The organism is Actinopolyspora sabaoui (assembly GCF_051225635.1).
Classification (GTDB): domain Bacteria; phylum Actinomycetota; class Actinomycetes; order Mycobacteriales; family Pseudonocardiaceae; genus Actinopolyspora.
Genome location: NZ_JBMIHH010000005.1, coordinates 1 through 111,715, shown reverse-complemented (window position 1 = coordinate 111,715; position 111,715 = coordinate 1). Strand labels below are relative to the sequence as shown.

Below are 111,715 nucleotides of genomic sequence, written 5' to 3'. Positions count from 1 at the left end.
GTCGAGCACGTTCTCGGCCTTGCGCGCACCGAGCTCGGCCGCGGCTTCCGGACGCAGCAGGTTGTAGACCCCGGCCGACCCGCAGCACAGCTCGCCACGGTTGATCTCACGCAGTTCGAGTCCGGGAATCGTGCGCAGCAGTTCACGGGGTTGGGCACGGATACCCTGACCATGACTGAGGTGGCAGGCGTCGTGATAGGCGATCCGCACCGGCAGCGGACTCCGCGTCGCCACCGGCCCCAGTTCGACGAGCACCTCGGAGACGTCACGTACCCGCTCGGCGAATTCCGCCGCGCGCGGGGCGTACAGCGGGTCGTCCGCGAGCAGGCGCGGATACTCCTTCATCGCCGAACCACAACCCGCCGAGTTGACCACCACGTAGTCCACCCCGGCGGTGTCGAACGCGTCCAGGGTGGCCCGCGCGAACCGCTTGGCCTCCTGCTCGCGGCCGGAGTGCTCGCTCAACGCACCGCAGCACCCCTGGGCGGGCGGAATCACCACCTCGCACCCCTCGGCCGCGAGCACCCTCGCGGTCGCCGCGTTGACGTCCGGGAAGAAGGCGTGCTGCACACAGCCGGTGAGCATTCCCACGACGGCTCGGCGCGGGCCGGAGGCGGGCACCCGGGCGGGGAGCGACGCGGCGCGTTTTATCGGAGGCGCGAGCGACTCCATCGTGCGTACCTCGGCGGGCAGTCTGTTCAGCAGTCCGCTGCGTCGCAGCAGCGTCCCGATCCCGAGGCGCTGATACAACGCCAAGGGGCCGCGCAGCAGGCGCAGGCGGCGCCGGTGGGGAAAGAGCGCGAAGATCGCCGCGCGCCACCAGCGCTGCCACCTCCCACGAGGATGGTTACGTTCCACCTGCGCACGGGTCTGGCTGAGCAGCGTGCCGTACTGCACCCCGGAAGGACAGGCAGTCACGCAGGCCATGCAACCCAGGCAGTTGTCGAAGTGCTCGACCATGCTCCCCGAGAGGGGCTCCCCGTCGAGGCCCGCCTCCATCAGGTGAATGCGTCCGCGAGGCGAGTCCATCTCCTCGCCCCACAACTCGTAGGTGGGGCAAGAGGGCAGACAGAATCCACAGTGCACACAGTCGTCGATCAGTCCCCGCTCGGGCGGATTGAACACGTCGAACGCGCCGTCCGGACCGGAACGCTCCGAGCCCTCACTCATCACTGCCCCCTGGTCAGCTATCTACTGTAGACGCCGTGGTGTCGAACCACCGCTCCCGCACTCCCGCAGGCCAAACTCCCCCCACTCCCGCCGTCGGGCACCGCCGCGGGTTCTCTCGGGTGGTGCTCGTGAGGAAGGCCCGACGTGGCGTAGGCCGCTACTCGAGGTCGGGCACCCGGAGCGAGCGCCGCCCGAGAGGTTCCGCCGAGCGACCACCCACGGCGACCGAGCCGACAGTGCGACATCAGAGGCCTCCCACGAAACACCCGGGTGCTAGCCGGTACTCCGGGTCGAACTGCTCCTTGACCCGGCGCAGCAGGTTGAACACTCCCGGCTCCGGGGTCTCCCACGGGTCGACCAGCTCCAGTACCGCCACCGGCGCGCGCAGCACTGTGGTGTGACCGTGCAACCGAGCGGTCGCGGACCGCAACCGGGATATCGCATCACCGGTCCGGGCGGCTCCGGCTTCGGCCGGAACACCACCGAACAGCACTCCGGCGCCGGCCGAGCCGCGCACGGCCAGCGAAACCCCGGCCTCTCGTGCCGACCGTTCGGCGTGCTCCAGCAGCGACACGAGCTCGGCCTGCTCCGCGGCGAGGCGCAGACCGGTGTCCGTGTGGGAATCGAACGGATACTCGCCCCACCACGAGGGCGCGGCGCGTTCGACCCCGGCGGTGACGTCCAGTTCGGTCCCGAGCCGCTCGGCCAGCTCCCGAGCACGTTGCTCGGTCGCGCCCGGCATGCCCTCCAACTGCGCGCAGACCTCGAAGGGGGCCTCGGGATCCGGCCGGTCGAGCTCGATTCCGGTGGGCGCGGCCTGCGAGGAACGCAGCGAACGCACGGCTGCCGCTGCCGCCTCGGCATGGGGCACACGCAGCTTCACCCACCGATACTCGGCTGCCAACGGGTGCAGCCGAAAGGTCGTCTCGGCGATCACGCCGAGGGTGCCGTAGGAACCGGTGTAGAGCTTGCCGAGGTCGTATCCGGCGACGTTCTTGACCACCTTGCCGCCGGAAGCGGTGATCTCACCGTCGGCGCGAACCACCCGGACACCGAGGAGCAGGTCCCGCACCGTGCCGAACAGCTGACGGCAGGGGCCCGCGGCGGCGGTGGCGACGATTCCGCCGAGAGTGGCGCCGGGCAACGGGTGTTCCACGGACAGCTGCTGCCCCGCCGCCGCGACGGCTCGCCGGACTTGGGAGAGCGGGGTGCCTGCCGTGGCACGCAACACCAGGTCCCCGGCTGCGTGCTCCAGCACGGCCGCGGTGCCCGAGGTGTCGAGAACCAGGTCCACGCCGCTGGGCGCGGCCCCCCAGTCCAGCTTGCTGCCTCCACCGCGCGGCACCACCCGCAGCCGGTGCGCGGCGGCCACGCGCAGTACCTCCGAGATCTGCTCCGTGCTGTTCACCCGCGCCACCCAGCGCGGGAGCACTCCCCGCACCGCGTCGGCCTCCGTGGCGTCGTGCAGGTCCTCGGTGGCCAACACGTCCGTCAGTTCGCTGCGTGCGGAGTCCACGGTCCGAGAAGTCATCAGAATTCTTCCGCCAATCCGGCCTCGGCGAGTGGATGCGCGCCGCGTCGCGGTCCCGGCACCTCGCCACAGAGCCGGGGAGTCGGGAAGACCTTGCCGGGGTTGCACACCCCGACCGGATCGAACGCGCAGCGCACGTACTGCATGGTTTCCAGGTCCCGCGGGGTGAACATGCGACCCATGTAACGGACCTTGTCCGCTCCGACGCCGTGCTCACCGGTTATGGAGCCACCGTGCTCGACGCACAGGTCCAGGATCGCGCCGGAGACCTCCTCGGCCCGCTCGGACGCACCGGGGACGGAGCTGTCGAACAGCACCAAGGGGTGCAGGTTTCCGTCCCCCGCGTGGAAGACGTTGGCCACCCGAACCCCGGAGCGTGCCGACAACTCCGAGATCCGGCGCAGCACCTCGGGAAGCGCCGTCCGGGGAATCACCCCGTCCTGCACGATGTAGTCGGGGCTGATCCGCCCCACAGCGGCGAAGGCGGACTTGCGGCCCTTCCAGATCAGGGCCCGTTCGGCTTCGTCGGCCGCGCTCCGGATCTCGAAGGCGCCGTGCTCGGTGCAGTACTTCCGCACCTCGGCGAAGGTGTGCTCCACCTCGGCTTCGGGACCGTCCAGCTCCACGATGAGCACCGCCCCGGCACCTTCGGGATAGCCGCACCGCACAGCCTGTTCCGCGGCGGCGATGGAGAGTTCGTCCATCATTTCGATGGCCGCGGGGGTGACTCCGGCGGCGATGATGGCCGATACCGCCTCCCCTGCCTCGTCGGTGGAGGAGAACCCGGCCAGCAGGGTTCGAACCCTCTCCGGTTGCCGCAGCAGTCGCACGGTGATCGAGGTGACCACCCCCAGCGTTCCCTCACTGCCGACGAAGGCGCCGAGCAGGTCGTAGCCGGGTGCGTCCCTGGCGGGTCCGCCCAGTTCGACGGTCGCCCCGTCCGGGGTCACCACGGTCATCGACAACACGTGATTGGTGGTGAAGCCGTACTTCAGGCAGTGCGCTCCCCCGGAGTTCTCGGCCACGTTGCCGCCCACCGAGCAGACCTGCTGACTGGAGGGGTCCGGGGCGAAGTAGTAGCCGTAGGGCGCGGCGGCCTTGGTGACGTCGAGGTTGATCACACCCGGCTCGACGACGGCCCGTTCGTTGTCGATGTCGATCTCCAGGATGCGGCGCATCCTGGAGGTGACCACCAGCACCCCGTCGGAGCGGGGCAGCGCTCCCGCCGAGAGCCCGGTGCCGGAGCCGCGCGCCACGAAGGGCACCCCGTGCTCGGAGCAGGTCGCCACCGTCGCGGCCACCTGCTCGGCGTCGTCCGGCAACACCACCACGGCGGGAACCGAGCGGTGCGAGGAGAGACCGTCGCACTCGTAGGTGCGCAGCTTCTGTCGATCGGTGATCACCGCCCCGGCGGGCAACAGCGCACGCAGCCGCGCGACGCACCCCTCGACATCCGGTGGGCTCGTACCCTCGCGCGACGGGAGCGTCGTCTCCCCTTGCCGGGGGATATCGGTCGCGGACATCGGCGAACTCCTCACCTGGCCGTGCAACACGGAGCGCCCCTGGCAGTGGCGTGACGTGGACCATAGATCCGCGTTGACATCGACCACAACAGATCAACCGGGTGTGTTCGAAACCACAATGAGAGTCTACGCGTAGTCACCGCCCGCTGATTTTGTGAACAGGGCACGAAATCCCGCACGAGCGCGATAAGGTCCGCCACGGACGAAATCGATCTTTCGGGGGAACATCGTGGACGTTTCGGAACGCATCCAGCGGATGATGTCCGACTTCGAGCAGCAGGCCGCCAAAGCCGCCGAGGTCAAGGACCAAATGAGCGAACTGCGCGGAACGGCACGCAGCAAGGACGGCACGATCGAGGTCACGGTCGCTCCCTCGGGAGCGGTGCTGGATCTGCGGCTCGAATAGGGCGCCGTGCGGCAGTCCCACACCGCGCTGCAACAGTCCCTGTTGGACACCATCCGGCAGGCGACCCAGGATGCCGCCGCGCGGATGGACGAGACGGTGCAGCCGCTCCTCGGCGACCGGGCGGAGCAGTTCAAGCAGGCGTTCAACTCGCACGGCGCGCAGCCGGTGACCCCGGAGTCGGGTGGTGACGCGGCCGGAGACGGAACGGGCACCGCGTCCACGGGTTCGGCGAGCACTACACGAGGCGCCTCCGGCGCGGGCTACAGCCGCCCGGATCGGGATGACGAGGACGACGACCTCTCCGACGGTTCTTTTCTGAGGTGATGTGCCGATGTCCGGGAAACTGAGGATCCAGACCGAGGCGCTCTACGCCTACCGTGACGGTTCGCAACAGGTCGCGGGACATCTGGAACAACTTTCCGAGGTGATCGAGCAGGCCAGGGTCAGCCATGACTGCTTCGGACCGATCGGCTACATGCTGGCGCGGGGCTATTTCAACTCACTGCAGGAATGCCGCGATTCGGCTTCGAAAGCCAGCCGGTTCATGAATGACACCGGCGAGGCCGTCGCCGAGTGCGCCCAGAGCTACACCGAAACGGACGAGGCCGAGTCCGGCAAGATCGCCAAGATCGACCTGAGCGCCATGCGTGCGGGTGGCTCCGGGCCGGGTGGTCTGTCCGATGTGAACAGTGCGGGTGCGGACGAGGCACGCGGCGAGATGGAGCAGATCGCGGGCTACGGCAGTTCCTGGGCCTCGGCTTCGCAGAGTCTGGCGCGGGCCAGTGATCCGCCGAGCATCGCGATCGCCACGGTCAACGCGCGTTCCGAGCAGCTCAACGCGCTGACCAGCCCGGGGCAGGCGTTCGTGGACAACGGGCTGGGCTTTCTCATCTCGATCGTGATCAGCCCGCTGGTGGAGCTGATCCTGGAACCGGCCGTGGGCGATCCGGCGCAGATGCGCAGCACCGGCAAGGGGTGGGCCGAGGTCGCGGACTGGGTGGATCGGCTCGCCGAACACGAGGGTGAGCGTGCGCAGGCTACCGAGCCCGTCTGGGAAGGACAGGCCGCGGCAGCCTTCCGCGAGCAGATGGACGAGTTCGTCTCGGGAGCCAAGGCCCTGGCCACCGACATCCGGGGGATGAAGGAATCGCTCGACCTGGCGGCGGACCTGTTCGACGCGTTCGTGGAGATGTGCATCGACATCATCCAGGAACTGGTGATCGGGCTGATCGTCGAGTGGCTGGCGGCGCTGGCCGCTTCCTGGATCACCGCGGGCGCTTCGGTTGGCGCGGCCTCCGGGATGACCGCCGCGCAGGTCGCCATAACCGGCACTCGGCTGGGCAGCAAGGTCGCCAACCTGTTCCACAAGCTCAGGCCCATCGTCACCAAACTCGAGGACCTGCTGCAGAGCCTGCGCAAGGGGCCGTTGAACGAGCTCGTGGAGAAGATGAACACCTCCGCAACGGGAACATGATCCAACGGTGGGCGGGACGTCAGCTGGACTCGAACCCGGTGACGAAGCTCGTTACTCGGGGTGCCGACAACGCCACCGAAGTTCGCAACGCGAAGACGGCGTTGGCGGATGCCAAGGAAAGATTCGCCAACAGCAGGTCGCTTCCCGAAGAGCAGCAAAGACTACTACGGCAAGAAGTACAAGACGCACAAAGACGCTACGACGAGATCAACACCGCCTCGACCACTCCGAACCGGTTCATGAAGGATCGGGACGCGGCTCCGGAGACCAGTTACAAGAACGACGGCACTGTTCGGACGTCCTGGACCGGCAGCATCAAGACATATCAGCCCGGTGTGCAGGGTGAGCAGGCCTCCGCAGCCAACATCGCCCAGGCAGGACTCAACGCGGCCGGATTGACCGGTGAAGCACGGTTCACCAGCGCAGTGGGGCATCAGGGTATGGACGCGGTAGTCAGCGAGGGTGTCGAGCAAGGAGTCAAGCAGGGGTACGACGAGACCACCGAACACACCTACGAGCAGCGCCAGGCCGCGCAGGAACGCGGCTTCACCTGATTCCTTCGAGGAAGGAGACCAAATGGGTTTGGACTCTCCACTGCCCAGATCGCTGGAGGCACGCGCCACCTGGTGCCACCCCGACGAGGCTATCCGCTGGGTGTTCGCACAGCGATCGGTCCGCTACGACGTGGCGGGACTCGACCCCACCGGCAGCCCACTGCCCGGCTGGGGAAAACGACTCGGCCAGGGACTCAAACAAGCCGCCGGGAGCGCCGGTATGGCCGTGCTGGGAGCGGGGCTCTCGATAGCGACCGGCGAGATCCCGGGACGTGACAACGGAACCAACGGCCCCGCACCGAGCGTGCCCGACTTCCCGAACGTCACCGTGTTCGGAGCGGAGCCGGAAAGTGAGGCCGCGCGTCTGCTGTCGCAGCAGGAGCTGGCACGGCTGATGGGCAACGACAGCATCAATCTGGACAAGCTGGCAGGCGACTGGATCCTCACCTCCCGGCGACTGGCGCTCCTGGTTCCGGAGGGCGGCTTCACGCAGCGGTCCGGAGCCACGGGGCTGGTAAGCGGTGCGGTGTCATGGGCGAGCAAGAACGTGCGCAAGTACGGCGACAACGAGGCGAGCAAGCCGTTGGAACCGAACACGCTGACCAGCTTCCTGGAAATTCCCCGTTCCTCGATTACCGGTTTCGACACCGCGGACAGGTCCGCGGGCAGCGAGGAGAACACACGGACCGAGCGGTGCTTCCGGATAACGCTGCGGGACGGATCAGGTTTCGACCTCCACAAGCCGGACCCTGCGGTACAACAACTGACCGAAATGACCAGCTGACCTCAATAATTGGAATCATGAGCAACAGAAAACTGACAAAAGAAGTAGATTTCATACTCGAATGGGACAAAGCTGTCACCGAAAATTGGGCCGATGCAGACGAAAACGTTGGCCTGGTGAAGCCAATAAAACCCTCCCACGCCGCTTCAATTATCAATGGTGAAACACGCACACCACATTCCCCGCTCGGACATACCCCCGAAGTCAAACTTGATACCCCCCACTGGCCGCTTCCCTCAAAGGCGACCTCAGAGGGAAGCTTGCCCGAGGACGAGTGGGCTGACGATCCCACGATCGGCCACTGGGCCATGGCTGCAACCCCGGAGGACGAAGCGATAAGACTACTGGATCACATTTGCGTGGCTCACGAAGGATCCGCCTTGGCCGTAACCGATAAACGCATTGCAGTAGTAATCGAATCGCATTTACTAAAAACAAAATCAAAAAACGAAAATACAACGAATGGGAACCTACTCAACAAGGCTCGCCGCTTCGCGCGCCCCACACAAGAATCCACCGAAAAAATAAATAGCAAAGACACCACTGTATCCATATTGACCTTGTATGAAATCAAAATGGAAAAAGTTGAAAAAACACAGCCACTCCCCCTTGGAAAGCAAATCCCAAAACGAAGGTTCTATGTAGTCGACTTCGCCGATGGTTCACGTTTTTGCCACGCAACAGAATAAAGTGAAAATCGCGAAGATCGAACCATTTTTCCTGTTCAAAAGACCGACAGATCCCGAAGCGGTAGAAATCATGGTAAAAGTCAAGACGAACGATCCGAGGCGTCGCAAGGACAGGTCGGCCCCCTTCTGCGTCGTCACCGGTGTCCTCTTCGTGGCCTGCGTGGCCACCGGAACCGCTATCGGGGAGCTGGGCCTCGACTACGGCACGAGCAGCGCCACCTGGTCACCGGTGTTCAACACCACGCTGGTGGCAGCGTGGGTGTTCGACCTGCTGTTCCTGATCGGCTACCTGAACGCGGGCGAGATCTCGGGAAACACCGACAACATCCTCGCCAACCTCGCCAAGGGCCTGCTCAAGGTGGTCATGATCCTGTTCGGGGGCGCCTACCTGCTCATCATGCCGCTCAACCTGATCGCGATCTGACAGGGCTCACCGGTCCGGCAGCGCCCCGAGGTCGCCGAGCCGGTAACCGTTCGGATAGCCGGGGTAGCTGAGTTTCCTGCCGCGCCCCAGCCTGCTGACCTGCCGCGCGGGGCGCAGGCGCTCGGCCGCCCCGTGCAGCCGCAGCGCGGCGGTGACCGCGCTCGTCTCCCAGCGTTTCGGCTCCGGAAAGCCGAACGCCGTGCGCATCGCCGGTTCCAGCCCGGCGATGAAGCCGCGACGGGCGATTCCCCGCAACGGCTTCGGGAACCAGGCGCAGACCATCGCGAGGTTGTAGCGGCCGACGTCGCGGTTGCTCTCGGCGTATTTGAAGTGCTCGACCTCGTAGTCGCGGTTGAACCGGTCGAACTCCTCGTAGCCGGGAATCCCGCGTATTCCCATCCGAACACCGATCTGGTGGTAGTGCCAGTACGCCGCTGTGCGCTCGTGGTCGCTCATGGGCCGCCAACCGTAGGCGTCGATCCACCTGATCGGTTCGTAGATGAAGGTGGACAGCACGTAGAGCATGTCGTCGTTGCTGATGTCGTAGCGGCCGTGCATCCGGTTGACCATGCGCAGCGCCTGCTTGCCCCGCTGCGAGTCGTAACCGTGCCTGCCCATCTCCTCCATCAGGATCGAGGTGTCGTCGTAGCGCTGCTGGGCTCTGCACTCGAACTCTCCGGTCTTTTGCAGCAGTTCGGAGATGCTGGGCACACAGAAGGTGCGGAACAGCGCGAGTTCCAGCGCCCGCGTGTAGTCCCAGGGGAACTCCAACCCGGCCGATATCCGGTAGACCAGCGTGTGTTCGCGTTCCGGATCCAGCCGTCGGATCAGCCGCAGCCGTGCGTACTTGCCCAACGGATCGAACCCGCGTTCACCAACGGTACGGGACACCGAAATCACCCTCGTGCGACCAGCAGTGGAATGTACTGCTCGTCGGCGGTGAGCGAGCCGTGCTGCCCGAGCAGTGCGGCGGCGTGGGGCTCGGCCGACGAGCGGATCACTCCATTGTGGCGCGCTACAGCGATCACGTCACCTATTCTGGCCCGAACTCCCTCGGATATCACCGGTCCGAACCAGCCGGCCGCGATCGCCTCCTCCGCGGTGAGCACCGCCGCGTCCGAACCGAGCCTGCTCCGCCACGCGGCAAGCACGTCCTCGGTGGCGCCGGGCTCGGTGTAGACATGCCGCACACGCACCTCGCCGCCGACCAGCCGAACTCCCTCGGAAAGCTCGGGATCGGTGTCGGCGTCCGGCGAGCTGCCCGGTTCGAAGGGGACCATGCCGTGATCGGCCACCACCACCAGCTGGGTCCCCGAGGGGAGCCGTTCCGCGATCGACTCGACCAGTCGATCCACCTGGCGCAGGTGCATTCGCCACGGCTGCGATCCCGGCCCGTGAACGTGACCGAGCATGTCCAGCTGCCCGTGATAGCCGTAGCACAGTACGGGCGGCGGTGCTTCCACAGCCGCGAGCAGCTGAGCGGCGAGATCACCGAGAGCGTGGACGCCTCGCAGTTCGCCGCCGCGTAGTGCTGCCCTGGTCAGCCCGGTTCCCGCGAACTCGGCGGGCACGGCGAGCCGGGTGTCGACCCCTGCCGCCACGGCACGCTGCGGCACGGTTTCCTTCGGTTGGACCGTCTCGGGAGGCCAGGTGTCGAGCAGGCTCGTGTCCTTGCCGGAACTGTCCCGCCTGGTCCAGGACAACGGCCGCAGCAGCGCACCGTCGGGTTCGGCGAAGGAGTAACCGACCACGCCGTGTTCACCCGAGCAACAGCCGGTCCCGAGAGAGGCGATGCTGGTGGCGGTGGTGGTGGGGAAACCGGCCGCACCGGGTCTGGCGGTGTCCAGTTCGGCCAGTATCGGAGCGTCGGCGGCGTACTCGCGCAGCAGCCGCCAACCGAGACCGTCGACGAGCAGCACCGCGGCCGAGGAGCACTCGGACAGTCCCATCCGGTCGGTAAAGCCCGGCGTTCCCATCGCGCCCAGTGCCGAGGGCAGCGTGTCCGCCAGCTGCCACTCGGCCGCGTCCGGGGCGACGATCCATTCCATGACCGAACCTCCGTCGGTGCCTGCTCACGAGTCGGTTTGCCGATCGACGGGCTCCGCACCCACACGGCTCGGGTGCCGGGAACCGAAATCTCGGTTACAGCCTCTCACCGAGGCGTTCCGTGGTGCTACGGCCGACGGTGGTGTTCTTCGGCGCACCCGCGAGGTCGATCTCTCGCGATAGCGCCCGCGCGGCGGGCACTCAGATGTCCAGCTGCCTCCCCACGATCTCCTTCATGATCTCGGTGGTGCCGCCGTAGATGGTCTGCACCCGGCTGTCGAGAAACGCCTTGGCGATGGGGTACTCGAGCATGTAGCCGTAGCCACCGTGCAGCTGCAGGCACCTGTCCACCACGCGCTTGTTCATCTCGGTGACCCACCACTTGGCCATGGCGGCGTTCTCGATGCTGAGCTCGCCCTTGAGGTGTTCGCGGACGCAGCGATCGACGAAGACCTGGCCGATCTCCACTTCGGTGGCCATCTCGGCCAGTTCGAAACGGGTGTTCTGGAACTTGCCGATGGGCCTGCCGAACGCGGTGCGCTCCCGACAGTAGTCCTTGGTCATCTCCAGGGCCTTGGCCGCGCCCGCGGCCGAGGCGACCGCGATGGAGAGCCGTTCCTGGGGCAGGTTCTGCATCAGGTAGATGAAGCCCTGGCCCTCCTCGCCCAGCAGGTTCGTGGCGGGCACGCGCACGTCGTTGAAGAACAGTTCGGCGGTGTCCTGCGACTTCTGGCCGATCTTCTCCAGGTTGCGCCCGCGCTGGAAGCCGGGCCGATCGCTCTCCACGACCAGCAGGCTGATGCCCTCGTGTCCGGCGTCGGGATCGGTGCGGGCGACCACGATCACCAGGTCGGCGTTGATGCCGTTGCTGATGAAGGTCTTCTGCCCGTTGATCACGAACTCGTCGCCGTCCCGCGTCGCCGTGGTACGGATGCCCTGCAGGTCGCTCCCCGCCTCGGGCTCGGTCATGGCGATGGCGGTCACGGTCTCACCGCTGCAGAATCCGGGCAGCCAGCGACTCTTCTGCTCCTCGGTGGCCAGTTTGTTCAGGTAGGGCACGTTGATGTCGTTGTGCACGGGGGCGCCGAACCCGGTGACCCCGGCTGCGATCAGTTCCTCGTCGAGGACGATGTTGAACCGGAAGTCGTCGATGCCTCCCCCGCCGAAGCGCTCCTCGACGGCCGTGCCGAGCAGTCCCTGCGCACCGGCCTTGCGCCAGGCGTCCTTGCTGACCACACCGGCCTCTTCCCACTCCTGCTGGTGCGGCACCAGTTCCTTGGTGACGAAGGTCCGGCAAGTCTCGCGGAACGCCTCGTGCTCCGCTTCGAACAGTTCCCTGCGCATTGGCCTCACGTTCCTTTCACTGTGCGGGAACTCGTGCCGGTTCCCGCCGGGGGTCGGTCGACGGATCAGGAGGGCTCGTCGAGTTCGCCGTGCACGGCGCCGGAGGACAACAGGCCGTCGTGGTCTGCCACCCGCCATTCCCGGAGTACCCGCCCGCTGTGGGCTCCCGAATCCGCGACGGGACCGGGCGCGGGGTTGGGGGTGTGCGAGAACCGCGGTGCGGGGGCGGGCTGCACCACTCCCTCGGATTCGACGAGGGTCTTCCTGGCGAGCACGTGCGGATGGCGGGCCGACTCGGTCATCGACAGCACCGGGCTCACGCAGGCGTCGGTGCCGTCGAAGATCTCGGTCCAGTGCTGTCTGGTGCCGCTCGCGAACGCCTCGGTGAGCCGCTCGCGGATCTCCGGCCAGTTGGCGGGATCGTCCCGGTCGGGCAGCTCACCGGACAGGCCCAGCCCCACCAGCAGTTGCTCGTAGAACTGCGGTTCGAGCGCGCCGACCGCCATGTACTCTCCGTCGGAGGTGGCGTAGACGTCGTAGAACGGCGCTCCACCGTCCAGCAGGTTGCTGCCGCGTCGGGTGTTCCATCCGCCGGTGGCGAGCATGCCGTGCAACAGAGTGGCCAGATGCGCCGATCCGTCCACTATGGACGCATCGACCACTTGGCCGCCGCCGCCCGCGCGGGCACGCAGCTGGGCAGCGAGCACTCCCACGGCCAGGTACATCGCACCACCACCGAAGTCACCGAGCAGGTTCACCGGAACGCGGGGCGGCCCGTCCGCGTCGCCGATGGTGTGCAGTACCCCGCTGAGCGCGATGTAGTCGATGTCGTGGCCCGCTGTTTCGGCCAGCGGACCGTCCTGTCCCCACCCGGTCATGCGGCCGTAGACGAGATCGGGATTGCGCTCGAAACAGGGGTCGGGCCCCACGCCGAGCCGCTCGGCGACGCCGGGGCGGAAGCCCTCGAGCAGGATCTCGGCGCGTTCCGCCAGTGCCAGCACCGTCTCGGAACCGCGTTCGTGCTTGAGATCGACCCGCACTGACCGCTTGCCCCGGTTGAGTAGGTCCTCCTTGCCGCTGCCTCCCACGGGACGCTCGACGCGGACCACGTCGGCCCCCAGGTCCGCCAGCAGCATGGCACAGAAGGGCGCGGGACCGAGTCCGGCGAGTTCGACGACCCGCACTCCGGCCAGTGGCCCCGCCCCGACGGCTCGCTCATCCGATCGCGCCACTGGCGCACACTCCCTCGTTCTCGCCGGAAGGTGATCGCGGCCACCCCAAATTCGACGGAGTTAGTGTTACATTCCTGGTGTCACATTGGTCAAGTAGTATCCTGCTGGACATGCTCCGAACAGCCGACGAAGAGCTCACGATCGACGAGCTGGCAGCCAGGGCGGGCGTGACCGTGCGTACGGTGCGCTTCTACGCGTCACGCGGTCTGCTGCCACCACCTCGCCTGCGCGGTCGCGTCGGGTTGTACGGGGCGGATCACCTGGCCCGGCTGGACCTGATCCGGGAGCTGCAGAACCTCGGCTTCACGCTGACGGCCATCGAGGGGCATCTGGAGCGGATTCCCGAGGACGCTCCGCCGGAGGAGCTGGCGCTGCAACGCGCGTTGCTGGCTCCCTGGACGAGCGATCAGGCCGAGGAGATCGATCGGGAGGAACTGGACCGGCGCGCCGGTCGGGCCCTTTCCGACGAGGAGATCGAGCAGCTGCTGACGCTGGGCATCCTGGAACGGATCACCGAGGAGACGGCCGACAACGCCGAAAGGCTTCGCCTGACCAGCGCGTCCATGCTCAACGTGGGATTACAGATCACCGAACTGCGGCTGCCGCGGGAAATGTTGCTGCAGGCCAAACACATCGTGGAACAGCACACCTCGCAGATGGCGAGCGAACTGCGCGAACTGTTCGCGGCCAACGTGTTGCGTCCCTACGTGGAGCGGGGACGACCCGAATCCGAGCGGGAACGGGTCAGGAGCGCGGCCGACCAGCTGCGTCCGCTCACCATTCAGGTACTGGTCAACGGCTTCCAGCGTGCGGTCAACGACGTCATCCGCGATCATGTCTGACCGGGGTCTCGGCACCGCTTCCTCCTGGTGTCCACCCGGCACGGACCTCGCCGCTCGCTGAGCCGACTCGTTGTCGTGCGTGTACGACGCGAATTCGCGACACACGCTGCTTCCACGATCGGAGGAAACTCGATCCGGTGATAGTGCCCCGTGATTGCGGCGCGGGGCTACTCCAACCGGGTAAGCATTTCCCGAGGCGATCCCCTATCGACACGGAGGAAGCACAACATGAGCTTTTCCGGACCGCTCGGCCGTACTCTGATCACCGCCTGCGCGGCCGTCGCGGGCATGCTGTTGCCGTTGGCACCGCACACGGGCGCCGAACGGGCTGCCGCGGCGAGCGCGACCTCGTCGGATGAGGTTCAGCGGGCGGTCAGCGTACTCAGTCTTCGAGTCGTACCGAGCAACCGCGCGGAACGGACGCGATCGGCAACCCTGCGCTGCGAACCGACCGGCGGAACTCACCCCCGGGCCGAGGAGGCGTGCGAGCAACTGACGAACAGTGAGGGCGAGTTCGGCGCACTCCAGGAGGAGCGGAATCCGATGTGTCCGCTGGTGTACCGCCCGGTCACCGTCCAAGCCACCGGGATGTGGCGGAACCAGGCCGTCGACCACCGCGAGACGTTCTCCAACAAGTGCGAAATGCGGGCCAAGACCGGTAAGGTCTTCGAATTCTGAGGGAGCATCCGGTTCGCCCGGTACGCGTCGCGGTGCTGGTAGCGCAACCTCTCGCACGAGTCCCACTGCTTCGCCGGGCCGGTCACTCCGGCACGGTGGCCGGGTAGCCGGCACGTGAGTCGGCACCTCGGGAGCGTTGGGCCGCCCTTGAGTAGCGACCTACGCGGCGGAGCGTCCCCCGGGGATGAAAATTTCGTGGGAAATTGACGCTCCGGTGCGGGGGAGGTAGCCCGGATGGGCGTCAATTTCCCGCGAAATCATCGGGCCGGAGCGGCGATGCGCCTCGGCCTCCGTCAATTTCCCGCGAAATCGCCGGGCCGCTTCGGCGCAAGGCCGCACTCCGACCCCCTTCGCAATCGGCACCGCAGCGGGTTCTCCCGTGCGGCTCTCGCGAGGACAGTCCCGACGTTGTGTAGGTCGCTACCCGATGTCGGGGCGCCCACAGCGAGAGCCGTGCGAGAGGTTCCGCCACGGAAGCTCCTACGGAGGCAACTGCGACAGAGGCCGTCAACACTCGATGACGTTCACCGCGAGCCCACCGCGCGCGGTTTCCTTGTACTTGTCCTTCATGTCCTCGCCGGTGGCGCGCATCGTCTTGATGACCTTGTCCAGCGAGACGAAGTGACTGCCGTTACCGCGCAGCGCCATCCTGGCAGCGGTGATCGCCTTGACCGAGGCCACGGCGTTGCGCTCGATGCAGGGAATCTGCACCAACCCGCCGATCGGGTCGCAGGTGAGACCGAGGTTGTGTTCCATGGCGATCTCGGCGGCGTTCTCCACCTGAGCAGGGGTGCCACCGAGCACTTCGGCCAGTCCGGCAGCGGCCATGGAACAAGCCGAGCCCACCTCGCCCTGGCAACCGACCTCGGCACCGGAGATCGAGGCGTTCTCCTTGAACAGCACCCCCACCGCGCCCGCGGCGAGCAGGAACCTGGCCACCCCGTTCCCGTCCGCACCGGGCAGGAACCGCATGTAGTAGTGCAGCACGGCCGGAACGATGCCCGCGGCACCGTTGGTCGGCGCGGTCACGACCCGACCACCGGCGGCGTTCTCCTCGTTGACCGCCAGCGCGTAGACCGTTACCCACTCCATCGGATCGTCGGTGTCGCCGAGTTTGGCGCGCAGTTCGGCGGCGCGTCGCTCGACCCGCAGGCCACCCGGCAGGGAGCCCTCGCTGTTGCAACCGTTGTGCACGCACTCGCGCATGGCGTGCCAGATCGACAGCAGCTCGTCGTGCACCCGCTGTTCGTCACGCCAGACCAGTTCGTTGGCGAGCATGAGCTCGCTGACCGAGTAACCGGTCACGGCACAGTGCTCCAACAGCTCGGCCCCGGTGCGGAACCGGTGGGGCAGTTCGGTGGTGTCCTGTTTGATCCGGTCGGTGCCCGCGGCTTCCTCGTCCACGACGAAACCGCCGCCGACGGAGTAGTACACCGCCCCGCACAGTTGCTCCCCCGACTCGCCGACCGCGGTGAACCGCATTCCGTTGGGGTGCACCGGGAGTGTCTCGCGCCGATACAGCACGAGGTCGTCGTCGTAGTCGAATCGGATTCCGTTGGTGCCGTTCAGCAGCAACCGGCCGGTCGATCGGATCTCGTCGACCCTGCCGGAAACCGCGATCGGATCGACCGATTCCGGTAGGTGGCCCTCCAGACCGAGCAGCACCGCTTTGGGGCTGCCGTGCCCGTGTCCGGTCGCGCCGAGCGAGCCGAACAGTTCGGCCCGCACCCTTGCGACGCGTGGCAGCAGGCCCTGTTCACCCAGCCGCGCCACGAACCGCGCGGCGGCGCGCATGGGTCCCACGGTGTGCGAACTGGAGGGACCGATCCCCACCGAGAAAAGATCGAAGACACTGATCGCCATTGATCGTCTCTTCTTCGTACGTAAGGTGTGGTTCGCCTGCCCCGCCACCTCGTCGTGGCGGGGCCTCAATCAGCGGCGGCGGAGGTCACTCACCCGTGAGTTCGGCGTACTGCCCGGCGTCCAGCAGCGGACCGTACTCGCTGACGCGCAGTTCCAGCAGCCAGCCATCGCCGAACGGGTCGTCGTTGATCTTGGCCGGGTCGTCGACAACGGTCTCGTTGACCGAGACGACCTCGCCGGTGGCGGGGGCGTAGAGATCGCTGACCGACTTGGTGGACTCCAGCTCACCGCAGGCCTCACCCGCGGTGATCTGCTTACCCACCTCGGGCAGGTCGACGTAGACGATGTCGCCGAGCGCGTTGGCCGCGTAGGGGGTGACCCCGACACGCACGACGTCGCCGCGCTCGGCCAGCCACTCGTGCTCCTGGGTGTACTTGAGGTCCGTGGGCAGACTCATGGGGGAGGCTCCATTGCTGTCGTTTGGACACCGGTACCCGATGTCCCGTCGTGGGCCGTCGGGTACGAGCATTCTCGCGTGCCGCGACTCCACCCGGCCGGGCGGCATGCCGCGAACACCGGAGTCCGCGTACTTGGTGGCCTCCCCCTCTGTTGCGGAACCTGAGAGCTTCACCGCGACGTCGCGGTTTGCACCGTGGGTGCGCGCGCCTTCGTCTCGGCGGCGCTTTCCAGAGTTGCCTCGATCGGACGGTACGGATGCCTGAGAGTTTACGGGGAGTTTTGCTCCTTCGGCGCCCGTTCGGTGACACCGTGTACACGGTGCTCACCCACGGGACTCTCCCGCCCGGTGTCGTGGGCCGATATGCGATTGTCGCTGTGTTCGGCAACGATAACCCGAGGGGTGGGCGTATCCAACCCCGGATATCGCGAAGCCGCGACCACTACCGGCGAATCGGGCGCCGAAGCTCGCGCGGTGTGCTCACGATCACTACCGGAAGCGGTCACGGGCCTCGCACGGGTGGCCGGAACCCGGCACCGGAGCGCTCGGGGAATCGAACCGGAGAAATTCCCTTCTGATCCCGACCCCGGGAGGGGCGATGGTCGACGTACGGGGCCTGGTCGAGCGAGTCGGCCCCACCCTGCTGCGTCCGGTGGTGGTGCCGGAGAACACCGGCGGTGTCGGGGACGTGGTCATCGCCGAGCCCGAGGATCCCGGTGGGATCGGAACGGCCGACGTGGTGCTCGGCGTGGGGATCACCGACCGGGCGGAGGCCGTGGAGCTGGTGCGCGAGTGCGGTGCGCGGGAGGCGGCGGCCGTGCTGCTGAAACCGCCGGTGTGCACCGAGGACTCGGTTATCTCGGAAGCCGAGAGAGCGGGGCTCGCGCTGATCGAGGTCCGGCGGGGCGCGGCGTGGGCACAGCTGGTGTGGTTGCTGCGGAGTGCGCTGGCCGGAACGGACCAGGGCGCGGCCGTGGGCACTCCGCAGCAGGGCGGCTCGGCGGGGCTGGGTAGCTCGGCAGGACTGGGCAGCTCGGCGGGGCTGGGCGATCTGTTCCGGCTGGCGGACGCGGTGGCCGAGGTGGTCGACGCCCCGGTGACCATCGAGGACGCGCATTCGCAGGTGCTGGCCTACTCCGCGCGGCAGGACGTGACCGATCCCGCCCGGGTTTCCACGATCATGGGCCGTAGGCAGCCCGACGATGTGCTGGCCAAGTTCCGGGCCCGGGGCACGTTCCGGCAGCTGAGCCGCGGTGGTTCCGCCGTCTACGTCCCGGAGCAGCCGGACGGCACCCTGCCCCGGCTGGTGGTGCCGATCCGGATGGGCGGTGAACTGCTCGGGTCGATGTGGGCCGTGGTCACCGGCGAAGTGTCCGAGCAGCGCGCCTCGGCGTTCGCCGACACCGCCGCGCTGGTGGCGCTGCAACTGCTCCGCTGGCGGGTGATGACCGACTCGGAGCGGCAGCGTTCGGCCGGGCTGGTGCGGTCACTGCTGGAAGGTGCCGAGGGGTGGCGGGCGGCTGCCAACGAGTTGGGGATACGTGCCGAACCACATCGGGTGGTGGCGATCGACGTGCGTGCCAGCGACGGCACCGACGAGGGGCACCGGCTCGCGATGTGGGAGTGGATCACCCGGGGGATCGGGCGTGGGCCGATGGTCGCCGAGTCGGGTGGGGTGCTGTACGCGGTGGTGCCCGACCGCTCCGGCACGGGTGGCTGGCCCGCGCTGCGGGAGGCGTTGCTGGCGCACATCCACGAGATGGACGCGGCCGATCCGCGGCCGCTGGTGGCGGTGGGAACCGCCACCCCGGTGGCGGAGCTGCCGGAATCCCGCGGCAGCGCGGACGAGGTGTTGGCGCTGCTGCGCACGGGCATGGTGGAACGCGAGATCGCGGTCCACGAACAGCTCTGGCACTCCCTGGTGCTGGCGAGGACCGCCGGTGTCGCGGGCGACGCCGGGGTGGGGTCGCTCGGCCCGCTGCAGCGGCTGCGCGACCACGACCACGGTCAGGGGACCGAGTACCTGCGCACGCTGCACGCCTGGCTGCGTCACCCCGGTGACCCGCGCGCGGCGAGCCGGGAACTGCGGGTGCACCCGAACACCTTCCGGTACCGGATGAAGCGGGTGGGGGCGCTGTTGGAGGTGGACCTCGACGACGCGGACGTGCGCTCGGCACTGCTGGTGCAGTTGCTGGCCGAGCGGTGGAACCCACACGGCTGACTGTTGTGCCGACAGCACAAGAGCACCGGTGCGATCTCATTGTGCGGGAATGATGCGGCCGGACCGGTGACGGAGCATCGTGGTGCGCGACAGCGTTGCTCCCTCCCTCCCGCACACCGGGGCGGACGGACGGCGCGGTGCGGAGAACGCCCCCGGCACACCCGCCGGTTCGGTGATCACCCGAACGGAATCGAACACCACCCTCGGAAGGAAACCGCAGTGAAGATCGCCGTACCCCGTGAGATCAAGAACAACGAGTACCGCGTCGCGCTCACACCAGCGGGGGTGCACGAGTTCGTCGGCAGAGGCCACGAGGTGTTCGTGGAGGCGAACGCGGGCGAGGGCTCGTCCATCCCCGACGAGGAGTTCCTCGCGGCGGGGGCGAAGGTTCTTCCCGGCGCCGACGAGGTGTGGTCCGAGGGTGAACTGGTGCTCAAGGTCAAGGAACCGATCGAGGAGGAGTACCCGCGACTGCGGCGGGACCAGGTGCTGTTCACCTACCTGCACCTGGCGGCTTCGGGTGGACTCACCAACGCGCTGCTGGACTCCGGGGTCACCGGCATCGCTTACGAGACGGTGCAGACCGCCGACGGTGCGCTGCCGCTGCTGGCGCCGATGAGCGAGGTGGCCGGTCGACTGGCTCCGCAGGTGGGGGCCTACTCGCTGATGCGTCCGAGCGGCGGGCGAGGCATGCTGCCCGGCGGGGTTCCCGGTGTTCACCCGGCCCGGGTCGTGGTGATCGGCGGCGGCGTCGCGGGGCTGAACGCCGCGCGGGTCGCGCTCGGCATGGGCGCGGATGTGGAACTGTTGGACACCAATGTGGACAAACTGCGTGAGATCGACCGGGACTTCGACGGACGTATCCGCACGGTCACCTCGAACCGCTACAGCGTCGAGCAGGCGGTTCGCGCGGCCGACCTGATCATCGGTGCGGTGCTGATCCCCGGGGCGAAGGCGCCGAAGCTGGTATCCAACGAACTCGTGGCGCAGCTCAAACCGGGCAGCGTGCTGGTGGACATCGCCATCGACCAGGGCGGGTGCTTCGCGGACTCGCACCCCACCACGCACGACGACCCGACCTACCGGGTGCACGACTCGGTGTTCTACTGCGTGGCCAACATGCCGGGGGCGGTGCCGAACACCTCGACCCACGCACTGACCAACGTGACGCTGCCCTACGCGCTGCGGATCGCGGAGCGGGGCTGGCGGCAGGCCTGCCGCGAGGACGAGGCGCTGGCCTCGGGGTTGAACACCCACGACGGCACGCTGGTCAACGAACCCGTCGCCGCCGCGCACGGCCTGTCGCACGAGACCGTGGTGAGTGTACTCGGAGCGTGACGGCCGAGTCGCCTGATCGGGGGACCGGGCGGACGAAGCGCCACAGCGGAAGAAACGGGGCCTCTCTCGCGTGAGGGAGGCCCCGTTTCGTTCGAGGCGGCCTGCTCAACCAGCCTGGGGGTCACCGGGAGCTGGCCGCCAATTACCAGTGTAGAACACCGATGCCGGGTTACCGAAGCCCTGCGGCCGGATATTCAGCTGATTTTCTTCTCACTGCGCTACCGGCCTTCAGTCGCTTTTAACACGAAAGTGTGATGAAGCGAGCAAAACCTGAAGTTCTTACGGGTGAACGTCGATGGTCCAGTCAGGTGCGGTACCACTCCACCGCTCCCACGCAACGAGTAAGCTCGGGAGGATCCGTATGGAGATCGGGACTCGTCGGCCGACCCGTCCGAACAACCCCACGACGACGCTGGGTGGCGATCTGGGCGAAACCACCGTCGAGCAGTCGCGGCCCGCTGCCGAGAATCCCCTGGACGGCTTCGAGGGCATCACCGCGGCAGACGATCACGAGTCCTTACAGCGACAGCTCGACCGGCTGGAGCAGCTGGCCGACGAGGGCCCCGCGGAGGCGGTGCTACCGCTGGCCCGCTCGGAGCTGCACCGGTTGACGGAAGGACTGCGCGGCCTGCTGACGGAGCACGGTCCCGACGAGAACGGGCGGTGCCCCGTCTGTCCGGGCGGACTGCGTGCACGCCGCTGGCCGTGTGAGGTCTGGGTCACCGCGCACGCCCAACTCATCGGCGAAGATCCCGACCCGGTCGGCAGCGCCAACCGCTCCAAGCTGGCCCGGCTCCGCGAGAAGGCTCCCCGCAACCCCTTCGGGCAACATCGCTCCTCGCGCACTCCGAGAATCCCGGTGGTCAGCACGGCCGTCGTCTCCGGGGGTGCTCGCGGCCCCGGCGACTGGGACACGGGCGAATTCACGCTTCCGGATCCGACGAGCGCGCCGGATCGCAACGCGCAGGCCAACGAGGCGCCAGCCAACGAGATCACCGAGGAACTGCCCGCCGTGCCTCCCGTCGGCGGTCACCTGGAGACCGACCGGAACCGGATACACCGCGCGGGGATAGCTCCCAGGGAGGATCCCGGCTGACTTCCGGAGGACCGAGCACAGTTCCACAGCGGGATTTCCCACCCGTTCCGGCCGGAGTGGGAGCCGACACGAAAGATCTTCGCGGACACCGGGACCGGTCCGGCCACGCATGAGGCAGGATTGGGTGCAGCGTCCAACGATCAGCCGCGGGTTCGTTCCGTGGTGACCGCGCGGCGCCGCACGGACCGCGAGGATCGGGGTGTCCCCGTGAACTGGAGGAACGAGTGCACGACGGCAGCGGCCGCATCCTGGTGCAACAGCTGCACAAAAGCTTCGGGCCACTGACGGCGGTCCAGAACCTCGATTTCGCGGTCGAGCCCGGTTCGGTGACCGGTTTCCTGGGGCCCAACGGCTCGGGCAAGACCACCACACTGCGCATGCTCCTGGGGTTGATGAAACCGACCTCCGGTGCCGCCTACATCGAGGGCGTTCCGTTCACCAGGCTCCGGAACCCCGCGAGGGTGGTGGGAGCGGTGCTGGACTCGCAGTCCTTTCACCCCGGACACACCGCACGTGGCCATCTGCGCTGCTACACAGCGGCCCTGGAGCTACCGGACGAGCAGGCCGACCAGGTGTTGGAACTGGTGGGGCTCGGCAACGCGGCGCGTCGCAAGACCAAGGGATTCTCGCTGGGCATGCGGCAACGGCTGGCGCTCGCCACCGCACTGCTGGGAGATCCCCGGATCCTGGTGCTCGACGAGCCCGCCAACGGGATGGATCCGGAGGGCATCGCCTGGCTGCGGGGCTTCCTGAAGGCCTACGCCTCCACCGGGCGCACCGTGCTGGTCTCCAGCCACCTGCTCCGCGAGATGGAGCACACCGTGGATCACGTGGTGATAGTCAGCCGTGGACAGTCGGTCTACAACGGCAGCCTGGAACAGCTGCGCGCGGGCAGGCAGTCCCGGGTGCTGGTTCGCGTGTCGGATCCGATGACGCTGAGCTCGATGCTGCGGGAGAACGGTGTGAGCACGGAGTACCTGCGGGACGGCAGGCTCGCGGTCACGGGCACGGACACCCGCGGCATCGCCGACCTGGCGTTACGCGCGGGAGTGGCGATCCAGGAGTTGCAGGAGGCCTCCGGCGATCTGGAACAGCTGTTCTTCCAGCTCACCGAGGGACAGTTCACCGGTTCCCAGCAGCCGTTCGGCCCCGGGCAGCAGCCCGCTCCCGGCACGACCGAACACCAGCAGTGGCAACCCCTGCAACCCCAACCCCTGCAACCCCAGCCGGTCCAACAACAGCCGATCCCCCAACATCCGGCGCAGCAGCCGCCGCCACAGCAGGGCCAGCCGCAACAGCCGTTCCAGCAGCCACCGCAACAGTGGCAGCAGCCCCCACAACCGCCGTCCCAACAGCCTCCGGGCCAACAGCCTCCGGGCCAACAGTTTCCGCCGGAATCGGCGGCACCGAGCCCGTGGGCGCCGGGCAACACCGGGCAACGGTTCTCAGAGAGTTCCCCACCCGAATCGAGCCCACCCGGCTTGGGGAGTGGCTACCGCTCCCGAGCCGAAGAGCCGGAGCCGGAACGGCGCGAGGCCGAGCACTCCCGCGCCGACGAGGACACGCAGGGGGGTGAGAACCGGTGAAGGGACTGATCAGAGCCGAGTTCCGCAAGATGCTGCCCACGCCGCTGTGGTGGGCACTGCTGATACCGGTGGCACCGTGGAGTCTGCTGGTCGCCTGGTACGGCACGGCGATCGGCCAGGTGGAGATGCTCCAGGAGATCACCGGACGGGCGCTGCCCACCGGGCTGCTGGCGATGTCGCTGGCCACGAACTACAGCACGATCTTCGCCGCCCTGCTGGGAGCGTTGATCATGACCCGGGAGTCGTGGAACAAGACCATCACGACCACTTTCCTCACCGCGAACCCGCGCAGCTCGGTGCTGGGCGCGAAGCTGGTGCTGTGCCTGGCGCTGTCGGTGGTCTACGGGCTCGTCAACGCCGTCTTCGGGCTGCTGGGCGGCTATCTGGGCGGCTCGCTGGGCAACGCCACGGGCGGTGTGGGCGGCCTGGAGCAGTGGCTGATCATCGGCGGCGCGGGGGTGCTGGCCACTGTGCTGTGGGCACTGCTCGGATTCGGGTTCGGCGCGCTGGTCAACAGCTCCGTGGCTGCCGTGCTGGTGCTGGTGTTCTACAAGTTCATGGTCGACGTGATCGCCTCCATATGGCTCGCGGGCAGCGAGTTCGCCTGGCTGAGCGGTTATCTGCCCGGTGCGGCCTCGAACGGGATCGTGGGCAACCTGGCGGTGCCGATGTTCATCTCGGAGTTCGCGGGGCCACGCGAGTCGATAGTTCCGAAGCAGGCCTTCGAACAGCTGCACGCCGTCTTCGGCGGGGACTACGGCTTCGCCTGGTGGGGCAGCGCGCTGGTGTTCGCGGGCTATGCCGCGCTGTTCTGCGGCGGGGCGATGCTGCTCGTCCGCAACCGCGAGATCAACTGAGCTGATCCGTCCCGCCGAACTGGTCGGCGGGACCGACCGTCCCCCGAGTGGAGGCCCGCGAGGTCGTCCGGCTCCCTCGGGTGGACGAGAAATACATCCGTGTTCGCGATACCCGCGCCGTCCCGTGTCCACGACAATCGGGAAATCGGGGCCGGAGCGTAGCTCTCGCGCTCGACGACACGCACCTCGACGGGAGTCAGCGATCGTGAACGTATCCGAAGCCGAGGACCGCGCCGACACCTTCGTACCGCACGATTATCCTGAGTGGACAGTGTACCTCGGTGAGGTCCGGATGAACTACGCGGTCGCGGGCGAACCGGACTCCCCCGCGCTGCTGCTGATCCCCGGGCAGAGCGAGTCGTGGTGGGGATACGAACCCGTACTCCCGCTACTCGCCGAGCACTTCCGCACCTTCGCGGTGGACCTGCGGGGGCAGGGCCGCTCCACGTGGACACCGGGGCGCTACACCCTCGACAACTTCGGCAACGATCTCGTGCGGTTCATCGACCTCGTCATCGGAGGCCCCACGCTCGTGGCCGGTCACTCCTCGGGAGGCTTGCTCGCGGCGTGGTTGTCCGCGTACGCGAGACCCGGGCAGATCCGCGGGGCCGTCTACGAGGATCCACCGCTGTTCTCCTCGGAGACGGAACCGGCCTGTGGCCAGTCGATCCGGCAGGGGATGGGGCCGGTGTTCGCGGCGTGGCACAAGTGGCTCGGCAACCAGTGGTCGATCGGTGACTGGCACGGATTGCGGCGAGCACTGCCGAACGAACTGCCACCCGTGCTGCTGGAGGGCATGGCGGGAACGCGTCCGAACGAGCCAAAGAGCGACTCCGATACCGGTCCACCGCAGCACCTGCGGGAGTACGACCCGGAGTGGGCGGGGGCCTTCGTGTCCGGCAGCATGACCGCGGGATGCGACCAGGCCACCATGCTCTCGCGGGTGCGCACACCGGTGCTGCTGACCCACCACTTCCGCCGGGTGGACCCGGAGACCGGACAGCTGCTCGGCGCCCTCTCCGACGTGCAGGCGCAGCGGGCCTACCGGCTGATCGAAGCCGCCGGACAACCGATTACCTACCACTCGTCACCCGAGATGCCGCACTCGATGCACGCCACGGACCCCGAGCTGTACGCGCCCACCGTCACCGACTGGGCGACGTCGTTGTCCTGAGGGCGGAGTCTGCCGGCTGTCCTTCGCCGGGGCGCTCGGCATCGGACACCAGCCTGCGCACACCGCTGGACAGACCTGAACGAGCCAGACCTTCAGCTGATCTCTGCCCACCGGGCAGGCCGGTCGGTTACTGAAGACTACCCCGATACGCTGGTTTTCCCAGGTCGTGCAAATGGGTAAGCAACAAGCCCTCGACCCTGGCGGGAGATGTGCGCTCCGGACGAGCGAGAAGGTGCGCGGTGAGTCCGTCGAGCAGCGCGTGAAGCCGTTCGGTCTCGCTCTCGACTTCCCGACTCGCGGCCATGCAACCGAACTCGACCAGACTGTCGAGGGTGTGTCGACACTGCTGACGAACCCCGTCGTCGGCTTCTCGGCGAAGCTCGGCTATGGCAGAATCGTTCGCCGCCTCCGCGACGAATGCCCGGTAGATACGCGCCTCGGTGTGTCGTTCCTCGTCGAGCGGGAGCAACTCCAGCAGTAGCGCCAGCGCCGCCTCCACGACCCGCCCCTCGTGCGCGTCCGCGATCCGGAGTTCCGCACCGGCCGTGATCCGTCGGCCGATCTTGTCGATGAGCTCACGCATGGCGAAACGCCGAAGCTCGTCCTGCGTGGAGAAGAAGTAACGAACCGAGCCCATGGACAGTTCCGCCTCGCGTGCCACACCGCGCACGGAGGCCTCCCGCAGACCGTCGCGCAGGGTGATTCGCCAGACGGCCTGGGCGAGCAGGAAACGGCGCTCCGCGTGATCTATCCGAACCGGCACTCCCACAACCTAGCACAGCTGTGCTAAATTAGCTTTCGTAACACAGCTGTACTAGAAAAAGGTCTGTCATGATCGATGGAACAGCCCCTCGCGGCAGGTGGGCACCCTGGTGGACGTACGTGCCGCTCATCGTGGGTGCGAATCAGCTACGCCAGCTGATACTGCCGTTCGGAACGGTGCCCGAGTGGGCCGATGTCGTGATCGCGGTGCTGGTCGCCGCTGTCTGCTTCGCGCTCATCACACTCGTCTACCGCGCCGGAGCCGATCGCTGATGCCGGTCCCGATCCCGCACACGACGGCACCAACCGGACGAACCGCGTTACCGCTGCCCCGAGGCGCCCGGGTGAGCGTGTGGCTCGCGGTGGTCGGACTCGCGAGTGGTCTCCCCGCATCGCTGGCGGCGGCCTTGGGCTGGGAGGACGCTGGTTTGGTACTTCCGCCGATCATCGCGGTGCTGCTGGTCACGAGCGCGGTTTTCCTCCACCGAGCCGTGCGACCACTGCTGTTGGTTCTGACCGCTTCGGTGAGCGGGTTGTGGCTCATCACCGTCGCGTTGGAACTGGCGGAACCGCTCCTGCTCGGATGGCCGACCGCAGCACGCGTGCTCGCGGTCAACGGCGCCAAGGTGTTGCCACTGACCCTCACCGCGCTCGTGCTCGTCCGGTACCGGCCGGGCCGGCACGAGATGGCACTAAGACTCGGCCAGTGGCGCGCGGACAGCGGGCTACGCGTGGCCGGATATCGGATCGACTGGAGATTGATCGGCACGACCGTCGGCCTCGTGGTCTGCTGTGGCACCATCGCCACCGGAGTCGAGGAATTCGACGTGGCCGGGCTGAGCGAAGCCCTGAGCTGGCTGCCCGTCTACACCGCCGCGGCGGTCGTCAACGCCACTGCCGAGGAGTTCCTGTTCCGGCACGCGATCAACGCGGTCGCCGGACCACTGATGGGCAGGACAGCACTCATCGCACTCACCTCGGCGTACTTCGGAATCACCCACATCAACGGCACCCCGAGCGGCCTCGCCGGGATCCTGCTGTCCGGCGCCTTCGGCGTGGTGCTCGCGCTGGCGATCGACCACACCAGGGGGTTCTGTTGGAACTGGACACTGCACTTCATCGCCGACATGGCGATATTCTTCACGCTGATCGCCGCGAGCGGCTGACGACGAACCGCACCGACCCTCGCCGAGACTCGTCCGATGTGGACTCTCGGGTCTTCCGGGAAGTCAGCCGGAGGTACTGGGCGACTCCATCGGCTCGTGGGGGTAAGCGGCGATTCGGCGGGCCTCGGTGATGATCTCGGTATCCAACTCCGCCACCGTGTATTCGGTGTACTCGACAGTGTCGTAAGCGTCGTCGAGCCCGACGAACGGCAGGGCAAGATCCATATTGGATCCGTGAACCCGGCTGATACGCCAGGCGAACGCCCTGGGCCTCATCTCCCCCGCCAGCAACCGCCGCGCGAGCAGCCGCACGGCGGGTTCTGTCGCGGCCTCGCTGTCGAGCGGGTAGAAGACGAGCCCGAGCTCACCGAGCGCCGTGGGAAGCAACTCACGCACTGCTTCAGTGGCCTCGATGCGGGTGCACGCGGCGAGAACGCGCAGCGCCGGACTGTCGAGCCCGGCCATGAGCGCGTCGCAGGCGGAGCGAACGACCGCTTCGGCGCGGATCTCCCGCGCACTCCACAGCACGGCGTGCTCCTGCGACGCGGTCGCTGCCGTATCGGGCGAAGTCACACTTCGATATTCCGATTTCCGCCGTTGTCCCTGTAACGTCTTTCACCATGCGGCACCGTGGCGACCTCGTACCGTCACGCACCGGCCCCGTGCGGAATTGCCCGGGACAATCACCGGACGAGGTTGTTGCGGTAGTAGCGATCCAGGTCCTCGAGGAGTCGTCGATGCCCCGCGCCGGAGACATTGGGCGGACCGTCGCGGCGCGGACTCCGCGAGAGAGCGGCCACGTTCGCACGGATTCCGCCACCGGCGTAACCGATTCCACGCGTACGGCCGTGGGCCTATCGTGACCGCATGAACTCACCGATCACGGGCACGGCCGCCGGGGTACCGTTCACCGCCCTGCCACCGGCGGACGAGGGCTTCGCGCCGCTGATCGTCACCTGGCACATGCTGGACGCGCCGAGGTCGGACGCCGCGTTCGCCGCCGCGTTGCCGATGAACGACCTGCCCGCCTGGCGGGTGCACCTGGGCATGCCGATGTGCGGGGCGCGCATGGTCGACGACAGCACCGACGCCATCGTGGAGCTCGCCCGCGAGGACGCGCTGAAGTCCTTTCTGCACCTGTTCGTCCGGCAAGCGAGCGAGGAGTTCCCGGCGGCACTGGAGTCGATCCGTGCGCGACTTCCGGTGGACGACGGACCCGTAGGGGTGCTCGGTGGCTCGCTGGGTGGGGCCGTCGCGCTGCGGATACTGGCCGACACCGACACACCGGTCTTCGCCGGGGCCGTGGTGAACGCCGCCATCCGAATGAGGTCCGTCGTGGACCTGTTTCCCGGTGACTACCCCTACGACGCCGAGTCCACCGAGATCGCCGCCGATCTGGACTTCGTCACCAAGGCGGGCAGGATCGCCGATCGCGCGCCGCTGCTGGTCGTCAGCGGCGAGCGGGACCACCCGACGCTGCGTGCCGACGCGTTGGACCTCGTCGACGCCGCGGGGCAACGGGCCGAACTGCTGTCGATTCCCGAGCTGGCCCACCCGCTCGCCGAGGAACCCGGCATCGAACCCGCCCCGCAGCAGCCGCTGGCACGTGAGGTGGACCTCGGTCTGACCGCGTGGTTTCGACGCCACCTTCCGGAACGGGGCTAGGTAAGACGGCCCATCTCTTGAAAGCGAGGCCCGGCTGTGAGCCGTGCCCGTGAAGCAGGTCGGGCGCCTGCGGAAAAAACACGGAAGGAAGTCGTGGAAGGAGCGTGGCTTCGGAGCGGCGAGAGGTACAGGGGCGGTATAAGTTGGACGTGATCCGCAACGCGCGAGCCGACGAGCTTCCGATGCTCCGGGAAATCGAGACGGCCGCGGGCGCGGCCTTCCGTGAGATCGGCATGCACGAGATCGCCGACGACGAACCACCCACCACCGCCGAGCTCGCCGCCTTCCAAACCGACGGTCGCGCGTGGGTCGCCGTCGACGCCACGGATCGTCCCGTCGGTTATCTGCTGGCGAGCCTCGTGGACGGCGACGCCCACATCGACCAGGTGTCGGTCCGCCCCGACCACGCGCGCCAAGGGCTGGGGCGGGCGCTGATCGAGGTCGTCGTCGGGTGGGCACGTGGCCGGGGCCTGCCCGGGGTGACGTTGACCAGCTTCGCCCGGGTGCCCTGGAACGCGCCCTACTACGAACGGCTCGGTTTTCGCATCCTGCCCGACGAGCAGCTCACGAGCGGACTGCGTGCCATCCGTGACGAGGAGTCCGCGCGGGGATTGGACAGCTGGCCGCGCGTCGCCATGCGCCGGGTTGTCACCGACCTTCCGCGCTGAACGATCGTCGGTGCGACGCCGCCGAGCCGGCCGATGCGGAGCCGCACTCCATCGGAGGATTTTCGGTGGCTGTTCACCGGAGACGTGCGGCAGGCTGACGACGTGTCCATGTCTACTGCTGACGCGGCGCAGGAAGCCGCGGTGGTCGAGCTGGTGCGGTCGGTACTCGACGGGGACCTGATCGGCGTACAGCGCTACGGTTCGGCGGTGCACGACGGGCTGCGACGTTTCAGCGATCTCGATTTGCTCGTCGTCACCCGGCGAACGATCGGGCCCGCTCGACGGCGGGCGCTGGTGGAGGGTTTGCTCGGCATTTCCGGCCCCGAGCCCGGTGCGCGGCCACGTCCGGTGGAACTGACTGTCGTGGTCGCCGGTGAGGTGCGGCCCTGGCGATATCCGCCCCGCGTGGATCTGCAGTACGGCGAGTGGTTGCGCGCCGAATTGTCCACCGGTGCCGAACCGCCCTCCGGCCCGGATCCCGACTTGGCGGTGCTGCTGACCTCGGCCCGCGAGCGCGGTGTCGCACTGGCAGGGCCGCGAGCCACGGAGTTGCTGGATCCGGTGCCGCACGAAGATTTGGTGCGGGCCGTGCTCGACGGGCTGCCGGGGCTGCTCGCCGAGCTGCACACCGACACCCGCAACGTGGTGCTGACCCTGGCCCGGATGCTGGTGACCGTGCGGACCGGGCGGATCGCGCCGAAGACGGAAGCGGCCGAGCTGGTGCTTCCGCGACTCTCCGACAACGACGGGAACGTCCTGGCACACGCCCGCGCCGTGCACGCGGGTGAGCAGGAGGCGCTGCCCGCGGAGCTTCCCGGGCTCGACGATTTCGCCGCACGCATGGCGGCGGCGATCCGACAGGCGGCGATCCGGGCGGATGCCGGATGACGAGCGGTGCTGAAAAGCCCCGAAGCGAGCGGACATGGTGCGGCCGGACGCGAGCTACCGGTCGCGGAAAGGACCACTGGGTGCCCGGACATCCTGTCGATTTCGGGTGGCCGTCCGAGTTCAACGCGATGTCCGGGGTGGCCGCACGATGGACACGTTCTCGGACAGCGGGGTGATTTCGCGCTCGGGCCAGCGGTGTGCCAGACCGTGCAGTCGCTCCAGCAGCAGCGTGGACACCCCGAGGAGGTTGCCCGGTTCCTCATTCACGAGGTTGAGGTGCAGCAGGTAGTCGTGCGGTTCTGTGTCGGCGAGCCAGCGGAACCGCACCACGAGAACGCCGCCCACCGCTACGGCGTGGAAACCGACGATGTTGTCCAACACACCGGCACGCTCGGCCACCTCGTTCGGTTCGGAGCCCAGCGGGGCGTAGGCCACCCACTCTCCGCTGCCCGACCGCAGTGCCTCGTCCACGACCTCGGACGGCAGCGGCGGCGTGGGACGGGGAACCTCGGCGGGGTCGCGCTCCGGTCGGGAGCCCCACTCGGCGTTCTCCAACTCGGCCAGGCGCCGCACTTCCTCGGTGTCCACGGGAACAGAATGGCAGCGGAGAACAGCGGCGCGAAACTCCCCGAGGAGTGCGCCCGCCGTCGTGCTCAGCCGCTCGCGATACCTCGGCAGCGTAGCGATCACCACTCCAGCGGCGACAGCAGCGGGATACCGCAGCGTTTTTCGCGGCTCGCCCGTGGGAACGGCTGTAAGCTCGGTCATCGTGAGTTGGTTACCCGATGGCTTCGTCCACCCTGGCTACACGCCCGTGCCCGACACCGCGCTTCACCTGCGGCCGATTCGGGAGGCGGACACCGCCCTCGACTACCCCGCCGTGATGGGTTCCCAGGAGCGCTTATGGGAAATCTTCGGTCCGGCCTGGGGTTGGCCCCGGGAGACGATGACGTACGAGGAGGATCGCGTCGAACTGCTGCGGCACGAGAGCGAGGCAGCCGCGCACCGCTCGTTCAACTACGCCCTGTTGGACGAGGCGGAGACGGCGATCCTCGGCTGCGTCTACGTCGATCCTCCCGAGCGCATCGGTGCCGACGGCGAGGTGTCCTGGTGGGTGGTGGACGAACTCGTCGGCAGTGAGGCCGAAGAAGCGCTCGACGCACTGGTGCCGCGGTGGATCGCCACCGAATGGCCCTTCCGAAACCCCCGGCTGCTGGGGCGTGACATCACCTGGCAGGACTGGCTCGCACTGCCACGCGTCCCCTGACACGCTCGATGCCGATGCCGGATCTCCCGGTGGCCGTCGGCCCTGCCATTCGTTCCCGATTCGGCACCGAGTCGGAACGACCACCAGCGGAGTATTTCTCGCTATTATTAATGAGTACGCAGCAGCCCGACTCCGTGGCAATTGTCAGGCAGGTGCCAGGAGTCGATGGCGTCCGATGTAGCCGGACTCCGGTCCGAGGCTGTCGGGATGTGGGCGGCGGCCGAGCAGTTCGGCGATGTCCTGCTCCACCAGGCTGGGGCCGTTGCGGTGTCTGCCGGGACTTATCGGTGGAAAAGGCTTGGGATGCCGGGGAATCTCGCACGCGGAGAACCACCGCGGATGATCCGGGTCGTCCAGCGGCCAGTGGATCTCGGTGGTTCGCTCGGTCGTCGCTTCGGGGTGTTCGAGCACCGCGCGGGTCGGTGGTGTTCGTGGTTCGGGCACGAGCCGGGGTGCGAACTCCCCGGCATCGGGCGGGGACGACGGCGTGGCGAGTGCGTGGCGCTCGGTGAGACTTCTGACGGTGAGTGCGCCCGGCCCGGCGTCGGCGTGCTGCCCGTTGCCGCCACGCAGCGGGAGAAAGGTGCAGAGCACCGTCGCGAGCACGGCCCCGAGGAGCCAGAGCGGGCCGAACGGTTCGTGGAGTGGCATCACAGGAACTCCGTGCCGAATTGGTCGTGCAGTCTGCGGCGGGCATCGCGGTGGCGTTGTTCGCGGTTCTCACTGCGGATGAGGGCCTCGCTCATGCAGGAATCGCAGGTGGGCAACAGCCAGTCCGCATCGGACGGTTCGACGAGTGTCACCGAGACGCCGCACAGGGTGTCGCGGTGCTGTTCGGGACGCGGCGGGGTGTCAGGGCCGAAGGCGTGGCGGTATCCGGCGATCGGGTTCCACCACACCACCGGACCGCGCCAACCAATGCTGAACACGTGGGTCTCCCTTCCATCGGGGCGAAAGCTCGAACTCTGGGTTCGAGACGCGTAGGGGTTCGGAGTCGAGGGCGAGCGCGCTGCGCTCACCCGTACGGAGGACGTTGCTCGTGCGAATGGCGTTGTCCGCCATCGGGTCCGCCACCGGCGGGCGCGCTCAGCAGCACCCGCATCACGCACGCCGCGCAGGGCTCACCCGCCGCGCCGCGCGGAGTGTGCCGTGGATCGGTTACCCACTCGGTGTCGCGGCGGGAGAACTGCCGCCCGCACGGCGAGATGAGGTAGTCGCGCCCCACCGCGACGTCCACGGCGTGCGCCAGCCGCTCGGACTCGGCCGCCACACCCTCCCGCCACCGAAACCACCACCAGGACATTTGGCTCCTCTCCGGTGAGATCATTAAGCATAGGCTGCCATCGCATAATGCGATTTTGTAAGTACACGATCAGGTGAGGATCTTGTGAAAGCGCTATGCGCTCGTGAAAATTGGTCACATGGCGATCAGTCCGACAGTGCGACGACGCATACTGGCGAGGAAGCTGCGTGAACTACGTGAGCAGGCGGAGCTCACTCAGACCGAGACAGCTCGTTCGCTCGATTGGAAGCAGAGCAAAATCAGTCGTATCGAGGACTGCCATCAAGGAGTCCGTGTCTCGGACCTACTCGCCATGCTGACCATCTACGACGCGGGTTCCGCGACGAGAGAGCTGTTGACCAACCTGGCCAGGCAGGCAAGCCGAAAAGGCTGGTGGCACTCGTACGCCGATGCACTTCCGTCCTGGTTCGAGACATATGTCGGTCTGGAGGCCGAAGCCGACACCATCCGCACTTACGAAGTGGACGTTGTTCCGGGCTTGTTGCAGACCGAGGCATACGCTCGCGCGGACACTCGTGCCACGGTCCTCGACGAGACCGAGGAGAACCTTGAGCAACGAGTGGAACTGCGCTTGCAACGACAACGACGGCTGTACGACGAGTCGCCGTTATCCCTGTGGGCGGTGGTAGGCGAAGCGGCTGTCAGACGCCCGGTAGGCGGTCACCACGTGATGCGCGAACAGCTTCAACATATCGCCAAACTGGCCGAAAGGAGTGATGTAACCGTTCAGATCATGCCGCTGGAAGCTGGCGAGCATCCCGCTACGGGCTCATTCACCATCCTCGGCTTTCCACAAGTGCAGCATCCCGAGGTGGTGTACCTGGAGTCCCAGGTCGGAGGACACTACTTGGAAGAGCCACACCAGACAGCACGATACTCTCGTGTCATGGATCATCTTCGTGCTCACGCGCTCGATCCGGCAGAATCACTACGGGTACTACAGACCCGAGCCGACGGGAGAGCTGAGCATGCGGGAACTCCAATGGCGTAAGTCTTCGCGTAGCACTGGCGGAGGTAACTGTGTGGAGGTCGGTTTCGCCACCTCGACCGTGCTGGTCCGCGATACCAAGAACCGCGACAGGGGGGCCATCGCTGTTTCCCCCACAGCCTGGCAAAGCTTCCTCACCACCCTGAAAAGCACCTGATATCGAGGTACGGTGACGTTCCCCCTCTCATCGTCAAGCGTTGCCTACAGCGAACAAAATCGGTAGATTTGGTGGTTAGCAGGCAAACGCCGATGATGGGGAACAACATCACCATGAGCGATAGCCCAGCGTCCGTCGACTGGCGGAAAAGCACTCGCAGCAGTGGGGGCGCGAACAACTGCATCGAGGTCGGTTTCGCCACCTCGACCGTGCTGGTCCGCGACACCAAGGCCCGCGAAGGCGGCACGCTCGCCCTCTCTCCCACCACCTGGCAAAGCTTCCTCAGCACCCTCAAAAGCAGCACTCCGACTTTTGGGTGAAACACCGGGGTGACGTACACCCCGTTGCCGACAAGCCGTTGACCCCCGTCGAGCAAGATCAGTAGGCTCGGAATTTCGTAGGGCACACGCCGACGATGGGGGAATCAACGCATCACCATGAGCGACGACCAGAACCTGACCGGCAACCTGTCGACCACCAACGACGCCATGCAAGGCATCATCACCGCCGCCAACAACGGCCAATTCGTCATCACCCCCGACGCGGGCGACGAACTCATACAGATCTTCCAGGATCTGGAAGAATGGGCCGAGAACGCCCAACTGGACATAATCGCCCTCAAGCAGAAGACCCCGCTTGGAAATAGCCCAGCCGGGAAAGCGATATCTGACTTCAACCAGAATGTGGCAGCAGGCGACGAGGAATCTTACGAACAACTAGTCCTCAAGATAAGAGAGCGATCCCCCAAGACCGTCGAAGCAATCAGAAAAGCGATCCGCTCATACCAAGAGTCCGACGAAGTGAACTCCAACCAAATCAACGGAATCGCATGATTCACCACACTAACCTGAAGAAAATAAACAAAAAGACATTCGCCGCTACGGCAGTCCTTCTGGCTGCGGCAGCGATATCCTCTTGCTCTTCTTCAAACGGAACCGATACAGACGGAGAAACCGAGAGATCCTCCCAGGAGAGCACGGACGCAGTCTCACTGGAGAACATATCTCCATGCGAAACACTGAACCAAAAACAAGAAAATAAAATCAACACAGAAAACACTGGAACCACAAGAGAAGCAGCCGGATCAAAATCTTGCCGATGGACACTGAACGAAGGAGCACTAAGTGTAGCATTCCACCCGAACAGCACTCTTGGCGACATCAACCTATCAGAAGGAGATACACGACCTTTCTCCGTCAACAGCAAGAAAGGAAAGATATCCCAAGGAATATCAGGGGAATCATGCACAGTGGCAATCCCTGTAAATAATTCGGAAACCGTGACTGTTGACACCTTGGGAGAAGGAAACACCACCTCGTGCGACCTGGCCAAGAAGATCGCACCGATGGTAGAGCAGAACATTTCGGACAGCTGAGAACCAGGGGGATTTCGTGTCCGAGGGGGACCAGGGCTACCGCAGCCACGAATACATCGCCGACCGGGAACGCGAGGCGTACAACCGCGCCCGGGGTGACTTCGAGCACCAGGCCGCCGGGCACGTGCCGGTCGGCAACGGCGACATGAGCACGCAGCGCGCGAAGGAAGTCGCCGCGAACGCCGCCGAGCACTACGGCACCCAACAGGCCAAGGCCATGTCGGGCGACCAGTCGCTGCGTGGTCGCCCCACCGCACTGGGGTGCACCGCATACGAGTCCTATCCGCACGCGGAGCTCGAGAAGTTCGTGCGGGAAGAATTCGAGCCGACGAAGGTTCACGACGTAGGCCGTATCTACCACAGCCACGGTGCCAAACTCATCGAAATCTCCGACCGCATCAAGCAGGCCGCCGCGAAGACGGAGCAGAACTGGCAGGGCCGCGCGGGTGACGCCATGCGCGCGCAGATGAACACCGTCTCCGCGCACATGGGGCATTCCGGCGAGGCAGCGCAGCTGACGGCGAACCAGATCGGCTTGCAGGCCGAGGCCGGTGAGCAGGCTCGCAACTCGATGCCGGAGGACCCGCAGTTCAGCCTGATGCATGAGCTGTCCGCAGTCGCCTCGGACCCGAACCCGGCCACGATCGTGCAGCGCGCGGCTGAGATCCGCCAGCGCGCCGATGAGGCCAAGCAGGCCCACCAGGAAGCCGCCCGCGTGGTGTCCACGATGGAGAACGACTTCGGCGGTGCCGCTGAGAACACCCCGCGGTTCGCCCCTCCCCCGCAGTCCACCGACGAGAACGCGGGTGACTCCGGCACCGGATCCGGCGGCAGCGGTTTCGCGACCGTCGGCAGCACCACACCGTCGAGCACCTACGCGGCCTCCGCCCCGAGCGGCACCACGGCACCGCCCTCCTCGGGCGTGTCGAACGCGCCGGGCGGCTACTACGGCCAGACCCAGCAGCCTTCCACCACCGCGCCCGCCTGGAACTCCGGCGGCAACGCGGGCAACTCCGGTCTGCCACCGGGAGCGGTGCGCGGCCCGGACGGCACGAACTACCGGCAGGACCCCCGGACCGGCCAGTGGCAGCGGCAGAACTCCGCCAACGGCAGGTGGGCACCCGTCCCACCCGGCCAGCAGGTGCCGGGCGGTGGCCGTGCCGGCGGCACGACCGGCGGACGCGGGGGTTACTCCGGCGGCCGCGCCGGTGGCTACGGCGCGGGAGGTTACGGCTCAGGCGGCTCCGGCTCGGGCGGTTCGGGGCTGGGCTCCGGCGGACGCGCGGGGGTCGGTGGCGCTCCGACCGGCGGTCCCACCAGCGGCACGCCCGCGAACTCCTCGGGGCGCGGCGGCGGCAGGATGCCGATGGGCGGTGCCGGAGCGGGCTCCGGTCGCGGCCAGGGCGAGGACGAGGAGGAGCACGAGCGCAAGTACGTGCTCGAAACCGACGAGATCGGCGACGACCTCGGACTGCCCCGGGTGGCTCCCCCGGTCATCGGCGCCACGCCGGAAGAGGAGGACGGCCGTAACTGATGCCGAGATCGTTCACGCTCTCGACACGTGCGGCCGACATCCTCTGCGAGGACCTCGGCGTCGACCTCCGAAGATTCCCATTCGAGCTGGAGTACCACGGCGGAACCACCGACGAGCGCTCCCGCGTCCGCCAGGAGGTGTGGCGGGAGCTCGCCAACCGTGGGCTGGCCGACGGCCGGGAGCCGGACCAGGACGTGGAAGCGGCCCTGCGGCTGCTGCACTCCCCGAAGGTGGACATCGCGGTCACCTGGCTGGAAACCGCCACCGAGGAGGTGTTCCGCGCTCGCACCGCCGTTTCCGGCAGGCTCGGTGTCCAGGCGGTGCAGGGCACCGACGGGCTCCGGGTCCGGTTCGTCGACACCCGGAGCCTGGTCCGCGGCTGCACCGACCTGCTGCCCGAGGTCTCGGCGGGAAAGCTGGAGACTGCCACCGTCAACACCGCCGCCGGATCCGGCGGCGGCCAGGAAACCGGCGGGGACTCGTGGCTGACCGGTGCGGAGCACAAACCGCCCGCGCGGAGCAGCGATCGGCAACTGCGGGCGGCGCAGCGGATCCTGACGCTGCCCACCGAGCGGATCGGCTACTTCTTCGTCAGCGGCAGCCCGGCCCACGGCGAAACACCCCGGCTACCGGCGATCGGCTGGCGCGACACCGAGGACGGCCGCTACAGCATCACGTCCCGGCGCAACAACGACGGTGCCGACTGGAACACCTTCGCCCCCGCCGACAAGCAGCGACTAGCCGGCTACCTCACCGAACAGCTCAACGCGCTGGGGAGTGGGTGACGGGGAACCGACACCTCGGTGTGGATGACGTACGTGCCGGTGGCCTCTGAGCCGCACGGCGAGGGTGCGCCCGGCAGCGTCTCCGCTGTCGGGTGTGCTCACTCGTCGAGATCGATCCGGAAATCGGTGATGATCAGCCCGGGGGCGGCGTGGAGCTCCAGTTTGAGTGGTCCCCGCGCGGGTCGCCGAGGGGCCTGCCACTCCATGAGGACGTGCGAGTGGTGCGGGGGCGCGAAGTCGGGGACGGCCATCGCCTCCCACTCGGCGGGCCGTTGCGGGCCGCTCCACCTGCCGGGCACCGTGATCGCCTCGGCCAGCCGCAGCAGCACCGCGTTCGGGTCGTAGTCGTACTCGCCGAGCAACAGCAGCAGCGACACCGTGTCATTGCTGTGATCGAGATCGGGTTCTCGCATGACCTTGTCCACCCCGCTGGGCAGGTCCGAGCGCAACGGCGCCAGCAGATCCTCGGCCACGGCCAGCGCGTCCTGCTCGTCCTCGGTGGCTATCTTGACGTTCGCGACCACCCGCACCCGGGGCACGCCGTCGTTGCCGAGACCACCGCTGATGAGCAGCTCACGCGTGAACTGGGCCTTCTCCTCTTCGGTGAAGTTGTGTCCCAGCACCAGCGTTTTCGGCTCGAGCGAAACCTCGTACGGGTACAGCCCCAGCTCGGCTCGGATCGTGCCGCTGAGGCAACCTTCCGGGCGCCGCCCCGGCCGCCCTTCGGTACCGAACTCGACGTAGGCCTCCCCCAGTCGCTCCGGATCCAGCCGGACGGAGTCCTCGTGCAGCCCGAGCCTCTCCACGAGCGGCACCACCGCCTCCGGCAGCGCACTGCCGAACCTCTCGTCGGTGTCGTACTTGCGGTAGACGGTCAGCTCCAGCTTGTGGAACGGGAAGGGAGTGTCCTCATCGGGTTGGACACGCACCTCCTCGGCACCGGTGTCCTCGATCAGCCGCGTCGCAGCCCGCAACGCCTCGGCGGAGGAGGCCGAGCGGATCGACAACGCGATCCGCGCGATCACCACCGGATCGCCCTTGTAGAGCGTCTCGTCCTCGTCCATCCACTCTGTCCCTGACTCCCGACAACACTCGGCCCGAAACAGGCACCGACAGCGAGCAGTAAGCCTATCGAACCAACAACTTCGTATTGCTGTGCCACTCCGACCGGTCAACGCTGCACCGAGGAAGGAACTCAGAACCGCTGGTCAGCAGTGCCGGACTAGATCTTCGCCGCTGCACTGGTCCAAAGAAAATCCATTGGCCAACAGACCACTGCGAAGCTTACCATCACGGAAGTGACAGCTTCGACATCACTGCGGAAAATCCGTACGAGTACTGTAAAAGCATGATACCGAACAACGGAGATAGACGGAGCTCTCATGCGGCGACGGCCACAACTGCGAGGCGGTACACATCGAAATCAAACGGAACGTCCGTGATCGGCCCACGAGTTCGGGCTACATGCCTGGCACAACAGGCCACATAAATTACGATCCCGGCAATGCCGAAAAGCGGCAGTGACACTTCATCTGAAATGCTTTACCTCGAGCAAGCATAACTATCGGCAACAACGCAAAACTCCTTCTCGTCCCTAAAAACAAAGAGAGGTATTGGCCGGAGCATGCTTACGCTCAATCCCGAAAAATCCTACCAGGAAGGATGAGCATGGACCCGGGCGATCTGTACAGAGGGGTTTACGTCACGTGGGACCCCCCAACAGGAGAAGAAGATCGTCGCGCTCCGGGGGCAGGGCTACTTCGTGGCCACCCCGGAACAATAACCAGTCCGTACTGGCAAGACGTGGAAGTGATGTGGTTCCTCAAAGAGAAGGAAATGGCCACCACGGGTTCGGTGTACAGATACCAGGATCTGCGCAAGGTGACACCACTCGAATTCCTGGATGCCTGCCAACAAGCCAAAGAAAGAAAAGAACAAGGACTCTTCTAGACAACACCGAAGCCGGGAACCGGCGCCAAGAAGATCAACAGACGCAAACGCCACATCGCCGTGGACACCCTTGGCCTACTGATTTGCGTCCTGGTCACCGGCGCCGATGCCCAAGACCGCACAGCCACCCGCACCCTGTTGGCACGCGCGACGTACACCTGCCCCAGCCTGCGCCACCTGTGGGCCGACTCCGGCTACACCGAAACCCTGCTGAACTGGACGAGGCCCCTGTTCGGAACCACCATCGACATCGTCGCCAAACTCGCCGGTCAAACCGGATTCGTCGTACTCCCCCGACGCTGGGTCGTCGAACGAACCCTGGCCTGGATCAACCAACACCGCCGCTGTGCGCGCGACTACGAACGCCTGCCCGACCACCACGAAACCTTCGTCCGCTGGGCCATGATCCGAACCACCAGCAAACGACTCACCTAAGTTCGAGAACAGGCTCTGATGGACGAACTACTTCAGAGGAGAAAATGTGGATCCAGAGGAAATTTACGTAGGAGTGTATGTGGTATGGGACCCGTTCGAAGGGGAAGCCGCTCCAGGAACAGCTAGGGAGCTGCTAGCCGCAGGACATCCCGGAATAATAACAGAACCATACTGGCAGGATGTAGGAGTGAAGTGGCTTCTCCGCGAGAAGGAAATCGTAACCAGAGGATTTGTTTACAACTATAAAGAATTAAAAAAAGTCACACCGTCAAAATTCCTGGAGGCTTGCCAGCAAGCCAAAGAAAGAAAAGAACAAGGACTCTTCTAGACAGCACCGAACCCGGGAACCAGCGTCAAGAAGGTTAAAATATACGGAAACGCCGATTCCTGGGCATTCACGACGCACACGAAGTTCTCCGGCAGGATCCATGATCATCCGTGTTAGATTCGAATCACTATGAATCTCGTCCTGAGACGCGGCGGTTCGGCCGGGTACTGGCCCGGCCAACCGTTGGTGAACATCGGTGCCGGGCTGCTGCTCGGAATCGCGCTGTTCGTCGTGGAACTGCAGCACCGGATCTCGCTGAAGGAAGCCGCGATCGGTTACTTCGCGTACTCGGACCCGATACCCGTGATCCTCGCGCTGTTCGTCGGAGTGCTGGCAGCCGCACCGGTGTTCGTGACCGACCAGGAGACCGGGCGCAGTCCGTACCTGCGGATCGCGGGAATCGGGCCGCGCGAGCACGTGCTCGGCTCGATACGCGTGGCGGCGGGTCGGACAGTGGTGACGACGGCCACGATGGTGGTCTTCGTCGACGTGCTGGCGCTGTTCGTCTACCCGCTGCGCACCGTCGACGAAAGCGTGCTGCTGTGGCCCGGGATGCACGCCATGGGACCGGTGGTGGACCTGGTCATGCTGCTGTGGTGCTGCCTGGTCTCGGTGGGCGTGCTGCTGGTGGCGCACCTGCTCGCCGTCTACCGCACGCCCCGGCTGGTCGCGCTGGTCTGCGCGCCGCTGGCGGTGCTGCTCGGTGCCCTTGTGGGCGATGAGCTCGGGCTCACGCCGATAAGGCTGATGCTCACACCCGGACACGGGGTCGCACTCTTCCCGCACAACCCGCTGAACTGGACGATCGGCCCCGCGCTGTGGCTGCTCGTCGACGCGGCACTGATCACCCTCATCGCCCTACTCGCCCCCCGAGCCGAACGCTAGGTCGCACAACCATATGGAAACCCCGAACCGGGCACTGCTGGAAACCGAGAAACTGGGCAAACGCTTCGGCAACCACTGGGCGGTCAGCGACGTCGACCTCGCCGTCCGAAGTGGCCGAACCGTCGGCATCGTCGGCCCCAACGGCGCGGGCAAGACCACGCTGCTGGCCGCGCTGCTGGGCCTGATCGAACCGAGCGCGGGAAAGCTGCACCACCACACCGCAGGGGGCACGCGGCCGAGCTTCGGCGCGGTGCTCGACCAGGACGGGCTGATCAACAGCGTCTCCGGGCGCCGCAACCTCGATCAGTGGGCCGGGATGCTGGGCGGCGTCACGTCGAACGAGGTGGACGAGTGCCTCGACGCGGTGGGGATGCGCGAGGGGGCGCGCAAGCGGGTCGGCACCTACTCGCTGGGAATGCGGCGCCGGTTGTGCCTGGCGCGGGCGCTGCTGGGCGAGCCCGAGGTGCTGGTGCTCGACGAGCCCGGCAACGGGCTGGACCCCGCCGGGATCATCCGGCTCAAGGAGCTGATCGGCGAGCGGGCACGTGCCGGAACCGGGGTAATCTTCAGCAGCCACTCGATCGCCGACGTCGACGAGATGAGCGACGAGATCGTCTACATCTCCGGCGGCGAGGTCGTCACCCGCTGGCCCGAGAACAGCCCCCGCTGGTGGCGACTGCGCTTCGCGGCCGAGGACGAGGACGCGGAAGCCACCCGGCACGCCGCCGCCACGGTGCTGAAGGAGCACGACTGGACACACCGGATCGACCCCTACATCGGGGTGCTCGCCGAGCGGTCCGCGCCGCTGCACGAACTGCTGGCGCTGCTCTCGCGGGCGGAGCTGCCGCTGGGAAACGTCGAGGACCTGGGCCGCGACATCGAACAACCCTTCCGCGGATTGGACAGCTGGTGATGCCACGAGACCCGAATCCGGTGCGACGCGGCGGCACGGCACGGCTGGCGGTGCTGCTGGCCACGTTGCCCGCGCTGCGCTGGGCCACCCCGGTGATCCTGCTGGCCTGGTTCTTCGTCGGCACCAGCTCCACCCCGGCCGGTCTGCCTCCCGAACCGACCTACGGGGACTGGCTCGTGCTGTCCTCGTTGGAGCCACGGACCCTGGCGATGGAACTGGTGATTTTCTACGCGCTGCTGACAGCCGTCACGCAGGCGGCCTCCCGCTCGAACGGTCTGCACACCCACGCGCAGCTGGTGCTCGGCTCCGGGCGCTGGATCACTTCGGTGATCGGCTCCGTGGTGCTCACCGCCACGGCCTTCCTCTCGTCCTGGCTGCTGCTGTTGGTCTACATGACCTACCAGTTCGAATCGGGGCCGCGAAGCCTGCTGCTCACCGCCCAGGCCGTGGAAGGACTGGCTCCGGTGATCCAACCGGGGATCGGTTTCGTGTTGCTGGCGCTGCTGCTCGACTGGGCCGCGCTGGTGCTGACCGGACTGCTCACGGCCGCCGTCGTCAACGGGCTGCGGAACCAGCGGACGGCCACCCTGCTGATCGCCGGGGCACTGCTGGTGCAGGTGCCGCTCACCTCGACCGGCATCGGGCTGCGCTGGGTGGAGCTGGCCGATCCGTTCCTGGTGCTCACGGCATACCCTGTGCTCTACGCCCAGAGTGGCACCGTGCTGGCGGTGAAACTCGCCGCGAACCTGCTGGTGTGGGGCGGGTTGTGCGGGTGGCTGCTACGCCGCCCGCGCCACAACGCCGCGCTGCTGGCCGCACCGAGCTGAGTGATCGCCGTCCCTCCTCGCCTGGGGACCGGCGATCACACCCCGGGAAAGGAGACCGCACGCGCGTGTCCGCGACCCAGTGGCTGGAACGCCACCAGATTCCGATCTACCTCGGCGGGCTGCTCCTCGGCGCCGGCATGGGCCTGGCGTTGCCCGAGAGCGCATTCGTCTGGGAGCACGCGATCTATCCGGTGCTGGGAACGCTGCTGTACGCGACGTTTCTGCAAGTCCCCTTCACCCGGCTGACCCGTGCGTTCCGCGACGGGCGGTTCCTGGCGGCGACGCTGCTGCTGAACTTCGCGGTGGTGCCGCTGATCGTGGCCGCGCTGACCGCCGTGGTGACCTTGCCGCGGGCGGTGCTGCTCGGGGTGCTGCTGGTGTTGCTGACCCCGTGCATCGACTACGTGATCGTGTTCACCGGGCTGGCGGGCGGGGACAGTCACCGCCTGTTGGCCGCCTCGCCGCTGTTGTTGCTGGTCCAGATGGCGGCGCTGCCGCCGCTGCTTTGGCTGTTCCTCGGTCCAGGGCTGGCCGACATCGTCGCGGTGGGGCCGTTCCTGGAAGCCTTCGGGTTCCTCATCGTCGCTCCGCTGGGACTGGCCTGGGCCACCGAGGCGCTGGCCACCCGGCACCGCACCGGCGAGGTGCTCTCCTCGGCCGTCAGCGCGGCGATGGTGCCGCTCATGGCGGCGACGTTGCTGGTGGTCGTCGCGGGCCAGATCCCCGCGATCAGCCACCGGCTCGGCCGGATCGTGGCCGTGGTTCCGCTGTACGTGGCCTTCCTGATCATCATGGCCGGAGTCGGTTACGGGCTGGCGCGAGGGTTCCGGCTCGACACGGGTCGCTCCCGCGCGCTGATCTTCAGCGGTGCCACCCGCAACTCCCTGGTAGTGCTGCCGCTGGCGCTGGCCCTGCCTGCCGGTTACGCGATCACCCCGGTAGTCGTGGTCACCCAGACGCTGGTGGAACTGCTCGGCATGGTCGGCTACGTCCACACCATCCCCCGGCTGGTCCGGTCACAACCGCTGTCGAAGAGCTGAGGCGCACGCCTCGACCGCCGAATCGTGGTTGCATCCTGTACCTGGGTACAGGCTTACCGTCGACAGCACGAGGTTGCCGCGGCGCGATGCCATGGTTGAGAGGTACCACTGCCCTACCTGGGCCGGGGCTGCTCGGGACCGCCGTGACGCCGCGCGGTGGCGACGTTGGTCCCGCACCTGGTCTACGGCGTAACCCTGGGGCTCGTGCTCAACCGGCGTCGTGCGTCGCGGCGGCGTACCACTGGAACAGGAGGGGAACCGCGATGACGACCGACGAGAACGCCGGGTGCGCCTGCTGCGGCCCGACCGTGGAAGACAACACACCTTCGGCTCTCACCGACAGCGTGGCCCCGGCCACCTGTTGCGATGTGCCGGAGGCCGGCAGCGACCACGGCGGTGATTCACTCCTCGGGTGGGTCCCGCCTTCGTGCGAGTTGCCGCCGTCGCGGCAGCCGGAGCGAGCGGCCGAGTTCGATGCGCTGTTCACCGCCGCACTGCGGAGTTTCCACAGGCCGGAACCGACCCGACTGCTGTTGGTGTTGGATCCGGCCTGGCAGGACACCGCGCGGGACCTGGCAGAGCGGGAAAGCCGCTGCTGCTCGTTGTTCACCTTCGTCTTCCGGCAGGGCGACGACGAACTGCGGCTCGACATCACGGTTCCCGCGGCTCAGCAACCGGTCCTGGACGCACTGGCCCGGCACGCGGCAGCGACCTCGCCGGAGGGAACCCCATGAGCACCACGAGACTGCGCAGCGGACAGCTCGCCGAAGCCGCGGGGGTGAATCCGCAGACCCTGCGCTACTACGAGCGGCGCGGGCTGCTGGCCCAGCCCGAACGCAGCCTGGGTGGCCATCGCCTGTATCCACCGGCGGCGGTAACCACGCTGCGGGTCATCAAGGCAGCGCAGCGGTTGGGCTTCACTCTCGACGAGGTCGCCGACCTGCTCGAAGCAGGGCGACCGCGCCGGGCCGGCCACTCCGATCCGGGCTTGCGGGAACGGGCCCAGGTCAAGCTGGCCGAGGTCGAGGCCCGCATCGCCGACCTGCGGACCATCCGCGCCACGCTGCTCGAAACGGTCGAGGCAGGCTGTGACGATCTGACCTCCTGCGCCACCAGCACGGACTGCCCACTGCCGTTCGCCGACATCGCCGACATCACCGAAGAGAACCACGATGAGCGATCCTGCTGCTAACCGGCCCGCTCGTCGGAGTCGAAGAGCATCAGCCGGTTTGGCCGGACTGGCCGGAGCGGCATGCCTGGCATGCTGCCTCCTGCCCGCACTCGTCACCGCCGGGCTGCTCGGCGGTGCCCCCGCGGCCGGTCTGGTGACCTGGCTGCCCGCGATCGCCGCGGCCCTGGCCCTGTCGGCGGTCGTGACGTGGAAAGCACACCGGTCCCGCGCGCACCGGTGTGGCCGCGACACGCCATGCGGCTCAGCAGCGGGTGCTGCCTCCCACGTCACCACGTCGCGCTGCCGCTCGCACCGAGCCGAGTGATCACGGCCGAGGTCCGCACTCAGCGGCCCGGAACAGCTCGCCGGGTCGCGAAACCCGCTCGCTTTACCCGTGCGCGGCCGGTAACGGTCTGCCCGACTCCGGGATCATCCGGCAGTCGGTCTCGTCGGGAACAACGGGTGTCCTCGTGGTAAACAGAGGAGAAACCCTGGCGGTACTGAGCGTGAACAGCTCTCGCCGAAGCGGGTGTTCGTCGCGCACGCGCCGGATGCCCCCACCGCAGGACGACCATCCGAACCGAGTCGGGATTCCCGCCTCCCACAGTGGAGTGCTCACCGCGCTCCGATGGGGCCGGTGATCCCGTGAGACACGATCCCAGGCGAGGACCGCATGCACGAAACGGGCCCGACGGACGAGCTGACCACGTTAACGAGCAACCGGGCTGTCTCGGGTGTCGAGGACGTCCCGGACGTCAGCGCCAACTGGTACCTCCACATCATAGAGTTCGCGAACTCGACGCCGGATTTCGTGCACCTGCTGGCGATCCTGTTCACCGACGGCTCGCTGTTCGTCATGGCCGCCGTCCTCGCCTGGGGCATGTGGCGGGCACGGGGGCTGCCCGCGCGTGGAATGGCGTTCGCGCTGCTGGCGCCGTTCGGCATGATCGCGGCCTACCTCGTCAACGACACCATCAAGGGCTTCTTCGAGGTGGGACGGCCGTGCCGGTTGTTATCGGACGTCAACACGATAGCGGTGTGCGACCCACCCGGTGACTGGTCCTTCCCCAGCAATCACTCCGCCGTGGCGGGCGCCACGGCCGTCGCGATCGTGTTCGCGTGGCGCAGGCTCGGTGTTCCGGCACTGCTGGTCGGGATCTCGACCGCGGCCTCCCGCGTGTTCGTGGGAGCGCACTTTCCGCACGACGTGATGGTCGGCTTCCTGGTCGGGGCGAGCGTGGTGCTGCTCGTGATGCTGCTCGGCGTGTACCCGGCCACTCGGGCCGTGGAGAAACTGCGGGAGACCCCGAAGTTGGGAAGGCTGCTGACCAAGGGCGACGAGCTAGAACACCGGACGGTGGATTCGGCACCGGAACCGCCGACGCAGCCCATCGAGGCGCAGCCCATCGCGTCCCCCACGCAGCCCGTCGAGCTTCCGACGCAGCCCATCGCCGTCCAGCGAAACGCAGGACAACGAGCCACCGAGCAGCCTCGGGAGACCTACTCGAACAGCGCGCGCTGAATCGGCAGCGACGCTGCCACGAACGCGGACCGGAGCGGCTCCCACCGTCGACGCGGCATCGCGGCGACATGGGGGAGCCGACTCGGAAAGGCCGCGAACTCGACGGAATCGAGTGCCGGTCACGCCTCGGTTTCGTACGCTCGGGCTCGACGCGGCCACAGGGCTCGTCCCAGTGACCACCGTTCCCAGGTGTAAAGAATCACCACGGCCAACACCGCGGTACCCGCCATGGCCGCGAAGCGACCGATCTCCACTGTGACGCCCTCCGGTGGGAACAGCAGTTCCGGCACCAGCTGGCCCAGCAGAAGCAGCACGCCGAACCAAACGTACTTCATGGCACTCTCCGATAACGCCGCTAGGAAAACACCTCAGACATGGAAAATCCGCTGTTGTACTCGGTCGGACGGTTGTGGCGGCCGACAGCGGTCGGCCATCCCGAACTGCACATGAACGAGACACCCCAGGGAACCACGAACCCAGTACGCGCGACCAGCGATCCTAACGGCACGGCACCCGGAAACAGCACCCCCGTCACCCGTAACGACCAGCGAGGTCATCCGGAAGCCACACAACGTTGTCCAACTCTTCGCCCCTCGGCCATTCACCCCTCCCCCGAAGGTGACCTCACGAAGCCGAGGCAGCTTCTTCTTCCCGCCGCGAAGCCTCGACGCGGCGGTGTCAATTTCCCACGAAATCGCCGCGCCGGAGGCCCTCGTTGGGAAGTGACCGTGCGGATCGCAGCTTGGGTGTCCCCGGTGCGTGAGTCGGATGCATTGCAAGGCCGGGCCGCTCGCCGCGTAGGTCGCTACTCAAGAGCTGGCCCAACGCCGCAAGGCGCCGACTCACGTGCCGGCTAACCGGCCACCTCGCCAGAGCGACCGGCCCAACAACACAGCGAGAGCCGTGCCGGAGGTTCCGCCGAGTGAGCACCCGCACAACCCGAGCCGAGCACCCGAATCAGGAAAGCGAGGCGTCGGTGTGGGGTCCTAACCTGGCGGGGTGCCCGAATCCGGAGAAGCTCGTGCCGAACCCGGCTGGATCCGCCGCCTGAGCGCCGCCTGCTGGCGGCATCCCGCCGCCGTGCTGCTGTCCATGGGGGCCGCCGTCACGGCGGTCGGTATGGAGGCGGCCGTCCCGGTGCTCACCAAGGTGGCGGTGGACGACGCGGTGGCGGGCAGCACCGAGGGGCTCGGCTGGATCGTCGCGGCGATGCTCGGGCTGGGCCTGTTCCGGTTCGGCGCCGCGTTCGTGCGCCGCTACACCGCGGGCAAGCTCGCCGTGAACGTGCAGCACGACCTGCGCCGCGCCGTGTTCGGCTCGGTGCAGCGCCTCGACGGCGGCAAGCAGGACTCGCTGCGCACCGGCCAGGTGGTCTCGCGCTCGATCAGCGACCTGCAGCTGGTAAACGGGCTGCTGTCCATGCTGCCGATGGCGGCGGGCACGCTGATGCTGGCGGTGTTCTCGCTGGCGGCGATGCTGTGGCTGTCCCCACTGCTGACCGTGATCGCGCTGGTCGTGGGGCCGCTGATCGGGGTGGTGACCGCCCGCAGTCGCAAGAAGCTGTTCCCCGCCACCTGGAGCGCGCAGCAGCGCGCGGCCGATGTGGCAGAGCAGGTCGAGGAAACGATCAGCGGTGTCCGCGTGGTCAAGGGCTTCGGGCAGGAGTCCCGGGAGGTCAGCGGCATGATCGGCCGCGCCCGCAGGTTGTTCGCCGAACGGATGCGGGCGGCGCGGGTCACGGCGCCGCCGACCGCGCACCTCACGGCACTGCCACTGGCGGGCCAGGTCTGCGTGCTGGGGCTGGGCGGTTGGCTCGCGCTGCGGGGCCAGGTCAGCGTGGGCACGTTCATCGCCTTCGCGAGCTATCTGACCATGCTGGCCGCCCCGGCGCGGATGCTGTCCAACGTGCTGATCCAGGCCCAGCACGCCCGCGCGGGGATGGAACGGCTCCACGACGTGATCGACTCGCAGCCGGAGGTCACCGACGCGCCGGACGCGGTGAACCTGCCCGAGGGGCCGCTGCGGGTTGAGCTGGACGCCGTGCGGTTCGGCTACGGCGGCGAACAGCCGGTGCTGCGGGGAACCTCTCTGGAGGTCCGTTCCGGCGAGACGTTGGCCCTGGTGGGCTCGGCGGGTTCGGGCAAGTCCACGATCTCACTGCTGCTGCCCCGGTTCTACGACGTGCACTCCGGCAGCCTCCGCATCGGCCCCGACAGCGGTGACGAGGGCAGCTACGGGGGCAATGACGGGGACGGGGACGAGGCCCTGGACATCCGGGGCGTGCGGTTGGACTCGCTGCGTTCGGCCGTGGGGGTGGTGTTCGAGGAGGCGTTCCTGTTCTCCGACACCGTGCGCGGCAACATCGCCTACGGACACCCGAACGCCTCGGAGGAGGAGATAGTCGCCGCCGCCCGCGCTGCCGAGGCCCACGAGTTCATCACCGAGCTCTCGCAGGGCTACGACACCCTGGTGGGCGAACGCGGCCTCACCCTCTCGGGTGGCCAGCGGCAGCGGATCGCGCTGGCCCGCGCGCTACTGACCGATCCCAGGATCCTGGTGCTGGACGACGCGACCTCGGCGGTGGACCCGAGCACCGAGGCCGCCATTCACGCCACGCTGAGTTCGGTGACCGCCGAGCGGACCACGCTGCTGGTGGCGCACCGTCGGTCCACGCTCGCCCTCGCGGACCGGGTGGCGCTGTTGGACGAGGGCGAGGTCGTCGACATCGGCACCCAGCGGGAGCTGGAACAGCGCTCCGAGCTGTTCCGTGAACTGCTGCCGGACACCTCCGGGACGTCCGAGCGGGCCAGGCACCCGGTGTGCGAACCCGGCGAGGAACCCACCCCGGAGCTGTGGCCGGGTGAGGAGCGCGGCCAACGGCACGGCTACTGGACCGGGACCGCGACGAGCACCGAGAGTTCGTTCGCGGTCGTAGGGGCGGCGAGCCGGAACACGAGCGCGGCGAAACCGGCCGCCGGAGCGGCGAGCGCGGGTACGGGGCGCCCGAAAAGCTCGACCGTGGCAGCGACCCCGCCCAGCGAGGAGCTGAGCACCGCGATCGACCGGCTGCCGCCCGCCGAGGACGAACCCGAGCTCAACGGGACCGATCCCACCGCCCCCGATCCCGGCTTCCGGCTGGCGAAGCTGTTCCGCCCGATCCGGTGGGGCGTGGCGCTGACGGTGCTGCTGGTCGCGGCGACCGCGGCCGTGTCGGTGAGCATGCCGTCGCTGATCCGCTGGGGCGTGGACGGCGGAGTGGGGGCGGGCGACCCCGACGCACTGTTCACCGCCACCGCCGTGGGCGCGGGCTTGGTGCTGATCGGCTGGGTGACCATGCGCTGGCAGACGGTGATCGCCGCGCGCACCGGCGAGACGCTGCTGTACCTGCTGCGGCTGCGCAGCTTCGCCCAGCTGCAGCGGCTGGGGCTGGACTACTACGAACGCGAACGCGCGGGCCGGATCATGACCCGGATGACCACCGATGTGGACGCGCTGTCCTCGTTCCTGCAAACGGGGTTGGCCACGGCGGTGGTCAGCGTGTCCACCATCATCGGCGTGGCGGTGGCGCTGCTGATCACCGACCTCTCGCTGGCGCTGGTGGCGCTGTCGGTGACGCCGCTGCTGGTGGTGGCGACGATCATCTTCCGCAGGGTCTCGTCCACCGCCTACGCCGAGGCCAGGGAACGGGTCAGCACCGTCAACGCCGACATGCAGGAGAACGTCTCCGGGCTGCGCGTCTCGCAGGCCAACCGCGGGGAACAGCTGGCGGCCGAGAAGTTCGCGGCGCGCAGCGACGCGTACCGGCGTTCACGGTTGCGGGCGCAGCGCTACATCGCGACCTACTTCCCGTTCGTGGCGCTGCTGTCCGAGGTGGCGCAGGCGGTGGTGCTCGGCGTCGGAGCGATGCGGGTGGCCCAGGGTGAGCTGACCGCGGGTGTGCTGGCGGCGTTCCTGCTGTATCTGGGGTTGTTCTTCAGCCCGGTGCAGCAGCTGTCCGGGGTGTTCGACGCCTACCAGCAGGCCAGGGTCGGGCTGCGTCGGATCGGGGAGCTGCTGCGTACTCGCACCTCGGTGCCGGAGACCGACCGCCCTGCCACGGTGCCGAGCGAACTCGAAGGCGAGGTGGAGCTGCGCTCGGTGTCGTTCAGTTACCCGGCCACCGACGATCCCGCGCTGTCCGAGGTGTCGCTGCGTGTCACCCCGGGCGAGACGGTGGCCCTGGTGGGCGCCACGGGGGCGGGCAAGTCGACGCTGGTCAAACTGCTGGCGCGGTTCTACGACGTCTCGGGCGGCTGCGTGCTGGTGGACGGGGTGGACGTGCGCGACTACCCGCTGGCCGAGTACCACTCGCACCTGGCCGTGGTGCCGCAGGAGGGGCACCTGTTCGCGGGTGACGTGGCGGACAACATAGCCTACGGCAGCCCGGGAGCCGGTCCGGCCGAGATCGAGCGCGCCGCACGCCGGGTGGGTGCGCTGCCCGGTATAGCGGCGTTGCCGGACGGATTCCGGCAGCACACCGGTGAGGGCGGCAAGTCGTTGTCGGCCGGGCAGCGGCAGCTGGTGGCGCTGGCCCGCGCGGAGCTGGTGGACCCGGACGTCCTGCTGCTGGACGAGGCCACCGCCGCGCTGGATCCGGCGACCGAGGCGATGGTGGCCGCGGCGCACGCCGAGCTGGCCCGGGACCGGACGACGTTCGTGGTGGCGCACCGGCTGGCCACGGCCGCCCGCGCGGATCGGATCGTGGTGCTGGGCGGCGGCAGGATAGTCGAGCAGGGCGAGCACGGGGAGCTGCTGGCCGCGGGCGGGGTCTACGCGCGGCTCTGGGCCAACGGCGGTTCCGCCGACGATTCGGGACAGGCGGTTCCCGGCCCGGCGGGCGAGGTCACGGCCGGGCGTGAGGAGTCGGCTCCGGCCAACCGTTGAGTGGGAGTTCCACGGCCGGGCCGGCGGGAAGTGTTCGCGGATTCAGGGGTGTCTCGGGGGCGTCGCCGGAGTTCCCGGCGCCGGGACCCTGCGAGTTTGACGGGCATGGCCAACCGCGGTTCCCAACGTTCTCGTAATCTGCTCGTCTGGATGCACGTCCTCACGTCAGTGGGCTGGATGAGTCAGGCCCTGGCGTTGGCCGCGCTGCTCACGTTCGGGTTGAGCACCGCCGATCCGGCGGCACGGCTGAGCGCGGTGACGATGGCGGAGGTGCTCGACGAGCACCTGCTGCTGTACATGGCCAACGCCTCGGCGTTCACCGGGTTGATGTTGTCGGCGCTGACACCGTGGGGCTACTTCCGGCACTGGTGGGTGCTCACCAAGTTCGCCATCACGATCGTCCAGTTGTACGCGGGTATCTTCGTCCTCAGCCCGAATCTGCAGGCCGCGGTTCGGGCAGCTGAGCAGGGGCGGGCGCTCCCGACGAGCGTCGCCGTGGGGGCGCTGCTGATGGCTTCGGCCATGGCCTTCCAGACATGGGCCTCGGTGGCGAAACCGTGGGGACGGACACCGTGGACGCGCTCACCCCGCGCTCCGCGCAAGGTTCCTTCCGGCCCGGGATGGCTCTTCCTCGTGGCAACGCTGGTCCCGGTCGCGGAGTACGCGCTGAGTCTCGGGGTGCTCGGCTTCCCGTTCCCGTTCGGCTCGCTGCTGCTGGCGCTCGCCTACCCGATCGCACGGTCCCGACGGCTCCGACGCGACGCGCGAACACACGCCGCCAGAAGCGGTGACCCCGAACCCACGAGGGTCGCCTGAACGGAGTTCGGACCGCGCGCCGGGCACGGCGGAGCCGCGCACCACACGCGCACACCACGCAGCGCCTCCTCCTACGACTCAGCGCCTCCTCCTACGACTCGGAGTAAGCTCGGGTTGTCACCGGGCTTACAAGTACGTGGGGCGCGTTGCTCGGGCACTGCGGAATTTCCCGTGATGTGGTCCGCAAGGCTCAGGATACGGGATTGTTCACTTTTGCGTGAAACCTCACATTCGGGTTCCGTTCCGACATCCCGAACCGCCGGGAAAGCGAGATCACAAAAACCAAAACCCCACATACTACCGGAAATCGTGAAGATCTTCCGCCGGAAAACGCGCCGGAAAAACGGTCGCACTGCCAACCTGATCGATTCGGAACGGCACGGAACTCGATCGGAGTGCACGGGACAGACCCAACCGGACACCCCGGAAGCGTTAGCCTGGGTTGCGAGCGTTGAAAAACCACGAGCAGATGGATCGAGGCGAACGCCAGCCGTGTCCAGCAGCAGCCCTGCGTCACAGTTCGGCCCCAACGAGTGGTTGATCGAGGAAATGTACGAGCAGTACCTCAACGACCCCTCATCGGTGGACTCCGCGTGGCACGAGTTCTTCGCGGACTACCGTCCCTCGGGGCACTCGGCAACCGAGTCCGCCGCTGCGGCGACAGGCGCAACAACAGGCCAGAAGACCGCGACCGCCACCAAGTCCGGTGAGCGAAATGGTCAGGTGCACGACGAGGGTGCCCGTACGACCACGACGAGTCCACCGGCGAGTGAGACGCAGCAGACCGGCACCCGACAGGGTGCGGACGGAGCTCAGCAGCGCACCGCTCCCGGGCAGGCGGGAACGCAGCAGGACGGAGGCGGTCGTTCGGCCACTTCACAACCGTCCGGGTCGCAGCAGTCCGCCAAGCCCTCCCCGCAGGAGGCCGCCAAGGCCGCTCCCGTCAAGGAGGAGTCCGGCGGCGAGGAGACCAAGACGCTGCGCGGGCCGGCCGCGGCGATCGCCAAGAACATGGAGCAGTCGCTGACCGTGCCGACCGCCACCAGCGTGCGCGCGGTCCCGGCGAAACTGCTGTTCGACAACCGCATCGTGATCAACAATCACCTGAAGCGGAACAAGGGCGGCAAGATCTCGTTCACCCACCTGATCGGGTACGCACTCGTTCGGGCGCTGCGGGACTTCCCCGGTATGAACCGCCACTACGGCGAGGACGCCAAGGGCAAGCCCGCCGTGGTGACGCCGGAGCACGTCAATCTCGGGCTGGCCATCGACCTGCCCGGCAAGGACGGTTCCCGCAATCTGGTGGTCGCCTCCATCAAGGCCTGCGAGAACATGAACTTCTACCAGTTCTGGCAGGCCTACGAGGACATCATCCGCAAGGCGCGCAACAACGCGCTCACCGCCGAGGACTTCGCGGGCACCACGATCTCGCTGACCAACCCCGGCCCCAGCGGGACGAACCACTCGGTGCCGCGACTCACCCAGGGCCAGAGCGCCATCATCGGTGTCGGCGCCATGGAGTACCCGGCCGAGTTCCAGGGGGCCAGCGAGAAGGCCCTCACCGAGATGGGCATCAGCAAGATCGTCACGCTGACCTCCACCTACGACCACCGGGTCATCCAGGGCGCGGAGTCCGGCGAGTTCCTGCGCAAGGTGCACCAGCTGCTGCTGGGCGAGGACAACTTCTTCGACGACATCTTCTCCTCGCTGCGCATCCCCTACGAGCCGGTCCGCTGGTCGACCGACATCCCGGAGGGCGCGGTCGACAAGACCGCCCGGGTGCTGGAGCTGATCGACGCCTACCGCACCCGCGGTCACCTGATGGCCGACATCGACCCGCTGAACTACCGGCAGCGGCGCCACGAGGACCTCGACGTCCTCTCACACAGCCTCACGCTGTGGGACCTCGACCGGGAGTTCCCGGTCGGCGGCTTCGCGGGCCAGGAGCACATGTCGCTGCGCGACGTGCTCGGAGTGCTGCGGGACTCCTACTGCCGCACGGTCGGCGTGGAGTACATGCACATTCTCGAACCGGACGAGCGGGAATGGCTGCAGCACCGGGTCGAGAAGCCGCACGAGAAGCCGGACGGGTCCGAGCAGAAGTACATCCTGTCCAAGCTCAACGCCGCCGAGGCGTTCGAGACCTTCCTGCAGACCAAGTACGTGGGCCAGAAGCGGTTCTCGCTGGAGGGCGCCGAGACGGTGGTCCCGCTGCTGGACGCGGTGCTGGACTCCTCGGCGACCTCGGAGCTGGACGAGGTCGTCATCGGCATGCCGCACCGTGGCAGGCTCAACGTGCTGGCCAACATCGTCGGCAAGCCGATCGCGCAGATCTTCCAGGAGTTCGAGGGCAACCTCGACCCGGGCCAGGCGCACGGCTCCGGCGACGTGAAGTACCACCTCGGTGCCGAGGGCAAGTACTTCCGCATGTTCGGCGACGGCGAGACCAAGGTCTCGCTGACCTCCAACCCCTCCCACCTGGAGGCGGTGGACCCGGTACTCGAGGGCATCGTCCGCGCCAAGCAGGACATCCTGGACAAGGGCCAGGAGGGCTTCACCGTGCTGCCGGTGCTGCTGCACGGCGACGCCGCGTTCGCCGGGCAGGGCGTGGTCGCCGAGACGCTGAACCTGTCGCTGCTGCGCGGCTACCGCACCGGCGGCACCGTGCACGTCATCATCAACAACCAGGTCGGCTACACCACCACCCCCGAGTCGGGGCGGTCGAGCAAGTACTCCACCGACGTGGCGAAGATGACCGGCTCGCCGGTGTTCCACGTCAACGGCGACGACCCAGAGGCGTGCGTGTGGGTCGCCAAGCTGGCCGTGGAGTACCGCAACACCTTCGGCAAGGACGTGGTCATCGACATGGTGTGCTACCGCCGCCGCGGGCACAACGAGGGTGACGACCCGTCGATGACGCAGCCGGAGATGTACGACGCGATCGACAAGATGCGCAGCGTCCGCAAGACCTACACCGAGTCGCTGATCGGACGCGGCGACATCACGGTCGACGAGGCGGAGAAGGCGCTCAAGGACTACGCCAACCAGCTGGAGCACGTGTTCAACGAGGTGCGCGAGCTGGAGAACCACCCGCCCGAGCCGAGCCCCTCGGTCGAGTCGGAGCAGCAGATCCCGGCCAAGCTGGAAACCGGCATCTCCGAGGACGAGCTCCGCCGGATCGCCGACGCGCAGATCGACCTGCCGGAGGGCTTCACCCCGCACTCGCGCGTGAAGCCGGTGCTGGAACGGCGCGCCAAGATGGGCAAGGAAGGCGGCATCGACTGGGCGTTCGGCGAGCTGCTGGCGCTGGGGTCGCTGACCACCTCCGGCTACCCGGTGCGGCTGACCGGGCAGGACACCAGGCGCGGGACGTTCGGCCAACGGCACGCGGTGGTCATCGACCGCAAGAGCGGCGCGGAGTACACCCCGCTGCAGCACCTCTCCTCCGAGCAGGCCAAGTTCCTGACCTACGACTCGGCGCTGTCCGAGTTCGCGGCGGTGGGCTTCGAGTACGGCTACTCGGTGGCGAACCAGGACGCCGTGGTGCTGTGGGAGGCGCAGTTCGGCGACTTCTTCAACGGCGCCCAGTCGATCATCGACGAGTTCATCTCCTCGGGCGAGGCCAAGTGGGGCCAGCGCTCCGACGTGGTGATGCTGCTGCCGCACGGCCACGAGGGACAGGGCCCGGACCACAGCTCGGCCCGCATCGAGCGGTGGCTGCAGCTGTGCGCCGAGGGCTCGATGACGGTGTCGATGCCCTCCACACCCGCGAACTACTTCCACCTGCTGCGCAGGCACGCGATGGACGGTATCGACCGGCCGCTGGTGGTGTTCACGCCGAAGTCGATGCTGCGGCTCAAGGAGGCCACCAGCCCGATCGAGCACTTCACCAACGGCAAGTTCGCCTCGGTGATCGACGACCCGACCGAGCCGGACCCGTCCGGGGTTCGCAAGCTCGTGCTGTGCACCGGCAAGCTGTACTACGAGCTGGCGGCCGAACAGGCCAAGCGGGAGGAGAAGGACACGGCCGTGGTCCGGCTGGAGCAGCTCTACCCGCTGCCGCACCGCAAGCTCGGCAGGCTGCTGGAGCGCTACCCCAACGTCGAGGAGATCCGCTGGACCCAGGAGGAGCCGCGCAACCAGGGTGCGTGGCCGTTCCTCGGTCTCGCGTTGCCGCGCGAGTTCGGCCCCGAGTTCGCCAGCAGGCTCAAGGTCGTCGGACGCCGTCCGATGGCCGCCCCGGCCACGGGGTTGAAGAAGGTGCACGACGTGGAGCAGGCGGAGGTCATCACCAACGCCTTCGCCGACTGACCGGGCGTTCCCGGTCGGGTTTCTCGGCTGGTCGCTTGGCGGAACCTCTCGCACGGCTCTCGCTGCGGGGAGGCCCGACATCGGGTAGTTACTACACAATGTCGGGCCTTCCTCGCGAGAGCCGCACGGGAGAACCCGCTGCGGTGCCGACTGCACAGGTGGGGAACGAGCGGCGGTGCCGGTTGCGGGCGTGGTAGGAGTGCGGCTCGCGCGCCGAAGGGCCAGAGCGGCCGGTTTCGTGGCAGGTTTACACGGGCCGTCGATTCGTACGCGGATCGGCGGCCCGTTTTCCGTTCGCGCGAACGAGCGAAGTCCGCAGCCACGGAGCTGAGGAAGGAACAGTGCTGTTCAGCGGACGAAGAGTCCATTCTCGGCCGCGACAGCGGCCTGCCTGGTGTCGCGCGTGACCAGCACGAGATCGTCGCCCGCGGCCAGCGGAGCGGCCTGTTCGAGAGCCGCCGCGAGATGTATCGCATCCAACGTGCGGATCGCGTGGCCGCTCACCAGTTCCCTGGCTCTGGGCAATAGCAGGGCCGAGTTCAGCCGCAGCGGAGTTATGGTTCCTTCCTCGCCGCAGTCCCGGTCGAAGCGGTCGATCACGTGCGAGGCGATCTCGACACGATTGCCGCGCTGGGCGGCGGAGACGGCGGAAGCGAATTCGACCCTGGTCAACTCGCTGGTGACCACAGGGAGCTCGCCTTCCAGCAGCAGCTCCCGGAACTCGGCGTGCTCGGCCTCGTCGGCGAGGTAGGCACGTATGAGACTGCTGGTATCGGCGTACAGCAGGGTCACCAATCCCCCCGATCGGCTTCCAGCGCCTCGCTTGCGCTCCGACCGAGACCCCGGGTCGCCGCCTCCAGTTCGTCCAGGCTCAACACATTGTCGGGCGGCTGAACTTCCGCCAGCAGGCCGGAAGCACGAGCCCGCCGGCGTACCGTCCGATGGCGGGCTGGCCCGTCCACGACTTGCGAGAGCGCCTCCGTGACCAGCTCGTTCATACTGCGGTTCTCGTTGGCCGCTTTCGCTTTCAGTCGCCCGTGCAGCTCGTCGTCTATCCGCGTTATCAGCTGCCGCATGCAATCATGATAGCAAAAAAGAAAGGCTTGATAGCACGAATCCCGAGACGATATGCCGGGCACTCGTTCTGGTCAGCGGCCCGCTTTCGTCCCCGGTACCGCACACCGGCAGGGCCGCTCACTCGTAGGGTGGGGCGGGGCTTCCCACTTCCGGCGGAATCCGCGCGGAACCCGAGCGCCCCGTGGGGCCGAACCACCTCGGGTTGCCTACGCTGCCGGGGAACCCCGAATTCGGGAACGCGAAGCGGTTAGGAGAGACGACGTGTATTTCACCGATCGTGGTCTCGAGGAGCTGGAGGAACAGCGCGGCGACGAGCGGGTGAACCTGGCCTGGCTCGCCGACCGGATGCGCGCCTTCGTCGAGACGAACCCGGAGTTCGAGGACACGGTTGACCGGCTGGCCACCTTCCTCGCCAGGGACGAGGGCGACGAGGCGGACTCCGAGGAGGAAGAGGTCAGCGAGGCGGTGGAAAGCTGATCCGGGCGAATCCCGCTCCGCCCACCCGCCGCCCGATCAGAAGAGACCGCTGCCCTGCTCCCGCGTCGGACGATCCGACGTAGAGCCGGTATCCGGCACCGAATCGCGGTTCAGGCGCTGTACAGCCTCGCTTATCAGCCTGTGCGGAAAGTCCTGCTGGACCGCCGCCGAACACGGGGAGACAATCCGGTTCGGCGATCCCGATGCGCTCACCGGTGCTTCGGCGGTAGACCGCGGCAAACCACGGGCCAACAGCCCCGCCGGATCGCCAGCGGATATGGAGGAACCGTGCGAGCACTGGTGAAACCCACCGCCGGGCCGGGACTCGAAATGAGCGAGGTCCCCGACCCGAGGCCGGGTGCGCGGGACGTCGTCCTGAGGGTGCTGCGTACCGGCATCTGCGGGACCGACCTGCACATCGACGGTTGGGACGACTGGGCCGCCGCGAACATCACCCCGCCGCTGATCGCGGGCCACGAGTTCGTGGGCGAGGTCGTCGAGATCGGTGCCGGTGTGCGCCAGGTGGCGGTCGGCGACCTGGTCAGCGGTGAAGGGCACGTGGTGTGCGGCCGGTGCCGCAACTGCCTGGCGGGCAGGCGCCACCTGTGCGCCGACACCAAGGGCCTGGGCGTGCACTACGACGGCGCCTTCGCCGAGTACGCCGTGCTGCCCGAGTCGAACTGCTGGGTGCACAACCAGCACATCGACCACGACGTGGCCGCGATCTTCGACCCGTTCGGCAACGCCGTGCACACGGCGCTGACCTTCCCCGTTGTGGGCGAGGACGTGCTCATCACCGGCGCGGGCCCCATCGGGCTGATGGCCGCGAGCGTGGCCCGGCACGCGGGCGCCCGGCACATCGTGATCACCGACGCCAGCGAGTACCGGCTGGATCTGGCGCGTCGGATCGGCGTCGACCTCGCCATGAACATCGCCGAGCACGACGTAGCCGAGGTGCAGGAACGGCTGGACATGACCGAGGGCTTCGACGTCGGCATGGAGATGAGCGGGCAGCCCGTCGCGCTGCGCGACATGATCGCGAACATGGCACACGGCGGCCACATCGCCATGCTCGGCCTGCCATCCGAGGGATTCGGGATCGACTGGAGCTCCGTGGTGCTGAAGATGCTGACCATCAAGGGCATCTACGGCAGGGAGATGTTCGAGACCTGGTACTCGATGTCGGTGCTGCTGGAATCGGGGTTGGACCTCAATCCGGTGATCACGCACCGGTTCGCCAGCGGCGACTTTCAGAAAGCCTTCGACACTGCCCGACAGGGCCAGTGCGGCAAGATCATCCTGGATTGGACGGTGGAGTAGCCGATGTTCGGCAAAGCTGCCGAGGAACTGCGTGGCAGGCTGGACGAGATCCGGTCGGCCGGGCTGTACAAGCGGGAACGCGTCCTCGAAACGCCGCAGCGGGCGCGCGTGGGAGTCGACTCGGAAGCGGACAGCGGCGAGGTGCTCAACCTCTGCGCCAACAACTATCTCGGGCTGGCCGATCATCCGAAGCTGATCGAGGCCGCCAAGAACTCCCTGGACCAGTGGGGACTGGGGATGGCCTCGGTGCGGTTCATCTGCGGCACCCAGGCCCCGCACAAGGAGTTGGAGCGGCGGCTGTCCGACTTTCTGGGCACCGGCGACACCATCCTGTACAGCTCGTGCTTCGACGCCAACACCGGGCTGTTCGAGAGCCTGCTGGACGAACAGGACGTGATCATCTCCGACGAGCTCAACCACGCGAGCATCATCGACGGTGTCCGGCTGTGCAAGGCGCGGCGCGCGCGCTACGGCAACCGGAACACCGCCGACCTGGAACGCAAGCTGGTCGAGCACGCCGACGCGCGCTACCGGCTGATCGTCACCGACGGCGTGTTCTCCATGGACGGCTACCTGGCCCCGCTGGACGAGATCTGTGAACTGGCCGAGCGCCACGACGCGATGGTCATGGTCGACGACTCGCACGCGGTTGGCTTCCTCGGGCCCAACGGCGCCGGAACCCCCGAACTGTTCGGCGTCACCGACCGGGTGGACATCGTCACCGGCACGCTCGGCAAGGCGTTGGGCGGCGCCAGCGGCGGCTACGTGGCGGCGTGGCCGGAGATCGTTGAGCTGCTGCGGCAGCGCTCCCGGCCCTACCTGTTCTCCAACTCGCTGGCCCCGCCGATCGTGGCCTCCGCGCTGGCCGCGCTGGACCTGGTGGCTTCGGAGCCGGGCATGCGGGAGCAGCTGCGCTCCAACAGCGAGCTGTTCCGCCGCAGGATGACCGAGGCGGGTTTCGACCTGCTCCCCGGGGAGCACCCGATCATCCCGGTGATGATCGGCGACGCCGCCGAGGCCAGCCGGATGGCGGATCTGCTGCTGGAGGAGGGCGTCTACGTGATCGGGTTCTCCTATCCGGTCGTGCCGCACGGCAAGGCGCGCATCCGCACCCAGATGTCCGCGGCGTTGACCTCGGAGGACGTGGAGAACGCCGTCACGGCGTTCATCCGTGCCCGGGAGAAGGCGGGTAAGCTGGCCGGGTGATTGACCCGCGTCGACTGACCGTGCTGCGCGCACTGGCCGACCACGGCACGGTGCGCGCGGCGGCTGAGACGCTGTATCTCACCCCGTCCGCGGTCTCGCAGCAACTCACCGCACTGGAGCAGGAGGCCGGCCAGGCGCTGCTGAGCCGCCGGGGCAGACGGGTCGAGCTGACCGCGGCCGGGGAGCTGCTCGCCGAGCACGCGAAGGCCGTACTGGCCGAGGTGGAACGTGCCGAGGCCAGCATGGCGGCCTGCGCCACGGGCACCGTCGGGCGCGTCGAGGTGGCCTCGTTCGCCTCGGCCATCACTCGAGTGGTGGCGCCGTCCATCACCGCGCTGCGCGCCACCGCGCCCGGGGTGACGGTGCTGGTGCGCGACGCCGAGGCGCACAACAGCCTGCTCATGCTGCTCGCGGGCGAAACCGATATCGCGATCTCGATGGAGTACGGTGCGACCGTCCGGCCCGACGAGGACCGGCTCACCAGGTATCCGCTCTACGCCGAACCGTTCGACGCGGTGCTGCCCCCACACCATCCGCTCTGCGAACGGGACAGCTTGACGGTGCCCGAACTCGGCGAGTCCGACTGGATCGCGCCGCTGCCGGGAAACCCCTGCCGTGAGGTGGCGCAGACCTGTTTCGCCGACGCGGGATTCGCTCCCCCCATCACCCACACCTCGGACGACTTCCACGCTGTGGTGGCCCTGGTGGCCGCGGGGACCGGAATGGCGCTGGTGCCGCGCGGCGCCGTCCCGACCGAGCACGGCGCCGAGGTGCGGCCGTTGCGCGACCGGGTTCCCACCAGGCGGGTCTTCGCGGCCGTACGACGCGGCAGGGAGGAGCACCCGCTGCTACGGCGAGTGCTGGACTCACTTCTCACCTGCTCCGAAGAGCTCTGACCGGATTTCGTCATCCCGGTCTCCGTAGGTGTTCGCTTGACGGGAATTTCGCGAGAAATTGACGCGGCCGGAGCCACATCGCTCCATCGGAGCGACGATTTCGCGAGAAATTGACGCCGCCCCGAAGTCGAGCGGCGGTGCTGACTGCTGGAGCGGTGAGGTTCGGGGAGGGGGTTCGGGTATTCCGCGCGGGGCGGTTCGGCGCTGTCGGAGCGTGAGATGCGGCATACTCGCGGGACACCCACGGGAACGGGTCCGTCCGACGATCGGCGGTGGACGCACGGCGGCCGACGGCGAGCAGCCGCGAATCACGCCGGGTTCGAAAGGAAAGGCACATGGCACAGCAGGAGAGCGAGCGGGGCGACAACGAGTCCTCCGAGTCCCGGCAGCCCGTCCGGGTGGCCACTTCGGCCGATTCCTCGGGAGGCAGGACCAGCATCGCCGCCACGGTGGTGCAGAAGATCGCGTCGATCGCGGCACGCGAGATCTCCGGGGTGCACGCGATGGGAGGCGGCGTTTCCCGCGCCTTCGGCGCACTGCGGGAACGCATCCCCGGCGGCAGTGGCACCTCGACCTTCTCGGGTGTGCGGGTCGAGGTCGGCGAGAAGCAGACGGCGGTGGATCTGGACGTGGTGGTGGAGTACGGCCTGTCCATCGTGGAGCTGACCAGGAGTGTGCGGCGGAACGTGATCGAGTCCGTGGAGCGCATGACCGGGCTGGAGGTCATCGAGGTCAACATCGACGTCAACGACGTCCACCTGCCCTCCGAGGAAGGGGAGGCGGAACCGGCGTCCTCCCGGGTCGAGTGAGTCGCGCACCTCGCTGAGCACGGCCGGAGCGCGCACACCGTGCTGCGAATGGGGAGCGATACCGCCTCCGAGTATGCACGCGGGTGCCCACCGGTGGTGTGATGAGGTGGAAGGATTCGACGAAAGCGAGCGGCAATGGCGCCTGTGGAACGACAGCTGATCATCGGGGGTGGCTTCCGGGAAGCGGCCGACGGTCGAAGGACGACCGACAACGACCCCCGGACGGGCGAGGTGTTCGCCACCGTCGCGGCGGCCTCGGTATCCGACGTCACCGAGGCGGTCGATGCCGCCGCGGCCGCGTTCGACGAGTGGTCGCGCACCGGACCGCTGCGACGTAGGGAGATCCTGCTGCGGGCCGCGGATCTGCTGGGGCAGTACACCGAACAGGCCGTCGAGCTGATGGCTGGTGAGGTCGGCGGCACCCGGCCGTGGGCGATGTTCAACGTCGAGCTGGCCGCCGACATCCTCCGCGAGGCCGCCGCTTCCACCACCGGACCGCGTGGCGAGGTGCTCACCTCCTCCGATCCCGACGAGTGGAGTTTCGCGCTGCGGCAGCCCGCCGGGGTGGTCGCCGCCTTCGCGCCGTGGAACGCACCGCTGATCCTCGGCACCCGCTCGTTCGCCACCGCACTGGCCATGGGCAACACGGTGGTGCTCAAACCGAGCGAACAGGCTCCGCTGGCGGCCGGTCTCTGGCTGGCCGGGATCCTGCGGGAGGCCGGACTGCCGGACGGCGTGCTCAACGTGGTCACCAACGACAGTGCGGACGGCGCCGAGATCGGCAACGCCCTGATCGCCGACCGGAGGGTCCGGAGGGTCAACTTCACCGGATCCACCGAGGTCGGGCGTTCCATCGGGATCGAGGCCGCCCGCCACCTCAAGCCCGCCGTGCTGGAACTGGGCGGCAAGAACTCGGTGCTGGTGCTCGACGACGCCGACCTGGACTACGCGGTGGACGCGGTGGCATTCGGCGCGTTCATGAACGCGGGCCAGATCTGTATGTCGGCCGACCGGGTGCTGGTTCCCGAGACGATGCGCGCGGAGTTCGGCGAACGCCTGGGCAAGAAGGTAGCCGGGCTTCCCTGCGGCGACCCCCGGGATCCGGACACCGTGATCGGCCCGGTGATCGACGAATCGGCCGCGCAGCGGATCGCCTCGCTGGTCGACGACGCCCTGGCACAGGGGGCCGTGGCGCACTGCGGCGGGCAACCGCCGGAGGGGGCGATGTACCGACCGACCGTACTGAGCGAGGTCACACCGGAACAGCGGATCCACTCGGAGGAGATCTTCGGTCCGGTCACCACGGTGCTCGGCTACGAGTCCGTCGAGGAGGCGATCGGGATCGTCAACGACACGCCGTACGGGCTGACCGGTGGTGTGATCACCGCCGACACCCGAAAAGGATGGGAGATCGCGCGGCGGGTCGAGACCGGCATCTTCCACATCAACGACCAGTCGGTCGGCGACCAGCCGCAGGCACCGTTCGGCGGGGTCAAGGACTCCGGTTTCGGCCACTTCGGCGGGCGCAGCGGCGTCGAGGCGTTCACCGACACCCGCTGGGTGACCTTCCGGGAGCGGCAGGCGCGGTACCCGTTCTGAGAACTCATTGGAGTTTTCCGATCGGGTTCTCGGGTGGATCGCTCGGCGGAACCTCTCGCACGGCTCTCGCTGCGGAAGGCCCGACATCGGGTAGCGGCGACCGGGAGGACGCTACGAAGTTCGCCAGCGCGTCAAAACGAATCGTTGACCTCCCCGCCCCGAGGTCGAGTGGTGCGTCCCCGCTCAGCGCGCCGGTCGTCCGGCCCGCCACACCCGGTGCGTCAGCGGAACACCGGGCCGGTAGGCCAGCCAGGACGCGGCGGGCGCGGCCAGGGCGTGCACATCGGCGCGGGCGCCGGGCCGCAGCACACCGAGAGCGCCCTCACCGGTGTCGCGACGCAACGCCCGGGCGCCTCCCCTCGTGGCCGCGTACACCGCCTCGGACACGGTCATCCGCAGTTGCAGCACCGCCGTGGCGACGCAGAACGCCATGGACGAGGTGTAGGACGAGCCGGGGTTGCAGTTGGTGGCCAGCGCCACCGTGGCCCCGGCGTCGAGCAGCTCCCTGGCGAGCGGCAAGGACTGCCGCGTGGACAGGTCGCAGGCGGGCAGCAGGGTCGCCACCGTGTCCGAGCCGGCGAGCGCGGCGATGTCGGCACCGGTGAGGTGCGTGCAGTGGTCCACACTGGCCGCTCCCAGCTCCACCGCCAGCGCCACACCCGGGCCCGGTTCCAGCTGGTTGCCGTGCACGCGCAGCCCCAGACCGCGTTGCCGAGCGGCCAGCAGCACGCGACGGGACTGCTCGGCGTCGAACGCGCCGCGTTCGCAGAACACGTCGCACCAGGAAACGTGCTCGGCGACCGCGTCGAGCATCGGCCCGCACACCAGGTCCAAGTAGTCCTCGACGTTCCGTTCGGGAGGGACGAGGTGGGCACCGAGGTAGGTGACCTCGTCCACCTCGGCCGCCGCGATGCGGGCGGCGCGCAGCTCGTCCTCGACGGTCAGGCCGTAGCCGGTCTTGGTCTCCAGCGAGGTCGTGCCCTGCGCGACGGCCTCGGCGATGTGGGCGCGCAGGTTCGCCGCGAGCCGCTCGTCGTCAGCCGCGCGGGTGGCGCGCACGGTTTCGGCGATCCCACCCGCGGTGTAGGGCTGTCCGGCCATGCGGGCGGTGAACTCGGCGGTGCGATCACCCGCGAAGACCAGGTGGGTGTGACTGTCCACCCACCCCGGTAGCACGGCACGGCCCTCGAGATCGACCCGGTTGTCGGCCAGCGGCGCGCGCCCGGCCGCACCGACCCAGGCAACGCGGTCCCCTTCGAGTACCAGGGCCGCGTCGGTCGGCGTTCCCAGTTCCTCGTCGTTGGTGGTCAGCTCGGAGATGCCGGTGATAAGGGTGGACGTCATCGATCTTCCTCGCCACGTGGGTGGACTCGCGCGGAAACCTCGCCGCTCACGAATCCTCGACCAATTCCCGAATGCTCTCGCGCAGCGTGCCCGCCACGTCCGGCACGAGCTGGTGGACGCCCTCGCGGACCACCCGCCTGCCGTCGACGACCACATCGGTCACGTCCCCCGCCGTGGCCGCGGTGACGGCGGCACGCGGCGGCACCCCCGCCATTCGTGGGCTGTCCAGGTCCAGGGTGACCAGATCCGCGAGGGCGCCGAGCTCGATGCTGCCCGCGTCGGGACGGCCCAGCGCGCGGTGTCCGGTTCCGGTGGCCATCATCGTGAGCTCGTCCGGGGAGAAGTGGCCGCGCACCTCACTGCGCAGCCGCATCCCGGACTCGACGGCCCTTGCCTCGGCGAACGGATCTATCACCGAGTGCCCGTCACTGCCCAGCGACAGCGGACAGCCCGCCACCGAGAGCTCGTCCGCGGGACCCGTCCCGTCGGCCAGGTCCGCCTCGGTCGTGGGGCACAGGCACACCCCGGTACCGCTGCGTCCCAGCCTGGCGATGTCGCCCGCCGCCGGGTGCGTGGCGTGCACCGCCGTGGTGGCGGTTCGGAGCATCCCCTGCTCCTCCAACAACTGGGTGGGGGTGCGGCCGTGCACCGCGAGGCAGGCGTCGTTCTCCGCGCGCTGCTCGGACAGGTGGACGTGCAGCGGCACCCCGCGGGTGCGGGCGAACTCGCGCACCACCGGCATGGCGGCCTTCGGCACGGCCCGCACCGAGTGCAGCGCCGCGCCGAGGATCACCCCGTCGTGCCGACCGTCGAAATCATGCAACCGCTGGGCCCACGCGTCCGCGGTCTCGTCGGAGAACCTGGTCTGCACCCCTTCGGCCGGAGGGCCGAAACCACTGCTGAGGTAGCAGGTGTCCAGCAGGGTCAACCTGATCCCGGCCTCGCGGGCCGCCGCCACCAGGGCGGCGCTCATCGCGTTGGGATCGTCGTAGCGCTGCCTGCCCGGCGCGTGGTGCAGGTAGTGGAACTCACCCACGGCGGTGAATCCCGCCAGCACCATCTCCGCGTAGACCCCCAGGGCCAGCCGGTAGTAGGTGTCCGGATCCAGCCGCTCTGCCACGCGGTACATGCGGTCGCGCCAGGTCCAGAACGTGCCGCGTTGATCCGCCTCCCTGCCGCGCAGCGCGCGGTGGAAGGCGTGCGAGTGCACGTTGGCGGCACCGGGCAGGGTCAGGCCGCGCAGTCGTGGGGTGTCCGGCGGTGGTTCGACCGCCGGGGTGACCCCGGTGATCCGCGCACCGTCGGTCTCGATCAGCACGTCACGGCCGGGGCCGTCCCGCAGCCAGGCCCACTCGCACCAGTAGGACATCCGTTCGGGCAGCTCCTCTCGTGTCACGGGCACCGCGGTTCCTCGAGTCGGGCGGTCATCGGCTCCACCGCCGCAGCACCGTCGCGAGCGCTTCGGCACCCGCGTCGCAGTCGGCAGGTTCGGCGTACTCCTCCGGAGCGTGACTGACACCGGTGGGGTTGCGCACGAACAACATGCCGGTGGGCATCCGCGCGGCGAGCACCCCGGCGTCGTGCCCGGCGCCGGTGGGCAGCTCCGGCGCGTCCAACATGGTGGTGAGCTCGTCGCGCAGCGGGCCGTCGAAGGACACCGTGTCCGAATAGGACTCCTCGGTCAGCCGCACCGAGCACCCTTCCTCGGCCGCCAACACGCCCGCACGGCGGTGGAGTTCGTCGACCATGCCCCTGGTGTCCGCGTCGGTGTGGGCACGGGCGTCCAACCAGACGTCGACCGAGGCGGCGATCACGTTGGTCCCCGAGGGCACCGGTTGGATGCGTCCGACCGTGGCTCTGGCGTCGTCGTAGCCCGCGGCGACGCGACGGGCTTCGGCGACCAGCAGCGAGGCGGGCAACATCGGGTCCCTGCGGTCGCCCAGTGGGGTGGCTCCGGCGTGGTTGCCCTGCCCGGTGAACCGGAACCGCCACCTGCCGTGGGCGAGCATCGTCGAGGCAACCCCGACGGGGTGCCCTCGGTGTACCAGCCCCCTGCCCTGTTCCACGTGCAGCTCCAGGAACCGGGACACCCGGGCCAGGTTGGACTCGTCCGGTCCGGTGCGGTCCGGGTTCTTCCCGGCGGCGCGCATCGCCTCGGCCAGTGTGGTTCCCGAGGCGTCACGTAGCCCGAGCACCCGCTCCGGCGCCACCGTTCCGGCCGCCAGCCTGGAGCCCAGGCAGGGCAGCCCGAAACGCCCGCCCTCCTCCTCGGCGAAGACCACCAGGGCCAGCGGACGCCCGGGACGGAATCCCTCGGCACGCAACCGGTCCACAGCGGAAAGGGCGCTGACCACGCCCAACGGCCCGTCGAACTCGCCGCCGCCGGGGACGGAGTCGAGATGACTGCCGGTCGCGACGGCCCCGTCGCCGGGACCGGCCACTCCGGGTCCGGACCACCAGGCCCAGAGGTTGCCGTTGCCATCGGGCACCACCTCCAGCCCTCGGCGGGCGGCCTGTTCGACGAACCACTCGCGCAGCTCGTGCTCCGGGGAGTCGAAGACGTGGCGGGAGTACCCGCCACGGCCGCGGTCCCTGCCTATGCGTTCTATGTCGGCGAGCAGTTCACTCGGCGTGGACACCGTTCCCTCCGTTCACTCGCTGTCAGAGCTTCCCGCTCTCCGGTGGCCGTGGCCGGCTCCGTTCCCCGCGCGGCGATTTCGCGAGAAATTGACGCTCAGCTCGGACGTGGGATTCGGACACCGCGTTCCTCGGCCACCTCCCGCGCCCGGTCGTAGCCCGCGTCGACGTGGCGCATCACCCCGGTACCGGGATCGTTGGTCAGCACCCGACGCAGCTTGCGCTCGGCCAGCTCACTGCCGTCGGCCACGATCACCTGGCCCGCGTGCAGCGACTTGCCGATACCGACACCACCCCCGTTGTGCACGGACACCCAGGTCGCACCGGACGCCGTGTTGACGAGGGCGTTGAGCAGCGGCCAGTCCGCGACCGCGTCGGAACCGTCGGCCATCGCCTCGGTCTCGCGGTAGGGCGAGGCCACCGAACCGGTGTCCAGGTGGTCCCTGCCCAGCACCACCGGGGCACGCAGCTCACCGGAGGCGACCATCTCGTTGAACCGCACGCCCGCCTGTTCGCGCTGCCCGTAGCCGAGCCAGCAGATGCGCGCGGGCAACCCCTGGAACGAGACCCGCTCGCCCGCCATCCGGATCCAGCGGGCAAGGTGCTCGTCCTCCCCGAACAGCTCCAGGATCGCCCGGTCGGTGGCGGCGATGTCGGCCGGATCACCGGACAGCGCGGCCCACCGGAACGGCCCCTTGCCCTCGCAGAACTGCGGCCGGATGTAGGCGGGCACGAAACCCGGATAGTCGAAGGCCCGCCCGTAACCGGCGGTGCGGGCCTCACCGCGCAGCGAGTTGCCGTAGTCGAACACCTCGGCACCGGAGTCGTGGAAGCCGACCATCGCCTCGACGTGCTTGGCCATGGACTCCCTGGCACGCGCGGTGAACTCCTCCGGGGAGCGGGCCGCGTAATCGGCCCATTCCCCGGTGGAAACCCCGAGGGGCAGGTAGGACAGCGGGTCGTGCGCCGAGGTCTGGTCGGTGACGATGTCCGCCTCGACACCGCGCCGCAGCAGTTCCGGCAGCACCTCGGCCGCGTTGCCGATCACCGCCACCGAGCGGGGTTCGCGGCGTTTCCTGGCCGACTCGGCGCGTTCGAGCGCGTCGTCGATCCCCTCGGCGACCTCGTCCAGATAACCGTGTCCGACGCGGCGGTGCGCCCGCTCCGCGTCACATTCAATCACCAGCGCCACGCCCTCGTTCATGGTCACCGCGAGCGGCTGGGCACCACCCATCCCACCCAGTCCGGCGGTGACGGTGAGGGTTCCGGCCAGTGTCCCGCCGAAGCGTTTCGCGGCCACCGCCCCGAACGTCTCGTAGGTGCCCTGCAGGATCCCCTGGGTACCGATGTAGATCCAGGAACCGGCGGTCATCTGGCCGTACATGGTCAGGCCCAGCGAATCGAGCCTGCGGAACTCCGGCCAGTTCGACCAGTCCCCGACCAGGTTCGCGTTGGCGATCAGCACCCGAGGAGCCCACTCGTGGGTGCGCAGCACCCCGACCGGCTTGCCCGACTGCACCAGCAGGGTCTCGTCCTCGGAGAGCTCGGTCAGCTCGCGCACGATCGCGTCGTAACTGGCCCAGTCCCGGGCGGCCTTGCCGGTGCCGCCGTAGACGACCAGGTCGTCCGGCCGTTCGGCCACCTCGGGGTCCAGGTTGTTGCGCAGCATGCGCAGCGGTGCTTCGGTGCTCCAGCTCCGCGCGGTCAGTTCGGTGCCGCGCGGGGCGCGCACGGTACGGCTCGCGGTTGTCACGTGTGGCCTCCGAGTACGGGATCGACGTGCTCGGCCGCCGCCCGGTGGACCTCGCCGGAGGCGAGCAGCTGTTCGGCGGCCAGGATCTGGGGGGCGACGTGCTCGTCCGGTCCCGGACCGGACACGTGGGTACGCAGCAGGTCACGCACCGCGCCCGTGGCGGGGGCCGGTCGCAGCGGCGCGCGCAGGTCGAGCGCGCGGGCGGCGGTCAGCAGCTCTACGGCCAGCACCTTGCGCAGCCCGGACACGGCGGTGCGCAGCTTGCGGGCTGCTGACCAGCCCATGGAGACGTGGTCCTCCTGCATCGCGCTGGTCGGGATGGAGTCGACCGAGGCGGGGTTCGCCGCGCGCTTGAGGTCGGTGACCACCCCCGCCTGGGTGTAGTGAGCGATCATGTAGCCCGAGTCCACCCCGGGGTCGTCCGCGAGGAAGGCGGGCAGGCCCTGCGATCTGGCGACGTCGAGCATCCGGTCGGTGCGGCGCTCGGCGATGCCCGCGACGTCGGCCAGCGGTATGGCGAGGAAGTCGAGCACGTGCGCGAGCGGCGCGCCGTGGAAGTTGCCGTTGGACTCCACGCGCCCGTCGTCGAGCACCACCGGGTTGTCGATCGCGGCGGCGAGCTCGCGTTCGGCGACGGTGGCGGCGTGCCCGATCGTGTCGCGCGCGGAGCCGTGCACCTGGGGTGAGCAGCGCATCGAGTAGGCGTCCTGCACCCTGGTGCAGTCGGGGCCGCGGTGACTGGCCACCACCGGGGACTCGGCGAGCAGCGCGCGCATCCGCGCCGCGGAGTGGGCCTGCCCCGGGTGCGGGCGCAGCGCCTGCAGATCCTCGGCGAACGCGCGGTCGGTGCCCAGCAGCGCCTCGACGCTCATCGCGGCGGTGATGTCGGCGATGTCGACCAGTTCGGCCAGGTCGCGCAGGGCCAGCACCAGCATCCCCAGCATGCCGTCGGTGCCGTTGGTCAGTGCGAGGCCTTCCTTCTCGGCCAGCGTGACCGGCCGAATACCCGCCTCCGGCAGTGCCTCGGCGGCGGGTCTGCGCGCTCCGACCGCGTCGAACACCTCGCCCTCGCCGGTCAGTGCCAGGGCCACGGCGGCCAGCGGCGCGAGATCACCGGAACAACCCAGCGAACCGTACTCGTGGACCACCGGGACGATGCCGGAGTTGAGCAGTTCGGCCAGCGCGTGCGCGGTCTCGGGGCGCACCCCGGTGCGCCCGGTGGCCACGGTGTGCAGCCGCAGCAGCATCAGCGCGCGCACCACCTCCGGCTCCACCGGATCGCCCGCCCCGGCTGCGTGGGAACGCACGAACGACGCCTGCAGCGCGGCTCTGCGCTCGGGCGGGATGTGGCGGATCGCCAGCGCGCCGAACCCGGTGGAGACCCCGTAGGTGGGCTGCTCGGCAGCGGCGAGGGTGTCGATGTGCTTGCGGGTGTCGCCGATGCCCTGCTCGGCCGATTCGGAGAGCCGCACGCTCGCCCGTCCCCGGGCCACCGCCATCACCTGTTCGACGGTGAGTGGTTCCGGCCCGACCTCGGTGGGCGCGGTGTCGGAATGCCCCGGGAGCGGATGCTGGGTGGGCGGATGCTCGACGTTGTACCGCATGGGTCCATCCCATCGCGGTGCGCGCCTGCCGGAAAGCCGGGATACGGTGTTTGTGTCTGGGATTTCAGACACCAACCGTTCCGGACGGACGCACCGGAACGGGGCATCGCTCGCCCGGGTGAGGGTCGGCGGGTCCGGTCCGGCGGGCTTGGTTCAGCTGGCCGGGCCGTCGTGTTCGAGGGAGGACTCTTGGGATCCAGCAGTGACGTGCCCGCGCTGCGACGCGGGCTCGCGGTGTTGCGAGTGCTGGCCGCACGTCCCGGGCCGGTGTCGGCGGCGGTGATCGCGCGGGAGCTGGAGTTGCCCCGCTCCACGACTTACCACCTGTTGGCGGAGCTGACCGAGTCCGGTTTCGTTACCCACCTGCCTGAGGAGCGGCGCTACGGCCTGGGGGTGGCGAGTTTCGAACTGGGTTCGGCCTATCTGCGGCACGAGCCGCTGGAACGGCTGGCCGGGCCGTTGCTGCGGGATCTGGTGGACCGGGTGGGTTACAACGCCCACCTCGGTGTGCTGCACGGCAACGAACTGCTTTACCTGATCAAGGAACGGCCGTCACGCCCGCAGACGCTGGTCACCGATGTGGGAGTGCGGCTTCCCGCGCAGTTGACCGCCTCGGGCAGGGCGATGCTGGCGCACCTGCCGCGCAACCAGGTCCGGGCGCTGTTCCCCCGCCAGGACAGTTTCGTGCTGCGCACCGAGCGGGGACCGGGCGACCTTCCGGAACTGCGGCGGCTGCTCACGCGGGAGCACCGGATGGGCTGGTCGGTGGAGGACGGGCAGATAACCGAGGGATTCGCCTCGGTGGCCTGCGCGGCGTTCGACCACGGCGGTCGGCCCACCGCCGCCATCAGCGTCACCATGCGGCACCACTGCGAGCCGGTCGAGACGGCCGCGACGAAGAGCGGGCGAGCCCGCGCACCGTGCGGGGAGAACTGGCCGGAGCTGGCCCGGCTGGTGCGGGCGACAGCCGACGAGCTGACCAACCGGATAGGTGGACGGAGCGGCCGAGGAGATTGAGCCGCGACCCGACAACGGTCGCTGCGAGTATCGGTCGGCACCGGGCGTGGTAGCTGGAGGTGTTCACGGGCCGTGGTCACCGGCCGCGTCCGAGCGGAACGGCGAGGGCATCACCGAGCTGCTGCGCGGCATCGGGGCGGCTCGACGCAGCGCCAGGCGACCTAACCGTCCGGCCGAAGGAACGGGGGGCCTCTCGGCGGGAGGCCGCAGGCACTCCGGAACTCGGCAGCGCACTACCTCCGGTCCTCGGCGAACCGGGACCTCGGCGGAGGAGGTGGACCGTACCGGTTGCGGTGCAGGATCAACAGCGCGAAGTAGCCGATTATGCCCAGGATGGCGAGAAAAGCGAGCGCCTTCGACTCCTGGCCCGGCAGCATCAGGTTGGCACCGTTCAGCGAGATCATCAGCCCGAGCAGCACCTGGTCGCGGCCGGCCGCGCGACTCGCGGGCGTACCGCGATTCCAGGGACGTACCGCTATCCTGCCGCTCCAGCCAAGGGTCCCGAGCAGCACGGCCGCGGCACTGCCGACGAATCCGACCGACAGGGAAACGAGCAGGAACCAGTCCATCATCCCGCCAATCGTTTCGAGGAGTACCGCTCTCCCGGTTGTGGCCGGGGACCGTACTTCCTGCGGTGCAGCACCGACAAAACGAAGAACCCGGCGATCGCCACGAGCGCGACGACGGTCAGCAGATCCGAGCCGATGCCCGACAACCGCACCGCGGCAGCGTTCGCCCCGATCATCAGACCGAACAGAATCACGTTGCGGCCACCGTCCCGGTTCGCCCGCGTCTCCCGCTCCCAGGAGCCCGCCGTGACCCGACCCGCCCAGGCGAGCGCACCACCGGCCACTAGCACGAGGCCACCGAGCAGCTGGATCACGAGTAACGCGGTATCGAAGGAGTCCATGACTCCGGGGTACCAGAGAACGAGCGCCACCGTGCCCGCGTCACGAAATCTCCACGACGGACTCACCCGGGCAGGCGAAAAATCCCCCGTCGGAAAGTCCCACAGGAGCGCGCCGGAAGCCAGGCATCGTTACCACCCGGCAGGCCCACGGGTGAGCACGGGGCCGACTCGCAGGAACCGAACCGTCACCCCGTGAGGCGCTTACCCGCCAGCCGCTTCGCGGCGTAGGGCGACTCCGAACCGGGCTGCGGTCGGGGACCGTACTTCCTGCGGTGCAGGATCGACAGGGCGGCGAACCCGGCCATGACCACGAAGGCGACCACGGTCAGCGGAGCCGAAGCAGGATAGGGCACCGCTGCCGCGATCCCGTTAGTCCCGATCAGCAGGCCGAGCAACATCTGATTCCGGCCGCCCTCCCGGTTCGCCCGGGTCCAACGCGCCCAGGAACTGGCGGAGACCTTACCCGCCCAGCCGAGCGCGCCGTAAACCATCATCGTCGTACCGCCGAGCGGTGCGATCACCAGCAACATGACATCGGACAGGTCCATGCCTCCGCGATACCAAACATCGGGCCCCGGTGTCCGTCGCGTTGCGAAATCTCCACGGCGAACTCACCCGAATACTCGAAAGTCCCGCTTCCGCACAGCATTCCGAACGCACCGCGCTCCGAGCACGGAAGCGGCCCGGAACCGATCCGCTATCCCACCGTGCGTTTCGAGGAATACCGTTCTCCGGGCCGCGGCGGAGGACCGTACCGCCCGCGGTGTCCGAGCCCCAGGACCGAATAACCGAGCGCGGCCACGAGAGCGACCACGGTCAACAGTAGTGAGACGACCCCCGACCACGCGGTGCCGATCCAGAGCAGCACGTAAGCGGAACCCCCAGCACCCAGCATGAACCCGAGCAGAACGATGTTGCGGCCACTGTCGCGGTTCGCCCGCGTCCCGCGTTCCCAGGACCCCACAGCGGTCCACCCAGCCCAGGCAAGCAGACCGGCGACCACCAGCGAGAAGCCACCGAGCAACAGCAGCACGAGCGCGACGACTGCGAGGGGAGCCATGACTCAGTCGTATCAGAAGTCACCCCTCGACGTACCCCGCGTCGCGGAATCTCCAAAGCGGACACTCCCGCCCGAGTGTTCCCGGCCCGCGCCGGGGCAGGCGCGGGCCGGAGATCCTTGGAACCGAAGCGGGGAACACCCCCGACCCGAGCGGTACTTCTGGATCCGCTCGCACGCACACAGCGCGGTCGGGGTGTCGCGGGAGTCGTCAGCACGCTCGCGGGTTCGGTGTCGTACTCCAGCTCGGTGTCGTGGTCGGAGTGCTCATCGCCGGCCGGGTGCAGTCGGGCCGAGTCGGGATCGGGGCTCCGCGTCAGCAGCGTGTAGTCCCCCTGCCGGTCCGGTGGTCATCGCATCGGGCCCCTCTCTCCGTGGTCGGGGATCGTGACCGTGGCTCCGGAGGTCCCGTCGTTCTCGTCAGTGCGGGTCTGTACACCTGTTCACCCGTCGACTCGATCACGGTCACCGCGGTGTCCACCAGGGGCGACCCGTGGTGTCGTGGAGCTTCCCGTGAGCGCCGAAACCCCGGTCCCCGCCGTGCTGGTTCCGGACGCGGTGGTAGCCGCGCGCGAGGTTTCCGGCCCGGAACCGTCCGGTTCGGAGTCCGCCCGCGCGGGCTCGTTCCCGTGCCGCCGCACTCCGGAATCCACGCCCATCTAGGGCATGTCTCATAAAGATTGGGGTGCCCGGCTGAGAGGCTGGAGGGGTGTCTCGCTTCCAGCTTCTCTCGGATGATTAGTGGGCGTTGATCGCGCCGTTTCTCCTGTCTCGGGCGGGCCGTCAAGGCCGCCCGTTCTCTGACGCGCGGATGATCGTGGAGGGCATCATCTACCGGTACCGGTGTGGGATCGCGTGGCGCGATCTACCGCGGGAGTTCGGTCCCTGGCAGACCGTGTGGCGATGGCACCGCAACCCCGCCAGCGACGGCACCTGGGACCGGATTCATCAGACCCTGCTCGCTGCGGCAGACCGAGACGGGAAGATCGGCTGGACGGTGTCGGTGGACTCGTCGATCGCCCGTGCACACCAGCACGCGACCAACGTCACGCGCCTCCCAGGGGGCTGGATCGAATTACACGGATCCGGCCGTCGAGCCGCCTGATCACGCGGTCGGCCGCTCCCGCGGCGGGCTCTCGACGAAGATCCACCAGCTTGTCGACGACCACGGGCTCCCGCTGGTGATCGCCGTCGCACCTGGCCAGTCTGGCCACGCGCCCGCGTTGCTGCCGCTGCTGTCCAGGCTCCGCGTTGCGCGTCCGGTCGGGCGTCCCCGCACCCGTCCCGACGCGTTCCGTGGTGACAAGGCGTACTCCTCGCGAGCGATCCGCAGTCACCCGCGCGGCCGCGGCATCCGCACCGTGATCTCGCAACCGCGCGATCAGCAGGCGCATCGAAAACGACGCGGGCCGCGCGGAGGGTGACCACCTGCGTTCGACGCGGTCGACTACAAGGGACGCAACGTCGTGGAGCGGCGATTCTGCGACGTGAAGCAGTGGCGGGGGCTGGCGACGCGCTACGACAAGCTCGCGATTGTCTTCCGCGCCGCGGTGGTGCTCAACGCGGTGATCGCCTGGAGCCAGCGATGTTTACGAGACATGCCCTAGAAGGGGGAGCGCTCGTTCGTCGCGTCGTACATCGCGACGTGATCGGCGATGATCGCGATGCCCGTGTCCGGCGCGTCCGCGACGGCTCGCCAGGCTTGGACATCGTCCCACGATTCCCAGCGCTCGTAATTGTTCACGCGCGCCGGGTCGACGGAGTCGGCGGTAATCGCGAGGTCATGACATCCCGGCGCTCGACGAGCGCGGGCCGCGAGGTCGGCGTGCGCGGCCACGAAGGCGTCACGGTCCGCGGCGTCGACCAGGAGGTGGCCGGCGATGATCAGCATCCATAATCCTCAGATTCGTGCTCGATTCCGGCAGCGATCAACGGCTCCGCGTGCGAAGCAGCTCCCCTCGAAGAATATCCTTGGACATGCGGTCGGTCAATCAACGCCACTGCCCGTGTCGTCAGACAGTCAGGTGCTCGTGCAGGAACGCCGTGATCTGGCGTCGGGCTGCGCGTGCCTGGGGAACAAGTCCGGGCATGGTGGGGAAGGAGTGGGTCACGCCGCGGTGCTCGGCGACGATGACCGGGACGGCGGCCGTGCGCAGCCGGTCGGCGTAGCGGCGGTCCTGGTCGGCGAGCGGGTTGACGGTGGGGACGACGACCTGCGCGGCGGGAAGGCCCGTCAGGTCCGGCGCGTGCAGCGGGGAGAGCTCACGGGGGTCGGTGCCAGCGGGCACGGCGAGGCGCTGGAAGAGCTCGATCTCGTCGGCGCTAAGCATGGGGCTGTTCGCGTGCCGGATCACTCGAGTCGGCGTCGTGCATAGCCTCCGCCAGGTCGGTGACGCGGTTCACCAGCACCTGCGCAGCCAGCGGTATGCCCGCCTCTCGTGCGCGGAAGGCCACCAGGGCGGCGATCAGGCCGCCCGTGCTCTCGCCCATCACAGCGAGCCGCGGCGCGTCGAGCCCCCCACTGGTCGGCTCGATCGGTCATGCGACTCAGGGCGTCCCAGACGTCGTCGCCCGCCGCTGGCAGGGCGGTGGCCTCGTCGAGCAGCCGGTGTTCGACGGAGACGACGACGGCCGGCAGTCGTGCACCCCAATCTTTATGAGACATGCCCTAGGCGTTTCGCTCGGTGCCCAGCGGCTTCTCCCGCTGCAGCAGCGCGAGCACGAAGGCCGCGCCCAGCAGCGGGACGAAGTAGAAGAACACCGGCGGCAGCGCTCCGGCGAACGCCTCCACGAAGCCGTCGCGCAGCCGCGGCGGCATCTGCTCGAGTGCCTCCGGGGTGATGCTGCTGGCGTTCGTCGAGGCCTGCTCGGCCAGTCGTGGCGGCAGTGTCTGATCGAGCTGGTCGGACAACCTGCTGTTGAACAGCGTTCCCACCAGCGCGGTCCCCACGGAGGCGCCGAGTTGTCGGAAGAAGTTGACTCCGGAGGTCGCCGACCCCAGGTCGGCACGTGAGACCGAGTTCTGCACGGCGGTGGTCAGCACCGGCATGATGGAGCCGATCCCGGCGCCGAGCAGCACCATGTAGATGCCCGACTGCAGGCGGGTGGTTTCGACATCCATCGTGGACAGCAGGTACATCCCGACGCCCGCTAGCACCGTGCCGTAGATCGGGAAGATCTTGTAGCGTCCGAACTGCGTGATCAGCTGTCCGGTCAGGAACGAGGCCCCCATCATGCCGAGGACCATGGGCAGCATCAGCAGGCCGGAGTTGGTCGCTCCCGCGCCGCCGACGATCTGCAGGTAGGTCGGGATGTAGGTCACGGCCCCGAACATGGCCAGCCCGACCGCCAGGCCCAGCGACACGCAGATCACGAAGATCCGGTCGGTGAACAGCCGCAGCGGGATCACCGGCTCGGTGGCGCGGCGTTCGGCGAGGACCCAGCCCACGGTCAGCACGACGAACCCGGCCATCAGCCCGAGGATCGTCGGACTGTCCCAGGCGTAGTCGGTGCCGCCCCAGCTGGTGACCAGTACCAGGCAGGTGACGGCTCCGGCCATCAATGCGGCACCGGGATAGTCGATGCGTGGGGACCTGTCGCTGCCGGGAAGCTTGAGCACCAGGCTGACCACGGTGATCGCCACGGCGCCCAACGGGATGTTGATGTAGAAGATCCAGCGCCAGTTCAGCTGCTCGGTGAAGAACCCGCCGAGCAGCGGCCCGAGCACGGTGCCGACACCGATCAGCGGCGCCAACATGCTCATGTAGCGCCCCCGTTCCCGAGGGCTGGTGATCTCGCCGATGATCGACTGCGCACCGACCATCAGTCCACCCGCACCGACTCCCTGGACGGCGCGGAAGGCGATGAAGGCGTTCATCGACTGCGCGATCCCCGCGAGCACGGAGCCGAGCAGGAACATGCCGATGGAGAACAGGAAGACGGGTTTGCGGCCGAGCAGGTCTCCCAACTTGCCGTACAACGGCATGGTGACGACCTGGCCGAGCAGATAGGCGGTGACCGTCCAGGATATCCGGTCGAAACCGTCCAGGTCACCGGCGATGGTGGGCAGCGCGGTGGAAACGATCGTCTGGTCCAGTGCCGCGAGCAGGATGCTCAGGATCAGGCCGATGAAGATCAACCAGATACGGCCCTGACTCAGCCGCGTTCCTTCCTCGGGCGGTGAAGTGCCCTCCGTGGGAGGTGACGTGGTCGTGTCACGGGAGTCGCGGGCGCGCGAGGGCGCGGCGTTCGGCAACGATGCTCCTCGTCGTCAACAGGCGGTGTCGCTCGTGGAACGTGTGGTGTGGGTCCCCGGTCGTACCGGCCCCGGGGGCCGTGCGGTTTCAGAGGCCGAGCTGGAGACGGTCGAAGGCCTCGTCGATCAACGCGTCGAGTTCGGCGTCGCTGCTGCCGTGCCAGTGCTGGAAGGTCACGCGAGCCACCGTGGTGACCGTCGCTGCCACCAGCTTGGGGCGTAGCTCGCTCTCGACGTCCACGCCGAGGTGCTCTGCCACCGCTTCGGCGATGGCCCGTTCGGCGGCGGCGAAGTTGGCCATGTGTTGTGGCAACAGTGCCGGACACTCGGAGAGCAGCCGTTTGCGCAGCAGCATCTCCTCGCGCATGTCGACGACATCGATCGCTGCCTCGTGCAGGGCCTGCCGCAGGATCGACAGCAACGGCTGGTCGGGGGCGGCCGCCAGGGCCGCGCTTATCCGGCACTGGAGTTCGGCTCCGTCACCGACCAGCGCTTCTTCCTTGCTGCCGAAGTAGTTGAAAAATGTCCGTGTCGAGACTCCGGCCCGCTGACCGATCGCCTCCACCGTGACTTGATCCACACCGTGGGCCGCGGCCAGCCGCAGTGCCGCACTGCGGAGCGCACGGCGAGTGGCCTGCTTCTTGCGCTCGCGCAGGCCCGTCTCGGCAGCCACGTGTGTCGTCGTCACGCGGCTATTATTGCGCGCGATGCAAAATTTCGCAACACGCAAAATTATGTCGGCCGCCACACCACGCCTCATCGGTGATGTTCGCCGGGCGAAGGCCGCGCGTCCGCCGGATCAGACGACAGTACCCCCGAGCACCTTCTTGCGTAATTGGCAAATTTCCGTGCCGAATTCGCACAACGCTTCTAGCGTGGGGCACATGAGCAACGCGCACCCGAACGAGACACATCACGACCACCAGCACGACCGGGACCAGGCGGAGCTCCTCGAGCTGGACGCGGAAGTGCTCGCCGAGCACATCAGGTCGATCGCCGCATGGCTGCCCGTCACGACGCCCCCGCACGAGATCATGGATCTGGGTTGCGGGACGGGCACCGGAACGTTCGCCCTGCTCGACCACTTCCCCGACGCGCACGTCACCGCTGTCGACTCCTCGGCCGGACATCTCCAACGACTGCACGAGAAGGCGCGGGCAGCGGGACTGGCGGAACGTGTGCACACCGTGGAGGCCGACCTCGACGCCACCTGGCCCGACCTCGGCACTCCGGACCTGGTGTGGGCCTCCGCGGCGATGCACCACATGGCCGATCCCGATCGCGCACTGCGCCGGGTCAACGAGATTCTCGCTCCCGGTGGGCTGCTCGCCGTCGTCGAGCTGGCGGGCTTCCCCCGCTTCCTGCCCGGGAACGCACCGGCGGATCGACCCGGCCTGGAGGAACGTTGCCACGCCGCGAGCGAGCGCTTGCACGCCGAGCACGTGCCCCACCGCGGTGCCGACTGGGGGCCGAAGCTCACCACCGCGGGCTTCACCGTCGCGGCCGAACGCGGCGTCACCGTCGACATCGAGGGTTCCCGCGACGAGGCGGTCGGCAGGTACGCCCTGGGCAGCCTGCGGCGGCTCCGCGACGGTGTCGCCGAGACGCTGGCGGCCGAGGACCTGAGCGCGCTCGACCGGCTGCTCGACACCGAGGGGCCGGACAGCATCCTGCGGCGCGACGATCTCGCGGTGCGCACCGAACGCACCGTCTGGGCCGCGCGCCCCGCCGCCTGATTTCCGAACACACGCTGTCCGAACACACGCTGTCCGTAACGCAGCGCCGCTCGCTACCGAGCGTTGCCGGGCACCCGCTCACGAGGCGGGGGTCCCGCCGAGCGAGTGCCCGGCAACCGAGTAGGCAGCGCCGCGTCGGAGTTCGAGGCCGCGTCAGAGTTCGAGCTGGTCCACGAACCGTTTGGCCAGATCCTTCGGGTTGGCCTTGTCCACCGACATCCTCTTGTTCATGCGGGTGAGATCGGCCGTGGTCAGCTGTTCGGAAACCCTGTTGAGCACCCCGGCCTGCTCCTCGTTCAACGCCCCCTGGTGTGCCAGCGGCAACACGTTCTGCGCGGGGAACATGTTCTTCGGGTCGTCCAGGGTCACCAGGTTGTCGCGGTCGATCGCGGCGGTGGTGCTGAACAGGTTGGCCACCTGGATGCGGTCGTCGTTCAGCGCGTCGACCCGAACGCTGCCCGCCTCCAGGTTCTTGATGTCGGCGAAGGTGCAGCCGTACACCTCGGAGATGCGCTGCTTCCAGCGCGGTGCCCACTCGGAAGGAGCTCCCAGCACCAGGTCGCCGCAGCGCGACCCCAGATCGGCCATGGAACGCAGCCCGCTCTCGGCGGTCCCGCTCGTCACCGTGAGCACGTCGGAGTTCTCGGCCGCGGAGTAGTCCAGCACCCGGAGACTGTCCGGCAACGCTCCCTCGAGCGCCCGATAGATCTTCTCGGAACCGGTGGCCGAGGCGTTCTCCTCGAAGTGCCGCAGCAGGTTGCCCGTGTACTCCGGAATCACCGAGATCTCACCGTCGCGGACCGCGCCGACGTAGACCTCGCGAGCACCGATGCGGCCCTCGGTGGTGACCTCGGCACCGGTGCCGCGCAGCGCCTCGGCGTAGATCTCCATCAACAGTTGGCTCTCGCTGAAGTTCGCCGAGCCCACCACGATCGGCCCGCCGGAGTCGGCACCCGACTCGGTGGGATCCGCGCATCCGGACAGCATCCCCATGGCGGCCACCAAGGCGACCACCGGTGCTACCAGCCGCTTCATCGTTGTTTCCTCCTGCCTCGGGGCCGTGCCCCGGTGTTCGCGGCGGTAAGCGTCACCCCGCGTGGTACGAGCAACCAGGTGAGCCCCGCCAGTGCCAGATCGACCAGCACGGCCAGCAGCGCTATCAGGATCGCGGCCGAGGCCATCTGGTCGTAACGCCCGATCGTCTGCCCCTCGATCAGCAACTGCCCCAGACCACCGAGACCGACATAAGCCGCCACAGCCGTGGTTGCCATGACCTGCAGCATCGCGTTGCGCACCCCGCCCATCAGCAAGGTGAGCGCGTTGGGAAGCTCCACCTGCCACAACCGCTGTCTCGAGGTCATGCCCATTCCCTTGGCGGCGTCCACCGCCTGCGAGGGGACCGCACGCACCCCGGCGTAGGTACCGGACAGCACGGCGGGAAAGGCGAGCACAACCAGCGCGGACAGGGCGACGCTTCCCCGGAACAACACCGCGAGCCCGGTCACCAGCCCCAGCGTGGGCAGGGCGCGCATGGCGTTGCTGAAGCCCACGACGAACACCGAACCTCGGCCGGTGTGTCCGATGTAGAGGCCGAGCGGAACCGCCATCAGGGCAGCGGCGCAGACCGCGAACACGCAGTAGAGCAGGTGCAGCCATGCCTGGCGCAGCACGCCCTCCTCGCCGGTCCAGTTGGCCGGGTCGAGCAGCCAGGCCGCTATGTCGGTGATCACGAAGCGATCACCGCCCGCCCGACGCGTTCCCAGGGGGTCAGCAGCCTGCTGCCGAGCACCAGCAGCAGGTCGACCAACAGGGCCAGCAGCACGGTGAGCACGATTCCGACGGGAATCTGCACCAGGTCCCGCTCGAAGCCGACCATGAACAACCGCCCCAACCCACCGGTTCCCACCAGCGCGCCCACGCTGACCAGGCTGATGTTGCTCACCGAGGCCACCCGCACTCCCGAGGTCAGCGCCGGAACCGCCAGCGGCAGTTCCACCGCGAGGAACCGGCGGTGCGGGCGGTAGCCCATCGCCGTGGCGGCGACCGTGACGTGGGTGGGCACCGCCTCCAGGGCGTCGAGTACCGGGCGCACGAGCAGCGCCGTCGTGTAGAGCGTCAGCGCGATGACGACGTTGAGCGAGGAGGTGAAGTCGGTGCCGATCAGGCTGGGCAGCAGCACGAACACCGCGAGGGACGGGATGGTGTAGACGATGCCCGCGGTCCCGAGCAGCGCCGCCCGCAACCAGCCGATCCGTTGCGCCATCCTGCCCAGCGGCAGCGCCAGCAACACTCCGGCCACCAGCGGAACCAGCGAGAGGTAGACGTGTTGGCCGATCTGCTCCAGCAGCACCTCGCGATTGGACGGACTGGAGAAGTACCTGAACAGTTCGTCCATCACCGGGCAGCACCCTCGGCGACCGCCGGATGTCGCCGCGATTCCAGGATGTCGAGTACCTGCCGTGCCGTGACCACACCGAGGTGGACGCCGTCCTCGTCCACGACCACTCCCAGCCCGGAGGGCGACGACAGGGCCGCGTCCAGCGCGCCACGCAGCGGGGCGCCGTTGATGTGCAGCGAGCCACCCGCGATCAGCTGGTCCTCGGTGAGCTGGCCGTGGATGGGGGCTCCCGGCGGGAGCCAGCCGCGTGGCCGCTCGTGCGGATCGAGCACCAGCACCCACTCGGCCTGGCTGGGAACATCCGCGCTGGTGTCGCCGATGCGCACGGTGTCCACGCGACCGGGGGCGAGCCCGTCCGAAGCCACGAAGGACAGTCTCCGGTAGCCGCGGTCCCGCCCGACGAACGAGGTCACGAAGTCGTCGGCGGGTTCGGCCAGCAGTTGTTCGGGAGGCGCGTACTGCGCGAGGTAACCACCCTGCCGCAGCACCGCCACGTTCTCGCCGAGCTTGACCGCCTCATCGATGTCGTGCGTGACGAACAGGACGGTCTTGCCCAACTCGCCCTGCAACCGCAGCAGCTCGTCCTGCAGCCCCTCCCGCACCACGGGGTCGACGGCGCTGAACGGTTCGTCCATCAGCAGCACGGGCGGATCGGCGGCCAGTGCGCGGGCGACCCCCACCCGCTGCTGCTGCCCGCCGGAAAGCTGCACCGGATAGCGTTTCCTGAGCTCGGCGGGCAGTCCCACGCGTTCCAGCAGCCCCTCGGCCCGACGCCGCGCGTCGCGTCGGCTGTGCCCGAACAGCCGGGGCACGGTGGCGACGTTGTCGCGAACCGTGCGGTGCGGGAACAGGCCCGCCTGCTGGATCACGTAGCCGATACCCCTGCGCAGCCCGGCCGGGTCCGAGTCGCGAACATCGTGACCGTCGACCAGCACCTCCCCCGAGGAGGGTTCGATCATCCGGTTGACCATCCGCAGCAGTGTGGTCTTGCCACAGCCGGAAGGGCCGACCAGCACGGTTATCGTTCCCACAGGAACGGTCAGGCTCAACTCCTGCACGGCGACCGTGCCGTCGTCGTACTGCTTGCGCACGGACCGGAACTCGATCACCGAGCCCCCTCCCGGATCACCGACGGTCACTCGCCGACCGTCGCAAGCCTCGCCGAGCCTAACCCGATCAGCTGTCTCACGCGATGTAATGAGACTTACGCGTAATCACCACCTCGGCAGGGCAGCGGAAATCATGCGAACGTGCTCAGCGATCCTCACACCCGCGACATCGGCGAACACGTTTCGAGCACGACGGGCGCCGGGGTGTGGGACACCCGCCGGTGTGCACAATTGGTTGCGCACCGCCGAACCGGACGAGTGCGCACACCGACAGCGGGACGAGACATGAGCACCCAGGCCGAAGCCGCCACCGACTCCGTGGGAGTCGAGGCGGTTCGCGAGCGACTCCACCACGAAGGCGTGCTCGCACGTCCGTTGCGGCACGTTTTCACCCTGCTGACACGCCGACCGCACACCCTGTCGGAGCTGGTGCGGAGCTGCCGCACACCGCGCAGAACGGTGGAGGAGCTGATTCGGCTGGCGGGCGAGGACGTCGAACACGGCCCGGACGGCTATCGGCTGCGGGACTCGGCTCACGAGCGCTACCGGGAGCAGGTCCTGTTCGACGAGCCCGAGGCCCCACGGCAGGACGAGGAGGCCGAGCGGCTCCTCCGTGAATTCATCGCCACCGGGCCGGCGCCCTGCGCCGCGCTGGACCACGTGACGGCCACCCCCGAAACCGCGGTGCGCCGCGCGGCGTGGCTGCGCGACAACTACGACCTCCACCGGGCCCACCTGCTGCTGCTCGGCGACCACGACCTGACCTCGCTGGCGAGCTGCCTGCTGGTTCCGGGACTGCGGGTCACCGTGGTCGATCTCGACGAGCGGATCCTCGCCCATATCGACGGAATCGCGGCCGAGCACCAGCTGCCGGTGCACACTGTGCACGCGGACCTGCGGTTCGGACTGCCGACGGCGCTGGTGGACGGTTTCGAACTGGTCTTCAGCGACCCGCCCTACACCCCCGAAGGGATGGGGCTGTTCACCGCACGGGCGGCGGAGGCCATGGCCGACGGTAACAGCAGACTGCTGTTGGCATACGGTTTCAGCCCGCGCACACCGGCACTGGGGCACAAGGTGCAGCAGGAACTGCTGCGGCTGGGCATGGTGTTCGAGAACATCGTCACCGGTTTCAACGAGTACCACGGCGCGGAGGCCATCGGGAGCACGAGCGCGCTGTACGTGTGCCAGCCCACCGCGAAAGCCCACAAGTCGACGGGTGAACGGCAGGCTATCTACACCCACGGTCCGCAGTCGCTGGAAAGCGGCGAGGAAGCTCCCGGCGCCGATTTCCTGCGGGCGCTCGGTGGGGTTGTCGGCAGCGAAGTGGGGGAACTGCGTTCGCCCGGCTGGCAGCGTCCGCTGCGGACCGGTGGAGCGGTTCCGGTCTTCGACCTCCGGGCCGATCCCGGGCCGTGGTTGCTGCGTATGCTGCTCGCTTGCAACGCCGACCGGGCGGGGTTCCTCGTACCGAACCGGCATCCCGACATCACCAGCGAGCACGCGCAGAACTCGCTGTCGCACGTGGTGGGTGCCAAGTACGCGCTGCGCTTCCAGCGCGGCAAACCGGATGCCAACCACGCTGTCGTGGTCGCGGAACGCCGGAAACAGGGCGGCGGGATCGCCGGGTACCTCTCGCACCGGGCCCACGGCAAGATCGGCAACGTCTGGCGCGAGGCCCTGATCGCGAACTCCGAGACCCCGCTGACCAAGCGTGCGGCGAGGGAGCACGTGGCAGCCCTGGTGGCCGACAGCGCCGATCTGGGACTGCGGCTGATCGATCTGCCCCGCCATCGGCTGAGCACGTTGCTGCACACCGAAGCCGCCGCGTGAGCCGCCATCGCTGCGGCGTCAGCCCTTGGGCCGCGTCAGTTCCGGGGCGGTGTCAATTTCTCGCGAAATCGCCGCGCCGGTGCGGCGGCGCGGCCCGAACCCCGTCAATTTCCCACGAAATTGACGCCCTCGGCACCGCCGCGGGTTCTCCCGTGCGGCTCTCGCGAGGACGGCCCCGACGTGGTGTAGGTCGCTACCCGATGTCGGGGCCCCCGCAGCGAGAGCCGTGCGAGAGGTTCCGCCAAGCGGCTACCCACGAGCACCAAGCTGTGGAATCCACTAATTCGGACCGCGTGCGGCGATGAGGGAACCTCCGGCGAGCATGGCGTGGAACTCGCTGGCGGGAACCGGCGGCGAGAAGAACCAGCCCTGATGTTTGGCCACCCCCGCTCCGAGCAGGGTGTCGAACTGCTGCGCGTTCTCGACCCCCTCGGCGATGCAGGAACGCCCCATGGCGTTGGCCATGTCCACGACTGCCTTGGCCACCGCGAAATCGCTGTTGTCGGAGTGGATGTCGGCCACGAACCGGCGGTCGACCTTGATGATCTGCGCGGGTAGTTCCTTGAGCCGCGCCAGCGACGAGAAGCCGGTGCCGAAATCGTCCACGGCGAACCTGGCACCCCGCTCGACCAGTTCCGTCATGGCCGCCCGAGCGTGCGAGGGCAGATCGACCAGGGAACTCTCCACCAGTTCCAGCACCACTCTGTCCCAGGAGATATCCGCCTGGTTCACGCAGTCGATGACGTAGTCGACGAAATCATGATCGCCGGGAACCATCCCGGACAGGTTCACCGCCACCGACACGGCTGTCGTGCCGGATCCGGGCCATTCCGCCGCTTCGCGCAGCGAGGTGCGCAGCACCCAGCGGTCTATGTCGCGCATCAACCCACCCTGCTCGGCGACCGGGAGGAAGGTCCCGGGGGAAAGCAGGCCACGTTCCTGGTGCGGCCACCGCAGCAGCGCCTCGGCACTGACGATGCCCCCGTCTTGATCCACCACCGGCTGGTAGTACAGCGTCAGCTGATCGTGGTGCAGTGCCTCCCGCAGCTGGCCCTCCAGGTGGAGCTGGCTCTCCGCCGAAGCCATCAGCGACGGCCCGGCCAACGAGACCCTGCCGGGGCCACCCTGCTTGGCCTCGAACATGGCGGCGTCGGCGAAACGGAGGAGATCGGCCCCGTCGTTGGTCTCGTCCGGCACGGAGGCACCGATGGAGGCCGACACCCGAACCAACTGGCCACGTACCGGAACGGCGGTCCGTAACAGCCCGGACACCCTGGTGGCCAGCGAGTCGGTACCCCCCACCTCGTGGACGTCGGCACAGATGACCACGAACTCGTCACCGGAAATACGAGCGGCGACACAGCCGTCGGGCAGCCCTCCCTCCAGCCGCCGGGCCAGTGCCACGAGCATGTCGTCCCCGGCGTCGTGGCCGAGCGAGTCGTTGATCCGCTTGAAGTTGTCGATGTCGCAGAACAACACAGCGATACGGTCGGGGTCGCCCTCCGCGAGCATGTTGCCCAGCATTTCCTTGACCGCGGCCCGGTTGGGCAGCCCGGTCAGCTCATCGTGGGTGGCCTGAAACCGCAGAGCCTCGGCGTTGCGGCGACGTTCGGTGACGTCCTGGAAAACCACCAGCCAGGACTTCGTTCCGTCGTCGCGCACCGACAACGAGCTGTGCAGCTCGCAGTAAACCGGCCGACCGTCGGAGCGGGCCAGCATCCGCTGCAGCGGTTCGCCACGCCGACCGTTCGAGGCGTGCCGCAGCTCGGTTCCACCGAGACCGCCCCCTGGGTCGTCGGGGTGCGTTATCCCGCTGACCGTGTTGCCCAGCAGCTCCTGCAACCGGTAACCGAGCAGGTCGCACATCGCGTCGTTGGCGTCGATCAACCGCTCGGTCTCGTCGAACAATCCGATGCCGACCGGCACGACGCTGACCAGGTCGGCGAATCGCTGGCTGGAGCGTTCCATGCGGGTGACGGCGGTACGCTGCTCGGTCACGTCCTGGGCGGTGCCGACCAACAGCGGACGGTCGGCGACGTCGGTTATCACCGCTCCGTGGGAGAGCAGGATCCGCATCTCCCCGTCCGGGCGAATATAGCGGTACTCGATCTCGAGAGGAACGTGGTTGTCGATCAACTCCTGCCAACAGCGATCGACCCGCGGGCTGTCCTCCGGATGAATGTGATCGAGGTAGTACTCGTAGGTGGTCTCGGTACCGGGCGGGGTACCGGTGATCTCCAGCAGCGTTTCGGACAGCCGGAGCGTGTTGGTGTGCGGATTCCCCTCCCAGGTGCCCAAGCTGGCCACGCGCTGCGCGTTCTGCAACTTGCGGCGTTCGTTGGCCAGCGTCCGCGCGCTGGGGGTCATCAGATCGGAGACGTCGACGAGCAGGGTGACCGTCAACTTCGGGTTTCCGCGATTCGGCCAGCTCAGGACGCGGAACCAGACATCCTCGGCACGCTCGCTCGGCTTGACGAACTCCCCCTCGACGGTCAACAACTCGTTCAGGGAGCGCCCCGGCAGCGCACCACCGGAGCTCACCCCCAGCAGTTTGGCGGCCCGGTCGGTAGCGCGGATGATCGTGCCGGACGGGCTGCTCAACAGTGCGGGCGCATCGGGCAACGGTTCCGCCGGTGCGTCGAGATCGGCGGCCGCACCGGAACCGACCGGCTGATACCTCTCCGGGGGATGTGGTTTCCCGCGTCCCGCTCGCCGGTCCTGTCTGCTGCGTTCGGTCACGCACCAACCTCCGCATCGCCACTGCGTTCGCGTACGCCCCGCAACCGGCTGACTAACCAATAGTGGCATGGGCCACAGCTGGCAATTCCAACCATACCGGCATTCGGGTGAAAAGCCAGGCCGCTACGTCACCACTAAGGCTGACTTCTCTCAAGCTGGGACGTTCACCTGTCGACAACGTGACGCGTTCTCGAGCAAATCACACAGTGATGTTCGGAGCCGGAGACAACCACGGGTCGGGTTGTCGCCGGGATGCCGCCGAGCCACCCGGACTCACGACGCGTCGCCAACCGGGCCGTGGTGAAACGACTCGGGGCCGGTCGACGACAGAGCCTGTCTCGACCGGCCCCGCTTTCCCGTACGGTTCCGGTTCCGCGCCCGGGCGGCGCGGCCGGATGCACCCTCCCCTGCTCCACCCCGAGTGAGGCGTACGGAAGACGTGACCTCGGGGATTCCGGGATCGAATCCGCCCTTCAGGCCGTGGCCACCCCGTCCTGCCTGGCGGCCTCGGCAACCGCGTCGGCGACCTCCGGCGCGACCCTGGGATCCAGCGGACTGGGCACGATGTAGTCGGCGGCCAGTTCCTCCGAGGCGACGGCGGCGATGGCCTCGGCGGCGGCGACCTTCATCCGGTCACTGATCATCCGGGAACCGGCGTGGAGCGCCCCCTTGAAGATCCCGGGGAACGCCAGCACGTTGTTGATCTGGTTCGGGAAGTCGCTACGGCCGGTGGCGACCACGCTCGCGTGCCTGGCCGCGACCTCCGGATGAATCTCGGGATCCGGATTGGACAACGCGAACACGACGGCGTCATCGGCCATCGTCTCCACCAGCTCGGCCGGAATAGTGCCCGCGGAGACACCGATGAGTACATCGGCCCCGCGCAGGGCCTCGGGCAGTCCGCCGGTGACGTGCCGGGGGTTCGTACGCTCGGCCAGTTCGGCCTTGATCGGGGTCAGGTTGTCCCTGCCGGAGTGGATCACGCCTCGTGAGTCCGCCACCACGACCTCGCCGACCCCGGCAGCCTCCAGGATCTCGGCACAGGCCACTCCCGCGGCCCCCGCACCGGAGATCACCACGCGCAGCGAACCGAATTCGCGTCCCGAGAGTCGGCAGGCATTGCGCAACGCGGCGAGGGTCACGACCGCCGTCCCGTGCTGGTCGTCGTGCATGACCGGGCAGTCCAGGGCCTCGACCAGCCTGCGTTCGAGATCGAAACACCGCGGCGCGGCCACGTCCTCCAGATTGACCGCGCCGAACGAGGGACGCAGCCGGACCAGGGTTTCCACGATCTCGTCGTTGTCGGTGGTGTCCAGCACCAAGGGGATGGAGTCCAGGCCGGCGAAATTCTTGAACAGCGCCGCCTTGCCTTCCATGACCGGCAGCGAAGCTCGGGGACCGATGTCACCGAGCCCCAGAACGGCGGTGCCGTCACTGACAACCGCCACCAGTCCACTGGTCCAGGTGTAGCGGGAAGTCAGCGTCTGGTCCGCGTTGATCGCACGACTGACCTTGGCCACACCCGGTGTGTAGGCGATGGACAGATCGCGCGGGCTCGTCAGCGCCGCGGTGGGGGCGACGGCCAGCTTCCCACCCTCGTGCGCTCCGAATATCTCCTCGTGGGTCAACTCCGCGTTCGGCGTTGGCTGCGCGGACGCGGAATCGGACGTGTTCTGATGATCACTAACGGTGGTCACGGCGTCCTCCTGTTGCCTTGACCTGGCCACCGGGATCGACTCCCGAGTGGCAGATGGGCGACGTCGCACGCCGTGTGGACTGGTGCCACTCGGCGAGGCGTCTAGGGGCGACCGAGACCGACTGCCCAGGTCCGGGCAGCAGCTCGGCGGACGCTGCGGTTCGCCGAGTATGTCAGCCACCCCCGGGGCTGTCTGCGACTAGGGTCACACCACACCAGCATCTTCAACAAATTGTCAACACTCGTTCCGGTGATCCTCCGTGCGGGGGAGAAACTCCCCTCGCCGCCTTCCCACCGATGCCTTCCCGCCGCTACTTTCCCCTCGACAGAACCGGAGAACACCGGTAATAGGCTGCCGGTGTGGACATGCGTCGACTGGGCATCAGCGGTGCCGTGGAATTCACCCCTCCGGCCTTCCCCGATCACCGGGGCCTGTTCGTGGCCCCCTTCCAGCAGGAGGCGTTCACCGAGGCGATCGGACACCGACTGCCCCTGGCACAGCTCAACAACAGCGTGTCCCACCGCAACGTGGTGCGCGGTGTGCACTTCGCCGACGTTCCACCAGGACAGGCCAAGTACGTCTACTGCCCACAGGGGAGCCTGCTCGACGTGGTGGTCGACGTGCGGCTCGGCTCCCCCACCTTCGGGCAGTGGGAGGCCGTGCGGCTGGACTCACGGAACTACAACGGGCTGTACCTGGCCGAGGGCCTCGGGCACGCCTTCGCGGCGCTGAGCGATGACACGGTGATGATCTATCTCTGTTCGACGCCGTACAACCCTCCGGCCGAACACGCGGTCGACCCGCTCGACCCCGAGCTCGGGCTACCGTGGAACGAGCTCGACGCGGAGCCGGTGTTGTCCGAAAAGGATCGCTCCGCTCCCTCGCTGGCCGAGGCGAGCGAGGCGGGCATCCTGCCGCGCCACGAGGACTGTCTGGCGCACTATGAACGGCTGCGCTCCTCCGAATGACAGACCGAAGGACGAGCGCCGCGCCACCGCCGAAGGTTCGGACACGAATCGTGACCAGCACGGACACAAGTCAGACTCGTTTCTACTGCGAATGCGGGGTTCCCACGGCCGAACCGCGCCGGAGAACCCCCAACGGGTAACTACTCAACGTATCCGACCGGGGCGCGGCACCAGCCGCCAGCGCAGCACCCCCAGCACATCGGCGGGGCCGAGCTGGCGGGAATCGGTGGAGGCCGCGGCGTGGTCCCCGCTGACGTGCCAACCCCCTTCGGCACGGCACACCGCCCGCTTCACCGAGAGCTGGTCCGGCCTGGACGGCCACCTGACGAGCACGACGTCGCCGGGCCTCGGCTCGGTGCGCAATCGCAGCAGCACGATATCCCCGTCCCGCAGGGTGGGAGCCATCGAGGGGCCCCGCACACGCAGCCTGCGCCAGCGCAGCCGACCGAGCGAACACACACCTACCTCCGTAAGACAACAACGATCGTAACGGAGTAGGGTCGGCCCCGTCGGAGCATTCACTGTCACTTTCAGGGAGGAAGTATGCGACTCCTGTCGCGGCTTCTCGGCCCGCGTCTGGAAGCAACCGCCCACTGCGACCTGCCGTGCGGCGTGTACGACCCGGCGCAGGCACGGATCGAGGCCGAGTCCGTCAAGGCCATCCAGGAGAAGTACCAGAACAACGAGGACCCCGAGTTCCGCACTCGCGCGATCAACATCGCCGAGCAGCGCTCGGAGCTGGTCAAGCACCACCTGTGGGTACTGTGGACCGACTACTTCAAGCCTCCGCACTTCGAGAAGTACCCGCAGCTGCACGAACTGGTGAACAAGGCCACCAAGGCCGCCGGTGCGGCAGGCACCAAGGGTTCGATGGACCCGGCCACGGGCCAGGAGCTGCTGGACTACATCGCCGAGATCGACAAGATCTTCTGGGAGACCAAGAAGGGCTGAACGCCCTCTAGGTCCGAACAAGACGCTGACCGACGGTTTCGCCGTCGGTCAGCGTTTTTCGTCGGTCGGTTTCTTCCGCCGGTCGGTCTCTCTCGTCGGTCGGCTCGCCGGCAACCGGTGCGACCGTGAGAGCGAGCGGAATCCTCCGCTCGGTGCGCGGCTCCGCTCGCACGCGTCACGCGCGAGTACTCTCCTCATGTCACCCGTCCGCAGCGGGCTCTTCGTCGTAGTACTCTTCTTCGCCGTTCTGCTCTTCCTCCTGCTCCTGCTGGAGCCCCTCCTCGTGAGTCCGGACGACCTCCGAGTCGCGGATCTCGCCGCGCCATCCCTCGATCTCGTCCTGCTCCAGAATCGTGCTGGTCATCATGTGGCGCTTGATCTGCTTGAAGTCCGCTCGCACGCGTCGCCCCTGCGCGCGCCAGAGATTTCCCGTCTTCTCCAGAAATCCCTCGGGGTAGTACTCGAGTACGAGCAGAATCCTCGTCAGAGTGGGCGCCAGGTCGTGGAACGTGACGGAGCCGTCCACGGAGCCCTTGGTGCCGGTGGAGCGCCACACGATCCTGCTGTCGGGAATCTGCTCGATGATCGTGGACTCCCAACTGCGGTGGGACCACATGATCCTCGCTCTCCAGTTGACCTTCTCGTCGGACTCCTGGTCAACGTTTTCCACCTTGCGGGTGAACGTCGGGAAGTCCTGCAACTCGGTCCACTGGTTGTAGGCGTCCCGCAGCGGCAATCCGACGTCGAACTCCTCGATGATGTTGACGGCTTTCGAACCTCCCCCACTGCTGCCGTCACCACCGTTCCCACCGCTTGCTTCGCCACTGCCTCCCGCGCCGACGGCCTGCCCGACCGTCTTCGCCGCGGTGGCCGCACCACTGCTCAGTGCGGTCGCACCACTGCTCAATCGGGAGGTCAAGCGGGTGAGACCACCGGAGCTTTCTCGGTCACCGTGCTGCTTCTCCCTGCCCGTGATGGCGCTCACCAGGCCGGAACCGCCGCCTTCGGCGACAGCGCCGAGTCGCTCAGTCAGGTTCTCGACCCTGCCGCTTACCGAACCGACCGCCCGCGCGATCAAGGCCTGCACCAACTTCTGCGCGGCCTTTTGGAGCTGCCCCGTGGGAAGTTCATCGACCAGCCCCTGCCCCGGCCTGTTATCCGAATTGCTTTCAGCCATCCCCATCACCTCGCTTCCGACGGGGCGAGGAGGGCGTCTCCCGGGTTCTGGGAGTCCCCCGCGGTTCGCTTCGGCTCGAGCTCCTCCCAGCGGCGCCGCTCTTGCCGCTCGAACGCCCTCGTGCGGCGCCGGATTCCTGACTCTCACTACGCTGCTGCGTGGGCCGACGTCTCGGAGCCTTCTGTTCGCCACTGCCGGAATCCGTGGCGGATTCGTCTTCCCCCGTCTTCTCGTCGTGCTCCGGAGAACGATCTTTCCGACTATCTCGTTCTTCCCGTTGGGCACCGTTCGCCTGTCCGGCTGAGCTCTGCTCTTCCTCCGCAGCGGTTTCGGACGAAGCCTCATGCTCGGAGGAGGGATTTCGCACCTGTTCGGCTCGCTCGATCAGACTCTCGCCGAGCGCGTCGATCTTGTTGCTTGCCGTCGCTGTCGCGGCTTCCTTCGCCGCCTCCATCAGACGACCGCGTACGGTCTCGCTGAGCTTGTTCAGTTCCGGCGAGGAGGCTGCCAGGGCGCCCGCTTTCTGCAACAGCTGTTTCGGGTCCGTTTTCAGCTTGCGTCCCGCCAGGACACTGCCGACCATGATCGCGAACTTCATCCGTCGGGTGCGCCCGAGAACATAACCGATCGCCACCGCGGCAGCGACCCGAGGTCCCATTTTCATGATTCGACCTCCTACTGAAAAACCAACCCGAGGGAACACGTGGGCCCGAAATGATTCCTACGTTCGCCCGAACGTGCCGCCCAACCCCCGAGCCGAGCCCTCGCACCCCACAGTACCTGCACAACCTCGCCTCGTCCTCTCGAGCAAAAATCAACACACACGCCTCTTTGATCCACATTGGTCACCATTCGCGAAACTTCGCATACCGGACGACAAAAATATTCACAGAGATCGATTGCCGTGATCACGAAAAGCGAACCGAAAAAATCTACACCGAACCGGAGAGACTCCGCAATTACGGCATCATTCGGCTCGCATATTTTGTTCGGTCTCGGCACTATCGAAGGTACGGCAGACAAACTCCCTCTGCCGCTCTCGGGATTCGGAACAGCCCGGTACGCGGCGGCAGCGGTGGGGCCCTTGAGACAGGAAGCGGGAAGGAGGTGCTCGCATGGCTTCAGCGGAGGCCGACGACCAGAACGATGTGGAGTACGTCCCCGAATCGGAAGCAGCCCCTGAAACGAACTCGGACGAGACGGCCCAGCAGGAGCCCGACGTCCTCCTCGACGTGCCGAACCTCTCGGTCGACGAGATCAACCTGGAGGTCGAGAATCTACGCGCTCACGTGTCCCTGCAGGCCGAGGTACTCGATCTCGTCAAGCTCAATGTGGGGGCCGACGTCGACCTCGGACGGGTCTCGCTCGACATCACCGGCGTCAAGGCGGAGGCCCTGCTCAAGGTTCGGCTCGGCACCGTCGCCCGCATTCTCGACCGCGTACTGACCTCCATCGATCGCAACCCACAGATTCTCGAGCAGGTCGTCCGCAGCGTCGAGCCGGCCGTGCAAGGCGTGGGACAGGCGGCAGCCGAACTCGGCAGCGGCGCCGGAGAAGCGGTCGAGCAGACCGGCGCAGGAGCAGGCCAGGCTGTCCGGCAGGTCGGCAGCGGCGCCGGAGAGGCGGTCGAGCAGACCGGCGCAGGAGCAGGCCAGGCTGTCCGGCAGGTCGGCAGCGGCGCCGGAGGTGCCGTCGACGAGCTGGGACGGGGTACGGGACAGACAGTGCGGGGGATCGGCGGTGAAGCGGGCGAGGCGGTCTCGAACGTGGCGGACACTGCCACCGGCGCAGCGCAGGGTGTAACGGGGACGGCAGCGGGGGCAGGCGACAACTCGGCGGAGGCCGCGCCGGCGGAGGCACCCGACGAGGAGGCACCCGACGAAAGGGGCGGCAAGGAGAACCAGGAAACCGGGAGCGCCTCCGGACGGGAGGACACGGAGGAGCCCACTGAGTCCGCGGAGGAGCGTGATGACGCTCCGAGGCGGGAACGGCCTTCGGCCGGACGGCCCCGCAGCAGTGGGGAATCCGGCCGCTCGGAAACCCGGAGACGTCCGCGAGAACGGCCACGTCCGGCGACGTCCCACCGACGCAACCGGCCGTCGTGAGCGACTCGGGTGAGAGCGACCTCGGTTTCTCCAGCACGCTCCGAGCCGATGAACTGCGATTTCACGAGAAACCCTCGGTCAGGATTCGGTTCCACGGCACGTCCGAGCACGAGTCCGTCTCCGAACGCACGAACTTCCCCGAACCGGTTGAACCACAGACCACCTACAGGGACGTCCGAATCGACTACCGCCTCGCCGCTACGGCACAGGACCCCCACGAAGAAACCGGGCGGAGTGACGAAGAGCGCTCCTGACCAGGACAGTGAACAGGCCGCACGCACCGTAGGTCCGCACCCGACGTCGACAGGCCGGAGCACGCTTCGGCCTGTCGACGTCGTTTTCTACAACCGTCGAGCCACGGTCGCCGCGCACTCGGCCACGAAGACCGCACTCCTCGTTCCCGGTCCTCCTTCGTCCTTTCCGCGGCTTCCCGAACGCACCACTCCGAGCCTCGGGGCGAAGCAGTGCCGGACGGACCGGCGGACGACCGTCGTACACGGACACGAAACCGGGCCACCGAGGGCTGAAGACCCTAGGCACGGGCACGCCCGGCCGCAAACGTGGAGGTGTCATCCCGGATGAGCGAGCAAACCGAAACATCGGAACTCGGTGCCCCGGAGGACATCATGACGATTCACGACACCTACACCGAACAACCATCGCAGCACGTCGGTGAACGCCTCGACGTCGCCGCCGAGAGCGCGGCGGAGGAGGAGATCGGCACCCGACACACGCGGAGGTTTTTCGTAAATATTCAGGACAAGCAGGGCTATGAACGGCGAGTCACCGGATTACCGGTCAACTCCAACAGCCAGGTGTTCGTCACGATCTGCGAGCTCGGCTTCTTCGGAGGAGCGCTGAAACCGTTCATGGGGGCGGCCAGCATGGAGGTTCACAACGTCGTTCCGCACGACGACGGAAGCCTCATCGTGCGCGGCTTCATCGGGTGGGACCAGGAGCTGCTCGCCCGGCTGAACATCGGTGTGGCTTGAGACTCCACTTACGTGTCGCTTCCCCGCGGCGGGGCCCATCAGCACGACCGAATCCGCCACACCTCGGCTCCGGTCGCACTACGGAAAACGCATTGCGCACCGCTGGGTACGCTGCCAGGCTCACTTTCGATTCGGCCGCGACCCCGAAAACGGAAACCGGTATGAGTGTGCGGATTCGCAAAGCGGTACCCGATGAGGAGCGACGTCTACTGTGGATCCAGCGGGAAGCGTGGACCCCCGAAACGAGCCCGGCACCACCGCGCCCCTCCGGGGGGTCACTCTTCGACGGGCACATCGAGGCGGGGCACGTGCTGGTCGCCGATGAGAGCGGCCTCGTGGTGGGATTCTCGAAACTCGTCCCGCTGGCTGGCTCGTATCCCGTCTCGCGGACGCCACCGCTCATGTGCAACAGCTCCACGGTTTCTCGGTACTGCCGGATCACCGGGGGCGGGGTATCGGACGGATGATGTTGGGTGCCGTGCGCGCCGAAGCGCTCTGGCGCGGCGCCACTCGCATCACGCTGCGCGTGTTGGGCACCAATGAGCGGGCGATGCGGTTGTACCGCGCCGCGGGTTACGAAATCGAGGGCAGGCTGCGCAACGAGTTCCGCATCGGGGACCGGTTCGTTGACGACGTGCTCATGGCGCTGGAACTGCCCGCGTGATCGCTTTCGGGGTGGACGCCCACGAGAGCACCCCGGAACCGAGAAGATGATCACGTGAAACACGACTCGGTTAACCTGAACAGGTGTTGGATAACGCTGGGAACAACCACACCGGGAACAACACCGGGAACGACGGAGTACGCCGGGTCACCGAGGCCGACCTCCCCGCCGTGGTGCGACTGGTGCACGAGCTCGCCGAGTACGAGAAAGCTCCCGAACAGTGTGAACTCACCACGGAGCAACTGCGGCGAGCCTTGTTCGGCCCCTCCCCTGCCCTGTACGGGCACGTTGCCGAGTCCGAGGGGCGAGTCGTGGGATTCGCGCTGTGGTTTCTCAACTTCTCCACCTGGCGAGGGACACACGGCATCTACCTCGAGGACCTCTACGTGGCGCCGGCGTATCGACGGCACGGTCTGGGGCGGGCACTGCTGGCGGAACTGGCGCGGGAATGCGTCGAACACGGATACGCCCGGCTGGAATGGTGGGTGCTGAACTGGAACGAGCAGGCGATCGGTTTCTACGAGTCACTGGGCGCGATTCCGATGGACGAGTGGACCGTCTTCCGCTTGACCGAGGAGGCACTCGACCGAACAGCCCACGGTTGACGGATTTACCACGGGCGAAAACACGGTAATCTGCGAAACCGAGACGCACCACACCAGCACGAGGTGTCACCATGCCCACTCGCCCGATCAGCCGATACTTCAACCACGGGCTCACGTTCCGCTGGGCCCAGGGCGACCGGGAAATCGCGGTCAAACGCGGTTACGTCGTGGAGGGCAACCCGTTCATCGAAGTCACTCGACCGAAGCACTTCACGATCGCGGACAGACCCAACGAGGACCCCGCGAGGGACCGTGAGAACTGGATAGCGGCCATCCCGGTCAACCCATCGGACTGGGACAAGCCCGGCGCCCTGGCACGGCTGGCCGAGAGCTGGGCAGCGGCCAATCCGCGCAGCATCCCTTCGGAGAACCGCGGCGAAGGCGGCTCGAACCAGCGTCGCTGACGCCGCACGCGACCATCACGGGCCATCGAGCGAGCAACCCGATACCCCGCCCCGGGAAACTTCGATCAACCGGAACGGTTCTCGTGGTGCTCGGCGTCGGGGGCGGCACTGGAGCGCAACCACCACTCCCTCCCCGCACGGTTGAACAGGCACCACAGCACCAGAACGGCGGGCACGGCGAACCCGAAGGCCACCAACGGACTGTCCGAGGGGCCCATCGCGTACCAGGAGACACCGAGCAACAACAGTTGCAGCAACAGCACCGGTGTGCGGGCCCAGTGTCTGCTCCGCAATAGTCCGATGCCCGCGAGGAGCACGCCGAGGGAGATGAGGCCAAAATAACCGGCTTCGCCATAGGTGGAACTGCGGGTGAGCGATCCCACCGAACCGAGATCGGCCTGGCTCGCCCGAACCAGCAGGGCCACGACGAACATGATCCCGGCAACCGCCTGCAACACGGTCACCAACCCGGCCAGGCGCACGGTGCGGGGGGCTGTCGCTGCCGACACGAATGCCTCTTTCCTGGGTGATGTATCAACGGTGACGCAACAGGGCTCGGAGAGAAATCCCGGTCCGGCGCAGGCTGTCGTGCCGGACAACACCGTCGTTCCGGGCACCGGGGACGGAGTTCTCCCCGGACAGCCGTTCGCGGGCGGAACTCTCCGCCGCGGGCACGTGCTCGGGCGATTCCCGGAGTGCGAACCTCTGAGTACTCTCTTTCGAGAATAGACCACTCACCCGTGTCGACGACACGATCCCGACACGGCGGCGCCGAGCCCGTTCGAGACCCCGTTCCACCGGAAGCGCCGGAGAGCTCCGCGATGCGGGCGGCACCACCCGAAACCTCGGGGGAACTACAGCTAGGCTTCGAGTGTGCGCGCTGTTCTCGTAGTCAATCCGGAGGCGACCTCGACCAGTGCCGCGGGTAGGGACGTGCTGGCCCACGCACTCGCCAGCGAGGTCAAACTCGAGGTGGTGCAAACCCGTTACCGCGGCCATGCCGCCGACGCCGCCGCACGCGCCACCCTCGAAGGGGCAGACCTGATCGTGGTGCACGGGGGCGACGGCACCGTCAACGAGGTCGTCAACGGAATGCTGCGCACGGAAGTGACCACAGCCCCCCGACGTCCCTGCCTGTCGGTCATTCCCGGTGGACTGGCCAACGTCTTCGCGGGCGCACTCGAAGTACCCCGGGATCCGCTGGAAGCGACCCACGAGCTGCTGCGGGCCCTGAACGAGCAGCGCACTCGCTGGATCGGACTCGGCAAGGTGGACGACCGGTGGTTCACCTTCAACGCCGGGGTCGGGCTCGACGCGGACGTGGTCGCCGAGGTGGAACGCCGCCGAGGTAAGGGACGGCGAGTGACGCCGTGGTTGTACACCGGCGCCGCGACCCGTTGTTATCTGGCCGACGCCCGACGTAAACCATTACTCACCGTGCAAGTCGACGACGAGCCTCAGGTGACCGCGTTACACGCGGCCATGATTTCCAACGCGGATCCGTGGACCTATCTGGGCCGCCGACCGGTGCACACCAACCCCGAGACCACCTTCGAAACGGGTATCGGCGTCTTCGCACTCGGCAGCATGCTTCCTCACTCCGTGTTACGACATGTAGCGCAAATGCTCAGCGATAGAGCTAAACCACAAGGAAAATCCCTTTTTAGGCGTGCGAACATCAGCCGGTTGCGAGTAACCTGTGAGCGGCCGTTGCGAGTACAGGTCGACGGCGACTCCTTCGGCGAGCTTTCGGTGATCGATTTCGTGTCGGTTCCGAACGCTCTGTGCGTCGTTGGATAACTTGCCGCAACGGAAACACCACACAGGGTCGGCCGCACCGCCTCCGGTGGTCACCCAACCCCCAGGTCAAGATCTGTCGATCTTCCGGGTGAGCTCACTCACTCGGTAGTGATCGTCCCCTTGACATTACGCGAGTTCGTGAAAGTATTCACAAGCGCACGGACTCCGTGAAAGCATTCACAAACACCCCGGAACAACGATCGGCGCGCATTGGCGTGCCTAGCTAGGAGCAAAACGATGGACTGGCGCGACCGTGCGGTTTGCCGTGACGAGGACCCCGAGCTGTTCTTCCCCGTCGGGAACAGCGGTCCTGCCCTGCTGCAAATCGCCGAGGCCAAGGCTGTTTGCCGTCGTTGCCCCGTCACCTCCGAGTGCCTCGCGTGGGCCCTCGAGACCGGACAGGACGCAGGTGTATGGGGCGGTATGAGCGAGGACGAGCGTCGCGCACTCAAGCGTCGCAACGCGCGGACCCGCACTCGCACCACCAACGCCTGAGCGCTCGACGGAGCCGTCCCGGCAGGAACTCCGTGAGCGGAGACGGGCGAGACCCGTGCGGAGTCCCGGGGACTTGGTAGTCGGACGCGCGAGAGCGATCGGGCACGCGACGGCCGGAAAACCACACCAACCGCACAACACCATCGATCGATCCGCGTCGATGTCGGTCGCGAACGCGATCATCGCGTTCCACAGGGGGGCCGACAGGATCGATCGGAGCACACTCCCCCGTGTGCACCTGCTATCGACGCACCCAGCGGCAGCGACTCAGCGACGGTATTTCAACGGGACTCGCAGCACCGCCTCGGTACCCCGCTGATCACGCCCGCGCAAACTCAACGACCCACGGAGTTCCGACTCGACGAGGGTCCGCACGATCTGCAGGCCGAGACGTTCGGCGTGCTCGAGGGAGAAATCCTTCGGCAGGCCCTGACCGTCGTCGGAGATCACCGCGTCCAGCCAGCGCGCCGAACGCTCCGCCTGTACCACGACCTCACCACCCTCGCCCTCGGCGAAGGCGTGTTCCAGGGCATTCTGAACCAACTCGGTAAGAACCATCACCAGCGGAGTCGCCAGCTCCGCCGCGACCTCACCGAAACGTCCCTGCCTGCGTACGGTCACACCACCGCCCGCACTCGCGAGATCACTCATCATCGGGATGACCCGGTCGACGACGTCGTCGAGATCCACTCGCTCGTCGACCGACATCGACAACGTCTCGTGCACCAGCGCGATGGAGGTCACCCGCCGCACCGACTCGTCCAGCGCCTGCCTCGCCGTGTTGTTGCCGGTCCGCCGGGACTGCAACCGCAGCAACGCCGCCACGGTCTGCAGGTTGTTCTTGACCCGGTGATGGATCTCGCGGATCGTGGCGTCCTTGGACAGCAGCGCCCGGTCCCGACGTTTGACCTCGGTGACGTCCCGAACCAGCACCAGCGCCCCGGCATCCTGACCACGCGGCTGCAGCGGCAACGCACGGAACAACACCGTGGCTCCCTTGGCCTCGGCCTCGATCCGCATCCCCGGTTGACCGTCCAACGCCTGACAGATGCGTTGGGACACCTCGTCGGCGTCGAAGGGGTCGGACAACAGCGAACGCGTCAACGACGCCAGCGGGCCGCCCACGAGATCCGCGGCGTGGCCCATTCGGTGATACGCCGAGAGTGCGTTGGGACTGGCGAACACCACCGTCCCGGCACTGTCCAGCCGGATCAGACCGTCCCCCACCCGGGGACTGGTGTGCACGTCCGGGGAGGGTTCGGCGGTGGGAAAGCTACCGTCGGCGATCATCTGGCAGAGATCGGCGGCACTGCCGAGATACGAGATCTCCAGCGGACTGGGAACCCGAGGCACCGCGAGGTTGGTGTCCCGACTCAACACCGCGACCACCGAGTCGTCCAGCCGAACCGGGATGGTCTCGCGCCGCACGGGGACCCCCATGTGCCACCGGGGGTCCTCTTCCCGACAGATGCGTTTCTCCCGCACGGCCCGCTGCAGCTGCGGGTGATCGTGGGGGGTCACCGCCGTGCCCACCAGGTCCTCCGAATGGGCCGTCGGCGCCGTCGTGGGGCGTGCCTGCGCCACGCAGAGGAACCGGTTGTCGCCCGGATCGTCCTGCCCGACGGGCACCCACAGCAGGAAATCGGCGAAGGACAGGTCGGAGAGCAGCTGCCACTCCGCGACCACGAGCTGCAGATGGTCGGCCACCGTTCCCGGCAGACCGGTGTGCTCGGCCAACAGATCACTGAGAGTAGACACGATCAGCCCTTTCGACCGCCTGCGGACGAACCACGACTCGACGGCACCCACACACCGGCGGTCGCGGCAGGACCTCACAGCGCACTGGTGGCGGGTAAACGGGAAATCCCGATCAGTTCGGGTGTTCGATCACGGCCAGCAGGTCGCCTTCCCGGACCACGTCGCCCGGGTTGACGGCGATCTCGTCCACCCGCCCCGGGCGCTCGGTGAGCACCGGGATCTCCATTTTCATCGACTCCAGCACGAGCACCGAGTCCCCGTTGCCGACCTGATCGCCCGGGGTCACGTCGACGGTCATGACGTTGGCAACCATCTCGGCGCGTATTTCGTGTGCCACCAGCTACCGCTTCCCTTCTGGAGCCCGTCCGGCTGACGCTCGACCACCAGGAAACCACGTGGGCAACCGCCCACGAACACCAGGTCACCTCGCATGTCAGACTGTGGGGGGTCGAATTCGAGTCGGATTAGGAGTACCCAATGGCCAAGCGGGCCCGCAAGAAGAAGGCCGCGCGCAAGAACAACGCCAATCACGGCAAGCGTCCGCTGCGCGGCAAGTGAGGGTTTTTCGCGGACTATACGGCTCGCTCGCGCCATCGCGGCACCAGGCCGCGTCCGCGGCCCACAACGAAGTGGCCCCGAACCGGCTGACCGGTTCGGGGCCATCTTTTCGTGTTGTCCGGCTTCTCGTGTTGTCCGAAGAGCGGCTACGGCGCAACGGAGTCACTCCGTCGAGGAGCTCGATCTGCTCCGCACTTCCACCGAGGCACCTTCGGGGCCGTCCTCGACGGTCACCTCGGCCTGACGCAGCACGTTCTCGCGGATCGAACTACGCAGCCTGTCGTGCAGCTCCGCGGGGGCGTGCTCCCCGCCGCACTTGCGGTGCAGCAACTCCTTGAGGTGTTCTTCGATTCCGTAGTGCTCCAGGCAGGAGTTGCACTCATCGAGATGCTTGCGCAGGGCGGCACGCCGCTCCTGGTCACACTCGTTGTCCAGGAACAGCCACACCTCGGCGAGTACGTCCTCGCAGGAAGCCCGTGGGTCTTCACAGCAGCTCACGGTGTACTCACCTCCCGCTCTTCGGATCGCAGGAAACCGCGTTCACGCGCCACGTCGGTCAGCATCCCGCGCAGCTGCCTGCGCCCACGATGCAGCCGGGACATGACCGTGCCGATCGGGGTCTCCATGATCTCGGCGATCTCCTTGTAGGCGAACCCCTCGACATCCGCCAGGTAAACCACCATGCGGAACTCTTCCGCGAGCTGTTGCAACGCGTATTTCACGTCGGTGTCCGGCAGCCTGTCGAGTGCCTCCAACTCGGCGGAGCGTAGTCCGCTGGAGGTGTGGCTCTCGGCCTGCGCCAACTGCCAGTCGGCGATCTCGTCGGTGGGCTGCTGCTGGGGCTGTCGCTGACGCTTGCGGTAACCGTTGATGTAGGTGTTGGTAAGGATGCGGTACAACCAGGCCTTGAGGTTGGTCCCCCTGGTGTAGGACTTGAACGCCGAATACGCCTTGAGGTAGGTCTCCTGTACGAGATCCTCGGCGTCGGCCGCGTTGCGCGTCATCCGCAGGGCGGCACCGTAGAGCTGGTCCAGCAGCGGCATCGCGTCACGCTCGAATCGGGCGACCCGTTGTTCGGGCGTCTCGGTCGCCTCGGGATCCTCCGTCCGAGTGACCTCGTCCCGTTGCTGCTGCTCACCGGTTTCCGCCTGCTGCTCGTTCTCGGCAGTACTGGCCTGCCCATTGGTACCAGGCACCGGGCTCCTTCCCCGCCACCAAGACGAAAGTGGAGATGGTGACGCCCCCATGCCCTCACCGACATGAGTACTCTCCCAGGATACCCCGGTACCTTCACGTGCACGCTTCGCGGAATCCCGCGAACCGCGTGACGACACGCACTCTTTCAAGCTGGGCTGCTGGCCGTCGGAGACGGCCGTACCACTCTGCTCGGTCAACACGTCCCGTGCAACGGCCGACGACGGCGCGCTATTCCACCCATCGGTCCGATCCGAGCCGCCGCTCGCACTGACCCGCCGCAACTAGTAATGCCACGCCCGTGGCCCGGTGCGTGAGGCACCTCCCCGACGGGGCGTCGATTCCGGAGCGTCGATTTCCCACGAAATCGCCGGGGCGAGACGAGGGTGCGACAGCCCGGGCGGCGTAAATTTCCCACGAAATCGCCGCCCTGTTACAGCGCAGAGCCGACCCCCGGCACTCCTGCAGGCCGCACTCCGACCACTTACGCGGTCGGCACCGCCGCGGGTTCTCGCGTGCGGCTCTCGGGGGGGAAGGCCCGAGGTGGCGTAGGTGGCTACTCGATGTCGGGGCTCTCCGCAGGAAGAACCGTGCGAGAGGTTCCGCCACTTCAACCAGCTACGAAACCCGACCGGAAAACCTCGATCAGTCGAGGAGACGCAGAATCCTGCCGAGCCACTCGGCCACGGCACGGGAAACCGTTCCCGTGTCGGCCCGCAACGAGTGGTCGCCCGGAACCAGCACCACCTCACGGTTGGTGGACGGTTCCGGCTCACCGAACGGATCGCTCTCGCCCTGCACCACCAGGGTCGGGACCTCGACCGAGAAAAGCTCGTCACCCCGATCCTTGTCCGGTTTTCCCGGGGGACGCAGCGGAAACGCCAGACACAGCACGGCCGATGCTCCCCCGGCCTCGGCCGTGCGGCAGGCAACCCGCGCCCCGGAGGAACGTCCGCCGAATATCAACGGCAGTTCGGGAAACCACCGCTGTCCCAGATCCTCGGCCACGGCCAGCCAGCAGGCGTCGAGCTGTCGGGCCGGAGCGGGCGCACGACGTCCCGCCACCCGGTAAGGCTGTTCGACCAGCGCGACGTGCACCCCCGCGGCGGTGGCGGTGCGTGCCGCGCAGACCAGATCCTCGGCCTCGAATCCCCCACCGGCGCCGTGGCCCAGCAGCAGTGCCGCACGGCCCTCGGCGGCACTGTGCAGTTCGGCACGGGCGGCGCCGTACGGGGTTTCCACCTCTACCCTTGTCATGATCCGAACAGCGCGTCCTTCTCGGGTACCGGCTCGGTCAGTCCCGGACTGTTGTTGGCCACACTGTTGACCGCGCGCGAGACGGGACGCATCCGAAGGTGCTCCACCAGTTCAGCCGAAGGCGGCACCAGCAGGTCCGTCACGTCCTGGTTGTCCGGGTCCAGCCATTCCGCCCAGTCCCGAGGCGGGAGCACCAGCGGCATGCGCTCGTGCACTTCGGCGAGCCCACCCACCGCCTCGGTGGTGAGCACGGCACAGCTGACCAGCGGCTCGGCCTCCGGCTCCGCCGGGTCGCGCCAAGTGGCCCAGATTCCCGCCATGCCGAGGCTGGACTCGCCCGAATTGGTGACGTAATAGGGCTGCTTGGGGCTGCTGTCCCGCTTCCACTCGTACCAGCCGTCGGCAGGCACCAGGCAGCGGTAATAACGAACCGCCCCACGGAACGCCGGTTTGGTGGCCACGGTCTCGGAGCGGGCGTTGATCATCCGGCTTCCCACCGAGGGGTCCTTGGCCCATTTCGGCACCAGTCCCCAACGCATCACCCGCACGGTGCGTTCGGAACGGTCCGGATCGGGACTGCCCTCGGCGTCCCGCGGGTGCCGTTGGACAATGCTGAACACCGGCTTGGTCGGAGCGACGTTGTAGTCGGGTTCCGGCGCCAGGGAACCGGTCTCGTCGCGGGCATCGAACTCGGCGGCGAGCTCGCTCGGCGCCTTCGAGGAGGCGTATCTACCGCACATCGCTTCGCACCTCCACTCCCTCCACCGCGAGGCGGCAGGCCCGGAGAAACCGGAACCCACACTTACCTTCCACGTTGCGGTTATGCTGCCAGTTCCGCCGTGTGCTCGCGCAACCCGCACCTGATTGAGGGCCCGCGAAGGCACACCCGAACTTCCGGGCCGAACGCGGCGTGCGAGACCATCGACACATGAGCGCACCCTGGTCCGCCCCACCGGCCCGAGAAGCGGTGCACGCCACCGTCGAAGTCGCGGGCTCCAAGTCGATCACCAACCGGGCCCTCGTGCTGGCCGCGCTGGCCACGGGACCTTCGACACTACGGTCACCGCTGCGCAGCAGGGACACCGAACTGATGGCCGCGGCGCTGCGCACGCTCGGCGTGGAGGTCGCGGACGGACCCGAGGGCGAGTGGCTGATCACCCCCGACAAACCGCACGGCCCGGCGACCGTCGACTGCGGGCTGGCCGGGACCGTCATGCGGTTCCTGCCGCCAATGGCGTGTCTGGCCGAGGGCACGATCACCTTCGACGGAGACCCGCGGGCCCGGGAACGACCGCTGGACACGGTGCTGCGAGCGCTGCGGACGCTGGGGGCTCGGGTGAGCGGCGACAGCCTACCGTTCACGATCGACGGCTCGGGCGGAATGGAGGGTGGTGCGGTCACCATCGACGCGTCCGCCTCCTCGCAGTTCGTTTCCGGGCTGCTGCTCTCGGCCGCTCGGTACGAACGTGGCCTGACCGTGCGCCACGACGGGGAGTCGGTGCCGTCACTGCCGCACATCGCGATGACGGTGGAGATACTGCGTGCGCAGGGTGTGGAGGTGGACGACTCGGAACCCGACACCTGGACGGTGTCACCGGGCGGGATCGAACCGCTGGAGCTGCGGATCGAACCGGATCTGTCCAACGCCGCCCCGTTCCTCGCCGCCGCCGCGGTGACCGGCGGCGAAGTCACCGTGCCGGGCTGGCCGGAACGAACCACGCAGGCCGGGGACGGCATCCGGTGGATCCTGCGAGAGATGGGGGCCAGGACCAGGCTGGACGAGCGAGGACTGACCGTCACCGGCCCGGAACGACTCCGTGGCGTGGACGTGGACCTGCACGAGATCGGCGAGCTGACCCCGACGGTCGCCGCGCTGGCCGCGCTGGCGCACGGCGAATCGCGGCTGCGGGGGATCGCGCATCTGCGCGGGCACGAAACCGACCGGTTGGCGGCGCTGCGAGCGGAACTGACCGGCCTGGGCACGGAGGTCTCGGAGCATCCCGACGGGCTGACCGTCGTTCCCCGGCCGATGCGAGGGGGTCAGTGGCACTCGTACGCCGACCACCGGATGGCCACGGCGGGAGCGATCCTGGGACTGCGGGTTCCGGGAACGGTGATCGACGACATCACGACCACCGGCAAGACCCTGCCAGGATTCGGCGAGATGTGGACGAAGATGCTGGGTGGCCGACAGTGACGGGAGCGGAGCGGTGATGGCCAAGCGGGGGTGGCGAGACCTCGACGAATCCGATGTCCGGGTGCGCCCGAACCGGCGCAACAGCAGACCCCGCAGCAAGCGACGTCCCGGCCACTCCGACGCGCTCGTGGGGATGGTGGTGGCCGTCGACCGGGGCAGGTGGACGTGCGCCGTCAACGGTGATCCCCGGCAACAGGTGGTTGCCATGCGCGCCAAGGAACTGGGACGAAACCCCATCGTGATCGGTGATCGCGTCTGGCTGGTCGGTGACACCTCCGGCGAGCCGGACACGCTCGCCCGAATCGTGCGGGTCGAGGAACGAACCAGCGTGCTGCGGCGCACCGCCGATGACACCGATCCGTACGAACGGGTTGTGGTCGCCAACGCCGAACAGCTGGTGATCGTGAGTTCGCTGTCGGATCCACCGCCCCGCTCCGGATTCATCGACCGCTGCCTGGTCGCCGCCTACGCCGGTGGGCTCACCCCGGTGCTGTGCCTGACCAAGGCGGACCTGGCGGCTCCGGAGGAATGGATCTCCGGTTACGCGGAGTTGGGAATCTCGGTGATCACCACCCGCCTGGACGCCGAGCCCACGGAACTGCACGCCGCGCTGCACGGGCGCGTCTCCGCACTGGTGGGACATTCCGGGGTGGGAAAATCGACGCTGGTCAATCGCCTGGTTCCCGATGCGGAGCGGGCCATCGGGCGTGTCAGCGAAGTCGGCAAGGGCAGGCACACCTCGACCTCGGCGGTGGCGATGGCCCTGCCCGAGGGCCTCGGCGGCTGGGTCGTGGACACCCCGGGAATACGGTCCTTCGGACTGGCACACGTGACCGCGAGTGATCTCGTGGACTCGTTCGAGGAGCTCGCGGCGGCGGCCGAGGAATGCCCGCCGAACTGCGGTCACCTGGGTGCTCCCGAGGATCCGGACTGCTATCTGGACACGTTCGTCGCCGAGGAAGGCCACGAAGCACAGCTGAACTCGCTCCGGAGACTGCTGCGCTCGCGCACGGGCCGTGATGAATGAATCGAATTCACGAACTCGTCGCCGCGTGGCGGGGCCACTCACATAAGTTCGAGCATGAACGGCACCTCCTGGGGAGCGAACCAGGCCAACTCGTGGTCCTCGGCGTCCCCGAGAGCCAGCTCGGCCTTCTCGTCCCCGAGGTCCGCATCGTCGATGAGCGGAGCCGCCTGGCGAACCGCTTCCTCGGACTCGGCGGTGTCCACGTGCACCGCGGCGATCTTCTTCCAGGGAACCGGATTGGCCAGCCGGACCACCGCGTAATCCAGATCCGGCCGCAACGTGGCCTCCTCGTCCCGCACATCGGCCGAGATCACCACTCGCCGAGGTGGCTCCTCCGCTTCGGCCTCCTCCGAGTCACCGAGCTCCGTCGAAATCAGCCGGAGCGAGGCTCGGGCCGCCTCCCGCATGGCCGCGTACTCCAGCTCCTCGGCATCCCCGCTGGAATACGACTCCCGCAGGGCGGGAGTCAGCGCGAAGGCCGTGCCACTCAACGGCCGTAGCTGCTGTTGTTCGAAGAACTCTCGCAGCATCCGCACCGTGGCCGGCAAATAGATCCTCATACCTCGACCGTTCCGATCATCTCTGCAACCGACTCCTCGATCATCGCAGCAAGGACATCCACGTCCGGCATGGCTGCCCTGTCGGCGTTGAGGCCGATGAACAGCCCCCCGTTGTAGGAAGTGATCCCGACGGCCAACGACTGGTTCTTCACCAACGGGACCACCGGAAATATCTCGGACATCGGCGCACCGGCCGCGTACAACGGTACCTGCGGCCCGGGAACGTTGGTCACCAGCACGTTGAAGAGTCGGTTGGACAACCCACTGGCGACCCTCGCCCCCAGCGCGTGCAGGGTCGGCGGAGCGAATCCGGAAAGCCGCACCAGTGCGTCCGCCCCCACGGACTGGCCCGATTCGGCGTGGGCACGCATGGCGTGACTCACCTGGTGCAGTCTGATGCTCGGGCTGGGCTCCCCCACCGGCAGGTCCACCAGATACGAGGAGACCTCGTCGAACGGGAGGTCACCGAGTTCGGCACGGGTCACTGCCGCCGGCCCGTCGGCTCGGACCGAGACCGGAACCATCGCGCGAACGGTACTGCGAGTGGTTACCGCCTCACCACGCGAAAGTAACCAGTTCCGAAAAGCCCCGGCGAGCACGGCCAACACCACATCGTTGATGGTTCCGCCGTGCTGCCGCCGTACGTTCCGAAGGTCCTCGAGCCGCGCCCGGGCCACGGCGAACCGCCGCTGCGAAGAAGTGGTCCCGTTCAGCGGGGTTCCCGGCGGTGGAACGGCGGCGGTGCGCAGTGCGGAGTAAAGCCCCGCCACAGCTCCCGAGAACTTGCGCAGCGTCGCGGTGGCATCGACGGTGGTGGCACGAATGTTCTCCACCACCTCTCCAGGGCGCCGAACGGCCTCCGTGACCGCGTCGACGGCCAGTTGAACGGCACCCGGTTCGGGACGCGGCAGCCAAGGGTCGGCAGGCTCCGCTGGTGAGTCCGCAGGGGTGGTCTGCAGGATCAGCTGGCCGATGTCGATAGCCCCGATACCGTCGATCATGGCCTGATGGGTCTTGGTGATCACCGCTGTTCGGTCATCGGAGAGCCCCTCGACCAGGTAGACTTCCCACAGTGGCCGGGTGGTGTCCAGTTTCCGCGACATCAGCCGCTGGGTGAGGTCGTGCAGCTGCTCGTCGTTTCCGGGCTTGGGTAGCGCGGAACGGCGTACGTGATAACTGATGTCGAAATTCCGGTCGTCCACCCAAACCGGCCTGGCTAGCCGACCGGGGATCTGCACGACTTTCTGGCGGTAACGCGGCACCAGCGCGAGCTTGCGTTCGATGAACGAAACCACGCTGTCGTAGTCGAATCCGGAGCTCGGCCGCCGGAAAACAGCCACACCCCCGACGTGCATCGGTGTGGTGTGGTCCTCCAGATACAGGAACGAGGCATCCAGCGCGGACAACCGATCGGACATGACCGCGATACTGACACACGACGGACGCCGAACGAAGTGACGCCGAGCGGCCGTGTACCGGAGAAAGCCCGGCGAAGAAGCCGATCAACCGCGGGCCATTTCCGGCCCGATCGTTCGACGAAGAACGAAACTCTCCCGAGAGGAGCCCCGCAACAGTGCCCGAAACCTCACCACGCGACCGGTTCGTGACCGTCTACGGCCGTAAACCGGTGTTGGAAGCCCTGTCCGACCTCGAACTCCGCGTGGACAAGGTCGTTCTCGCCGAGGGAATCAGCGGCAACATCGTCCGCGAGATCAAGGAAGCGGCCGACGACCGCGCCGTACCGGTGCGGCGCGCCAGCGCGCAGCGCGTGAAAGTACTCGCGGGCAACGGGCGGCACGACCAGGGCGTGATAGCCGACGTGGTGGCTCGCAAGATGCGTCCGCTGGAGGACGCGCTGGCGGATCCGGCCACCGCTCCCCGCAGCATGCTGCTGCTGGACGGGTTGACCACCCCGGCCAACGTGGGGATGATCCTGCGCACCGCGACGGCTTCGGGCATGGACGGTATCGTGCTACCGCACCGTGGGGTGGCCAATGTGGACCCACTGGTGGTCAAGGCGTCGGCAGGCGTCGCATTCCACGCTCCGATCCTGCGCACGCCGGACGCCGGGACGGCCGCTGAAATGCTCTCTGAGGCCGGATACCCGTTGTACTCGCTGGATGCCCATACCGGGGCGAATCTCTTCCGGGCGGACTTCCCCAACCGGGCGGTGTTCGTGCTCGGCAGTGAAACGGCCGGTCTCTCGGAGGAAGTGAGTCAACGGATCACAGAGCGGCTGCGCATTCCGATGTACGGCGGGGTGGAGTCGTTGAACGTGGCCGCCGCTGCCGGGGTGATCTGCTACGAACTCGCACGAAGGGCTTCCGGGTGAGCTGTGGGGAGAGCTCCCCGCCGCGGTGCTGCCTGCCCCGGCGATTTCGCGGGAAATCGCCGGGCCTGGTGCGGTGAAGGTGGGTTTCAGGGGTGGGGGTGCGGAGTAGTCCGGCCCCACCCGTGGGGGGTGGGGCCGGTGTGGGGGGTTGGGTCGGCGGTGTCCGTGTCTCCCACACCCGTGGGGGTGCAGTACCTGGGGCGCTGGAGGGCTTAGCTGCCGGGTTCGGG

The 111,715-nt window shown here is 67.8% G+C and carries 115 protein-coding genes, 2 pseudogenes and 1 riboswitch (1 of these 118 cut by a window edge); of the genes and pseudogenes, 66 read left to right on the top strand and 51 right to left on the bottom strand.

Annotation, left to right across the window (positions count from 1 at the left end):
- The 3 genes from ACOQFL_RS10560 to ACOQFL_RS10550 form a co-directional block, all read right to left on the bottom strand.
- On the bottom strand, window positions 1-1,170 hold the 5' portion of the coding sequence (locus tag ACOQFL_RS10560) for a (Fe-S)-binding protein (RefSeq protein ID WP_435543953.1). The gene continues 165 nt to the left of window position 1, outside the view; 1,170 of the gene's 1,335 nt are visible here — the first part of the coding sequence; its start codon is at window positions 1,168-1,170; its stop codon lies beyond the left edge, outside the window.
- A gap of 244 nt (window positions 1,171-1,414) precedes the next feature.
- Window positions 1,415-2,701 carry an FAD-binding oxidoreductase gene (locus ACOQFL_RS10555; protein WP_435543952.1) on the bottom strand — a complete coding sequence of 429 codons (1,287 nt, stop codon included), beginning with the start codon at window positions 2,699-2,701 and terminating at the stop codon, window positions 1,415-1,417.
- Window positions 2,701-4,224: an FAD-linked oxidase C-terminal domain-containing protein gene (locus ACOQFL_RS10550; protein ID WP_435543951.1), complete on the bottom strand. Its 1,524-nt coding sequence runs from the start codon at window positions 4,222-4,224 to the stop codon at window positions 2,701-2,703. The genes ACOQFL_RS10555 and ACOQFL_RS10550 overlap by 1 nt, the downstream gene beginning before the upstream one ends.
- Window positions 4,225-4,453: 229 nt before the next feature.
- Between ACOQFL_RS10550 and ACOQFL_RS10545 the strand changes: the two genes are divergently transcribed.
- The 7 genes from ACOQFL_RS10545 to ACOQFL_RS10515 all read left to right on the top strand — a co-directional run bounded on the left by ACOQFL_RS10545 (window position 4,454) and on the right by ACOQFL_RS10515 (window position 8,555).
- Window positions 4,454-4,630 carry a YbaB/EbfC family nucleoid-associated protein gene (locus ACOQFL_RS10545; RefSeq protein WP_435543950.1) on the top strand — a complete coding sequence of 59 codons (177 nt, stop codon included), beginning with the start codon at window positions 4,454-4,456 and terminating at the stop codon, window positions 4,628-4,630.
- 6 nt (window positions 4,631-4,636) lie between these two features.
- Window positions 4,637-4,954, top strand: coding sequence for a hypothetical protein (locus tag ACOQFL_RS10540; RefSeq protein WP_435543949.1), 318 nt, complete (start codon window positions 4,637-4,639; stop codon window positions 4,952-4,954).
- Between the two features lie 7 nt (window positions 4,955-4,961).
- On the top strand, window positions 4,962-6,104 hold the full coding sequence (locus ACOQFL_RS10535) for a WXG100 family type VII secretion target (protein WP_435543948.1): 1,143 nt from the start codon (window positions 4,962-4,964) through the stop codon (window positions 6,102-6,104).
- 38 nt (window positions 6,105-6,142) lie between these two features.
- A complete protein-coding gene (locus tag ACOQFL_RS10530; RefSeq protein WP_435543947.1) occupies window positions 6,143-6,658 on the top strand; it encodes a hypothetical protein in 516 nt (171 codons plus the stop codon).
- A 22-nt stretch (window positions 6,659-6,680) separates the two neighbouring features.
- Entirely contained in the window at window positions 6,681-7,442 is a 762-nt protein-coding gene (locus ACOQFL_RS10525) for a hypothetical protein (RefSeq protein ID WP_435543946.1), read from the top strand.
- Window positions 7,443-7,459: 17 nt separating this feature from the next.
- A complete protein-coding gene (locus ACOQFL_RS10520; protein ID WP_435543945.1) occupies window positions 7,460-8,131 on the top strand; it encodes a hypothetical protein in 672 nt (223 codons plus the stop codon).
- A gap of 70 nt (window positions 8,132-8,201) precedes the next feature.
- Window positions 8,202-8,555, top strand: coding sequence for a hypothetical protein (locus tag ACOQFL_RS10515; protein ID WP_435543944.1), 354 nt, complete (start codon window positions 8,202-8,204; stop codon window positions 8,553-8,555).
- Between the two features lie 6 nt (window positions 8,556-8,561).
- Here ACOQFL_RS10515 and ACOQFL_RS10510 read toward each other — a convergent pair whose 3' ends face one another.
- The 4 genes from ACOQFL_RS10510 to ACOQFL_RS10495 all read right to left on the bottom strand — a co-directional run bounded on the left by ACOQFL_RS10510 (window position 8,562) and on the right by ACOQFL_RS10495 (window position 13,177).
- Window positions 8,562-9,446 (bottom strand): oxygenase MpaB family protein, encoded by an 885-nt coding sequence (locus ACOQFL_RS10510; protein WP_435543943.1) that lies wholly within the window; start codon window positions 9,444-9,446, stop codon window positions 8,562-8,564.
- A gap of 5 nt (window positions 9,447-9,451) precedes the next feature.
- Window positions 9,452-10,603 carry an alkaline phosphatase family protein gene (locus tag ACOQFL_RS10505; protein ID WP_435543942.1) on the bottom strand — a complete coding sequence of 384 codons (1,152 nt, stop codon included), beginning with the start codon at window positions 10,601-10,603 and terminating at the stop codon, window positions 9,452-9,454.
- A 199-nt stretch (window positions 10,604-10,802) separates the two neighbouring features.
- Entirely contained in the window at window positions 10,803-11,945 is a 1,143-nt protein-coding gene (locus ACOQFL_RS10500) for an acyl-CoA dehydrogenase family protein (protein ID WP_435543941.1), read from the bottom strand.
- Between the two features lie 65 nt (window positions 11,946-12,010).
- On the bottom strand, window positions 12,011-13,177 hold the full coding sequence (locus ACOQFL_RS10495; RefSeq protein ID WP_435543940.1) for a CaiB/BaiF CoA transferase family protein: 1,167 nt from the start codon (window positions 13,175-13,177) through the stop codon (window positions 12,011-12,013).
- Window positions 13,178-13,287: 110 nt separating this feature from the next.
- On the opposite strand from ACOQFL_RS10495, the gene ACOQFL_RS10490 reads away from it, so the two are divergent.
- Both ACOQFL_RS10490 and ACOQFL_RS10485 read left to right on the top strand, forming a co-directional pair.
- Window positions 13,288-14,019, top strand: a complete 732-nt coding sequence (locus ACOQFL_RS10490) for a MerR family transcriptional regulator (RefSeq protein WP_435543939.1) — start codon at window positions 13,288-13,290, stop codon at window positions 14,017-14,019.
- Between the two features lie 228 nt (window positions 14,020-14,247).
- A complete protein-coding gene (locus ACOQFL_RS10485; RefSeq protein ID WP_435543938.1) occupies window positions 14,248-14,697 on the top strand; it encodes an SSI family serine proteinase inhibitor in 450 nt (149 codons plus the stop codon).
- A 507-nt stretch (window positions 14,698-15,204) separates the two neighbouring features.
- On the opposite strand, the gene ACOQFL_RS10480 is transcribed toward ACOQFL_RS10485, so the two are convergent.
- Together ACOQFL_RS10480 and gcvH are read right to left on the bottom strand one after the other, a co-directional pair.
- Window positions 15,205-16,560 carry an L-serine ammonia-lyase gene (locus ACOQFL_RS10480; RefSeq protein ID WP_435543937.1) on the bottom strand — a complete coding sequence of 452 codons (1,356 nt, stop codon included), beginning with the start codon at window positions 16,558-16,560 and terminating at the stop codon, window positions 15,205-15,207.
- 85 nt (window positions 16,561-16,645) lie between these two features.
- The gene (gene gcvH, locus ACOQFL_RS10475; RefSeq protein ID WP_435543936.1) at window positions 16,646-17,017 is read right to left on the bottom strand and encodes a glycine cleavage system protein GcvH; all 372 of its coding nucleotides are present in this window, start codon (window positions 17,015-17,017) and stop codon (window positions 16,646-16,648) included.
- Between the two features lie 239 nt (window positions 17,018-17,256).
- Window positions 17,257-17,371, bottom strand: a riboswitch (glycine riboswitch).
- 244 nt (window positions 17,372-17,615) lie between these two features.
- Here gcvH and ACOQFL_RS10470 point away from each other — a divergent pair.
- The 6 genes from ACOQFL_RS10470 (at window position 17,616) to ACOQFL_RS10445 (ending at window position 25,289) form a co-directional block, all read left to right on the top strand.
- A complete protein-coding gene (locus ACOQFL_RS10470) occupies window positions 17,616-19,238 on the top strand; it encodes a PucR family transcriptional regulator (protein WP_435543935.1) in 1,623 nt (540 codons plus the stop codon).
- A gap of 219 nt (window positions 19,239-19,457) precedes the next feature.
- Complete coding sequence (gene ald / locus ACOQFL_RS10465) at window positions 19,458-20,576, top strand: alanine dehydrogenase (protein ID WP_435543934.1); 1,119 nt, start codon at window positions 19,458-19,460, stop codon at window positions 20,574-20,576.
- Window positions 20,577-20,937: 361 nt separating this feature from the next.
- Window positions 20,938-21,672 carry a hypothetical protein gene (locus tag ACOQFL_RS10460; protein WP_435543933.1) on the top strand — a complete coding sequence of 245 codons (735 nt, stop codon included), beginning with the start codon at window positions 20,938-20,940 and terminating at the stop codon, window positions 21,670-21,672.
- Window positions 21,673-21,896: 224 nt separating this feature from the next.
- Entirely contained in the window at window positions 21,897-23,258 is a 1,362-nt protein-coding gene (locus tag ACOQFL_RS10455; RefSeq protein ID WP_435543932.1) for an ABC transporter ATP-binding protein, read from the top strand.
- The gene (locus ACOQFL_RS10450) at window positions 23,255-24,115 is read left to right on the top strand and encodes an ABC transporter permease (protein ID WP_435543931.1); all 861 of its coding nucleotides are present in this window, start codon (window positions 23,255-23,257) and stop codon (window positions 24,113-24,115) included. The genes ACOQFL_RS10455 and ACOQFL_RS10450 overlap by 4 nt, the downstream gene beginning before the upstream one ends.
- A 205-nt stretch (window positions 24,116-24,320) precedes the next feature.
- Complete coding sequence (locus ACOQFL_RS10445) at window positions 24,321-25,289, top strand: alpha/beta hydrolase (protein ID WP_435543930.1); 969 nt, start codon at window positions 24,321-24,323, stop codon at window positions 25,287-25,289.
- Between the two features lie 127 nt (window positions 25,290-25,416).
- Here the strand turns inward: ACOQFL_RS10445 and ACOQFL_RS10440 are convergent, their stop codons facing one another.
- The gene (locus tag ACOQFL_RS10440; protein ID WP_435543929.1) at window positions 25,417-26,052 is read right to left on the bottom strand and encodes a TetR/AcrR family transcriptional regulator; all 636 of its coding nucleotides are present in this window, start codon (window positions 26,050-26,052) and stop codon (window positions 25,417-25,419) included.
- A gap of 68 nt (window positions 26,053-26,120) precedes the next feature.
- On the opposite strand from ACOQFL_RS10440, the gene ACOQFL_RS10435 reads away from it, so the two are divergent.
- Together ACOQFL_RS10435 and ACOQFL_RS10430 are read left to right on the top strand one after the other, a co-directional pair.
- On the top strand, window positions 26,121-26,324 hold the full coding sequence (locus ACOQFL_RS10435; protein ID WP_435543928.1) for a hypothetical protein: 204 nt from the start codon (window positions 26,121-26,123) through the stop codon (window positions 26,322-26,324).
- A 71-nt stretch (window positions 26,325-26,395) separates the two neighbouring features.
- Window positions 26,396-27,217, top strand: coding sequence for a CPBP family intramembrane glutamic endopeptidase (locus tag ACOQFL_RS10430; protein WP_435543927.1), 822 nt, complete (start codon window positions 26,396-26,398; stop codon window positions 27,215-27,217).
- 63 nt (window positions 27,218-27,280) lie between these two features.
- On the opposite strand, the gene ACOQFL_RS10425 is transcribed toward ACOQFL_RS10430, so the two are convergent.
- Window positions 27,281-27,790: a hypothetical protein gene (locus tag ACOQFL_RS10425; RefSeq protein ID WP_435543926.1), complete on the bottom strand. Its 510-nt coding sequence runs from the start codon at window positions 27,788-27,790 to the stop codon at window positions 27,281-27,283.
- A 294-nt stretch (window positions 27,791-28,084) separates the two neighbouring features.
- On the opposite strand from ACOQFL_RS10425, the gene ACOQFL_RS10420 reads away from it, so the two are divergent.
- The 3 genes from ACOQFL_RS10420 (at window position 28,085) to ACOQFL_RS10410 (ending at window position 30,438) form a co-directional block, all read left to right on the top strand.
- Window positions 28,085-28,882 carry an alpha/beta hydrolase family protein gene (locus ACOQFL_RS10420; RefSeq protein WP_435543925.1) on the top strand — a complete coding sequence of 266 codons (798 nt, stop codon included), beginning with the start codon at window positions 28,085-28,087 and terminating at the stop codon, window positions 28,880-28,882.
- Between the two features lie 182 nt (window positions 28,883-29,064).
- The gene (locus ACOQFL_RS10415) at window positions 29,065-29,550 is read left to right on the top strand and encodes a GNAT family N-acetyltransferase (RefSeq protein WP_435543924.1); all 486 of its coding nucleotides are present in this window, start codon (window positions 29,065-29,067) and stop codon (window positions 29,548-29,550) included.
- 108 nt (window positions 29,551-29,658) lie between these two features.
- A complete protein-coding gene (locus tag ACOQFL_RS10410; protein ID WP_435544277.1) occupies window positions 29,659-30,438 on the top strand; it encodes an aminoglycoside adenylyltransferase family protein in 780 nt (259 codons plus the stop codon).
- Between the two features lie 120 nt (window positions 30,439-30,558).
- Here the strand turns inward: ACOQFL_RS10410 and ACOQFL_RS10405 are convergent, their stop codons facing one another.
- Complete coding sequence (locus tag ACOQFL_RS10405; protein ID WP_435543923.1) at window positions 30,559-31,206, bottom strand: hypothetical protein; 648 nt, start codon at window positions 31,204-31,206, stop codon at window positions 30,559-30,561.
- Window position 31,207: 1 nt separating this feature from the next.
- Here ACOQFL_RS10405 and ACOQFL_RS10400 point away from each other — a divergent pair, with 1 nt between their 5' ends.
- Window positions 31,208-31,705 (top strand): GNAT family N-acetyltransferase, encoded by a 498-nt coding sequence (locus ACOQFL_RS10400; protein WP_435543922.1) that lies wholly within the window; start codon window positions 31,208-31,210, stop codon window positions 31,703-31,705.
- Window positions 31,706-31,849: 144 nt separating this feature from the next.
- Here the strand turns inward: ACOQFL_RS10400 and ACOQFL_RS10395 are convergent, their stop codons facing one another.
- The 3 genes from ACOQFL_RS10395 to ACOQFL_RS10385 form a co-directional block, all read right to left on the bottom strand.
- Window positions 31,850-32,356: a hypothetical protein gene (locus ACOQFL_RS10395; protein WP_435543921.1), complete on the bottom strand. Its 507-nt coding sequence runs from the start codon at window positions 32,354-32,356 to the stop codon at window positions 31,850-31,852.
- Window positions 32,356-32,634 carry an HC3 family zinc finger protein gene (locus ACOQFL_RS10390; RefSeq protein ID WP_435543920.1) on the bottom strand — a complete coding sequence of 93 codons (279 nt, stop codon included), beginning with the start codon at window positions 32,632-32,634 and terminating at the stop codon, window positions 32,356-32,358. The genes ACOQFL_RS10395 and ACOQFL_RS10390 overlap by 1 nt, the downstream gene beginning before the upstream one ends.
- Before the next feature lie 86 nt (window positions 32,635-32,720).
- Window positions 32,721-33,008 carry a hypothetical protein gene (locus tag ACOQFL_RS10385; RefSeq protein WP_435543919.1) on the bottom strand — a complete coding sequence of 96 codons (288 nt, stop codon included), beginning with the start codon at window positions 33,006-33,008 and terminating at the stop codon, window positions 32,721-32,723.
- Between the two features lie 118 nt (window positions 33,009-33,126).
- Between ACOQFL_RS10385 and ACOQFL_RS10380 the strand changes: the two genes are divergently transcribed.
- The 7 genes from ACOQFL_RS10380 (at window position 33,127) to ACOQFL_RS10350 (ending at window position 37,847) form a co-directional block, all read left to right on the top strand.
- Window positions 33,127-33,999 (top strand): helix-turn-helix domain-containing protein, encoded by an 873-nt coding sequence (locus ACOQFL_RS10380; protein WP_435543918.1) that lies wholly within the window; start codon window positions 33,127-33,129, stop codon window positions 33,997-33,999.
- Between the two features lie 31 nt (window positions 34,000-34,030).
- Window positions 34,031-34,153 (top strand): DUF397 domain-containing protein, encoded by a 123-nt coding sequence (locus ACOQFL_RS10375; RefSeq protein WP_435543917.1) that lies wholly within the window; start codon window positions 34,031-34,033, stop codon window positions 34,151-34,153.
- 113 nt (window positions 34,154-34,266) lie between these two features.
- Entirely contained in the window at window positions 34,267-34,473 is a 207-nt protein-coding gene (locus ACOQFL_RS10370; protein ID WP_435543916.1) for a DUF397 domain-containing protein, read from the top strand.
- Between the two features lie 117 nt (window positions 34,474-34,590).
- Window positions 34,591-34,986, top strand: a complete 396-nt coding sequence (locus ACOQFL_RS10365; RefSeq protein ID WP_435543915.1) for a hypothetical protein — start codon at window positions 34,591-34,593, stop codon at window positions 34,984-34,986.
- The gene (locus ACOQFL_RS10360; protein ID WP_435543914.1) at window positions 34,983-35,528 is read left to right on the top strand and encodes a DUF3558 family protein; all 546 of its coding nucleotides are present in this window, start codon (window positions 34,983-34,985) and stop codon (window positions 35,526-35,528) included. Before ACOQFL_RS10365 ends, ACOQFL_RS10360 begins: the two co-directional genes overlap by 4 nt.
- A 16-nt stretch (window positions 35,529-35,544) precedes the next feature.
- Window positions 35,545-37,062, top strand: coding sequence for a hypothetical protein (locus ACOQFL_RS10355; RefSeq protein WP_435543913.1), 1,518 nt, complete (start codon window positions 35,545-35,547; stop codon window positions 37,060-37,062).
- Window positions 37,062-37,847, top strand: coding sequence for an ESX secretion-associated protein EspG (locus tag ACOQFL_RS10350; RefSeq protein WP_435543912.1), 786 nt, complete (start codon window positions 37,062-37,064; stop codon window positions 37,845-37,847). Before ACOQFL_RS10355 ends, ACOQFL_RS10350 begins: the two co-directional genes overlap by 1 nt.
- A gap of 98 nt (window positions 37,848-37,945) precedes the next feature.
- Here the strand turns inward: ACOQFL_RS10350 and ACOQFL_RS10345 are convergent, their stop codons facing one another.
- Window positions 37,946-38,911 carry a hypothetical protein gene (locus tag ACOQFL_RS10345; RefSeq protein WP_435543911.1) on the bottom strand — a complete coding sequence of 322 codons (966 nt, stop codon included), beginning with the start codon at window positions 38,909-38,911 and terminating at the stop codon, window positions 37,946-37,948.
- A 598-nt stretch (window positions 38,912-39,509) separates the two neighbouring features.
- Here ACOQFL_RS10345 and ACOQFL_RS10340 point away from each other — a divergent pair.
- The 11 genes and pseudogenes from ACOQFL_RS10340 to ACOQFL_RS10290 all read left to right on the top strand — a co-directional run bounded on the left by ACOQFL_RS10340 (window position 39,510) and on the right by ACOQFL_RS10290 (window position 46,918).
- Entirely contained in the window at window positions 39,510-39,797 is a 288-nt protein-coding gene (locus ACOQFL_RS10340) for a hypothetical protein (RefSeq protein WP_435543910.1), read from the top strand.
- Between the two features lie 30 nt (window positions 39,798-39,827).
- A pseudogene (locus ACOQFL_RS10335) lies at window positions 39,828-40,232 on the top strand (transposase); the annotation flags it as partial.
- 46 nt (window positions 40,233-40,278) lie between these two features.
- A complete protein-coding gene (locus ACOQFL_RS10330; protein WP_435543909.1) occupies window positions 40,279-40,560 on the top strand; it encodes a hypothetical protein in 282 nt (93 codons plus the stop codon).
- A gap of 129 nt (window positions 40,561-40,689) precedes the next feature.
- Entirely contained in the window at window positions 40,690-41,445 is a 756-nt protein-coding gene (locus ACOQFL_RS10325) for a hypothetical protein (RefSeq protein ID WP_435543908.1), read from the top strand.
- 13 nt (window positions 41,446-41,458) lie between these two features.
- The gene (locus ACOQFL_RS10320) at window positions 41,459-42,358 is read left to right on the top strand and encodes an ABC transporter ATP-binding protein (protein ID WP_435543907.1); all 900 of its coding nucleotides are present in this window, start codon (window positions 41,459-41,461) and stop codon (window positions 42,356-42,358) included.
- Window positions 42,358-43,185: a hypothetical protein gene (locus ACOQFL_RS10315; RefSeq protein WP_435543906.1), complete on the top strand. Its 828-nt coding sequence runs from the start codon at window positions 42,358-42,360 to the stop codon at window positions 43,183-43,185. Before ACOQFL_RS10320 ends, ACOQFL_RS10315 begins: the two co-directional genes overlap by 1 nt.
- Window positions 43,186-43,250: 65 nt before the next feature.
- Window positions 43,251-44,225, top strand: a complete 975-nt coding sequence (locus ACOQFL_RS10310; protein ID WP_435543905.1) for an arsenic resistance protein — start codon at window positions 43,251-43,253, stop codon at window positions 44,223-44,225.
- 263 nt (window positions 44,226-44,488) lie between these two features.
- Complete coding sequence (locus ACOQFL_RS10305) at window positions 44,489-44,959, top strand: hypothetical protein (protein WP_435543904.1); 471 nt, start codon at window positions 44,489-44,491, stop codon at window positions 44,957-44,959.
- Window positions 44,956-45,417, top strand: a complete 462-nt coding sequence (locus ACOQFL_RS10300) for a MerR family transcriptional regulator (RefSeq protein ID WP_435543903.1) — start codon at window positions 44,956-44,958, stop codon at window positions 45,415-45,417. Before ACOQFL_RS10305 ends, ACOQFL_RS10300 begins: the two co-directional genes overlap by 4 nt.
- Window positions 45,418-45,454: 37 nt before the next feature.
- The gene (locus ACOQFL_RS10295) at window positions 45,455-45,721 is read left to right on the top strand and encodes a hypothetical protein (protein ID WP_435543902.1); all 267 of its coding nucleotides are present in this window, start codon (window positions 45,455-45,457) and stop codon (window positions 45,719-45,721) included.
- A gap of 348 nt (window positions 45,722-46,069) precedes the next feature.
- Entirely contained in the window at window positions 46,070-46,918 is an 849-nt protein-coding gene (locus ACOQFL_RS10290) for a phosphatase PAP2 family protein (RefSeq protein WP_435543901.1), read from the top strand.
- 119 nt (window positions 46,919-47,037) lie between these two features.
- On the opposite strand, the gene ACOQFL_RS10285 is transcribed toward ACOQFL_RS10290, so the two are convergent.
- Window positions 47,038-47,253 carry a hypothetical protein gene (locus tag ACOQFL_RS10285; protein WP_435543900.1) on the bottom strand — a complete coding sequence of 72 codons (216 nt, stop codon included), beginning with the start codon at window positions 47,251-47,253 and terminating at the stop codon, window positions 47,038-47,040.
- A 664-nt stretch (window positions 47,254-47,917) separates the two neighbouring features.
- Between ACOQFL_RS10285 and ACOQFL_RS10280 the strand changes: the two genes are divergently transcribed.
- The 3 genes from ACOQFL_RS10280 to ACOQFL_RS10270 all read left to right on the top strand — a co-directional run bounded on the left by ACOQFL_RS10280 (window position 47,918) and on the right by ACOQFL_RS10270 (window position 56,968).
- Window positions 47,918-51,841 carry an ABC transporter ATP-binding protein gene (locus ACOQFL_RS10280; RefSeq protein ID WP_435543899.1) on the top strand — a complete coding sequence of 1,308 codons (3,924 nt, stop codon included), beginning with the start codon at window positions 47,918-47,920 and terminating at the stop codon, window positions 51,839-51,841.
- A gap of 105 nt (window positions 51,842-51,946) precedes the next feature.
- Window positions 51,947-52,657, top strand: coding sequence for a hypothetical protein (locus ACOQFL_RS10275; protein WP_435543898.1), 711 nt, complete (start codon window positions 51,947-51,949; stop codon window positions 52,655-52,657).
- 492 nt (window positions 52,658-53,149) lie between these two features.
- Window positions 53,150-56,968 carry a multifunctional oxoglutarate decarboxylase/oxoglutarate dehydrogenase thiamine pyrophosphate-binding subunit/dihydrolipoyllysine-residue succinyltransferase subunit gene (locus ACOQFL_RS10270; protein WP_435543897.1) on the top strand — a complete coding sequence of 1,273 codons (3,819 nt, stop codon included), beginning with the start codon at window positions 53,150-53,152 and terminating at the stop codon, window positions 56,966-56,968.
- Window positions 56,969-57,316: 348 nt separating this feature from the next.
- On the opposite strand, the gene ACOQFL_RS10265 is transcribed toward ACOQFL_RS10270, so the two are convergent.
- Window positions 57,317-57,760 (bottom strand): type II toxin-antitoxin system VapC family toxin, encoded by a 444-nt coding sequence (locus ACOQFL_RS10265; protein ID WP_435543896.1) that lies wholly within the window; start codon window positions 57,758-57,760, stop codon window positions 57,317-57,319.
- Window positions 57,757-58,044 carry a FitA-like ribbon-helix-helix domain-containing protein gene (locus ACOQFL_RS10260; RefSeq protein WP_435543895.1) on the bottom strand — a complete coding sequence of 96 codons (288 nt, stop codon included), beginning with the start codon at window positions 58,042-58,044 and terminating at the stop codon, window positions 57,757-57,759. Before ACOQFL_RS10260 ends, ACOQFL_RS10265 begins: the two co-directional genes overlap by 4 nt.
- A 262-nt stretch (window positions 58,045-58,306) precedes the next feature.
- Between ACOQFL_RS10260 and ACOQFL_RS10255 the strand changes: the two genes are divergently transcribed.
- The 6 genes from ACOQFL_RS10255 (at window position 58,307) to ACOQFL_RS10230 (ending at window position 64,352) form a co-directional block, all read left to right on the top strand.
- Window positions 58,307-58,522, top strand: a complete 216-nt coding sequence (locus tag ACOQFL_RS10255; RefSeq protein ID WP_435543894.1) for a DUF6104 family protein — start codon at window positions 58,307-58,309, stop codon at window positions 58,520-58,522.
- Between the two features lie 288 nt (window positions 58,523-58,810).
- Window positions 58,811-59,842 (top strand): L-threonine 3-dehydrogenase, encoded by a 1,032-nt coding sequence (gene tdh, locus ACOQFL_RS10250; protein WP_435543893.1) that lies wholly within the window; start codon window positions 58,811-58,813, stop codon window positions 59,840-59,842.
- 3 nt (window positions 59,843-59,845) lie between these two features.
- The gene (locus tag ACOQFL_RS10245) at window positions 59,846-61,048 is read left to right on the top strand and encodes a glycine C-acetyltransferase (protein ID WP_435543892.1); all 1,203 of its coding nucleotides are present in this window, start codon (window positions 59,846-59,848) and stop codon (window positions 61,046-61,048) included.
- The gene (locus ACOQFL_RS10240; protein WP_435543891.1) at window positions 61,045-61,944 is read left to right on the top strand and encodes a LysR family transcriptional regulator; all 900 of its coding nucleotides are present in this window, start codon (window positions 61,045-61,047) and stop codon (window positions 61,942-61,944) included. The genes ACOQFL_RS10245 and ACOQFL_RS10240 overlap by 4 nt, the downstream gene beginning before the upstream one ends.
- A 335-nt stretch (window positions 61,945-62,279) precedes the next feature.
- Window positions 62,280-62,753, top strand: coding sequence for an Asp23/Gls24 family envelope stress response protein (locus tag ACOQFL_RS10235; protein ID WP_435543890.1), 474 nt, complete (start codon window positions 62,280-62,282; stop codon window positions 62,751-62,753).
- 135 nt (window positions 62,754-62,888) lie between these two features.
- Window positions 62,889-64,352 carry an aldehyde dehydrogenase family protein gene (locus ACOQFL_RS10230; protein WP_435543889.1) on the top strand — a complete coding sequence of 488 codons (1,464 nt, stop codon included), beginning with the start codon at window positions 62,889-62,891 and terminating at the stop codon, window positions 64,350-64,352.
- Between the two features lie 183 nt (window positions 64,353-64,535).
- Here the strand turns inward: ACOQFL_RS10230 and hutI are convergent, their stop codons facing one another.
- The 5 genes from hutI to hutH all read right to left on the bottom strand — a co-directional run bounded on the left by hutI (window position 64,536) and on the right by hutH (window position 71,690).
- The gene (gene hutI, locus ACOQFL_RS10225) at window positions 64,536-65,696 is read right to left on the bottom strand and encodes an imidazolonepropionase (protein WP_435543888.1); all 1,161 of its coding nucleotides are present in this window, start codon (window positions 65,694-65,696) and stop codon (window positions 64,536-64,538) included.
- 46 nt (window positions 65,697-65,742) lie between these two features.
- On the bottom strand, window positions 65,743-67,065 hold the full coding sequence (locus ACOQFL_RS10220; RefSeq protein WP_435544276.1) for a formimidoylglutamate deiminase: 1,323 nt from the start codon (window positions 67,063-67,065) through the stop codon (window positions 65,743-65,745).
- 55 nt (window positions 67,066-67,120) lie between these two features.
- Window positions 67,121-68,335 (bottom strand): allantoate amidohydrolase, encoded by a 1,215-nt coding sequence (locus tag ACOQFL_RS10215; RefSeq protein WP_435543887.1) that lies wholly within the window; start codon window positions 68,333-68,335, stop codon window positions 67,121-67,123.
- Window positions 68,336-68,430: 95 nt separating this feature from the next.
- The gene (hutU, locus tag ACOQFL_RS10210; protein ID WP_435543886.1) at window positions 68,431-70,086 is read right to left on the bottom strand and encodes a urocanate hydratase; all 1,656 of its coding nucleotides are present in this window, start codon (window positions 70,084-70,086) and stop codon (window positions 68,431-68,433) included.
- Window positions 70,083-71,690 carry a histidine ammonia-lyase gene (gene hutH, locus ACOQFL_RS10205; RefSeq protein WP_435543885.1) on the bottom strand — a complete coding sequence of 536 codons (1,608 nt, stop codon included), beginning with the start codon at window positions 71,688-71,690 and terminating at the stop codon, window positions 70,083-70,085. The genes hutU and hutH overlap by 4 nt, the downstream gene beginning before the upstream one ends.
- Window positions 71,691-71,879: 189 nt before the next feature.
- On the opposite strand from hutH, the gene ACOQFL_RS10200 reads away from it, so the two are divergent.
- Complete coding sequence (locus ACOQFL_RS10200; protein WP_435543884.1) at window positions 71,880-72,707, top strand: IclR family transcriptional regulator; 828 nt, start codon at window positions 71,880-71,882, stop codon at window positions 72,705-72,707.
- A gap of 233 nt (window positions 72,708-72,940) precedes the next feature.
- On the opposite strand, the gene ACOQFL_RS10195 is transcribed toward ACOQFL_RS10200, so the two are convergent.
- From ACOQFL_RS10195 to ACOQFL_RS10180, 4 genes are all read right to left on the bottom strand, one after another.
- Entirely contained in the window at window positions 72,941-73,279 is a 339-nt protein-coding gene (locus tag ACOQFL_RS10195) for a hypothetical protein (protein ID WP_435543883.1), read from the bottom strand.
- Window positions 73,276-73,617 (bottom strand): hypothetical protein, encoded by a 342-nt coding sequence (locus ACOQFL_RS10190; RefSeq protein ID WP_435543882.1) that lies wholly within the window; start codon window positions 73,615-73,617, stop codon window positions 73,276-73,278. Before ACOQFL_RS10190 ends, ACOQFL_RS10195 begins: the two co-directional genes overlap by 4 nt.
- Window positions 73,618-73,802: 185 nt before the next feature.
- A complete protein-coding gene (locus ACOQFL_RS10185) occupies window positions 73,803-74,165 on the bottom strand; it encodes a hypothetical protein (protein ID WP_435543881.1) in 363 nt (120 codons plus the stop codon).
- A 149-nt stretch (window positions 74,166-74,314) separates the two neighbouring features.
- The gene (locus ACOQFL_RS10180) at window positions 74,315-74,677 is read right to left on the bottom strand and encodes a hypothetical protein (protein WP_435543880.1); all 363 of its coding nucleotides are present in this window, start codon (window positions 74,675-74,677) and stop codon (window positions 74,315-74,317) included.
- 510 nt (window positions 74,678-75,187) lie between these two features.
- Between ACOQFL_RS10180 and ACOQFL_RS10175 the strand changes: the two genes are divergently transcribed.
- Window positions 75,188-75,337: a hypothetical protein gene (locus ACOQFL_RS10175; RefSeq protein ID WP_435543879.1), complete on the top strand. Its 150-nt coding sequence runs from the start codon at window positions 75,188-75,190 to the stop codon at window positions 75,335-75,337.
- Between the two features lie 85 nt (window positions 75,338-75,422).
- A pseudogene (locus ACOQFL_RS10170) lies at window positions 75,423-76,281 on the top strand (IS5 family transposase).
- Here the strand turns inward: ACOQFL_RS10170 and ACOQFL_RS10165 are convergent.
- The 5 genes from ACOQFL_RS10165 to ACOQFL_RS10145 form a co-directional block, all read right to left on the bottom strand.
- The gene (locus tag ACOQFL_RS10165) at window positions 76,278-76,565 is read right to left on the bottom strand and encodes a putative quinol monooxygenase (RefSeq protein ID WP_435543878.1); all 288 of its coding nucleotides are present in this window, start codon (window positions 76,563-76,565) and stop codon (window positions 76,278-76,280) included. The pseudogene ACOQFL_RS10170 and the gene ACOQFL_RS10165 overlap by 4 nt on opposite strands.
- Before the next feature lie 121 nt (window positions 76,566-76,686).
- Window positions 76,687-77,004: an alpha/beta hydrolase fold domain-containing protein gene (locus ACOQFL_RS10160; protein ID WP_435543877.1), complete on the bottom strand. Its 318-nt coding sequence runs from the start codon at window positions 77,002-77,004 to the stop codon at window positions 76,687-76,689.
- A complete protein-coding gene (locus ACOQFL_RS10155) occupies window positions 76,997-77,164 on the bottom strand; it encodes a hypothetical protein (RefSeq protein WP_435543876.1) in 168 nt (55 codons plus the stop codon). The genes ACOQFL_RS10160 and ACOQFL_RS10155 overlap by 8 nt, the downstream gene beginning before the upstream one ends.
- A gap of 178 nt (window positions 77,165-77,342) precedes the next feature.
- Window positions 77,343-78,929 (bottom strand): MDR family MFS transporter, encoded by a 1,587-nt coding sequence (locus tag ACOQFL_RS10150; RefSeq protein ID WP_435543875.1) that lies wholly within the window; start codon window positions 78,927-78,929, stop codon window positions 77,343-77,345.
- An 88-nt stretch (window positions 78,930-79,017) separates the two neighbouring features.
- Window positions 79,018-79,617, bottom strand: coding sequence for an acyl-CoA-like ligand-binding transcription factor (locus ACOQFL_RS10145; RefSeq protein ID WP_435543874.1), 600 nt, complete (start codon window positions 79,615-79,617; stop codon window positions 79,018-79,020).
- A 196-nt stretch (window positions 79,618-79,813) separates the two neighbouring features.
- On the opposite strand from ACOQFL_RS10145, the gene ACOQFL_RS10140 reads away from it, so the two are divergent.
- Window positions 79,814-80,665, top strand: a complete 852-nt coding sequence (locus ACOQFL_RS10140; protein WP_435543873.1) for a class I SAM-dependent methyltransferase — start codon at window positions 79,814-79,816, stop codon at window positions 80,663-80,665.
- A gap of 153 nt (window positions 80,666-80,818) precedes the next feature.
- Here ACOQFL_RS10140 and ACOQFL_RS10135 read toward each other — a convergent pair whose 3' ends face one another.
- From ACOQFL_RS10135 to ACOQFL_RS10120, 4 genes are read right to left on the bottom strand one after another with little or no spacing between them, the layout of a single operon-like run.
- Window positions 80,819-81,700: an ABC transporter substrate-binding protein gene (locus ACOQFL_RS10135; protein ID WP_435543872.1), complete on the bottom strand. Its 882-nt coding sequence runs from the start codon at window positions 81,698-81,700 to the stop codon at window positions 80,819-80,821.
- On the bottom strand, window positions 81,697-82,395 hold the full coding sequence (locus ACOQFL_RS10130; RefSeq protein ID WP_435543871.1) for an ABC transporter permease: 699 nt from the start codon (window positions 82,393-82,395) through the stop codon (window positions 81,697-81,699). The genes ACOQFL_RS10135 and ACOQFL_RS10130 overlap by 4 nt, the downstream gene beginning before the upstream one ends.
- Window positions 82,392-83,060 carry an ABC transporter permease gene (locus ACOQFL_RS10125; RefSeq protein ID WP_435543870.1) on the bottom strand — a complete coding sequence of 223 codons (669 nt, stop codon included), beginning with the start codon at window positions 83,058-83,060 and terminating at the stop codon, window positions 82,392-82,394. The genes ACOQFL_RS10130 and ACOQFL_RS10125 overlap by 4 nt, the downstream gene beginning before the upstream one ends.
- A complete protein-coding gene (locus tag ACOQFL_RS10120; protein ID WP_435544275.1) occupies window positions 83,060-84,172 on the bottom strand; it encodes an ABC transporter ATP-binding protein in 1,113 nt (370 codons plus the stop codon). The genes ACOQFL_RS10125 and ACOQFL_RS10120 overlap by 1 nt, the downstream gene beginning before the upstream one ends.
- A gap of 285 nt (window positions 84,173-84,457) precedes the next feature.
- Here ACOQFL_RS10120 and ACOQFL_RS10115 point away from each other — a divergent pair, with 285 nt between their 5' ends.
- Entirely contained in the window at window positions 84,458-86,005 is a 1,548-nt protein-coding gene (locus ACOQFL_RS10115) for a bis-aminopropyl spermidine synthase family protein (RefSeq protein ID WP_435543869.1), read from the top strand.
- 279 nt (window positions 86,006-86,284) lie between these two features.
- Here ACOQFL_RS10115 and ACOQFL_RS10110 read toward each other — a convergent pair whose 3' ends face one another.
- Together ACOQFL_RS10110 and ACOQFL_RS10105 are read right to left on the bottom strand one after the other, a co-directional pair.
- On the bottom strand, window positions 86,285-88,744 hold the full coding sequence (locus ACOQFL_RS10110) for a putative bifunctional diguanylate cyclase/phosphodiesterase (protein ID WP_435543868.1): 2,460 nt from the start codon (window positions 88,742-88,744) through the stop codon (window positions 86,285-86,287).
- A 473-nt stretch (window positions 88,745-89,217) separates the two neighbouring features.
- Window positions 89,218-90,441 carry an NAD(P)-dependent malic enzyme gene (locus tag ACOQFL_RS10105; RefSeq protein ID WP_435543867.1) on the bottom strand — a complete coding sequence of 408 codons (1,224 nt, stop codon included), beginning with the start codon at window positions 90,439-90,441 and terminating at the stop codon, window positions 89,218-89,220.
- Between the two features lie 365 nt (window positions 90,442-90,806).
- Here ACOQFL_RS10105 and ACOQFL_RS10100 point away from each other — a divergent pair, with 365 nt between their 5' ends.
- Window positions 90,807-91,409: a dTDP-4-dehydrorhamnose 3,5-epimerase family protein gene (locus tag ACOQFL_RS10100; RefSeq protein ID WP_435544274.1), complete on the top strand. Its 603-nt coding sequence runs from the start codon at window positions 90,807-90,809 to the stop codon at window positions 91,407-91,409.
- Between the two features lie 144 nt (window positions 91,410-91,553).
- Here the strand turns inward: ACOQFL_RS10100 and sodX are convergent, their stop codons facing one another.
- Window positions 91,554-91,868, bottom strand: coding sequence for a nickel-type superoxide dismutase maturation protease (gene sodX / locus ACOQFL_RS10095; RefSeq protein ID WP_435543866.1), 315 nt, complete (start codon window positions 91,866-91,868; stop codon window positions 91,554-91,556).
- A gap of 84 nt (window positions 91,869-91,952) precedes the next feature.
- Here sodX and sodN point away from each other — a divergent pair, with 84 nt between their 5' ends.
- Window positions 91,953-92,360, top strand: coding sequence for a superoxide dismutase, Ni (sodN, locus tag ACOQFL_RS10090; RefSeq protein WP_043576769.1), 408 nt, complete (start codon window positions 91,953-91,955; stop codon window positions 92,358-92,360).
- A gap of 199 nt (window positions 92,361-92,559) precedes the next feature.
- On the opposite strand, the gene ACOQFL_RS10085 is transcribed toward sodN, so the two are convergent.
- Both ACOQFL_RS10085 and ACOQFL_RS10080 read right to left on the bottom strand, forming a co-directional pair.
- A complete protein-coding gene (locus tag ACOQFL_RS10085) occupies window positions 92,560-93,537 on the bottom strand; it encodes an SRPBCC family protein (protein WP_435543865.1) in 978 nt (325 codons plus the stop codon).
- Complete coding sequence (locus tag ACOQFL_RS10080) at window positions 93,530-94,201, bottom strand: hypothetical protein (protein WP_435543864.1); 672 nt, start codon at window positions 94,199-94,201, stop codon at window positions 93,530-93,532. The genes ACOQFL_RS10085 and ACOQFL_RS10080 overlap by 8 nt, the downstream gene beginning before the upstream one ends.
- Window positions 94,202-94,652: 451 nt before the next feature.
- On the opposite strand from ACOQFL_RS10080, the gene ACOQFL_RS10075 reads away from it, so the two are divergent.
- The 5 genes from ACOQFL_RS10075 to ACOQFL_RS10055 all read left to right on the top strand — a co-directional run bounded on the left by ACOQFL_RS10075 (window position 94,653) and on the right by ACOQFL_RS10055 (window position 98,307).
- Window positions 94,653-95,642, top strand: a complete 990-nt coding sequence (locus ACOQFL_RS10075) for a hypothetical protein (protein ID WP_435543863.1) — start codon at window positions 94,653-94,655, stop codon at window positions 95,640-95,642.
- 578 nt (window positions 95,643-96,220) lie between these two features.
- Window positions 96,221-96,634 (top strand): hypothetical protein, encoded by a 414-nt coding sequence (locus ACOQFL_RS10070; protein WP_435543862.1) that lies wholly within the window; start codon window positions 96,221-96,223, stop codon window positions 96,632-96,634.
- Window positions 96,635-96,977: 343 nt separating this feature from the next.
- Window positions 96,978-97,298 (top strand): GNAT family N-acetyltransferase, encoded by a 321-nt coding sequence (locus ACOQFL_RS10065; protein ID WP_435544273.1) that lies wholly within the window; start codon window positions 96,978-96,980, stop codon window positions 97,296-97,298.
- A gap of 86 nt (window positions 97,299-97,384) precedes the next feature.
- Window positions 97,385-97,903, top strand: a complete 519-nt coding sequence (locus tag ACOQFL_RS10060) for a GNAT family N-acetyltransferase (RefSeq protein ID WP_435544272.1) — start codon at window positions 97,385-97,387, stop codon at window positions 97,901-97,903.
- A gap of 71 nt (window positions 97,904-97,974) precedes the next feature.
- Window positions 97,975-98,307, top strand: coding sequence for a hypothetical protein (locus ACOQFL_RS10055; protein WP_435543861.1), 333 nt, complete (start codon window positions 97,975-97,977; stop codon window positions 98,305-98,307).
- 65 nt (window positions 98,308-98,372) lie between these two features.
- On the opposite strand, the gene ACOQFL_RS10050 is transcribed toward ACOQFL_RS10055, so the two are convergent.
- Entirely contained in the window at window positions 98,373-98,816 is a 444-nt protein-coding gene (locus tag ACOQFL_RS10050) for a hypothetical protein (protein WP_435543860.1), read from the bottom strand.
- A gap of 364 nt (window positions 98,817-99,180) precedes the next feature.
- Between ACOQFL_RS10050 and ACOQFL_RS10045 the strand changes: the two genes are divergently transcribed.
- On the top strand, window positions 99,181-100,107 hold the full coding sequence (locus ACOQFL_RS10045) for a diacylglycerol/lipid kinase family protein (RefSeq protein WP_435543859.1): 927 nt from the start codon (window positions 99,181-99,183) through the stop codon (window positions 100,105-100,107).
- Between the two features lie 237 nt (window positions 100,108-100,344).
- A complete protein-coding gene (locus ACOQFL_RS10040) occupies window positions 100,345-100,602 on the top strand; it encodes a WhiB family transcriptional regulator (RefSeq protein ID WP_092629718.1) in 258 nt (85 codons plus the stop codon).
- 267 nt (window positions 100,603-100,869) lie between these two features.
- Here ACOQFL_RS10040 and ACOQFL_RS10035 read toward each other — a convergent pair whose 3' ends face one another.
- Both ACOQFL_RS10035 and ACOQFL_RS10030 read right to left on the bottom strand, forming a co-directional pair.
- Window positions 100,870-102,360: a sensor histidine kinase gene (locus ACOQFL_RS10035; RefSeq protein ID WP_435543858.1), complete on the bottom strand. Its 1,491-nt coding sequence runs from the start codon at window positions 102,358-102,360 to the stop codon at window positions 100,870-100,872.
- A gap of 112 nt (window positions 102,361-102,472) precedes the next feature.
- Window positions 102,473-102,697, bottom strand: a complete 225-nt coding sequence (locus ACOQFL_RS10030) for a biotin/lipoyl-binding carrier protein (RefSeq protein WP_435543857.1) — start codon at window positions 102,695-102,697, stop codon at window positions 102,473-102,475.
- A 140-nt stretch (window positions 102,698-102,837) separates the two neighbouring features.
- Here ACOQFL_RS10030 and ACOQFL_RS10025 point away from each other — a divergent pair, with 140 nt between their 5' ends.
- Window positions 102,838-102,918, top strand: a complete 81-nt coding sequence (locus tag ACOQFL_RS10025) for a 50S ribosomal protein bL37 (RefSeq protein WP_033374540.1) — start codon at window positions 102,838-102,840, stop codon at window positions 102,916-102,918.
- Window positions 102,919-103,080: 162 nt separating this feature from the next.
- On the opposite strand, the gene rsrA is transcribed toward ACOQFL_RS10025, so the two are convergent.
- The 4 genes from rsrA to ACOQFL_RS10005 form a co-directional block, all read right to left on the bottom strand.
- Window positions 103,081-103,416, bottom strand: coding sequence for a mycothiol system anti-sigma-R factor (gene rsrA, locus ACOQFL_RS10020; RefSeq protein ID WP_435543856.1), 336 nt, complete (start codon window positions 103,414-103,416; stop codon window positions 103,081-103,083).
- Window positions 103,413-104,114, bottom strand: a complete 702-nt coding sequence (locus tag ACOQFL_RS10015) for a sigma-70 family RNA polymerase sigma factor (protein ID WP_435543855.1) — start codon at window positions 104,112-104,114, stop codon at window positions 103,413-103,415. Before ACOQFL_RS10015 ends, rsrA begins: the two co-directional genes overlap by 4 nt.
- 643 nt (window positions 104,115-104,757) lie before the next feature.
- Complete coding sequence (locus ACOQFL_RS10010; protein WP_435543854.1) at window positions 104,758-105,369, bottom strand: alpha/beta hydrolase family protein; 612 nt, start codon at window positions 105,367-105,369, stop codon at window positions 104,758-104,760.
- Entirely contained in the window at window positions 105,366-106,109 is a 744-nt protein-coding gene (locus ACOQFL_RS10005; protein WP_435543853.1) for an SOS response-associated peptidase, read from the bottom strand. Before ACOQFL_RS10005 ends, ACOQFL_RS10010 begins: the two co-directional genes overlap by 4 nt.
- A gap of 188 nt (window positions 106,110-106,297) precedes the next feature.
- Here ACOQFL_RS10005 and aroA point away from each other — a divergent pair, with 188 nt between their 5' ends.
- Window positions 106,298-107,566 carry a 3-phosphoshikimate 1-carboxyvinyltransferase gene (gene aroA / locus ACOQFL_RS10000; RefSeq protein ID WP_435543852.1) on the top strand — a complete coding sequence of 423 codons (1,269 nt, stop codon included), beginning with the start codon at window positions 106,298-106,300 and terminating at the stop codon, window positions 107,564-107,566.
- A gap of 16 nt (window positions 107,567-107,582) precedes the next feature.
- Complete coding sequence (gene rsgA / locus ACOQFL_RS09995) at window positions 107,583-108,593, top strand: ribosome small subunit-dependent GTPase A (protein WP_435544271.1); 1,011 nt, start codon at window positions 107,583-107,585, stop codon at window positions 108,591-108,593.
- Window positions 108,594-108,631: 38 nt separating this feature from the next.
- Here the strand turns inward: rsgA and ACOQFL_RS09990 are convergent, their stop codons facing one another.
- On the bottom strand, window positions 108,632-109,153 hold the full coding sequence (locus ACOQFL_RS09990; protein WP_435543851.1) for a DUF6912 family protein: 522 nt from the start codon (window positions 109,151-109,153) through the stop codon (window positions 108,632-108,634).
- The gene (locus ACOQFL_RS09985; protein ID WP_435543850.1) at window positions 109,150-110,571 is read right to left on the bottom strand and encodes a WS/DGAT/MGAT family O-acyltransferase; all 1,422 of its coding nucleotides are present in this window, start codon (window positions 110,569-110,571) and stop codon (window positions 109,150-109,152) included. The genes ACOQFL_RS09990 and ACOQFL_RS09985 overlap by 4 nt, the downstream gene beginning before the upstream one ends.
- Window positions 110,572-110,726: 155 nt before the next feature.
- Here ACOQFL_RS09985 and ACOQFL_RS09980 point away from each other — a divergent pair, with 155 nt between their 5' ends.
- Window positions 110,727-111,485 carry a TrmH family RNA methyltransferase gene (locus ACOQFL_RS09980; RefSeq protein WP_435543849.1) on the top strand — a complete coding sequence of 253 codons (759 nt, stop codon included), beginning with the start codon at window positions 110,727-110,729 and terminating at the stop codon, window positions 111,483-111,485.
- Window positions 111,486-111,715: the final 230 nt, after the last annotated feature.

What these genes read in the sequence shown, in the direction of transcription:
- ACOQFL_RS10555 (WP_435543952.1), bottom strand. Translation starts at nt 2,701, where the DNA reads ATGACTTCTCGGACCGTGGACTCCGCACGCAGCGAACTGACGGACGTG.
- ACOQFL_RS10550 (WP_435543951.1), bottom strand. Translation starts at nt 4,224, where the DNA reads ATGTCCGCGACCGATATCCCCCGGCAAGGGGAGACGACGCTCCCGTCG.
- ACOQFL_RS10535 (WP_435543948.1), top strand. Translation starts at nt 4,962, where the DNA reads ATGTCCGGGAAACTGAGGATCCAGACCGAGGCGCTCTACGCCTACCGT.
- ACOQFL_RS10525 (WP_435543946.1), top strand. Translation starts at nt 6,681, where the DNA reads ATGGGTTTGGACTCTCCACTGCCCAGATCGCTGGAGGCACGCGCCACC.
- ACOQFL_RS10520 (WP_435543945.1), top strand. Translation starts at nt 7,460, where the DNA reads ATGAGCAACAGAAAACTGACAAAAGAAGTAGATTTCATACTCGAATGG.
- ACOQFL_RS10515 (WP_435543944.1), top strand. Translation starts at nt 8,202, where the DNA reads ATGGTAAAAGTCAAGACGAACGATCCGAGGCGTCGCAAGGACAGGTCG.
- ACOQFL_RS10505 (WP_435543942.1), bottom strand. Translation starts at nt 10,603, where the DNA reads ATGGAATGGATCGTCGCCCCGGACGCGGCCGAGTGGCAGCTGGCGGAC.
- ACOQFL_RS10500 (WP_435543941.1), bottom strand. Translation starts at nt 11,945, where the DNA reads ATGCGCAGGGAACTGTTCGAAGCGGAGCACGAGGCGTTCCGCGAGACT.
- ACOQFL_RS10490 (WP_435543939.1), top strand. Translation starts at nt 13,288, where the DNA reads ATGCTCCGAACAGCCGACGAAGAGCTCACGATCGACGAGCTGGCAGCC.
- ACOQFL_RS10485 (WP_435543938.1), top strand. Translation starts at nt 14,248, where the DNA reads ATGAGCTTTTCCGGACCGCTCGGCCGTACTCTGATCACCGCCTGCGCG.
- ACOQFL_RS10480 (WP_435543937.1), bottom strand. Translation starts at nt 16,560, where the DNA reads ATGGCGATCAGTGTCTTCGATCTTTTCTCGGTGGGGATCGGTCCCTCC.
- gcvH (WP_435543936.1), bottom strand. Translation starts at nt 17,017, where the DNA reads ATGAGTCTGCCCACGGACCTCAAGTACACCCAGGAGCACGAGTGGCTG.
- ACOQFL_RS10470 (WP_435543935.1), top strand. Translation starts at nt 17,616, where the DNA reads ATGGTCGACGTACGGGGCCTGGTCGAGCGAGTCGGCCCCACCCTGCTG.
- ACOQFL_RS10460 (WP_435543933.1), top strand. Translation starts at nt 20,938, where the DNA reads ATGGAGATCGGGACTCGTCGGCCGACCCGTCCGAACAACCCCACGACG.
- ACOQFL_RS10435 (WP_435543928.1), top strand. Translation starts at nt 26,121, where the DNA reads ATGATCGATGGAACAGCCCCTCGCGGCAGGTGGGCACCCTGGTGGACG.
- ACOQFL_RS10420 (WP_435543925.1), top strand. Translation starts at nt 28,085, where the DNA reads ATGAACTCACCGATCACGGGCACGGCCGCCGGGGTACCGTTCACCGCC.
- ACOQFL_RS10415 (WP_435543924.1), top strand. Translation starts at nt 29,065, where the DNA reads ATGCTCCGGGAAATCGAGACGGCCGCGGGCGCGGCCTTCCGTGAGATC.
- ACOQFL_RS10410 (WP_435544277.1), top strand. Translation starts at nt 29,659, where the DNA reads ATGTCTACTGCTGACGCGGCGCAGGAAGCCGCGGTGGTCGAGCTGGTG.
- ACOQFL_RS10405 (WP_435543923.1), bottom strand. Translation starts at nt 31,206, where the DNA reads ATGACCGAGCTTACAGCCGTTCCCACGGGCGAGCCGCGAAAAACGCTG.
- ACOQFL_RS10395 (WP_435543921.1), bottom strand. Translation starts at nt 32,356, where the DNA reads ATGCCACTCCACGAACCGTTCGGCCCGCTCTGGCTCCTCGGGGCCGTG.
- ACOQFL_RS10385 (WP_435543919.1), bottom strand. Translation starts at nt 33,008, where the DNA reads ATGTCCTGGTGGTGGTTTCGGTGGCGGGAGGGTGTGGCGGCCGAGTCC.
- ACOQFL_RS10380 (WP_435543918.1), top strand. Translation starts at nt 33,127, where the DNA reads ATGGCGATCAGTCCGACAGTGCGACGACGCATACTGGCGAGGAAGCTG.
- ACOQFL_RS10370 (WP_435543916.1), top strand. Translation starts at nt 34,267, where the DNA reads ATGAGCGATAGCCCAGCGTCCGTCGACTGGCGGAAAAGCACTCGCAGC.
- ACOQFL_RS10365 (WP_435543915.1), top strand. Translation starts at nt 34,591, where the DNA reads ATGAGCGACGACCAGAACCTGACCGGCAACCTGTCGACCACCAACGAC.
- ACOQFL_RS10360 (WP_435543914.1), top strand. Translation starts at nt 34,983, where the DNA reads ATGATTCACCACACTAACCTGAAGAAAATAAACAAAAAGACATTCGCC.
- ACOQFL_RS10350 (WP_435543912.1), top strand. Translation starts at nt 37,062, where the DNA reads ATGCCGAGATCGTTCACGCTCTCGACACGTGCGGCCGACATCCTCTGC.
- ACOQFL_RS10345 (WP_435543911.1), bottom strand. Translation starts at nt 38,911, where the DNA reads ATGGACGAGGACGAGACGCTCTACAAGGGCGATCCGGTGGTGATCGCG.
- ACOQFL_RS10340 (WP_435543910.1), top strand. Translation starts at nt 39,510, where the DNA reads ATGAGCATGGACCCGGGCGATCTGTACAGAGGGGTTTACGTCACGTGG.
- ACOQFL_RS10325 (WP_435543908.1), top strand. Translation starts at nt 40,690, where the DNA reads ATGAATCTCGTCCTGAGACGCGGCGGTTCGGCCGGGTACTGGCCCGGC.
- ACOQFL_RS10320 (WP_435543907.1), top strand. Translation starts at nt 41,459, where the DNA reads ATGGAAACCCCGAACCGGGCACTGCTGGAAACCGAGAAACTGGGCAAA.
- ACOQFL_RS10315 (WP_435543906.1), top strand. Translation starts at nt 42,358, where the DNA reads ATGCCACGAGACCCGAATCCGGTGCGACGCGGCGGCACGGCACGGCTG.
- ACOQFL_RS10305 (WP_435543904.1), top strand. Translation starts at nt 44,489, where the DNA reads ATGACGACCGACGAGAACGCCGGGTGCGCCTGCTGCGGCCCGACCGTG.
- ACOQFL_RS10300 (WP_435543903.1), top strand. Translation starts at nt 44,956, where the DNA reads ATGAGCACCACGAGACTGCGCAGCGGACAGCTCGCCGAAGCCGCGGGG.
- ACOQFL_RS10290 (WP_435543901.1), top strand. Translation starts at nt 46,070, where the DNA reads ATGCACGAAACGGGCCCGACGGACGAGCTGACCACGTTAACGAGCAAC.
- ACOQFL_RS10285 (WP_435543900.1), bottom strand. Translation starts at nt 47,253, where the DNA reads ATGAAGTACGTTTGGTTCGGCGTGCTGCTTCTGCTGGGCCAGCTGGTG.
- ACOQFL_RS10275 (WP_435543898.1), top strand. Translation starts at nt 51,947, where the DNA reads ATGGCCAACCGCGGTTCCCAACGTTCTCGTAATCTGCTCGTCTGGATG.
- ACOQFL_RS10260 (WP_435543895.1), bottom strand. Translation starts at nt 58,044, where the DNA reads ATGCGGCAGCTGATAACGCGGATAGACGACGAGCTGCACGGGCGACTG.
- ACOQFL_RS10245 (WP_435543892.1), top strand. Translation starts at nt 59,846, where the DNA reads ATGTTCGGCAAAGCTGCCGAGGAACTGCGTGGCAGGCTGGACGAGATC.
- ACOQFL_RS10235 (WP_435543890.1), top strand. Translation starts at nt 62,280, where the DNA reads ATGGCACAGCAGGAGAGCGAGCGGGGCGACAACGAGTCCTCCGAGTCC.
- ACOQFL_RS10230 (WP_435543889.1), top strand. Translation starts at nt 62,889, where the DNA reads ATGGCGCCTGTGGAACGACAGCTGATCATCGGGGGTGGCTTCCGGGAA.
- hutI (WP_435543888.1), bottom strand. Translation starts at nt 65,696, where the DNA reads ATGACGTCCACCCTTATCACCGGCATCTCCGAGCTGACCACCAACGAC.
- ACOQFL_RS10220 (WP_435544276.1), bottom strand. Translation starts at nt 67,065, where the DNA reads ATGTCCTACTGGTGCGAGTGGGCCTGGCTGCGGGACGGCCCCGGCCGT.
- hutH (WP_435543885.1), bottom strand. Translation starts at nt 71,690, where the DNA reads ATGCGGTACAACGTCGAGCATCCGCCCACCCAGCATCCGCTCCCGGGG.
- ACOQFL_RS10195 (WP_435543883.1), bottom strand. Translation starts at nt 73,279, where the DNA reads ATGATGGACTGGTTCCTGCTCGTTTCCCTGTCGGTCGGATTCGTCGGC.
- ACOQFL_RS10190 (WP_435543882.1), bottom strand. Translation starts at nt 73,617, where the DNA reads ATGGACTCCTTCGATACCGCGTTACTCGTGATCCAGCTGCTCGGTGGC.
- ACOQFL_RS10185 (WP_435543881.1), bottom strand. Translation starts at nt 74,165, where the DNA reads ATGGACCTGTCCGATGTCATGTTGCTGGTGATCGCACCGCTCGGCGGT.
- ACOQFL_RS10180 (WP_435543880.1), bottom strand. Translation starts at nt 74,677, where the DNA reads ATGGCTCCCCTCGCAGTCGTCGCGCTCGTGCTGCTGTTGCTCGGTGGC.
- ACOQFL_RS10165 (WP_435543878.1), bottom strand. Translation starts at nt 76,565, where the DNA reads ATGCTGATCATCGCCGGCCACCTCCTGGTCGACGCCGCGGACCGTGAC.
- ACOQFL_RS10160 (WP_435543877.1), bottom strand. Translation starts at nt 77,004, where the DNA reads ATGCTTAGCGCCGACGAGATCGAGCTCTTCCAGCGCCTCGCCGTGCCC.
- ACOQFL_RS10155 (WP_435543876.1), bottom strand. Translation starts at nt 77,164, where the DNA reads ATGGGCGAGAGCACGGGCGGCCTGATCGCCGCCCTGGTGGCCTTCCGC.
- ACOQFL_RS10140 (WP_435543873.1), top strand. Translation starts at nt 79,814, where the DNA reads ATGAGCAACGCGCACCCGAACGAGACACATCACGACCACCAGCACGAC.
- ACOQFL_RS10135 (WP_435543872.1), bottom strand. Translation starts at nt 81,700, where the DNA reads ATGAAGCGGCTGGTAGCACCGGTGGTCGCCTTGGTGGCCGCCATGGGG.
- ACOQFL_RS10125 (WP_435543870.1), bottom strand. Translation starts at nt 83,060, where the DNA reads ATGGACGAACTGTTCAGGTACTTCTCCAGTCCGTCCAATCGCGAGGTG.
- ACOQFL_RS10115 (WP_435543869.1), top strand. Translation starts at nt 84,458, where the DNA reads ATGAGCACCCAGGCCGAAGCCGCCACCGACTCCGTGGGAGTCGAGGCG.
- ACOQFL_RS10100 (WP_435544274.1), top strand. Translation starts at nt 90,807, where the DNA reads ATGCGTCGACTGGGCATCAGCGGTGCCGTGGAATTCACCCCTCCGGCC.
- sodN (WP_043576769.1), top strand. Translation starts at nt 91,953, where the DNA reads ATGCGACTCCTGTCGCGGCTTCTCGGCCCGCGTCTGGAAGCAACCGCC.
- ACOQFL_RS10085 (WP_435543865.1), bottom strand. Translation starts at nt 93,537, where the DNA reads ATGGCTGAAAGCAATTCGGATAACAGGCCGGGGCAGGGGCTGGTCGAT.
- ACOQFL_RS10080 (WP_435543864.1), bottom strand. Translation starts at nt 94,201, where the DNA reads ATGAAAATGGGACCTCGGGTCGCTGCCGCGGTGGCGATCGGTTATGTT.
- ACOQFL_RS10075 (WP_435543863.1), top strand. Translation starts at nt 94,653, where the DNA reads ATGGCTTCAGCGGAGGCCGACGACCAGAACGATGTGGAGTACGTCCCC.
- ACOQFL_RS10070 (WP_435543862.1), top strand. Translation starts at nt 96,221, where the DNA reads ATGAGCGAGCAAACCGAAACATCGGAACTCGGTGCCCCGGAGGACATC.
- ACOQFL_RS10055 (WP_435543861.1), top strand. Translation starts at nt 97,975, where the DNA reads ATGCCCACTCGCCCGATCAGCCGATACTTCAACCACGGGCTCACGTTC.
- ACOQFL_RS10040 (WP_092629718.1), top strand. Translation starts at nt 100,345, where the DNA reads ATGGACTGGCGCGACCGTGCGGTTTGCCGTGACGAGGACCCCGAGCTG.
- ACOQFL_RS10025 (WP_033374540.1), top strand. Translation starts at nt 102,838, where the DNA reads ATGGCCAAGCGGGCCCGCAAGAAGAAGGCCGCGCGCAAGAACAACGCC.
- ACOQFL_RS10010 (WP_435543854.1), bottom strand. Translation starts at nt 105,369, where the DNA reads ATGACAAGGGTAGAGGTGGAAACCCCGTACGGCGCCGCCCGTGCCGAA.
- ACOQFL_RS10005 (WP_435543853.1), bottom strand. Translation starts at nt 106,109, where the DNA reads ATGTGCGGTAGATACGCCTCCTCGAAGGCGCCGAGCGAGCTCGCCGCC.
- aroA (WP_435543852.1), top strand. Translation starts at nt 106,298, where the DNA reads ATGAGCGCACCCTGGTCCGCCCCACCGGCCCGAGAAGCGGTGCACGCC.
- rsgA (WP_435544271.1), top strand. Translation starts at nt 107,583, where the DNA reads ATGGCCAAGCGGGGGTGGCGAGACCTCGACGAATCCGATGTCCGGGTG.
- ACOQFL_RS09990 (WP_435543851.1), bottom strand. Translation starts at nt 109,153, where the DNA reads ATGAGGATCTATTTGCCGGCCACGGTGCGGATGCTGCGAGAGTTCTTC.
- ACOQFL_RS09985 (WP_435543850.1), bottom strand. Translation starts at nt 110,571, where the DNA reads ATGTCCGATCGGTTGTCCGCGCTGGATGCCTCGTTCCTGTATCTGGAG.